General features: G+C 36.9%; 109 protein-coding genes (1 of these 109 only partly in view). 29 read left to right on the top strand and 80 right to left on the bottom strand.

The window, feature by feature from the left end:
* From BN1068_RS05050 to BN1068_RS04980, 15 genes are all read right to left on the bottom strand, one after another.
* Nucleotides 1-909: the 5' portion of a hexose kinase gene (locus BN1068_RS05050; RefSeq protein ID WP_077601742.1), read on the bottom strand. The gene continues 24 nt to the left of window position 1, outside the view; the window shows 909 of its 933 coding nt (coding positions 1-909); the start codon lies at nucleotides 907-909; the stop codon falls past the left edge of the window.
* A 33-nt stretch (nucleotides 910-942) separates the two neighbouring features.
* Complete coding sequence (gatY, locus tag BN1068_RS05045) at nucleotides 943-1,800, bottom strand: tagatose-bisphosphate aldolase subunit GatY (protein WP_077601741.1); 858 nt, start codon at nucleotides 1,798-1,800, stop codon at nucleotides 943-945.
* Between the two features lie 14 nt (nucleotides 1,801-1,814).
* A complete protein-coding gene (locus tag BN1068_RS05040) occupies nucleotides 1,815-3,002 on the bottom strand; it encodes an SIS domain-containing protein (RefSeq protein WP_077601740.1) in 1,188 nt (395 codons plus the stop codon).
* An 85-nt stretch (nucleotides 3,003-3,087) separates the two neighbouring features.
* Complete coding sequence (locus BN1068_RS05035; RefSeq protein WP_077601739.1) at nucleotides 3,088-3,804, bottom strand: GntR family transcriptional regulator; 717 nt, start codon at nucleotides 3,802-3,804, stop codon at nucleotides 3,088-3,090.
* A gap of 155 nt (nucleotides 3,805-3,959) precedes the next feature.
* Nucleotides 3,960-4,802, bottom strand: a complete 843-nt coding sequence (locus BN1068_RS05030; RefSeq protein ID WP_077601738.1) for a YitT family protein — start codon at nucleotides 4,800-4,802, stop codon at nucleotides 3,960-3,962.
* 1 nt (nucleotide 4,803) lies between these two features.
* Complete coding sequence (locus tag BN1068_RS05025; RefSeq protein WP_175637079.1) at nucleotides 4,804-6,750, bottom strand: BglG family transcription antiterminator; 1,947 nt, start codon at nucleotides 6,748-6,750, stop codon at nucleotides 4,804-4,806.
* Nucleotides 6,751-6,934: 184 nt separating this feature from the next.
* The gene (locus tag BN1068_RS05020) at nucleotides 6,935-7,753 is read right to left on the bottom strand and encodes a PTS system mannose/fructose/sorbose family transporter subunit IID (RefSeq protein WP_077601736.1); all 819 of its coding nucleotides are present in this window, start codon (nucleotides 7,751-7,753) and stop codon (nucleotides 6,935-6,937) included.
* Nucleotides 7,746-8,525 (bottom strand): PTS mannose/fructose/sorbose/N-acetylgalactosamine transporter subunit IIC, encoded by a 780-nt coding sequence (locus BN1068_RS05015; RefSeq protein WP_077601735.1) that lies wholly within the window; start codon nucleotides 8,523-8,525, stop codon nucleotides 7,746-7,748. The genes BN1068_RS05020 and BN1068_RS05015 overlap by 8 nt, the downstream gene beginning before the upstream one ends.
* 20 nt (nucleotides 8,526-8,545) lie before the next feature.
* Nucleotides 8,546-9,031 (bottom strand): PTS sugar transporter subunit IIB, encoded by a 486-nt coding sequence (locus BN1068_RS05010; RefSeq protein WP_077601734.1) that lies wholly within the window; start codon nucleotides 9,029-9,031, stop codon nucleotides 8,546-8,548.
* A gap of 22 nt (nucleotides 9,032-9,053) precedes the next feature.
* The gene (locus BN1068_RS05005; RefSeq protein ID WP_077601733.1) at nucleotides 9,054-9,482 is read right to left on the bottom strand and encodes a PTS sugar transporter subunit IIA; all 429 of its coding nucleotides are present in this window, start codon (nucleotides 9,480-9,482) and stop codon (nucleotides 9,054-9,056) included.
* A gap of 16 nt (nucleotides 9,483-9,498) precedes the next feature.
* Nucleotides 9,499-10,557 carry an SIS domain-containing protein gene (locus BN1068_RS05000; RefSeq protein WP_175637078.1) on the bottom strand — a complete coding sequence of 353 codons (1,059 nt, stop codon included), beginning with the start codon at nucleotides 10,555-10,557 and terminating at the stop codon, nucleotides 9,499-9,501.
* Nucleotides 10,558-10,833: 276 nt separating this feature from the next.
* Nucleotides 10,834-11,490 (bottom strand): DUF4352 domain-containing protein, encoded by a 657-nt coding sequence (locus BN1068_RS04995; protein WP_077601731.1) that lies wholly within the window; start codon nucleotides 11,488-11,490, stop codon nucleotides 10,834-10,836.
* A 73-nt stretch (nucleotides 11,491-11,563) separates the two neighbouring features.
* Nucleotides 11,564-12,994 (bottom strand): alkaline phosphatase, encoded by a 1,431-nt coding sequence (locus BN1068_RS04990; RefSeq protein WP_077601730.1) that lies wholly within the window; start codon nucleotides 12,992-12,994, stop codon nucleotides 11,564-11,566.
* Between the two features lie 304 nt (nucleotides 12,995-13,298).
* Nucleotides 13,299-14,153 carry a protein phosphatase 2C domain-containing protein gene (locus BN1068_RS04985; protein ID WP_077601729.1) on the bottom strand — a complete coding sequence of 285 codons (855 nt, stop codon included), beginning with the start codon at nucleotides 14,151-14,153 and terminating at the stop codon, nucleotides 13,299-13,301.
* A 168-nt stretch (nucleotides 14,154-14,321) separates the two neighbouring features.
* Nucleotides 14,322-15,824 carry a DHA2 family efflux MFS transporter permease subunit gene (locus BN1068_RS04980; protein ID WP_077601728.1) on the bottom strand — a complete coding sequence of 501 codons (1,503 nt, stop codon included), beginning with the start codon at nucleotides 15,822-15,824 and terminating at the stop codon, nucleotides 14,322-14,324.
* A gap of 345 nt (nucleotides 15,825-16,169) precedes the next feature.
* Between BN1068_RS04980 and BN1068_RS04975 the strand changes: the two genes are divergently transcribed.
* Both BN1068_RS04975 and BN1068_RS04970 read left to right on the top strand, forming a co-directional pair.
* Nucleotides 16,170-17,054 carry a TetR/AcrR family transcriptional regulator gene (locus tag BN1068_RS04975; protein ID WP_077601727.1) on the top strand — a complete coding sequence of 295 codons (885 nt, stop codon included), beginning with the start codon at nucleotides 16,170-16,172 and terminating at the stop codon, nucleotides 17,052-17,054.
* A gap of 173 nt (nucleotides 17,055-17,227) precedes the next feature.
* Nucleotides 17,228-17,938 carry a DUF6612 family protein gene (locus BN1068_RS04970; protein ID WP_077601726.1) on the top strand — a complete coding sequence of 237 codons (711 nt, stop codon included), beginning with the start codon at nucleotides 17,228-17,230 and terminating at the stop codon, nucleotides 17,936-17,938.
* 130 nt (nucleotides 17,939-18,068) lie between these two features.
* Here the strand turns inward: BN1068_RS04970 and BN1068_RS04965 are convergent, their stop codons facing one another.
* From BN1068_RS04965 to BN1068_RS04935, 7 genes are all read right to left on the bottom strand, one after another.
* A complete protein-coding gene (locus BN1068_RS04965; RefSeq protein WP_077601725.1) occupies nucleotides 18,069-19,196 on the bottom strand; it encodes an NAD(P)/FAD-dependent oxidoreductase in 1,128 nt (375 codons plus the stop codon).
* A 188-nt stretch (nucleotides 19,197-19,384) separates the two neighbouring features.
* Nucleotides 19,385-20,143, bottom strand: coding sequence for an SDR family NAD(P)-dependent oxidoreductase (locus tag BN1068_RS04960; protein ID WP_077601724.1), 759 nt, complete (start codon nucleotides 20,141-20,143; stop codon nucleotides 19,385-19,387).
* 70 nt (nucleotides 20,144-20,213) lie between these two features.
* Nucleotides 20,214-21,482, bottom strand: coding sequence for a TRAP transporter large permease (locus tag BN1068_RS04955; protein ID WP_077601723.1), 1,269 nt, complete (start codon nucleotides 21,480-21,482; stop codon nucleotides 20,214-20,216).
* The gene (locus tag BN1068_RS04950) at nucleotides 21,479-22,018 is read right to left on the bottom strand and encodes a TRAP transporter small permease (RefSeq protein ID WP_077601722.1); all 540 of its coding nucleotides are present in this window, start codon (nucleotides 22,016-22,018) and stop codon (nucleotides 21,479-21,481) included. The genes BN1068_RS04955 and BN1068_RS04950 overlap by 4 nt, the downstream gene beginning before the upstream one ends.
* Nucleotides 22,019-22,033: 15 nt before the next feature.
* Nucleotides 22,034-23,032: a TRAP transporter substrate-binding protein gene (locus BN1068_RS04945; protein ID WP_077601721.1), complete on the bottom strand. Its 999-nt coding sequence runs from the start codon at nucleotides 23,030-23,032 to the stop codon at nucleotides 22,034-22,036.
* Nucleotides 23,033-23,396: 364 nt separating this feature from the next.
* Nucleotides 23,397-24,344: a transketolase family protein gene (locus BN1068_RS04940; protein WP_077601720.1), complete on the bottom strand. Its 948-nt coding sequence runs from the start codon at nucleotides 24,342-24,344 to the stop codon at nucleotides 23,397-23,399.
* Nucleotides 24,341-25,183, bottom strand: a complete 843-nt coding sequence (locus tag BN1068_RS04935; protein WP_077601719.1) for a transketolase — start codon at nucleotides 25,181-25,183, stop codon at nucleotides 24,341-24,343. Before BN1068_RS04935 ends, BN1068_RS04940 begins: the two co-directional genes overlap by 4 nt.
* Before the next feature lie 231 nt (nucleotides 25,184-25,414).
* Between BN1068_RS04935 and BN1068_RS04930 the strand changes: the two genes are divergently transcribed.
* Nucleotides 25,415-25,651 carry a hypothetical protein gene (locus BN1068_RS04930; RefSeq protein ID WP_077601718.1) on the top strand — a complete coding sequence of 79 codons (237 nt, stop codon included), beginning with the start codon at nucleotides 25,415-25,417 and terminating at the stop codon, nucleotides 25,649-25,651.
* A 356-nt stretch (nucleotides 25,652-26,007) separates the two neighbouring features.
* On the top strand, nucleotides 26,008-26,562 hold the full coding sequence (locus BN1068_RS04925; RefSeq protein ID WP_077601717.1) for a competence protein ComK: 555 nt from the start codon (nucleotides 26,008-26,010) through the stop codon (nucleotides 26,560-26,562).
* A gap of 127 nt (nucleotides 26,563-26,689) precedes the next feature.
* Here BN1068_RS04925 and BN1068_RS04920 read toward each other — a convergent pair whose 3' ends face one another.
* From BN1068_RS04920 to BN1068_RS04890, 7 genes are all read right to left on the bottom strand, one after another.
* Nucleotides 26,690-26,908 (bottom strand): hypothetical protein, encoded by a 219-nt coding sequence (locus tag BN1068_RS04920; RefSeq protein WP_077601716.1) that lies wholly within the window; start codon nucleotides 26,906-26,908, stop codon nucleotides 26,690-26,692.
* 236 nt (nucleotides 26,909-27,144) lie between these two features.
* Complete coding sequence (locus BN1068_RS04915; protein WP_077601715.1) at nucleotides 27,145-29,085, bottom strand: BglG family transcription antiterminator; 1,941 nt, start codon at nucleotides 29,083-29,085, stop codon at nucleotides 27,145-27,147.
* 31 nt (nucleotides 29,086-29,116) lie between these two features.
* Nucleotides 29,117-30,160, bottom strand: a complete 1,044-nt coding sequence (locus tag BN1068_RS04910) for a tyrosine-protein phosphatase (RefSeq protein WP_077601714.1) — start codon at nucleotides 30,158-30,160, stop codon at nucleotides 29,117-29,119.
* 4 nt (nucleotides 30,161-30,164) lie between these two features.
* Nucleotides 30,165-30,986 (bottom strand): PTS system mannose/fructose/sorbose family transporter subunit IID, encoded by an 822-nt coding sequence (locus tag BN1068_RS04905; protein WP_077601713.1) that lies wholly within the window; start codon nucleotides 30,984-30,986, stop codon nucleotides 30,165-30,167.
* On the bottom strand, nucleotides 30,983-31,771 hold the full coding sequence (locus BN1068_RS04900) for a PTS mannose/fructose/sorbose/N-acetylgalactosamine transporter subunit IIC (RefSeq protein WP_077601712.1): 789 nt from the start codon (nucleotides 31,769-31,771) through the stop codon (nucleotides 30,983-30,985). Before BN1068_RS04900 ends, BN1068_RS04905 begins: the two co-directional genes overlap by 4 nt.
* The gene (locus BN1068_RS04895; RefSeq protein ID WP_077601711.1) at nucleotides 31,772-32,239 is read right to left on the bottom strand and encodes a PTS sugar transporter subunit IIB; all 468 of its coding nucleotides are present in this window, start codon (nucleotides 32,237-32,239) and stop codon (nucleotides 31,772-31,774) included.
* Entirely contained in the window at nucleotides 32,226-32,654 is a 429-nt protein-coding gene (locus tag BN1068_RS04890) for a PTS sugar transporter subunit IIA (RefSeq protein WP_077601710.1), read from the bottom strand. The genes BN1068_RS04895 and BN1068_RS04890 overlap by 14 nt, the downstream gene beginning before the upstream one ends.
* Before the next feature lie 566 nt (nucleotides 32,655-33,220).
* On the opposite strand from BN1068_RS04890, the gene BN1068_RS04885 reads away from it, so the two are divergent.
* Nucleotides 33,221-33,592: a nuclear transport factor 2 family protein gene (locus BN1068_RS04885; protein ID WP_077601709.1), complete on the top strand. Its 372-nt coding sequence runs from the start codon at nucleotides 33,221-33,223 to the stop codon at nucleotides 33,590-33,592.
* A gap of 183 nt (nucleotides 33,593-33,775) precedes the next feature.
* Nucleotides 33,776-34,522, top strand: a complete 747-nt coding sequence (locus BN1068_RS04880; RefSeq protein WP_077601708.1) for an SDR family NAD(P)-dependent oxidoreductase — start codon at nucleotides 33,776-33,778, stop codon at nucleotides 34,520-34,522.
* Nucleotides 34,523-34,725: 203 nt separating this feature from the next.
* On the opposite strand, the gene BN1068_RS04875 is transcribed toward BN1068_RS04880, so the two are convergent.
* The 19 genes from BN1068_RS04875 to BN1068_RS23310 all read right to left on the bottom strand — a co-directional run bounded on the left by BN1068_RS04875 (nucleotide 34,726) and on the right by BN1068_RS23310 (nucleotide 53,035).
* Entirely contained in the window at nucleotides 34,726-35,025 is a 300-nt protein-coding gene (locus tag BN1068_RS04875; protein WP_254846709.1) for a helix-turn-helix transcriptional regulator, read from the bottom strand.
* A gap of 156 nt (nucleotides 35,026-35,181) precedes the next feature.
* Nucleotides 35,182-36,090, bottom strand: a complete 909-nt coding sequence (locus BN1068_RS04870) for an NAD-dependent epimerase/dehydratase family protein (protein ID WP_077601707.1) — start codon at nucleotides 36,088-36,090, stop codon at nucleotides 35,182-35,184.
* A gap of 18 nt (nucleotides 36,091-36,108) precedes the next feature.
* Nucleotides 36,109-37,479: a dihydropyrimidinase gene (gene hydA, locus BN1068_RS04865; protein ID WP_175637076.1), complete on the bottom strand. Its 1,371-nt coding sequence runs from the start codon at nucleotides 37,477-37,479 to the stop codon at nucleotides 36,109-36,111.
* 20 nt (nucleotides 37,480-37,499) lie between these two features.
* Nucleotides 37,500-38,729 carry a M20 family metallo-hydrolase gene (locus BN1068_RS04860; protein ID WP_175637075.1) on the bottom strand — a complete coding sequence of 410 codons (1,230 nt, stop codon included), beginning with the start codon at nucleotides 38,727-38,729 and terminating at the stop codon, nucleotides 37,500-37,502.
* Between the two features lie 40 nt (nucleotides 38,730-38,769).
* Complete coding sequence (locus BN1068_RS04855; protein WP_175637074.1) at nucleotides 38,770-40,233, bottom strand: NCS1 family nucleobase:cation symporter-1; 1,464 nt, start codon at nucleotides 40,231-40,233, stop codon at nucleotides 38,770-38,772.
* A gap of 50 nt (nucleotides 40,234-40,283) precedes the next feature.
* Nucleotides 40,284-41,042 (bottom strand): SDR family NAD(P)-dependent oxidoreductase, encoded by a 759-nt coding sequence (locus BN1068_RS04850; protein ID WP_077601703.1) that lies wholly within the window; start codon nucleotides 41,040-41,042, stop codon nucleotides 40,284-40,286.
* A 21-nt stretch (nucleotides 41,043-41,063) separates the two neighbouring features.
* Complete coding sequence (locus tag BN1068_RS04845; protein ID WP_139344734.1) at nucleotides 41,064-41,432, bottom strand: RidA family protein; 369 nt, start codon at nucleotides 41,430-41,432, stop codon at nucleotides 41,064-41,066.
* A 48-nt stretch (nucleotides 41,433-41,480) separates the two neighbouring features.
* Entirely contained in the window at nucleotides 41,481-42,140 is a 660-nt protein-coding gene (locus tag BN1068_RS04840) for a helix-turn-helix transcriptional regulator (RefSeq protein WP_077601701.1), read from the bottom strand.
* 224 nt (nucleotides 42,141-42,364) lie between these two features.
* The gene (locus BN1068_RS04835) at nucleotides 42,365-43,153 is read right to left on the bottom strand and encodes an SDR family oxidoreductase (RefSeq protein ID WP_077601700.1); all 789 of its coding nucleotides are present in this window, start codon (nucleotides 43,151-43,153) and stop codon (nucleotides 42,365-42,367) included.
* A gap of 445 nt (nucleotides 43,154-43,598) precedes the next feature.
* A complete protein-coding gene (locus BN1068_RS04830; RefSeq protein ID WP_077601699.1) occupies nucleotides 43,599-44,501 on the bottom strand; it encodes a MurR/RpiR family transcriptional regulator in 903 nt (300 codons plus the stop codon).
* 285 nt (nucleotides 44,502-44,786) lie between these two features.
* Complete coding sequence (nagZ, locus tag BN1068_RS04825) at nucleotides 44,787-46,361, bottom strand: beta-N-acetylhexosaminidase (protein WP_077601698.1); 1,575 nt, start codon at nucleotides 46,359-46,361, stop codon at nucleotides 44,787-44,789.
* 228 nt (nucleotides 46,362-46,589) lie between these two features.
* Nucleotides 46,590-46,910, bottom strand: a complete 321-nt coding sequence (locus BN1068_RS04820; protein WP_077601697.1) for a PTS sugar transporter subunit IIA — start codon at nucleotides 46,908-46,910, stop codon at nucleotides 46,590-46,592.
* Nucleotides 46,911-46,919: 9 nt separating this feature from the next.
* Nucleotides 46,920-47,228, bottom strand: a complete 309-nt coding sequence (locus BN1068_RS04815; protein WP_077601696.1) for a PTS sugar transporter subunit IIB — start codon at nucleotides 47,226-47,228, stop codon at nucleotides 46,920-46,922.
* Nucleotides 47,229-47,260: 32 nt separating this feature from the next.
* Complete coding sequence (locus tag BN1068_RS04810) at nucleotides 47,261-48,334, bottom strand: DUF871 domain-containing protein (protein ID WP_077601695.1); 1,074 nt, start codon at nucleotides 48,332-48,334, stop codon at nucleotides 47,261-47,263.
* 18 nt (nucleotides 48,335-48,352) lie between these two features.
* Nucleotides 48,353-49,048, bottom strand: coding sequence for a PIG-L deacetylase family protein (locus tag BN1068_RS04805; protein WP_077601694.1), 696 nt, complete (start codon nucleotides 49,046-49,048; stop codon nucleotides 48,353-48,355).
* An 80-nt stretch (nucleotides 49,049-49,128) separates the two neighbouring features.
* On the bottom strand, nucleotides 49,129-50,073 hold the full coding sequence (locus tag BN1068_RS04800) for a GNAT family N-acetyltransferase (RefSeq protein ID WP_175637073.1): 945 nt from the start codon (nucleotides 50,071-50,073) through the stop codon (nucleotides 49,129-49,131).
* 32 nt (nucleotides 50,074-50,105) lie between these two features.
* On the bottom strand, nucleotides 50,106-51,374 hold the full coding sequence (locus BN1068_RS04795; RefSeq protein WP_077602191.1) for a PTS sugar transporter subunit IIC: 1,269 nt from the start codon (nucleotides 51,372-51,374) through the stop codon (nucleotides 50,106-50,108).
* A gap of 30 nt (nucleotides 51,375-51,404) precedes the next feature.
* Nucleotides 51,405-52,295, bottom strand: coding sequence for an N-acetylmuramic acid 6-phosphate etherase (gene murQ / locus BN1068_RS04790; RefSeq protein ID WP_077601692.1), 891 nt, complete (start codon nucleotides 52,293-52,295; stop codon nucleotides 51,405-51,407).
* A 596-nt stretch (nucleotides 52,296-52,891) separates the two neighbouring features.
* The gene (locus BN1068_RS23310) at nucleotides 52,892-53,035 is read right to left on the bottom strand and encodes a lmo0937 family membrane protein (RefSeq protein ID WP_139344732.1); all 144 of its coding nucleotides are present in this window, start codon (nucleotides 53,033-53,035) and stop codon (nucleotides 52,892-52,894) included.
* A gap of 335 nt (nucleotides 53,036-53,370) precedes the next feature.
* Between BN1068_RS23310 and licT the strand changes: the two genes are divergently transcribed.
* The 3 genes from licT (at nucleotide 53,371) to BN1068_RS04775 (ending at nucleotide 57,267) form a co-directional block, all read left to right on the top strand.
* Complete coding sequence (gene licT / locus BN1068_RS04785) at nucleotides 53,371-54,201, top strand: BglG family transcription antiterminator LicT (protein WP_077601691.1); 831 nt, start codon at nucleotides 53,371-53,373, stop codon at nucleotides 54,199-54,201.
* A gap of 109 nt (nucleotides 54,202-54,310) precedes the next feature.
* Nucleotides 54,311-56,263 carry a beta-glucoside-specific PTS transporter subunit IIABC gene (locus BN1068_RS04780; protein WP_077601690.1) on the top strand — a complete coding sequence of 651 codons (1,953 nt, stop codon included), beginning with the start codon at nucleotides 54,311-54,313 and terminating at the stop codon, nucleotides 56,261-56,263.
* Nucleotides 56,260-57,267, top strand: a complete 1,008-nt coding sequence (locus BN1068_RS04775; RefSeq protein ID WP_254846708.1) for an ADP-ribosylglycohydrolase family protein — start codon at nucleotides 56,260-56,262, stop codon at nucleotides 57,265-57,267. The genes BN1068_RS04780 and BN1068_RS04775 overlap by 4 nt, the downstream gene beginning before the upstream one ends.
* A 291-nt stretch (nucleotides 57,268-57,558) precedes the next feature.
* Here BN1068_RS04775 and BN1068_RS04770 read toward each other — a convergent pair whose 3' ends face one another.
* The 9 genes from BN1068_RS04770 to BN1068_RS04730 all read right to left on the bottom strand — a co-directional run bounded on the left by BN1068_RS04770 (nucleotide 57,559) and on the right by BN1068_RS04730 (nucleotide 66,382).
* The gene (locus tag BN1068_RS04770; RefSeq protein WP_077601689.1) at nucleotides 57,559-58,953 is read right to left on the bottom strand and encodes a serine hydrolase domain-containing protein; all 1,395 of its coding nucleotides are present in this window, start codon (nucleotides 58,951-58,953) and stop codon (nucleotides 57,559-57,561) included.
* A gap of 180 nt (nucleotides 58,954-59,133) precedes the next feature.
* Nucleotides 59,134-59,862: an SIS domain-containing protein gene (locus BN1068_RS04765; RefSeq protein ID WP_077601688.1), complete on the bottom strand. Its 729-nt coding sequence runs from the start codon at nucleotides 59,860-59,862 to the stop codon at nucleotides 59,134-59,136.
* Complete coding sequence (locus BN1068_RS04760; protein ID WP_077601687.1) at nucleotides 59,859-60,605, bottom strand: creatininase family protein; 747 nt, start codon at nucleotides 60,603-60,605, stop codon at nucleotides 59,859-59,861. Before BN1068_RS04760 ends, BN1068_RS04765 begins: the two co-directional genes overlap by 4 nt.
* Before the next feature lie 57 nt (nucleotides 60,606-60,662).
* Nucleotides 60,663-61,655 (bottom strand): phosphotriesterase family protein, encoded by a 993-nt coding sequence (locus BN1068_RS04755; RefSeq protein ID WP_077601686.1) that lies wholly within the window; start codon nucleotides 61,653-61,655, stop codon nucleotides 60,663-60,665.
* 48 nt (nucleotides 61,656-61,703) lie between these two features.
* A complete protein-coding gene (locus tag BN1068_RS04750; RefSeq protein ID WP_077601685.1) occupies nucleotides 61,704-62,999 on the bottom strand; it encodes a PTS ascorbate transporter subunit IIC in 1,296 nt (431 codons plus the stop codon).
* A 20-nt stretch (nucleotides 63,000-63,019) separates the two neighbouring features.
* A complete protein-coding gene (locus BN1068_RS04745; RefSeq protein WP_077602189.1) occupies nucleotides 63,020-63,289 on the bottom strand; it encodes a PTS sugar transporter subunit IIB in 270 nt (89 codons plus the stop codon).
* Between the two features lie 6 nt (nucleotides 63,290-63,295).
* Nucleotides 63,296-63,736 (bottom strand): PTS sugar transporter subunit IIA, encoded by a 441-nt coding sequence (locus BN1068_RS04740; protein WP_077601684.1) that lies wholly within the window; start codon nucleotides 63,734-63,736, stop codon nucleotides 63,296-63,298.
* Nucleotides 63,737-63,757: 21 nt separating this feature from the next.
* On the bottom strand, nucleotides 63,758-65,884 hold the full coding sequence (locus BN1068_RS04735; RefSeq protein ID WP_077601683.1) for a BglG family transcription antiterminator: 2,127 nt from the start codon (nucleotides 65,882-65,884) through the stop codon (nucleotides 63,758-63,760).
* Between the two features lie 303 nt (nucleotides 65,885-66,187).
* Nucleotides 66,188-66,382 (bottom strand): CsbD family protein, encoded by a 195-nt coding sequence (locus BN1068_RS04730; RefSeq protein ID WP_373290620.1) that lies wholly within the window; start codon nucleotides 66,380-66,382, stop codon nucleotides 66,188-66,190.
* A 525-nt stretch (nucleotides 66,383-66,907) separates the two neighbouring features.
* On the opposite strand from BN1068_RS04730, the gene BN1068_RS04725 reads away from it, so the two are divergent.
* From BN1068_RS04725 to BN1068_RS04695, 7 genes are read left to right on the top strand one after another with little or no spacing between them, the layout of a single operon-like run.
* The gene (locus BN1068_RS04725) at nucleotides 66,908-67,639 is read left to right on the top strand and encodes a GntR family transcriptional regulator (RefSeq protein ID WP_229720050.1); all 732 of its coding nucleotides are present in this window, start codon (nucleotides 66,908-66,910) and stop codon (nucleotides 67,637-67,639) included.
* Between the two features lie 11 nt (nucleotides 67,640-67,650).
* Nucleotides 67,651-68,085 (top strand): PTS sugar transporter subunit IIA, encoded by a 435-nt coding sequence (locus BN1068_RS04720; protein ID WP_077601680.1) that lies wholly within the window; start codon nucleotides 67,651-67,653, stop codon nucleotides 68,083-68,085.
* A gap of 11 nt (nucleotides 68,086-68,096) precedes the next feature.
* Nucleotides 68,097-68,381, top strand: a complete 285-nt coding sequence (locus tag BN1068_RS04715) for a PTS sugar transporter subunit IIB (RefSeq protein WP_077601679.1) — start codon at nucleotides 68,097-68,099, stop codon at nucleotides 68,379-68,381.
* 3 nt (nucleotides 68,382-68,384) lie between these two features.
* A complete protein-coding gene (locus BN1068_RS04710) occupies nucleotides 68,385-69,653 on the top strand; it encodes a PTS ascorbate transporter subunit IIC (RefSeq protein ID WP_077601678.1) in 1,269 nt (422 codons plus the stop codon).
* Nucleotides 69,654-69,672: 19 nt separating this feature from the next.
* Nucleotides 69,673-70,590: a phosphotriesterase family protein gene (locus tag BN1068_RS04705; RefSeq protein ID WP_077601677.1), complete on the top strand. Its 918-nt coding sequence runs from the start codon at nucleotides 69,673-69,675 to the stop codon at nucleotides 70,588-70,590.
* Nucleotides 70,591-70,602: 12 nt separating this feature from the next.
* Nucleotides 70,603-71,208, top strand: a complete 606-nt coding sequence (locus tag BN1068_RS04700) for a bifunctional 4-hydroxy-2-oxoglutarate aldolase/2-dehydro-3-deoxy-phosphogluconate aldolase (protein ID WP_077601676.1) — start codon at nucleotides 70,603-70,605, stop codon at nucleotides 71,206-71,208.
* Between the two features lie 2 nt (nucleotides 71,209-71,210).
* Nucleotides 71,211-71,942, top strand: a complete 732-nt coding sequence (locus BN1068_RS04695; protein ID WP_077601675.1) for a creatininase family protein — start codon at nucleotides 71,211-71,213, stop codon at nucleotides 71,940-71,942.
* 68 nt (nucleotides 71,943-72,010) lie between these two features.
* On the opposite strand, the gene BN1068_RS04690 is transcribed toward BN1068_RS04695, so the two are convergent.
* The 9 genes from BN1068_RS04690 to BN1068_RS04650 form a co-directional block, all read right to left on the bottom strand.
* Nucleotides 72,011-73,372 (bottom strand): IS4 family transposase, encoded by a 1,362-nt coding sequence (locus BN1068_RS04690; protein ID WP_077600813.1) that lies wholly within the window; start codon nucleotides 73,370-73,372, stop codon nucleotides 72,011-72,013.
* A gap of 220 nt (nucleotides 73,373-73,592) precedes the next feature.
* Complete coding sequence (locus tag BN1068_RS04685) at nucleotides 73,593-74,711, bottom strand: aminotransferase class V-fold PLP-dependent enzyme (protein ID WP_077601674.1); 1,119 nt, start codon at nucleotides 74,709-74,711, stop codon at nucleotides 73,593-73,595.
* Nucleotides 74,712-74,779: 68 nt separating this feature from the next.
* Nucleotides 74,780-75,955, bottom strand: a complete 1,176-nt coding sequence (locus BN1068_RS04680; RefSeq protein ID WP_077601673.1) for a YhfX family PLP-dependent enzyme — start codon at nucleotides 75,953-75,955, stop codon at nucleotides 74,780-74,782.
* A 26-nt stretch (nucleotides 75,956-75,981) separates the two neighbouring features.
* Nucleotides 75,982-77,178 (bottom strand): phosphopentomutase, encoded by a 1,197-nt coding sequence (locus tag BN1068_RS04675; protein WP_077601672.1) that lies wholly within the window; start codon nucleotides 77,176-77,178, stop codon nucleotides 75,982-75,984.
* Between the two features lie 11 nt (nucleotides 77,179-77,189).
* Nucleotides 77,190-77,555 carry a PRD domain-containing protein gene (locus BN1068_RS04670; RefSeq protein WP_077601671.1) on the bottom strand — a complete coding sequence of 122 codons (366 nt, stop codon included), beginning with the start codon at nucleotides 77,553-77,555 and terminating at the stop codon, nucleotides 77,190-77,192.
* 53 nt (nucleotides 77,556-77,608) lie between these two features.
* Nucleotides 77,609-78,541 carry a GntR family transcriptional regulator YhfZ gene (gene yhfZ / locus BN1068_RS04665; RefSeq protein WP_254846707.1) on the bottom strand — a complete coding sequence of 311 codons (933 nt, stop codon included), beginning with the start codon at nucleotides 78,539-78,541 and terminating at the stop codon, nucleotides 77,609-77,611.
* Between the two features lie 211 nt (nucleotides 78,542-78,752).
* Nucleotides 78,753-80,033: a YhfT family protein gene (locus BN1068_RS04660; protein WP_077601669.1), complete on the bottom strand. Its 1,281-nt coding sequence runs from the start codon at nucleotides 80,031-80,033 to the stop codon at nucleotides 78,753-78,755.
* Between the two features lie 49 nt (nucleotides 80,034-80,082).
* Nucleotides 80,083-80,439: a DUF2620 domain-containing protein gene (locus BN1068_RS04655; protein ID WP_077601668.1), complete on the bottom strand. Its 357-nt coding sequence runs from the start codon at nucleotides 80,437-80,439 to the stop codon at nucleotides 80,083-80,085.
* Between the two features lie 444 nt (nucleotides 80,440-80,883).
* Nucleotides 80,884-81,840 (bottom strand): helix-turn-helix transcriptional regulator, encoded by a 957-nt coding sequence (locus BN1068_RS04650; RefSeq protein ID WP_077601667.1) that lies wholly within the window; start codon nucleotides 81,838-81,840, stop codon nucleotides 80,884-80,886.
* Between the two features lie 110 nt (nucleotides 81,841-81,950).
* Here BN1068_RS04650 and BN1068_RS04645 point away from each other — a divergent pair, with 110 nt between their 5' ends.
* Complete coding sequence (locus BN1068_RS04645) at nucleotides 81,951-82,430, top strand: GyrI-like domain-containing protein (protein ID WP_077601666.1); 480 nt, start codon at nucleotides 81,951-81,953, stop codon at nucleotides 82,428-82,430.
* Between the two features lie 282 nt (nucleotides 82,431-82,712).
* Here BN1068_RS04645 and BN1068_RS04640 read toward each other — a convergent pair whose 3' ends face one another.
* Both BN1068_RS04640 and BN1068_RS04635 read right to left on the bottom strand, forming a co-directional pair.
* Nucleotides 82,713-83,090, bottom strand: a complete 378-nt coding sequence (locus BN1068_RS04640) for a retropepsin-like aspartic protease (RefSeq protein ID WP_077601665.1) — start codon at nucleotides 83,088-83,090, stop codon at nucleotides 82,713-82,715.
* A complete protein-coding gene (locus BN1068_RS04635; protein WP_077601664.1) occupies nucleotides 83,087-83,335 on the bottom strand; it encodes a hypothetical protein in 249 nt (82 codons plus the stop codon). The genes BN1068_RS04640 and BN1068_RS04635 overlap by 4 nt, the downstream gene beginning before the upstream one ends.
* Nucleotides 83,336-83,703: 368 nt before the next feature.
* Here BN1068_RS04635 and BN1068_RS04630 point away from each other — a divergent pair, with 368 nt between their 5' ends.
* The 7 genes from BN1068_RS04630 (at nucleotide 83,704) to BN1068_RS04600 (ending at nucleotide 91,446) form a co-directional block, all read left to right on the top strand.
* Nucleotides 83,704-83,994: a helix-turn-helix domain-containing protein gene (locus tag BN1068_RS04630; protein ID WP_077601663.1), complete on the top strand. Its 291-nt coding sequence runs from the start codon at nucleotides 83,704-83,706 to the stop codon at nucleotides 83,992-83,994.
* Between the two features lie 248 nt (nucleotides 83,995-84,242).
* On the top strand, nucleotides 84,243-85,256 hold the full coding sequence (locus BN1068_RS04625) for an extracellular solute-binding protein (RefSeq protein WP_077601662.1): 1,014 nt from the start codon (nucleotides 84,243-84,245) through the stop codon (nucleotides 85,254-85,256).
* A gap of 39 nt (nucleotides 85,257-85,295) precedes the next feature.
* On the top strand, nucleotides 85,296-86,393 hold the full coding sequence (locus BN1068_RS04620) for an ABC transporter ATP-binding protein (RefSeq protein ID WP_077601661.1): 1,098 nt from the start codon (nucleotides 85,296-85,298) through the stop codon (nucleotides 86,391-86,393).
* The gene (locus BN1068_RS04615) at nucleotides 86,383-88,035 is read left to right on the top strand and encodes an ABC transporter permease (protein ID WP_229720051.1); all 1,653 of its coding nucleotides are present in this window, start codon (nucleotides 86,383-86,385) and stop codon (nucleotides 88,033-88,035) included. Before BN1068_RS04620 ends, BN1068_RS04615 begins: the two co-directional genes overlap by 11 nt.
* A 54-nt stretch (nucleotides 88,036-88,089) precedes the next feature.
* Nucleotides 88,090-89,787: a sensor histidine kinase gene (locus BN1068_RS04610; protein WP_077601660.1), complete on the top strand. Its 1,698-nt coding sequence runs from the start codon at nucleotides 88,090-88,092 to the stop codon at nucleotides 89,785-89,787.
* Nucleotides 89,780-90,571: a response regulator transcription factor gene (locus BN1068_RS04605; RefSeq protein ID WP_077601659.1), complete on the top strand. Its 792-nt coding sequence runs from the start codon at nucleotides 89,780-89,782 to the stop codon at nucleotides 90,569-90,571. Before BN1068_RS04610 ends, BN1068_RS04605 begins: the two co-directional genes overlap by 8 nt.
* Before the next feature lie 137 nt (nucleotides 90,572-90,708).
* Entirely contained in the window at nucleotides 90,709-91,446 is a 738-nt protein-coding gene (locus BN1068_RS04600) for a MurR/RpiR family transcriptional regulator (RefSeq protein ID WP_077601658.1), read from the top strand.
* Between the two features lie 86 nt (nucleotides 91,447-91,532).
* On the opposite strand, the gene BN1068_RS04595 is transcribed toward BN1068_RS04600, so the two are convergent.
* From BN1068_RS04595 to BN1068_RS04580, 4 genes are all read right to left on the bottom strand, one after another.
* Nucleotides 91,533-92,399, bottom strand: a complete 867-nt coding sequence (locus tag BN1068_RS04595; RefSeq protein WP_077601657.1) for an IS3 family transposase — start codon at nucleotides 92,397-92,399, stop codon at nucleotides 91,533-91,535.
* The gene (locus BN1068_RS04590; protein WP_077601656.1) at nucleotides 92,363-92,926 is read right to left on the bottom strand and encodes a helix-turn-helix domain-containing protein; all 564 of its coding nucleotides are present in this window, start codon (nucleotides 92,924-92,926) and stop codon (nucleotides 92,363-92,365) included. Before BN1068_RS04590 ends, BN1068_RS04595 begins: the two co-directional genes overlap by 37 nt.
* Before the next feature lie 87 nt (nucleotides 92,927-93,013).
* A complete protein-coding gene (locus BN1068_RS04585; RefSeq protein ID WP_077601655.1) occupies nucleotides 93,014-94,387 on the bottom strand; it encodes a class-II fumarase/aspartase family protein in 1,374 nt (457 codons plus the stop codon).
* 22 nt (nucleotides 94,388-94,409) lie between these two features.
* Complete coding sequence (locus BN1068_RS04580) at nucleotides 94,410-95,960, bottom strand: PTS transporter subunit EIIC (protein ID WP_077601654.1); 1,551 nt, start codon at nucleotides 95,958-95,960, stop codon at nucleotides 94,410-94,412.
* Between the two features lie 299 nt (nucleotides 95,961-96,259).
* On the opposite strand from BN1068_RS04580, the gene BN1068_RS04575 reads away from it, so the two are divergent.
* The 3 genes from BN1068_RS04575 (at nucleotide 96,260) to BN1068_RS04565 (ending at nucleotide 99,170) form a co-directional block, all read left to right on the top strand.
* Entirely contained in the window at nucleotides 96,260-97,006 is a 747-nt protein-coding gene (locus BN1068_RS04575) for a Cof-type HAD-IIB family hydrolase (RefSeq protein ID WP_077601653.1), read from the top strand.
* A 353-nt stretch (nucleotides 97,007-97,359) separates the two neighbouring features.
* Nucleotides 97,360-98,721 (top strand): SGNH/GDSL hydrolase family protein, encoded by a 1,362-nt coding sequence (locus BN1068_RS04570; RefSeq protein ID WP_077601652.1) that lies wholly within the window; start codon nucleotides 97,360-97,362, stop codon nucleotides 98,719-98,721.
* 248 nt (nucleotides 98,722-98,969) lie between these two features.
* A complete protein-coding gene (locus BN1068_RS04565; protein WP_077601651.1) occupies nucleotides 98,970-99,170 on the top strand; it encodes a hypothetical protein in 201 nt (66 codons plus the stop codon).
* Between the two features lie 44 nt (nucleotides 99,171-99,214).
* On the opposite strand, the gene BN1068_RS04560 is transcribed toward BN1068_RS04565, so the two are convergent.
* The 8 genes from BN1068_RS04560 to BN1068_RS04525 form a co-directional block, all read right to left on the bottom strand.
* Nucleotides 99,215-99,859, bottom strand: a complete 645-nt coding sequence (locus BN1068_RS04560) for a PTS sugar transporter subunit IIC (protein WP_268239009.1) — start codon at nucleotides 99,857-99,859, stop codon at nucleotides 99,215-99,217.
* A 244-nt stretch (nucleotides 99,860-100,103) separates the two neighbouring features.
* Nucleotides 100,104-103,040, bottom strand: a complete 2,937-nt coding sequence (locus BN1068_RS04555) for a beta-glucosidase (protein WP_077601649.1) — start codon at nucleotides 103,038-103,040, stop codon at nucleotides 100,104-100,106.
* 408 nt (nucleotides 103,041-103,448) lie between these two features.
* The gene (glf, locus tag BN1068_RS04550) at nucleotides 103,449-104,552 is read right to left on the bottom strand and encodes a UDP-galactopyranose mutase (RefSeq protein WP_077601648.1); all 1,104 of its coding nucleotides are present in this window, start codon (nucleotides 104,550-104,552) and stop codon (nucleotides 103,449-103,451) included.
* 155 nt (nucleotides 104,553-104,707) lie between these two features.
* Nucleotides 104,708-105,724, bottom strand: coding sequence for a glycosyltransferase family 2 protein (locus BN1068_RS04545; RefSeq protein WP_077601647.1), 1,017 nt, complete (start codon nucleotides 105,722-105,724; stop codon nucleotides 104,708-104,710).
* Nucleotides 105,725-105,738: 14 nt separating this feature from the next.
* Nucleotides 105,739-106,383, bottom strand: coding sequence for a hypothetical protein (locus BN1068_RS04540; RefSeq protein WP_229720053.1), 645 nt, complete (start codon nucleotides 106,381-106,383; stop codon nucleotides 105,739-105,741).
* A gap of 30 nt (nucleotides 106,384-106,413) precedes the next feature.
* Nucleotides 106,414-108,837: a beta-glucosidase gene (locus tag BN1068_RS04535; RefSeq protein WP_077601646.1), complete on the bottom strand. Its 2,424-nt coding sequence runs from the start codon at nucleotides 108,835-108,837 to the stop codon at nucleotides 106,414-106,416.
* Between the two features lie 369 nt (nucleotides 108,838-109,206).
* Nucleotides 109,207-110,526: a sensor histidine kinase gene (locus BN1068_RS04530; RefSeq protein WP_077601645.1), complete on the bottom strand. Its 1,320-nt coding sequence runs from the start codon at nucleotides 110,524-110,526 to the stop codon at nucleotides 109,207-109,209.
* Nucleotides 110,523-111,233: a LytR/AlgR family response regulator transcription factor gene (locus tag BN1068_RS04525; RefSeq protein WP_077601644.1), complete on the bottom strand. Its 711-nt coding sequence runs from the start codon at nucleotides 111,231-111,233 to the stop codon at nucleotides 110,523-110,525. The genes BN1068_RS04530 and BN1068_RS04525 overlap by 4 nt, the downstream gene beginning before the upstream one ends.
* 478 nt (nucleotides 111,234-111,711) lie before the next feature.
* Here BN1068_RS04525 and BN1068_RS04520 point away from each other — a divergent pair, with 478 nt between their 5' ends.
* Both BN1068_RS04520 and BN1068_RS04515 read left to right on the top strand, forming a co-directional pair.
* The gene (locus tag BN1068_RS04520; RefSeq protein ID WP_077601279.1) at nucleotides 111,712-113,073 is read left to right on the top strand and encodes a transposase; all 1,362 of its coding nucleotides are present in this window, start codon (nucleotides 111,712-111,714) and stop codon (nucleotides 113,071-113,073) included.
* An 810-nt stretch (nucleotides 113,074-113,883) separates the two neighbouring features.
* Nucleotides 113,884-115,343 (top strand): APC family permease (locus tag BN1068_RS04515; RefSeq protein ID WP_139344766.1); only part of this gene is annotated, 1,460 nt, incomplete at its 3' end.

Raw genomic sequence — 115,343 nt, 5'->3', positions numbered from 1 at the left:
CTGGTCCAAATAATAATCCAGCCGTTTTAAACAAATGCTTCCAGTCTGCTCTTCCAAGGCATTTAATACCCCCATCACAATTCCAAACCGGATAAAATCTTTCCCTTCCAATCTCCGCCGGGAGCCAGCTGCCAAACCGGCAATCACTGCATCTCCCGATCCGACTGGATTTACTGCTTCTACTGACGGACATATAACTTGATAAATTTTATCACCATGCTTTGCAATGGCTCCATTTTTTCCAAGTGTAACCATAACCCAGGATATCACATTAAATATCGGTTTTCTTAGTGCCTCTATGACATCTTCCTTTTGCGGGCATTTTATTTCTGCAAGCTCTTCAAATTCTTCCTTGTTTGGTTTAATCAAAAATGGAATATGTTGATTTTCTAATGTATTCTGGATAAGAGAGCTTTTTGTATCCAGCAATACACGTTTATTTGCTTTCACAGCAATATCAATCAGCTGCTGATAAAAATTTTCCGGGACACCTTCGGGTAAACTGCCGGAAATAGTGACTACTTCTACTTTCTCTGCCATTTCTTGAAAAGTGGTCAGAAATGTTTTTATTTCCTTTTCGGCAATTATTGGACCGCTTTCCAGAATTTCTGTCTGTTTCCCCTCATGAATAATAGCAATACAATTTCGGGTTTCTCCTGCAATTGGTGTAAAGTTATGCATAATTCCATGAGAATTTAATTCCTCTTCAATAAAGCTGCCAAGATGCCCTCCTGTAAATCCGCAAGCAGTCACTTCTTCCCCCAATTGTTGAAGAACCCTTGTAACGTTCAGACCTTTGCCCCCAGCTGTCTTGGATACAGCTGCTGCACGATGAACATGATTTTCCTTAAAATGATTTACCCGATACTGTATATCAACAGAAGGATTTAGTGTAACTGTAAGAATCACTGTCATTCTTCCCCTTTCGTGCACAATCTCATCTTAAGCTTTACCCGCACTCATGCAAATAGCGATTTTTTCCTGGACAGCAGCTTTCATTGCTTTTTTAGCAGGCTCCATATACTTTCTTGGATCCGTTTCATTTGGGTAGTTTATTAAATGCTCCCTCAGTCCATGAGAAAAGGGGATTTTTAATTCTGTAGAAATATTAACCTTTGCACATCCTAAAGCAATACATTTTTGTACGTCCTCTTTTGAAATACCAGAAGCTCCATGCAGTACAATAGGAATATCAATTAATTTTTTAATCTTTTTCAACCGCTCAAAATCTAAATTGGGCTCTATTTCATATAAACCATGACCTGTTCCAATAGCAACAGCAAGAGAATCTACGCCAGTCCTTTCTACAAACTCAACAACTGTCGCCGGATCAGTATAAGCTGCTTCACTTGCCTCCACAACCAAATCATCCTCCTGACCGACAAGCTTTCCCAGCTCTGCTTCTACCGTTGCTCCATAAGCATGAGCTGCCTCGGCTACTTTCTTGGAAATAGCAATGTTTTCTTCAAAAGAATGATGCGAGCCGTCAATCATCACAGATTTGGTCCCAAGCTCTAAAGATGCTTGAATAGAATCAAATGTTTCATGATGATCTAAGTGAAGTGCTATCGGAATATCGTTTTCTTTAGCTGCAACTTCTGCAATTGCCTGAATATAAGCACGTCCGGCATAATTCATTGTTCCTGGTGTTGCTGCCAAAATAACAGGAGACTGTTCCTCCGCTGCAGTCTGAACCACTGTTTGGACTGTTTCTAAATTATGAATATTAAACGCTGGAACGGCATAGCCTTCTTCTCTTGCTTTGATGAGCATCTCTTTTGTATTCTGAATCTCTCCCATTACAGCACCTCCTCTTATTTTTCTTCCTCTCCGGAATAATCATAAATCGTAACCCCTTGAACTACCCGATTGACACTTCCACTTGGACTTGGATTATCTGGCGTAATCCCTAATTGAACAGATTTCTTTAAAGCCAGCACTTGCGGAAAAATAATATATAGCAGACTATTATAAAAATCATTTTGAATAACCGATTCGGTATGGTTAACAAATAATGACCAATCCGCCAGCTCTTCTACTGTCTTATCATAACGTTCTCCAATAACAATCAGCTTCAGCTGTGAATCCTCTGCCGCAAGTTCTTTCACAATATCCAAATCATACTCTCTTGTGTATGGATTCTCGGAAAGAAATACAACAGCTGCAGATTGATCATTTAAGATAGATTTCGGACCATGACGGAATCCAAGGGAAGATTCATAGACGGCAGCTACCTGTCCGCCGGTAAGCTCCAGCATTTTCAGAGAAGCTTCATGCGCCACATGCTGAAGCAGCCCGGAACCTAAATAAACAATCCGGTCCATAGGAATTTCTAAAATTTCTTCCACAGCCGGAGTGACTGTACCCAAAATGTTTTCTGCACACTTTACTAACAGCTCAAGCTGCTGCTTTGATACCGGAGTAAGCGAAAACAGCTCATAGCATAAAAGCATCATACTCGTATAGCTGCTGGTCATCGCAAACCCTTGATCATGTGCATCATCAGGGGTTAAGATACTCAGGCTATTTGCATCATTTTCTATCCGCTTAGCCAGTTCACCATCTTTATTACATGTAATAACAACCTGGTAAAAATCATCCACGATCTGCCCGCCCAGCTCAACAGCAGCTACACTTTCCGGGCTGTTACCTGATCGTGCAAAAGACACAAGTATTGTCGGAACTTCTTTAAATAAATAGTTTTCGGGATTCGATACAATATCTGTCGTTGCTGCTGCTTCAAACTGAACAGCACCCTGATATTGGCGCTGCAGTGCTAAAGACATAACATCTCCTGCAAAAGCTGATGTTCCAGCTCCTGCTAAAAGCACTTTAACCTGTGTATACTTTTTTAAAATGGATTGGATAAAATCCTGATACCGCTTTCGATTTTCCTCAAAGTTAGTAAAAGCCTCTAACCATACTTTAGGCTGCTGATTAATTTCCTTAGCCGTATACCCTCCATAGCCATCTTTTAATTCCTGTTCCGTTAATTGAAACATAATTAATTCCTCCTCTTTATCTGGTTATGTTGTCATAACCAGATATTTTTTATAAAAAACGCGAACAATTTTATCCGCGTTTTATTTACGTTAATTCCACTCTGTAATTAAATTTATCTCCTCTGGCAACACTAATTGTATATTCAATCAGCTGTTCCTGGTGATAAGCAAAACGTTTAATCAGCATTACCGGCTGGTTTCCTGCCAGCTCCAAATAGCCTGCCTCCAGTTCTCCTGCACAAGTCGCTGAAAAATCTTCCTCCACGCGTGTAACTTTTCGCTGGTAATCCTCTTCAAATACCTCATACATTGGCTTTTCAATTAAGCGCTGCTTCGTTAAACCCGGGAAAAATTTTTGCGGGATATAGGATGTCTCATAGATAAGCGGTTCTTCATCTGCCAATCGCAGACGGATAACCTCATATACCGTTTCTCCTTCTTCTAACCCCGTTGCTGTGATCAGTTTCTCGTCAACTGATCTCTCGTGGAACTCTAGAACATTTGATTGTGGGTTTTTATTCTTTTTTCTCATTTCATCAGTAAAGCTGTAAAGTCTTTTTAAATCTTGTTTAAATGCTCTTTGTGAAACGAAGGTTCCTTTGCCATGAAGCTTATAAATATACCCTTCCTGCTCCAATGCCTGGAGAGCCTGCCTCACAGTAATTCTGCTCAGCTCATAACGATCACATAATTCCCGCTCAGAAGGAAGCTTTTCGTGCTCATGATAGGTTTGATTTTCAATTTTCTCCTTTATTTCTTCAATTAATTGCAGGTATAAAGGGATTTTGTTTGACTTATCCACGTATTACAGCATCCTTTCTCACAACTGGTTATTACCAGTTATTTATACTATATCGTGTTTTTGAAGAAAAGTAAATACTTTTTTCTGTGAATAGCAAATTTAAAGACAGAAACCAGCTGAGCTATGACATACAATCACTATTTTCAGCAGCTGTATTATTGGACAGTCATAGATGCTTTATACCCTTTCCTTATAACCTCCTGAACCTGATGAACAGTTACATAAGCGTTCACATCAATTTTTTTGATTAATTCTTTCGTCTTCAAAATATCTTTTTTTCTGCATACCAAATATAGTATTTTCTTTTCATTTTTGGAATAGCCGCCATGCCCATCTAAAATCGTGATTCCATGAGCCATCTTATATAATACATCATTTGCTATTTCATCAGCATGATTGGACATGATAAATATCGCTGCTCTTTCATCCATTCTATCTACAAAGTAATCAATTAACTTAGCACCAATATAAACGGAAATAACTGTATACATGCCTTTATCAACTCCAATAATAAATACAGAGCTCAGCACAATAATAATATCTATCAGCAGCATCGCATTTCCGACAGATAAACCCAGATACTGATTTAGTCCTCTTGCTAATACAGTAGTTCCGCCATTTGTTCCTCCAAATCTAAATATCAGTCCTAATCCGCCCCCTACAAATAATCCTGCAAATACAGCAGAAAGCAAAACATCATCTGTTAACGGTCTTGTATTCTCTGTCAGATATAAAAGTAACGAGGATGAAAATACTGAAAACAAAGTATAATACATGGTTTTTTTCTTAAATAATTTAAAGCCCGCCAGAATAAGAATCAGATTAAATATCAGATTTGTTACACCTAATGGCCAATTAAACAGATAATGTGTAATCACACTGATTCCTATTATTCCACCCTCGGAGAGCATATTGGGTATAATATAAAAATTAACGCCAATAACAAAAAGTAGACAACCAATAAAAATTCCAATTAACTCCTTAAAAACCTGCTTCATATTAATATCCGCTACTTTCCATGGTTAATATATCGTCTAAAAATACCTTGTAATTCTTTCTTTTTACTAATTTTTGTATGTTCTCTTTATTCTGAGCCCATTTTGAAAACATTTCACATAAGATATTTAAGTGATGATCCCCGTCTCTTTTCGTTTTTATTAAAAATAAAACTCTAACAACATCATTGTCCCAGACAATTGGATCATTTAGTACAGCAATATAACAGACAGGCTTTCTGCAAATTTTGTGCAAATCTTGCAAATGAATGATATTATTCCCTATCTCATGTGCGACAAAAGGAGTCTTTAACTCAGAATGTGATTCAACAATATCCTGTGCTTTTAAATCCTGCAGAATATTTTGAAGGATACTTTCTTTATCGCTTCCTTCTAAGTGAAAATTCGAAAAAGCCTCTTGAAAATACCTGTTAAAATAATCGCTGAAGTCTCCTTTGTAAAAATCAATATTATTAGCAATTTGCTGGATCTGCTTGATATAGTCCCCTTTTTCAATCGCTACCTGTGGAATTGCTTCAGGTATATCCAGTTCGTAGGAAGATACAAAAATATCATAATCCCCTATCCGTCCTATAATATCTTCTACAGAGTCACAATTTGTGATCACATACTTATCCTGCGGGAACTTATCACGCAGCTCTTCTAAATACATTATTGTTTCTGCACGGCCTCTTCCGCTGACCATACAGATTGAAATTTTACTTTTTTTGTTTAAATTACGAAGAGCAACATTAAAATAAAGCATCAAATAGCCAAATTCATTCAGGTTTATTTTTATATTAAAATAATCCTCCATTACTTTGACTGCAGATATCGTAACCTTTGCAGCAAAAATATATTTTTGTAAATTTTCATGTACAATGGGATTTCGTAAAACCATACCGCTTCTTACTCTTCTCAGCATCTGATAAACATGCAAAGCTAAATATTTTTTCAGAATAAAATCATTTGAAACATCGATATCAAAATTATTCTTTATCTCAAAATAAACTGCTTCTAATGCTTGATCAATTTTGGGCCAGTTTGCTTCTTTTATCATATTTTTATTCTGCAAAATTTGCTTTGTCTCTATATGCATGCTGATATACAACATTTCATTATCACTTAGTTCTGCATTAAATTTCGAGTTCAGTATTTCCGCAAACTGTTTACTTACCTTGCCTACAAGGGAATTATCCTGGTTTAATTCCTTCGTACTACCAGCATGTAAATCAATAGGATGATTTTGCTTGTTCCGGATAATAGATATTAATACGTAAACAGCTATGTTCTGTAAGGAAAAATCTGATAAGATAACGTTAAAGCGATCGCATACTTCTTTTAACACACTCTCTATCTTCGGAATAAATGCACGATTATAGTTTTCAAAACGAATATCCGGGTCATTGTGATTCTCTGCCCTGAAGTTATTTTGAAAAAAGTACGCTTCTATACATGTCCGCTTATTTAACTCATATCCCTTAATCGTTATTCCATAATTTGCTTTTGATATAAGAGACAATTGATAAGAATTTAAAATTCTCTTCACTTCCGGCATGTCTACATTTAATGTGGATCTGCTTACAAACATTTCCTCCGCTAAATCATCTAATTTAATATAGCCGACATTTACCAGCAGTCTCCGAATAATATAAAAGATACGTTCATAATTATTTCTTTTATTTAAATGCAGTCTATTTATGTTGATATGAGATAAATATTTATATAGATTTGTCTTTATCTCTTCCGTCTCAAAATATAATTTATATCCTTTATTCTCGGTAGAATCAATCTTGATTCCTTCTTTATCCAGCTTATTCCTCAAATTTTTTATATCACTTTTTATTGTACGGACAGAAGCATCTGCAGTTAAAGCCAATTGTGCTGCTGTTTTATACTTTAACGATAATAATTCATTTAATATTAATAATTCCCGTCTATTAAAATACAAATTAATCACCTCTCTTCAAACGAAGGTATCTAATTATCTATGGTAAAGAACCCCTATCTAAAATCTATATAAATTTTAGATAGGGGTGTAAGAGTAATAAGGAGATTTATTCTGCAACCAGCGGCCAGCTCCATCCCTTTCAAGCACTAAATCTCTACCTGTATAATCCCTTTAAATAATCCCTTTAAATAATCCCTATTAAAGAACCGATAATACCAATAGCAATGGTTACTAATAATATAGTAGTCGGCTTCATTCCTTTTTTCAACAGGTAAAACATAAAAATAGTATACAATAATGGTAATAACAGCGGAAAAATTTGATCCAGATAATCTTGCATTGGAATTTTTTCATCTCCAATAGTAAATACAAGAGAAGATTCCAGCGTTACCATGGAGGCTGTCATTGCACCAATAACCATCAAGCCGACAATGGTGGCTCCTTTAGATATTTTTTGCATTATTCCCGAGTTATTGGCCTGATCCATAATCTTCGTTCCAAATTTATAACCAAATACACCGCCATAGTACCTGACGAGCATATGGGGTACATTAAATAAAAGCAGGAAAAGAATAGGGCCGAGTATACTTCCCTGCTGGGCTAAGGACAAACCGATACCTACGGCGATAATACGCAAGGTTCCCCAGAATAACGAATCTCCTATACCTGCAAACGGACCCATCAAACCAATTTTAACGTTATTAATAATCTTTTTATCAAAAGATGGATTTTCGCTGGCTTCTTTTTCTAAAGCTGTAGCAACGCCAGTAATCGTTGTTACAACATGAGGAGTTGTGTTAAAAATGTTCATATGTCTTTCTAATGCTTCCGCCCGATCCTTTTCATTCTTATAATATCTTTTAATAGCCGGCCACATTCCAATGGAGAACCCGAGTGCCTGCTGTCTTTCATAATTATAAGAACCTTCCAGCATAAAAGAACTCCAAAATATTTCACGCATTAATTTTTTCTCATCTTTGGTTAATTTCCTTTTATCAGACATCAAACAGCTCCTCCTCATCCTCTTTATCAGTTGTATCAGAATCTCCATTTTTACCATTAAATTCATAAACAATGATGAAAGCAAGTACAACCCCAAATAAAGTAATTCCCAAAATAGGAATGTTCATATAAGCTAATAATGAAAATCCTAATAAGAAGTATAGGACATTTGTTTTTGTCATCATTGGAAGTAATAATAAGGCAAAACCAACTGCCGGTAATAGTCCTCCTGCCACTTCTAAACCATTCATAATCGCATCAGGAATATTATTAACAAATGCTTCCACAGCGTTTGATCCAAATAGTATGGCTGCAAACCCGACAATAAAGTACATCGCACAGTGAAGCAGTAAGCCTCCAATATTAAGATTTATCATCCCTTTTATATTAGCCGCTTTCGCCAGTTTCATTGCATAGTTCATAAACCAGCTTCGAATAATAAAAACCAGAACTTTGATAGATTGTGCTAATAAAGCAATTGGCAATGCTAAAGCCAGAGCAACCTCTGCGCCGCTATTACCGATAATTGCATACGCTGTTCCAAGACCGGCACCAACAAGAACATCTGGCGGAACAGCTCCGCCCACTTGAATAAAGCCCATAAAAACCAGCTCTAATGTTGCTCCAACAAGCAGACCGGTCTGTACGTCCCCAAGTGCTGCCCCAATAATTGTCGAAACGACAATTGGCCTGATTACCATTGCTGTTCCCAGCATCTTTTCAATAAACCATAGTAAAGCTAGAATTATACCTACAATTAATGCTGTTTGCATGACAATCCCCCTTAAGCTGATTAGTTTTTCATTTTATTCTTTAAATCCTCGTACTTTTTAGCGCTTTCATCAGGAACCTGCCGAGCTTCTATCTCGTATCCTAAATCTATGATTTTATCCAAATAGTGCATATCGTCCTTAGATACATAAACCGTCGATGATAAGGCCTTCTTATCGTCTTCTTTCTGCATATTACCTAAATTAAGAACAGGCTTTTCATCTATTTCTTTGATAAATTGATAGGCAGACTCTGGATTGGAACATATAACAAACACCCTCATTGCTTTGAGCTTCGGATGTTGCACAAGTTTTACAGCTTCTTGAACAGGGCGAATAGCAAGCCGCACCCCATCAGGATTACTTAACTTCAATGCCTGTTTTCTAACCTCATCATTGGCTGCGTTATCATCTGCTATAACAATAGCTTCGTAGGATAATGCTGATTTCCAGCTATATGCCACTTGTCCATGCAATAATCTATCATCTATTCTCATTTGAATAATCATTTATTTCTTCCTCTCTACATTTTTATATATCAAATATTTCATCTGCCGCTTCAGTGGTTTGATGCTTTGGATGATCTGTATAAATAATTTGTTCTTTGGATCTCGTTACAATCTCTTTTAATTTTTCTTCTGTTACATCTTCCTCATTCAGCATTACTGCTTCCAGAAGTAATGGAAGATTCACTCCAGTAATAAAGTGCGTATTCTCTCTATCTATATATTCGAGGAAAGCCTGGTTTACACTGCCGCCAAATAAATCTGTGAAAATGATAACAACATCTTCTGTGGCAGTATCCTGTTCAAAAAATATTTTTATTTTTTCTTTTAAAGGAACTTCATCTAAATAAGCATTCATATAATACAGATTATCCTGTTCACCTAGAATCAAGTTAATAGAAGAAATTATCCCTTCCGCAAAATTTCCATGCGTTGCAACTAATATTTTTTTCATCTGATCCCTCCTTTTTTTACATTGATTTATTGATATAATTTACTACCCGCGGGTAAATACCTTTGGTCAAATCTCTGCCCCTGTCCGTCGACAGCATATATGCAAGAACCTGGAAATACGTTATATATTCCAGATTACTGAAATATTTACTTTCAGGGTTCACATTAAAACTTGCTTCATCATAGTCACCTATTAAATAACAGGAAGAAATTTCTTTTTCAATAAAGGTTGCTATACTTCTTGCTTTTTCACGATCCTCATTGCTTCTGCTTAAAATGAAATATCCTATATTATGATTAAAAGAATTCTGCGGGCCGTGAATTAACTCTTCCAATTCAAAACTATTTGTAAACACCGGCAGCATTTCCATGAACTTTATATCTGCTTCTTGAGCAACAGCCCATAAATCATTTGTCCCGGCGAATAAAAAGTTATGCTTCTGCATTAACTCAAATTTATGTTTTTTATACCATTCCATTGTATTTTCTTTAATTTTTGACAGGTTATTAGTCATGTTTTGATAATCCTGTTTATACATATCAATTTCTTCTTCATTTATCTTCTCGCAAATATCTAATAAAGAGATATAAATCCATGATAATGTAGCACAGGTAGCTGAATAACCAAGCGTACGATATAAATATTCTTCATTTTCTGAGCCGATTTCCAGTGCAATATCAGCTAAATCAGCAATTGGTGAGTTCAATGTTTCCGTAAGAGAAATCGTTCTGTATTTTTTCCTTTTTACTATTTGCAGCGCTTCATAGACAAGCTTTGTTTTTCCCCCTTGTGAAATAAATATATACAAATCCTTTTCATTTAATAAGGAATGGTTATAATAATGAACAAACATATTCGGATAAATGATATCCACCGGAACCTGATTAAGATTTTCCGCAAAATGCTTTGTTGTAAAAGCAGCGTTGTAGGAAGTCCCTGAAGCAATTATTACAATTCTTCTTATTTCAGAATCCGCTTTCAAAAACTCCTTTAATGTTATTTTCAAGTTCTCTGTGTTTTGACCTATTTTTTGAAGCTGGGTTGGTATACGGTTAATAACCTCAATCATACTCATGAATTTCCTCCTAAACATCTTGATAACTCCATGATATTCTTCTTTGCAGGTTATATCCATATACAATATTGCACGACTAATCATGCAATATTGTATATATATTTGATTTAATAGACTGTTTAAACAGGGTAGGGGAAAGTAATATAAAAATTCAATTATTAATTTTTACCAATTAGGTATATTATTCACTTTAATACTTTATAACTTTAAGCCCATGTAAAAAAGAGCAATACATGATTTTTTGTTTACAAATCGTGTATTACTCTTTTATTCTTCTTAAAATTCAACAGTTATCTCTTCCGCATCATTCAGCTTATTATCTGCTTCATCATAAATATCACTTGTCAAAATCGTTAACTCTGATAGATCTTTTGTTTCGTCCACAATAAATCCTATATTTCCTTTTCTTGATTCTCCAGACTCTATCGGTTCATTTAAGCTTTCGAGGTATAGCTCATCTTCCCAGGAAATCTTTTCTTCCTCGTTTGTTTCCACTAAAGCAACTGGGCTGAATTTTAACGTTTTATCAGAGGTATTTGTTATTTCTACAAATACCTTTACATAATTAAATTCAGATTCATTATCTGTTAACCCGTGAAAATAATCTATCATTCGATAAGAAGGGCGTAACTGGATCCATTTTGCGTCCTGAATCTTCATTTCTATACCACCAATTTGATAGGTTTCATCGACTTGTCTCATTTTCATTAGCATTGACCTTCCCTTTGAATCCTCAACAACCTGATCCACTTGCAGCAATTCACTATCATCCGATAATTGCGGGTTTTCCAAATATCCGTCTAAATAGGAAGCTGTCTGCACTTGTTCTTTCTTCTCTGTATTATTTTTTGCTTCTGCCTCTTTCGCCGGCTTATCTTCTGCACAGCCTGCCAAGACAAGCATTATCATTAGAAAACCAATTATTCTTTTCACATGACAACCTCCTTACCGTTTAAAATCCTCACATATGCTCCACAAATGACTTGAGAATCGATGCCTTTTATAATTACTCTTCATCTTTTTTATTTTCTTCTGCTTTTTCTTCCATATCTGCATCCTCTAATTCAGCCTTTTCATTACTTCCGTCCAGAACCCCAAAGATTAATTTAGCCTGGTCTGTATTATCAACTTGACCTGCAAACAACTCCGATTGCGGACCAAAAGCATACACGTTTACATCCTCTCCCGTATGCCCGCCTGTTGTCCATCCTGTATTCGAACGTACATTAAAGATAGCTTCAATAGCATCATCAATTTCCAGCATATCTTCTGATTTTGCAGCTTCCTTCACAGCATTAATTTCTTCCTCTGTTAAACCTAAATCAATGTATTTCCCTAATGTTTCTTCTACATCAGCACCATTAACAATTTCTTCAGCCATAAAGTCCGGGGTACGCGTTGTTGCACGAAGCGGCTCTGGATTCCAGTTATAGTCATCATCGGCTGCAATAGAAAATCCGCCAGTTGAGTGATCTGCTGTAGCCACAACTAAAGTCTCTCCATCCTGTTCTGCAAAGTTAATCGCCGCTTCGAATGCTGCTTCAAAGTCTTCCATCTCACTCATTGCACCAACAATATCATTATCATGACCTGCCCAATCAATTTGACTTCCCTCTACCATCAGAAAGAAACCTTCCTCATTTTGACTGAGACGATCTAGTGCCGAATTTGTCATCTCTGCTAAAGAGGGAACCTCCTCTTTACGGTCAATCATTTTAGGCAAACCTTCTTCTGCAAATAATCCAAGTACCTGTTCATTCGTATCATTTAAAAGTTCGTCTTTATTATTCACGTAGCTAAAACCGTCAGCTTGGAATTCCTCTGTTAAATTGCGGTCTTCTCTGTCAAATAAAGTTGTTCCACCGCCAAGCAGTACATCAATTTTATGACTGTCATTAACTCGTTCATCATAATAATCATCAGCAATACCATTCATGTTTTTTCTTGTTTCATCATGTGCTCCAAATGCTGCCGGTGTTGCATGCGTAATTTCTGATGTCGCAACAAGTCCTGTTGATTTTCCTAACTGTTTTGCACGTTCCAACACGGTTTCTACTTCTGTTAAATCATTATCTACCGCAATAGCATTATTATATGTTTTAATTCCTGCAGACATCGCAGTTGCTGCAGAAGCTGAATCTGTTACATTCTCTTCCGGGTCCTCCGGATATGTTGCCTGCTGCCCAACTAAGTACTTATCAAATACTGTCTGATTCACAAATTTTTCTTCACCATGGTCTTTAAAATAACGATATGCAGAAGTATACGATACTCCCATTCCATCTCCAATTAAAAAGATGATATTTTTTACCTCTTTGTCCTCTGTTTTTGGAGGTGCTGCTTCACTTGCCAGAACATTTTGTGTACCGGTTGTTAAGCTGGCTATCGTTAACCCGGTAACTGCCGCTAATGATGCTAGTTTTTTTCTTAATGTCATCTTGAGATTTCCTCCTTCAACTTATCAATCTATTATCCATGGTAAGCAATGGATATTAACTGGATATTGAAGTAATGTAAGGTAATTGTAAAGTTTCGTTTTTTGGAAGAGAAAAAATCAACTTTATTATGAATAAATGAAAAAGAAAGCATCGTTCATCCCAAAAACACTGGTAATGAACGATGCTTTTACTGCATACAATATAACTTCCATCAAGTCTTTTCTATTCGTTTTTCCATTCAAATTACTCGGCGCTCAAGTTTTCTAAACTATAAAATTTCCCAATCCATGCTCATTTTCTTTACTAACTCAGTTCTACAAGAATTCCTGTTTTATCATCCGCATGCTTTAAACGTGGATACTTCTTCAGAAAAATATCGGCCTCTTCTTGTTGAACAACATAATCCAGTAAGCTGTCGATACCATGTTTAAAAGCAAAATTTGCGGACTCTTTCCAAACATCGCCTTCCATGCCGTGCAGCTGCATCCCGTCTGTAAGCAGCAGGATTTTTTCCACCTGATGAAGCGGGATTCTTCCATAGGTTAAATATTCCATGGCCTCGGCAGTACCATCAATAATGCTATAGCCTCCCCGAGTATTTAATTTCTCCCTGTTAGCCTTAAGTATAGGGATAATACGCTCTTTTTCTTCTTGATAAATTTCCTGAAAAGCTTCTCCGCTAATCTCTGGATTAATCCGTTTATCAATAGCATTATATAATTCAAAAATAGCCTTCTTGTCCAATCTCATAACATGATCATAGGAAAGTGATTGGATTCCTCCATCCTGATAGGCCACAAAAATCATACAATCTCCGGATTGAGCATATTCCATATAATTTTCATGGATTTGTATTGCTGCAATTCCACATGCACTACGCTTTTCTTTTGCAATTGCTTCGATTCCCTGCCCCAATTCCTGTTTTGTCTTTTTCGCTAATTTCGTATTTCCCTTGCTAATCTGCTCAATTAAGCTGTCTTCAAAATCTCCTGTATCAAAACCGTTTTGAATGGCTTCTGCTGCTATTTTTCCAGGCAGTCCCCCCAGCCCAGTCGCTCCATCAATTACTGCAAACAGCTCTTTTTCCTGATTTACTACGTAAGCATCTTCATTTGTCGGGTTACTGCCCTGCTTATATACTCTTGAAAAATGAATCATAACATCCCTGCTTTCTCCTCTTTAGTTATCCTGTTTCACTGTGCTTAGATATGTAAATGTAAACTATTAATTAGTGTAACATGTTCACGGAGCTTGAAAGTATATATACCTTTTTTCGCATAAAAAAACTATCACCTGCTAATCAGATGATAGTTTTTTTCTTTCTTCTTATTTTGCTGATTTCGTAATTATTTTTCCATCCGTACCAACACGTTTAATAAACAACGCCAGAATAAATGCTAACACAATTATTAACAAGGAGATAAAGAATGAGAAGTTAATTCCGTGAAGCATGGCCTCATTCATTATTTCAGTCTGCATCTGATCCGCTGATGCACCCGTCGGCATTTGCGATGGATCCATATTTTTCATTGCTTCCTCAGCCAGTGCTTCTGCCTCTTTATTGGTCCGGCTGTTCATTACGGTAATCAATAATGCCGAGCCAATCGCTCCAGATACCTGCTGCAATGTATTGTTCATTGCCGTACCATGCGGGTTCTGATGCATTGGTAATTGATTCAAACCATTTGTCATGACCGGCATCATTACCATAGACATTCCTAATGAACGAATTGCAAAGATAGCCATAAGGGAGGTTATCGTAATTTCCATATCCAACCGGGTAAAGAAGAATGTTGTTACTCCTGTAATAGTCAGCCCAATAATAGTTAATGTACGGGCACCGAATTTATCAAACAATCGTCCCGTAATCGGCGACATAACCCCCATCACAAGAGCGCCCGGAAGCATTAATAAACCTGCTTCAAATGGTGTAAATCCCCGAACGGTCTGTACATATAGCGGAATTAAAATCATTCCTGAAAATAATGCCATTGCTAAAACTACAGAAATCGCTGAAGATAAGGCAAACATCGGATAGCGGAAAATCCGGAATTCAAGCATCGGATCCTTCATGCGTAATTGGCGAAGAATCAATGTCACAACTCCAATTACTCCGACAACTATTGTAATATATACAGATGGATGATCCCAGCCTTTATCTCCAGCTGAACTAAATCCGTATAATAAGCCGCCAAAACCAAAGCTGGATAGAATAATAGAAAATACATCAAGCCTGATTGGACGCTGTGGAGTAATGTTTTTCAATTTAAATACGCCAATTAATAATGAAATAATAGCAATCGGGAAAACAATATAGAATAAAGTTCTCCAATCATAATGCTCCACGATCCATCCTGATAATGTCGGACCAATGGCAGGAGCCACAATCATTACAAGACCGAAAGTTCCCATTGCTGTCCCACGTTTTTCAATTGGAAAAGCTGTCAGCATGACATTCATCAAGAGCGGCATCATTACTGCTGAACCTGCTGCCTGGATTAATCTTGCAACTAAAAGTATTGAAAAAGTCGGTGAAATAGCAGCTAATAAAGTTCCTGCTGTAAATAAAGTCATCGCTGTTAAAAACAGCTTTCTATTTGTAAAACGCTGAATTAAGAATGCACTTGCCGGAATAAGAATCCCATTTACAAGCATATAACCGTTTGTCAGCCATTGAACAGAGGTTGGTTTCACTTCGAATTCAGTCATGATAGAAGGCAGTGCTACGTTTAATAAAGTTTCATTTAAAATTGCTACAAACGCCCCAATAAATAAAATAGCTATCATGCCATAAGGCGGTTGTTTATGCATTTCTTGAATATCTGTCATTATAGACCCTCGCTTTCTTTCCTCAGAAAAAAATTACATTTCCCCGCCTTTCAGAGAAATGATTATTTTTCTACTTGGTATGTTACATTTTTTTCTGTGCTGAAATACTTCCTTGCCTTCCTTTTATGCTTTCCTGAAGTGCAAAAAATATCATCTTACAGAGCTTAAAAAACTTCCTTATTTTTTATGTCTCTTAAAGACTTAACTATTTTATACCTGTAGTCCAATAAATGCAAGGAAAACTTTTCATCAATTTTCAAATGTTGATATATCAATAGATATGGACTAATATTAATATTGTACTCCAGTTCTATTTTTCTTAAAATTATATAAAGGGACGGTTATATGAATAAAAAAAAGCAACAAATTATCGAAGCTGCACAAATACTTTTTATAAAAAAAGGATTCTCTGTCACTTCGATTCAGGATATATTGGATGCTGCCAATATATCCAAAGGAACATTTTATAATTATTTTTCATCTAAAACGGAATGCTTAATGGCTATCTTGTCCTTTATTAAAGAAGAAGTAATTTACAATAGGCAGCAGCTGTCTATTGGAAAATCCGCTTCAGATAAACATGTTTTTGTAAAGCAGATTGCTGCCCGTTTTCATATTGATAAAAAACATAATCTAATGGCATTATTTGCTTCTTTGACCAGCACAGATACAGCACACCAGGAATTAAAAGAATTTTTGAACCAGCAATATCTGAAGGAAGTCTGCTGGATGGCAGAGCGAATTTGCGAGGTATTTGGTGAAGACCGGCGCAAACAATCCTACGATGATGCAGTCACCTGCTTCGGCACAATCCATTTAACCTCAAAAGTTTTAATGGACCTCGGTAAAACAGAAGTTCCAATTGAAGAGACGATTTACTTCTCTCTCCAAAAAATCGAACAAACTGGCGGACAGCAGCCATTTTTAAAAGAAGATTATTTTCTGCCTTATCAGCAAAAAAAGAATACAGAGGATAAAAATATCAAAAAGCAATTGCAGCAAGTACTGATTGATTTAGAACCGAATGTGAAGAAGCTGAAAAATAAAAAATTAGCATACTACCAGAAGTTTTTATTAGACCAGCTTACATCCGACACCCCAGATCTTCTCCTGATGGAAAGTGTCATTTCCTCCTACCAGAACGCTGTACAGGATACAGATATAGAGGATAAAGGAAGATATATTCAAATACTTTTTATGCAATTAATAGAGGAAGAAAAGGGAGTCTGACCACGGCTCGCTTTTCTTTTTTTGAGAAAGAGAAGAAAAATTTTCCAAAAACAAGTAAATAATTGCATATATTTCTATGCTGTACCCAATTTACAAAACCGTCATGAATGATATAGACTATTAAATAGAGTGCATGATGATTTACCCAAAAACTTAGGAAAGGTGGTGAAAATGTGAAGAAAATATGCGCTTTGCTTGCTGTTTCTCTGTTTTTCTTTTTAACCGCCTGTTCTCAGGAGGCAAGTGAAGAAGAGATTGTTGAAAATGTACTGAGTTCTCACCGTGACGTCAATCAATATGCAGCGAATTTTAATATTAATACATCTGATGTCGCAAGGACGATCAGTCATAATATAGAAGTAAATTTAACAGAAGATCCTGCTGCCCTGCATCAAGTTTTAACTGTTGAAGAAGACGGCGAGGAAACATCTGTCAATACTTACCGTGTAAATGATGAAATTTATACGCAAGAAGAGGGCAGCCCCTGGGTCAAGAGAGAAGCAGAAGATGACGAACCTCTATTCACCCCTTCCTATAAAGATGTTGTTTCTATTCTGGAAAATGTAATTGACTATGCTGAATTCGATTCCGAAGGCGGAACATATACCTTTAGTTATGAGGGCTTTGAGCGTGAAATTTATGAAGCATTTGAAGGTCCATTCAATATATTATTGGGCGGCGGCGATATCGCTGATGAGGATATGTCTTTGGATTTTACCTTTGAAGTAAACAAGTCTGATTACTATATTGAGGGTTTAGAATATAACCTCTCTGTTGAGAATGAGACTGGCACTGTAAATATAAATATTCAGGTCAATTATGATGACATAAATGATATCGATGAAATAGAGGTACCTGACGAAGTGATGGAAGAAACGTCTTGATTTATAGATAATCTGCCACAGACAATACGTCAGCTAACATATGGTCAGTTCTTATAAAAATATATGAAGAACAAAAGAACCGCTTCGCAATCTTTTTAAAGTGAGATTGCGAAGCGGTTCTTTTTATTATTTAATTCGTCACAGATTTCGAAATAGCCCGGTCAGGTTTATAAGGATCCATATCCAGCTCCATATCTTCATTTAAAATCTGCTTTGCTGCCAGCTTCCCGGCATATGGGCCCATCGTTAATCCGGAACGGCCGAGCCCATTCACTATATAAAGATTTTCAACCTCATTCATCGATCCAATTAAAGGTAATCCATCCTTGCTCATCGGCCGGAATCCAATCCGCACCTCTTTCAGTGTTCCATCCTCTAATCCAGAAGCTACATCCAGAGCAGCTTCTAAGACATGGTTAACACCGCCGGCGGTCAAGCGATAATCAAATCCTGAGCCATCCTCTCTTGTTGCCCCGGCAACAATTCTCGAATCATCAAATGCCAGCATATAATGACTCGACTGCGGCAGTATAACCGGCCAATCAGCCGTATCCTGACCCGGGAGGGAAATATGCGCAATTTGTCCCCGTTGCGGTTCAATAGCCAAATCTATTCCTAACGGCTTTAGTTGCTCCGGCGCCCAAGCTCCTGTGGCCGACAATACATTATCTGCAATTATATCCTCTCCATTTACATGTACGCCGGACACCTTTTGATTTTCGACTATTAGGACTGCTTCACCCTCAATAAATCGTGCGCCATTTTTTATAGCCGCCCGTTTCATAGATTCGCGCAGTAATCTGCCGTCCATTCGGGCAGCTCCTGATACATAGACTCCTTCTAAATCATCCGATAATGCCGGAAATCTTTTTTTCGCTTCTTTATGATCTAATCTTTCAATCTCTCCAAGCTCTGGAGCTTCCTGCTGCTTTTCGCGAACCTGACGCTCAATCTCATCTAACTCAGGTGAATTATTACTGACACTTATCGCGCCAACCTTCTTATAACCTGTATCTGTTTCCCCATCTTTTTTCAATTGTTCTATCAATTCAGGGTAATATAGCGCCCCGCCTTTTGCAATTGCATACCAATCGGAATCTTCCACATGCGAAATCCAAGGACAGATAATCCCGGCTCCTGCAGAGGTTGCTTTCCCTTCTTCCGGGCGGTCTACCATAATAACTTCAACGCCTTGTTTTACTAAATAATACGCTGCACTTGCACCGGCAATTCCTGTACCAACAACAATTGTTTTCACTTTATTTTCCTCCTCAAACCATATGTAGCTAATAAAATTCACATTATTTTCTGCTTATTTAAGTATATCATTTTAAATTTAAAAGAACGAATCGTTTTTACTTATTATGAAATCATTACCATTAATTCATCCACAAAAACACGGCATCCTCTACTCAAAGAAGATGCCGTATCTTTTCCATTTATTAATTAATCCATATGCGACCCGCCATTAATATCAATATCCTCACCCGTAATATAAGATGCTTCATCAGATGCCAGGAAAGCAATGGTAGATGCAATTTCACTTGTTTCTCCCGGGCGTCCAAGAGGAATTCCATCAATTACTTTTGCTGCATCTGCTTCAGGAAGTGACTTCCAAATTTCTGTATTAACCAGACCAGGCGCTACAGAGTTCACTGTAATACCATCTGTTGCAACTTCTCTTGCAAGGTTTTTAGCGAATCCCAGTACAGCTGCTTTGGAAGCTGAATAATGCGCTCCGCCAAAGACACCGCCTCCTCTTTTCGCAGATACAGAGGAAAGATTGATAATACGGCCAAAATGCTGTTCTTTCATTGGCTTTAATACTGCCTGTGAGCAGAGGAACAATCCAAACATATTCACACTGAAAATTCGCTGCATATCTTCTAAAGTCATATCCTCTACTGTTACTTTTTGTGAGATACCTGCATTATTTACTAGAATATCAATGCGGTCGAATTCTGATAATACTTTTTCAATCATCGCATCCACAGATTCCTTGCTCGTTACATTAAGCTCTACACCTAACGCTTTTGCTCCAGTATTTTCAACAGCCTTCACTGTATCCTGAATACCTTCCACATTTAAATCAGCGACGACAATTGATGCCCCCTGCTCTGCCAATTTGAGGGCGATATCTCTGCCAATTCCTTTTAATGATCCGCTTCCTGTTACAATTGCTACTTTATCATTTAATTTAAACATGTTTTTTCCTCCTGCTTTTAACGCTTCATACGTTGCTAAATTTTATTTTTTATTGATATAGCCTAATAGGTTATAAGAATAGTAATGTCAACTGTGGTATCACGGCAATCAAAGCCAGACCGAGCAAAATGACAAAGAAGAACGGTACTACTGCTCTTGCCAGAACCGGCATACTTAAGCCCGACAGTCCTGATCCCACAAATAAATTCACTCCTAATGGCGGTGTGATAAATCCGATTGCCAGTGTAACGATTATGACAATTCCAAAATGAATCGGATTCATGCCAATTTCTAATGCCACTGGATATAAAATTGGAGTAAAGATAATAACTGCTGCAGATGTATCAATAAAGCAGCCAATGATTAACAGCATAATAATAATCATAATGATAATTACAATACTATTTTCAGAAACAGATAAGAATCCTTCTGCAAATGCCTGTGGAATTCTCTCCATCGATAGAATCGTTCCAAACGCGTTTGCTGTTCCAATAATAATTAATATTGCTACTGAACTTAATGCAGCATTTCTGAAAATGACATGCAGGTCTTTAAACTTGATGGACTTATGCAGGAACATACTTACAAACAAAGCATAAACTACAGCAATTACTGCCGCTTCTGTCGGTGTAAAAATACCTCCATAAATACCGCCTAAGATAATAATTGGTACAAGTAAAGACCACTTCGCTTTATTAAGAGCCTGGAATAATTTTTTGAAGCTGAATGATTCCCCAGTGCCAACATAGCCTTTCTTTTTCGAATAGATAAATGCCCATACCAGAATTAATGCGCCAATCACTAATCCCGGAATAATTCCGCCAAGAAATAAATCTCCAATTGATTCATTAGCTGATATACCGTAGAGAACCATCGGTATACTTGGAGGGATAATAATTCCTAATGAACCTGCCGCTGCAATTAATGCTGTAGCAAACTTTTTATCATATCCTTCCGCAACCATTGCCGGGATCATAATACCTCCAATTGCTGCAACTGTAGCCGGACCAGAGCCGGAGATAGCCGCAAAAAACATGGAAGTTATAACAGCCGCCATTGCAAAGCCGCCGGTAAATCGGCCGACAAAGACATTCGCTAAATCAAATAAACGATTGGATATTCCGCCTTTTCCCATTATTTCTCCGGCAAGTATAAAGAACGGAATGGCCATTAAAGCAAAGTTATCTGTAGATGTAATTAAACCCTGCGACAGGAAAGTAATAGATATATTTGCCGAATACATTGCTGTAACAAGGCCGGCAATCCCCAATGCAATCCCGATAGGTACAGTAAGCGCCATAAATAAAAAGAAGGTGCCAAATAAAATAAACGGTGTCATACTGTTTTCTCCTCCTGACTCGCTAAGGACTCTTTTCTGTCCAGATTCTTAAAGTCCTCGTTCCGCTTAACAGATCGATAATCTTTTAAGTCGTATGCCATATTTTGCAGCAAACGAATGGAAGTTAAAATCATACCGACAACCGGAGCCAGGTATACCCAGAATAGCGGGATTTGTAATGCAGCCGATGTCCTTGTCACTCTGGCAACAATATCAATCCCATAATAAGTCATTACTAATGCGAAGATAAAAAAAGAAATATTAGCAATCATAGCGATGATTAATCTTCCTTTTCGCTGAAAAAGCATTGATAAAGCATCTACCCCTAAATGCTTATTCCGCTTCACTCCATAGCTTACCCCAACATAAATCAGCCAAATAAATGCATATCTGGCGATTTCCTCAGACCAGGCCAGCGAGTTTCCGAAAACATAACGCATGACTACCTGCAGAAAAATAACAACTACTGTAAAAGCGCTTAAAAAGACAAGAATATATTCTTCCAAATGCTCATCCAACCAATTTAGTATTTTCATGATTTCCCCCTCACCCTACTCTGTCGCCTCTAAAATCTGATCTAAGAGTTCGCTTCCATAGCTTTTTCTAAACTGCTCATAAACCGGCTCGCCCGCTTCTTTAAATGCTTCCACATCTGGATCCTCAATTACTGTCATACCTTGTTCCTTTAAATCTTCAATCATTTTTGCTTCGTTTTCCTGTAATAAATCACGATGGAATTGAGCAGTCTCTGATGCACTTTCTTCAATAATCTGCTGTTCCTCCGGCGTTAATGACTGCCAAAACTCTTCGCCAATTGCGACTGGAAGAGGTGAATATTGATGGCCTGTAAGAATGAGGTAATCCTGAACCTCATTTAATTTATTGGCGTAAGTGTTTGCCACAGGATTCTCCTGCGCATCAATTGTTCCTTGCTGCAAGCCCATGTACACTTCACCAAAGGACATCGGTGTCGGATTTCCTCCAAAAGCTGTAAATGTTCTTAAAGATATTGGAAACTCTGGGGTTCTAATTTTTACCCCTCTTAAATCAGCAGGTTCTTTAATCGGTTTATTTGCCGTAATATGACGGAAACCGTTTTCAAAGTAAGCAATGATTCTCAAATTATCCTCTAACAATGGTTCAGCTGCTAATCTCCCTACCTCACCATCCATTGCGTCCCAGGCCTGTTGATGCGTTTCAAATAGATACGGAAGCTCAAGCACACTAATTTGCGGATTATACTGGCTGTATGCACTCGCTGCTACCATCTGTAAATCATTTAATGAAACGCTTTCAACCATCTCAGACTCTGACCCTAGCTGGTTATTCGGATAGACAAGTACTTCCATATGCCCTCCGGATCTTTCTTCTACTAGTTCTTTAAAATGCATCACTGCAGTATGTCTTTCATTTGTCTCGGCAGCATCATGTCCAAACCGAATCGTAATCGTATCATCTGTCAAAGCATTACTCGTCGTAAAAAATGAAACAACAATTCCTACAGCTAAAGCAACAATGGCAAAAACCGTTATATTTCGAACTATTTTCACTTCTTTACCCCCATCTCCTGTTCAAGCAATTTAAAGTTTTTATTACTTTCATCACAAAATAAAATGTGCTTATTCTGTAATCTATCTTCATCCTCAGCAAGACATTTTCAAACAGATATCAGCAATCCATTTTACGATGAAGATAGATTGTTATTTTAACAATGCAGATAAGCACATTCTATTTACTCTCTGTTATAAAGGATGTTCAAAAAGTCCAATAAAGATGACACTGCGAATTTCTTCGTTGACTAGCTTTTTCCGATACTCACGTATTATAATGCATACGCTCCGTTCGTAAAAAGCTAGTCGCCTTGAACTTCTTGGTCCTATTTATCGGCCTTTTTGAACACGTACTTATAAAGGGTTAAAGTAATCCCTCTGCTGTGTTCACGATATTTTCAACAGTAATTCCATTGATTTCTAATAATTTTTCATACGGTGCGGATTCACCAAACCTGTCCTGCACACCAATTCTTCTTACTTTAGTGTTACCTTCTTCAGCAACGACATCACTGACAGCACTGCCCAATCCGTTAAGGATATTATGATCCTCTACCGTCACAATCTTACCGATTTTCGTACATTCTATAATCGCTTCACGGTCTATCGGCTTTATAGTATGCATATCTAAAAGCTTCACGGAAATACCCTTGCTTTGAAGAATTTCTGCCGCCTCTAATGCCAGGCAAACCGTGTCCCCGTTCGCAATAATCACTACATCATTTCCCTCTTTTAATTGTTTTGCTTTACCAATCTCAAACTCTTCATTCTCATCATAGATTACAGGAACCTTATCTCTGGTAAAACGAAGATAAACCGGGCCATAAATTTCAGCAGCCTGTCTGACCAGCTTACGGGTAGCGTTATAATCAGCTCCCATAATGACTCTCATATTAGGAATCGTCCGGTATACCCCCATATCTTCAATTGCCTGATGACTTCCGCCGTCATTTGCCGGTGTTAAGCCGCCATGAGAACAAGCAATTTTCACATTAAGATTTGGGTAACAGACTTCTTGACGAACCTGCTCGGCCATACGTAAAGATCCGAATACAGCATATGTGCTGATAAATGGAATTTTACCGGTTGTTGATAATCCGGCAGCCAATCCAGCTGCATTTTGCTCTGCAATCCCAACATTGACATGCTGCTTAGGAACCGTATTCATAAATTTCGTTGTTTTGCAGGAACCGCCAATATCCGCATCGACAACCATAATATCTTTATTTTCTTTTCCCAGTTCTGCAATTTCATCACCAAAGGCTTCTCTTGTTGCTTTTTGCTCGTAAGGTGCTTTATTTAAAACAATCATGCATTTAACCCCCTTGCTAATTCTTCCATTGCTTTGTCATACTCTTCTTCATTTGGAGCTTTACCGTGCCAGCCGACAACATTTTCCATAAAGGAAACGCCTTTTCCTTTGATGGTATTACATACAATGATTTTGGGTTTACCATCTTTTACATTCTTCACTTCATCCAAAGTCTCCAGGATTTCCTCCATCGAATGACCATCAATACGCTTTGTCGTAAATCCAAAAGCCTCAAATTTCTTTTCTAAATCAAGATTTGGCATAATTTCATTTGTTGGTCCGTCAATTTGTAATCCATTATCATCCAGAAAAACGATTAAATTATCCAATTTATACTTCACTGCTGATTGCGCTGCTTCCCAAATCTGCCCTTCTTGCGCTTCACCATCACCGATAACAGCAAAAACACGATAATCTTTTTCATCTAACTTCCCTGCTAATGCCATGCCTGCTGCACAGGATAGTCCCTGTCCAAGAGAGCCAGTAGAGATATCTATTCCAGGACATTTCTTAGAATCCGGATGCCCTTGAAATGGAGATTTATATTCTCTTAATGTTTTAACCGTTTCCATTGGCACGAAGCCTCGATGTGCCAATGCTGCATATTGGATAGGAGCAACATGCCCTTTCGACAATACAAAGCGGTCACGGTCCGCCCACTCAGGATCTTCCGGATTTACATTCATCTCCCGGAAATATAAAGCGGTTACGAAATCAGCCGCTGACAGAGATCCACCAGGATGTCCGGACTGTGCATGGTAGACCATTGTTACAGCCGTTTGTCTTAATTGAATAGCTTGTTCTTTAAGCTCTTCTACTGTGATATTACTCACTATCATCACCTCAAAATATTTATTTAAAAATCTAATTCTTTATCCCTCGCTAATTCACAGAAAAAAATATTTTCCTTTAAGGTTAATCGTTTAACCTTTTCTTGCATTATATATTGTAAGCGGAATCATGTCAATGATAAATTTTTGTCACTACTTTAATACGGCTCTCCTATAAAACAGCATGAATTCGGTTATGAAAGGACACGGAGGAAAAGTTATGAAAAAGAAGCAACTATCATGATGAATGAATTGAAAGGAGTGGATTATAATTTGTTATTTGAAAAAAACAAAGAAAGGAAGGAATATAAAGAAAAAACGATTAACCTTCTTTCGTTTAATTTAGCTGATAGTATCCTATTATTGCTAGCTCTTGGAGACATTCAATATCTGCACAAGTACACAGTAGAAGAATTTCCAATTGTAATGATAAACTGCACTGAAGAGTCTATCAAGGATATTCCAACAGGTAAATGATGCCAGATAATAATTAATAAGCTTGGTCTTCAGTGATAACGGCAAAAAGGAAGGCTGTAACCATCAAAATGGTGCTTACAGCCTTCCTTTTTGTTGTATAGGTTATATTTACTACAAAAAGAACATAATCTATACCTTCGCGTTTTTATTCTTAACTGCAAAAAAGTCCAATACAGCTATCTCCTTTTATAATCTGCTTTATAAACTGTATATACCTCCACTTTATCAACTATTTAATAATTATTAAATTTTTCAAATAATAATAATAATTCTACTTTATTTATTAATTTTAATGTGATAAAATATTTTCATATCATACATAATATGTTAATAATACATACCACAGGAGGGTTTTAATGAGTCCATGTTATAAAATAACCGACAAAACCATGGCAATATTACCAGTTGGATCACCCAAAAACACATCAAAAGTCTTTGAATCGGATCAGAAAAAAACGCTTACTTTCAAAGAAATGCCCTTATCAATTATCGAAAAGAACTGCCTGAGATATTTTTCCTCTTATAATGGCAGAAGAGCTGCTGTGCTTTACCACGAACCTAATTATAAAATGAAAACACCGATTCCTATCAGCTCTACCAAAGGAATTATAGCTTTTCCAACTCAAGGCCCCTCCCGAATAGATTGTGCGTGGATTTTTTATAACCATGTTGCTAAAATCGTAAAACGGGAGGGTGGAAGTGCCGTTATTTTTAAAAATGGAACAGAATTATTTCAGCCGGTTTCTAAAAATACTCTTTTCGGTCAACTTGTTCGTTGTCACAACTTAGGACATATGATTGAAAGCAGTGAAGAAAGTGAATCACCCCTTTCTGCTAATTTACTTGATCTTCAGGAGGAATCCATGACTATCCGCATCGGAAAAAATCCTGTCATCAGTTCTAAAAAGTAAATGTTCGCTAAACCATATCGCCGTGAACAAATCTCATAACAAGACAATCACTTGCTGAGAAAAGCATTTTAAATTATTCGACTACCTAAGTATGATTGCTCTTGTTCTGTGTGTTTTTTGCTGTTTTTTAACCATACTTATTTTCCTCGTTCACTCTTCCAAAAGACAGTATATTATCAATAATAAAACTCCGCACCTGCTTCCGATAATAACAATAAGCCAAAATTTTCGTTTCTTCTATTTGCACTACACGAATAATACGCTGTGTTACGTTATTATCTTTACCAAGATAATAAATCATAATTTTATTCTTTTGCTCCATTGCATTTGTTAAGAAACCGATCATTTAATATCACCTCTAAATAAAATGTTAGTTCCTATTTTATTTAGAAATAGTGCTTTTTATGCGGAAGGAAATTACCCTTATTTTATATTAAAAGGTAACTAAAACAGTTATTAAAAAATCCACCTTAAGTCAGTTTCTATCCTTCACCTGACCTAAGATGGATTCTCTTAGCAATATCGTCTATTTCCTGTTACATAATAAGTACAAACCGACTTTTCCTTTGTATCCTCCTGCTTCTAAATAAAAAACTGGCTGTAATCTTTTTCTTTTTCTTTACAGAGATGAACCAGTTTATGTTTATCCGTCACTGTCCGGTTTAAGATATCTAAAAGCATCCGGAGTTTTTGCTTATCCCCATTCACATTTAAATTAATCAGTAAATAATATTCATCTCCCCCAATTTGTTCAGAGCCGTTTTGAGGAAACGAAAAGATTTTAAATGTCTCTTTCTCTGAGGAAAGATGGAGATAAATATGAATGTGTATATCTCCTGGAACTTCTACATGTTCATAATTGCAGCCATTTTGAAAATGAGCTTCAATGGGAAAATGATTGAATTTATACTTCGGCTCTATTTCTTCATACATAATGACAGGCATTTTCTTATTGTAATCGAAGGCATCTAAAAATATATGCTTCAATGAATCCACATACTCGAGTTCCGTCATGCCCTCTTCTGCAAAATAAATCGGAGAATAATGGATATTCATATTTTTACCATAATTCGAGCATAAATAATAATCATAGTTACGATATGCCATCGAATCCAGTTCATATAAAACCTTTGTTTCAATACGCTCAATATAGCCGGAAAAATGATACTGTAAATTGAACTTTAACTGCTGCGTACTCAGTCTGCCATCTATAGCAATAATTGCTAATCTCAGTTTACGGTGAGCCAGTTCAATCCGGTTCAACATCAGTAAGAATGTACTGAAAATCATATGCTCCTCATTTTCAGAGAATGTATAAGCATATTGCTGCTGAAACTGCTGGCAGATTTTTTTCATGACATGCAGCAGAAAAGGATCCTGTTCATTACTATCTCTAATATTCCTATAGCCTAAATCAACGCGGTCGGATACATCAAGCTTTATTTTCATACTGATGGGTATCATGATTTTAAGAAGGTCTTTTAACCATCCCTCGCTATCAAATGTATCAATCTGTAAGTATCCTGATAACTCTTTCAGCAGGAAATTCCGAGTTTCCTCAGCTAACGCTATCAGAGTATCATAATTTTCCACGGTACAATCTTTAAATCGATACAAATCTGTGCTGATAACTGCCATATAAGTTAAAAATTGAATAATATCTTTCGTAAAAGTAAACCCTTCAAATTCTTTCTGTAAGTTTTTTATCAGCTTTTCTACCAGTTCATATTCTTCCGTAGTCTGGTAATCAAATACAATACTTGGCAGCTCAAGGTCTATCTCTTTTTTATTCCTATTTTGATTTCGAAAATAAACTAAATAAATAATAAAGCGCTCGGCATTGATATCTGAAAATACAATTCTTGATTTCGTGATTGTCTCATAAAAAATCTTTCTGATTATCTCCATATCCGACCGGTCACATATAAATAGCTTATTATATTCTGCTATTCCAAAATCACTTGTCGGATTTTTATCAAAATATTTATAAACGCGTATCGTCAGCATAATTTTTTTAAATTGAGCACCCTGAACAAGCATCCCATAATGCGGTCTTACCACAAGAGTCAGATTATAATCAGACATAATTTCCTTTACTCTCTGCAATTCCTTGCTTAATGGATAGCTGACATTCAGTTCATATTGAAGAAACTCTACCTTTACGGGCTGATGTGAGGTTAACAGCCTTCGTAAAATATACTGAACGCGGTTATCAAATTCTGTATCAATCGTTTTCGGCTGATAAATTTGGAAATACTCCTTAATCCGATTTTCATATTCCTTATCCGCAATTTCTAATTTATATCCTTGCGACTGCTTGGATGTAATCAGCAAATCTGCTTTCACCAGCTCTTCTTTTAAAGTACGAATATCATTCTTAATCGTCCGGGATGTCACACCGAGCTCTGCTGCCAGCCGATCACTTGTCATATAGGTTTCTGAACGCAAAAGAAGGAGAAATAACGCCTTAAACCTAGCTTTGCCATCTAAAAACTTAAATTTATTTGACAAGTCTAAATCCATGGTAATCCCTCCTTCCAGTTGCGGTATGAAATTATTCTAGATACATATCCTTCATCGTATCAATCATATCACGGGTTATTCCCAGCTCTTCCATCACATATTTTTCAATAGATCCATACTTTTGGATGATGGTATCAATAGACGTCGCAATAAATTCAGAACGTGTGTCAATAAAAGAATATAAATGCTCCAGAACCTCTTTGTCATCCGTCAATTTTTTATACCCTTCCATTTTCACACGGTTACGTTCCTTGCGATTTTCTTCGGTAAGCATGTAGTCTTTCACCAGATCTTCTTTTTTCACACCAAGAATACCAAGTACAAGCATAGCCCCAAATCCTGTACGGTCTTTCCCGCCGCGGCAATGCTGAAGAACAGCAGGTGCATCTGGATTGGCTGTAATGCACAGCATCTCTCCAAAAGCTTCCTTCGAGTTTTCTTTATTGGCAAACGTGCGATACTGCTCAAGTACTACATCCGCCTGGTTGACCAAAGTACCTTTTTCTTTTTGCTCTATAATTTTATTAATTAAATTAATATCTTCTTTATCCTTCGAAGAGGTAAACTGAGCTGACAGCTCTGCTGCATGTGCTACCGGATCCAACTGATAAGTCTTTATAGAATCGTCAACTATTTTATTTGGATATTTACTGATCTCATCGTCACTTCGATAATCAATGATTGTATGGATATCCAGCTTCTTCAAATAGGCAACACCAGCATCTGTCGCATTATAGATATGATCAGAGCGGTATAACATTCCCCATTTAACTGTTTTCCCATTCTCTGCTTCATATCCTCCCATATCCCGGAAATTATTCATTCCTTCCACCGGAAGCGTTCTCTCACCTATAGTATAAGCTTTATCGGCAGATTTCAAAAGAAAATATGGTCTGTAGTCGACAAAGCCTATATTAACGGAAAAGCTTGTCTCAGATGTTTTTAGTAAAAACTCCGGCTGCATGTCTGCAGGGCTTTTCTTTAAATAGACTGCTACTTCTTCTTCCGCAGTGTCATCCTTCTTGAATAAAAATTTATTGGTTTCAATTTGAGTAACTTCATATTTTTTTCTCATAGTATTATCCTAATACACCTGCCATCGTTAACAGAATAGCTAAAATCATAATTCCTACAATAAGCTGCGGGGCATACTTTCCGTTTGTCCGTTTAAAAATCTTATAAACAGCAAATGTAACCAGCAAGCTAAGAATTCCCGGCATAACCTGATCAATCATTTCTTGAATTTCGATAACGTTATCACCAGCTGTAATCTGGGCATCAATATTAATCTTGATAATACTGGCTATCAAGGCCCCGATAACCATCAGTCCGACTACATTTGCCATGCTGGCCAGTCTTTGCAGGAAGTTCCCGCCTGCGCCTTCAATCATTTGCACACCCTGCTTATATCCAATATGAATTCCATAATATTTCGTACCGACATTGACAGTATTATATAAAAGGAACATCAGAATCGGTCCGATAACACTGCCATTTAAAGCAAGGGAAGCACCAATACTTCCACAAATAGGAAGCCATGTGAATTTCAGAAGGCTGTCCCCTATCCCGGCTAACGGTCCCATTAATCCTGTCTTAATAGCTGTCACTGTTTCTTTCTCCTCTTCGGTGGTTGTTTCTTCTACCGCCGCAGAGACACCCATAATTAAGGCATTCGCATTTACATGACTATTATAGAATTCTAAATGGCGCTTCATCGCCTGTGTTTTCAATTCATCTGGTTTATCAGCATATAACCGCTCTAAAACAGGAGTAAAACTGGATAAAAAACCAATTGCCTGCATCGATTGATAGTTATTTGTCACGTTCATTAATTGCATACGCCAGAAGATTCGATTGAGATCTTTTTTAGTAATCTTATTTTGTTCAGTATGCTCCGTCATAGATCATAATCCTCCTCATCATCGTCAAAATCATCTGAGTCCTTCGATTTTGATTCAGGCTTCGTTTCCTTCTCCCGTGTAGCCAAATCGTAAAGATAAGCTAACGGCAGGGCAATTAAGGTAATTGGCAATACAGATAAATCAAGATAAACGGCAAGTGCAAAACCGGCAATAAGGAAAACCCATAGTTCACCTTTCTTAATCATCATCAGCATCAACAGACCAATACCAACAGCAGGAATAATGGAACCAGCTATGGATAATCCATCCATGATGGAATCAGGCAGTGCTTCTACAGCTGTATCAATCGCACCGGCACCGAAATAAATAGCTAAGAAAGTCGGAACTGCACGGACTAAGAATGCTAAAATCATAGGAACATATTGAATACGAAATACCTTTTTAAAATTCCCCGTCTCTGCAATCCGATTGGCAATCGGGTTCAAGTAGACAATCCCGGAACGATATAAAATTAATAACTGCTGTGCCAGTAAAGAAGTAGGGACTGCCAACGCAACAGCAGTAGCCGTTCCGCCGGAAAGAATACCAAGAGCTGTTCCAATTGCGGAACCTGTAATAATATCCGGTGCAGAATAAGCGCCAACGTTCCCTACACCCATCCACATAACTTCTAATGTTGCACCGATTAACAAACCAGTCTGAAGATCTCCCATAATTAATCCGACAACCGTTGAAATCAACAATGGCCGTCTGATCATTTGTGTACCGATATCATCAATTGCACAGATACCGGCCCAAAGTGATACGAGTAAAGAGGTAACCATTTAGATGACCTCCCTCAAATCTACTTTTTCATCATTTGGAACCATTTGTACAGTAATATTTAAGCCTTTATCAAGTAATTCCTTGAATGCTTCTCTTTCTTCCGGTGTTACAGACAACGCTTTCGATACTTTTTCTCTTCCTTCACGGTAGCGCATTCCGCCAACATTTAAATCCTCAACCGGCACACCATTTTCCACAGCCTCTAAAACATCTTCGCTTGTTGTAAACAGAAGCATTGTACGGCGTGTAATTTTTTGCTTTTTGATAATCTCAGCAAACTTCTTCACAGGAAACGCTCTTACTTTAATTCCTGATGGAGCTGCCATGGTTAAAATATTTTTTTGTGTAGCATCATTTCCAATTTTGTCATTTAATACAACAATTTGTTCAATCTTGTGCATATTCACCCAAGTTGTTACTACCTGTCCATGGATTAATCTATCATCAATTCTACTAAAGCAAATCATCGTCATCGTCTCCTTCTAAATCTTTATTTGTTCTAATGGATAAACCTTGTGCGTAAGCTGCCTGAATAACTTCTTCCAGTGCACTGATTTCTTTCCCGCGGTTCATTAATACCTCCAGTAATAATGGAAGGTTCACTCCTGATGCAATCATCGTATTTTCTCTTGTCAGAAGATTGCTGGCTAAATTAATCGGTGTACCTCCAACAATATCCGTAAGAATCAACAACCCCTTTGAGGTATCCAGGCTTGCTACCTTATCCTCCATTTCTTGTTTAAGGTCATCGAGGTTGTCTACAACGAAAACGCTAATTGTTTCATAGTTTTCCTGCTCTCCTACGATTAATTGCGCGCTCTCTATTGCCGCCTTTCCAAAATCCCCGTGTGTCATGACCAAAATACCAAATCCGTCTGCCATGTTATTCTCCCCTTTCTATATTTTATTTTTGCGTATACTTAAGTGACATCGACTGTTTTTTTACTACGCTTTTATTTTATAACATATGGTATCGTTTTCAATTTCATTATTTTCACTATTGATAATGAAATTTCACTAATCTAAAGGAAATAGTTTATATTAATGCTGGTTATGAAGTTATAAAAAAACACTTTATCATTATTTTAGATAAAGTGAACAGCAGCAAAGTAATGATGAGCCATCAAAGGGTTCTCTGATATATTCAGGGTTATAAACAAACAAAATTATTATAAAACAAGGCATGCCTGAATTAAAAAGAAATTAGTTCTGTGAATTAGAGAATAAAAATATTTTAATGTGCTAGCATCCCTATTTATAATAATATATTTTAAGTAACCTAACACGATTATTAATTTGTTTTCCCTTGATCAACTAAAAAATCACGATAATTGACAGTATAAGTAAATCAGAATACATTTAACATAGTTACTGCTTTTAAATATTATTTCTCATATATATTGAAAACGATTACTTTCCAACAAATAAGATAAAGGAGCGTATTATTTATGGATAATTCAACAATGAAAAAAGCGTTGCAGGAGTATGTAGATGCCTTCAATGCGAACGATATTGAACGTTTGATCTCTTTATTTTCTGATGAAGCAAGTGTAGAAGATCCTGTTGGTTCACCACCCAAAAAAGGCCGTAAAGAAATTGAAGCATTTTACAAAGAAAGTATGACTGGTGCCAAACTGGAATTATTAGCATCACCACGCGGTTCTTACAGCAATGCAGCGTCCATTACGTTTGCGGTTCACACGGAGAAAGAAGGGCATTCTATCCGTATCGATGTCACAGATGTAATGACTTTTGATTCCGACGGCAAGATTGCTACCATGCATGCCTATTGGGGTCCAGAGGATATGCAGCAGCTATAGTTATCGACGTATTTGAGTTTACGATTTATAATTTTTCACAAATCTTACGTACGCCAAAATAAATGTTCCTTAAAGATAATATTGGATACATTTTAAAATTTCCGTAGTATATATGAACAGCTTTTGTAAAAGATATTTAAAAGACAAAACCAGAGTTTAGGCTTATTTGAAAGGATGATTATTATGGGACGTTTAACAGGTAAAGTAGCTATCATCACTGGCGCAGCTAACGGCATGGGAGCTTCGGAAGCAAAGCTTTTTGCAAAAGAAGGAGCAAAGGTAGTCGCAACAGATATTAATGATAATCTATTACATGAGGTAATTAACGAAATTAAAGCGGATGGCGGAGAGGCAATCGGCTTGAAACATAACGTGACATCGGAGGAAGAATGGAAACATGTTATTCAAGAAACTGTAGACCACTACGGTAAAGTGGATGTACTTGTAAATAATGCTGGTGTTTCCAGTCCAAAAACAATGGCTCAAATGGAAATGGACGAATGGAATAAAATCATGGATATTGATTTAAATGGCTGTGTTATCGGGATGAAGTATGTAATTCCAGAAATGCAAAAAGCCGGCGGCGGTTCCCTGATTAATATTTCGTCTATCGGCGGGCTAGTCGGTATGGCCGGATCAAGTCCATATACTGCTGCCAAAGGGGCATTACGTTCTTTATCAAAATCAGCAGCTGTTGAATATGGAAAAGATAAAATCCGCGTAAATTCCGTTCATCCGGGTATTATTGAAACACCAATGACTGCGGACACCTTTAAAGATGCTGAAGCTTATTATAAAACATTCACACAGCTTCCTTACTTCGGAAATCCTGAAGATGTTGCATATGGTGTACTGTTCCTGGCATCAGATGAATCCCGTTTTATGACCGGATCTGAGCTTGTGATTGATGGTGGCTGGACTGCGCTTTAAGAGGTAATGATAGAGCAATGTAGCAAGCTAATATATGCAATTTATTTTAATATAGCTTGTTTCTATTGGGATAGACCATACATTTATAAATATGAAAATGATACCCTCTTTTTACGTGATTCGTAGAAAGAGGGTATCTTTTATACAATATGTTACTTAACTCAAAACAAAAAAATAAGACATTGGTTTATAAATTTTCTTGTTTAATGCGAAAAAGTTAATATGGATGCTGCCTGTTCATCTTCGCCATGTTTATCAATAAGTGATAATTCAAGACCAAGAACATGTGCTAATTTTAGTAAAGTAACCAGCTTTGGTATATCTTTCCCGCTTTCCATCCGGCTAATTGTTTTTTGTGGTACATTAGATAACCTCGATAATTCCCGTTGAGATAATTCCTTTCTATCCCGGGCAGCGATTAGTTTTCCTACAATTTCCAGCGAAATAAATAATTCCGGATCTTCCTTTGCTAAATCTTTTCGGACATTCTCAAAGTTCTTCATTATTATAGTACCTGGATAAACGCTTAAGGAAGAAACAATCATCAAATAACAGCGAAAGCAAAATTACCCTATTCAAAAAGAAAAAGATCTTCCAATCGCTGCAACGATATGGAAAATCTTTTCTTTAACTTATTTAGTTAATGTTTTAAATTCGATTCAGCTCTTCAAAAGATTATAATACTCTTTTATAGCATCACTAATTGAATACGAAGGTTTGAAATCCAGCACTTCTTTTGCTTTTGAACAATCAAGCGGAGGAATTTCATCATAGCCAAAGTCACCGGGACCTATTTGAAATACTGTCCCGGGAAATAGTTTTTTCATTATAGAAACTATTTCTTCTGTACTTGTTAAATCTCCTGTTCCAATGTTGATCGTTAAACCATTTGCATCTTTATTATTAATGGTTAACCAAATGGCGTTTACTACATCCTTCACATAAATATACTCTATCTTTTGATCCATTCCCTTATCTTCTATTATATTTTCACCTTTTAAAGCTTTTTCAAGAATATATTTTATTGGATCATGTGTCACCCTTCCAGCTCCAAAAACAAACGGTATCCTTAGAGATGTGATATTCATCCCATATTTTTCATAATAAACCTTCGCAAGGTATTCACCTGTTACTTTGGTTACGCCATAGATAGAAGCTGGTGCCGGCATAGTTTCTTCATGAAGTTTTGCTGCTTTACTATCTCCATAGATTGCTGCTGAGCTTAAATATATCATTTTCTTCACTTGAAAAAGTCTTCCTGCTTCAAACACATTTGAAGTTCCAAGTATATTTGTATTAATTATCTTATTTGGTGAATTTTCAAATCCTTTTGGGTGTGATACTCCACCGCCATGAACAATAATATCTATTTTATGTTTTTCTAATACAGACGCTAAGCGCGAGAAATCATCTACATTTCCCTGCACAAAACTAAAATAGGGAGACTCCATATTCTTGTTTTCCATCATATTTATATCAAAACCGACAACATATAAGTTCTGCTGTAATAAGAGATTTACTAAATAACGGCCGATTAACCCATTACTGCCTGTTACTAAAATATTCAACCTTTATAGTCTCCCTTCTTAAGAGTGTTCCCTGAATCTATTTCGGTATAAAAATTTCCCGGAACCGGGTTCTCCAACTACCTTATTATCTTCAACAATTACTTTACCTCTCGATAAAACATAGTCAATACTCCCCTGCACTTCCATACCTTCATAGACATTATATTCTGTACTCTGTTTCTGAGATGCTTTTGTAATAACACTGGATTTATTGGGATTGAGAATCACTACATCCCCATCACTGCCAACATTAAGACTGCCTTTCTGAGGATATAACCCAAAAATCTTAGCTGGATTCTGACTTGTTATTTCAACAAGCTTTGACATGGAAATTTTCCCTTCACAAACGCCATATTTATAAAGTAATAACAGGGTACTTTCTATGCCTGGCAAACCGTTTGGTGCTTTTGTAAAGTTATTTATACCGTTCTCTTTTCCATTTACATATGGATGTGAGGCATGATCAGAGCCGATTGTAGAAATAGAACCGGATTTAATATTATGCCACAAAGCTTCCTGATCCTTATTCGTTCTTAATGGCGGAGAACAGATGTACTTAACTGCTTCTTTCTCTTCTTGTTTTAAATACTCCTCATTCAAAACTAAATATTGAGGACAGGTTTCTCCAAAAGCGTTAACACCTTTTTCTTTAGCTCTGACAAATTCTTTCAAGGCTTCCTCACAAGTTATATGGACAATATATGCTGGTGCTCCTGTTATTTCAGCAATTCGTAAAGCTCTCGCTGTTGCTTCTGCTTCCGTTGCAGGAGGCCTTGTATAGGCATGATAAATCGGTTTAGTATTATGGCTGTTTAATGCCTCTTCTATAAGACAATCTATTACACTGCCATTTTCAGCATGGATATTGGTTACAACTCCTGCTTTTTTGGCTGCTTTCATTAATAAATATAATTCTTCATCATTCACCATATTTTCTTTGTATGCCATAAATAATTTGATTGATGTAACACCTTCATCTGGTAATTGGGAAATCTGTTCAAGTACATCTTTATCGCATTTATTTATAATAGAGTGAAAGCTATAGTCTATTAAAGCGTTTTGAGCCTTCTCCTTCCACTCTGTTAAATCTTCTAAAAATGTTTGAGAATTATCTGGATCTGTATAATTTATTATCGTAGTTACTCCCCCGGCTGCAGCCGCACTTGTTCCTGTTTCAAAGGCATCCAGAGTTCCTTTAATTCCAAGATGCGTATGCGGGTCTATTAAACCTGGCAGGACATATTTATTTGTTGCATCCAGAATAGTGTCTTCATTGCCGCCAGTAATCTGATTGGATATCATGTTAATTTTTCCATTATCTATTTTTATGTCTGCTTGAAAGGTTTCGGATGCTGTCACTATTGTCCCGTTCTGTATAATTGTAGCCATCTTTTTCCTCCTCATTTTATTTATTTATTTATATAATGTATCGCAGTTTTTGCTAATAGATTTGTTCCCAGCGTAATATCCTCTGCTTTTGCAAATTCTTTAGGGTTATGACTTCCATTTTCAGATCTGATAAAAATCATACCCATATCTGTAATTTCTGCCATTAATTGTGCATCATGGCCTCCACCGCTTGGCATTTCAAACGTCTCCATATCAAGCTCCCGACTTTCCTTCCGCATCGTTTCTAAAATATGTGGTGCTGATTTAGCAGGGTTTGCTTTTAATTTACTGGTTATTGTATATCGTAAATCCCTGCGTTCACAGATTTCTTTAATTCTTTTTTCGAGTGTATCAAGAATAGCTTCTCTGCTTTCTAAATCAGTGTCGCGAATGTCAATCACAGTAGAAACTCTACCGGGGATAATATTTACCTGACTTGGCTGAACATCCATTGTAGCAGCTGTCCCCACAGCATTCCCTCCAGATTTATTCACAATTTTTTCTACCGCTAAAGCAGTTTCACTAGCCCCTAATAAAGCATCATAGCGTAAATCCATTGGCGTAGCACCAACATGATTAGGTTCTCCTTCAAAAACTACCTCTGTTAATGACAAGCCCGTAATAGCTGTGACAATACCAACCGGAGCATTCTCGCGGATCAAAATTGGCCCTTGTTCGACATGCATTTCCAGATATAATTCAAAATCTGTATTCTTTCTTACTGCCTTATCTATATTATCCGCATCTAAGCCAAAATTTTTTAATACTTCATATCTGGATTCACCATTACTATCCGTAACTTTAAGGTCTTCTTTTGTTAACTTGCCTGCCATCGCTCTGCTTCCAAACACTCCACCGGATTGAAATCTTGAACCTTCCTCTTCGCAGAAAGCTATCACTTCCAGTGGACGCATATTAGAGATGCCTTCTTCTTTTAAATGCTGTGCTACTTCTATGCCAGCAATGACACCCACAGTACCGTCATACTTCCCTCCGTTTCCAACAGAATCAACATGTGAGCCTAATGCAACAGCCTTTAATCCAGGGACATCTCCTTCTTTTCTGCCAATTAAATTTCCAGCCTGGTCCAGTCTCACATTTAATCCTGCTTCTTCCATCCATTCGCTAATTAACTCCAGACCTTCTCTATATTCTTTCGTTAAGGCTATTCTGGTGACTCCGCCTTCTTCGGTTTTTCCGATTTGGGCTAGTAATTCTATTCTTTGTTCTAATCTCTCTTTGCTTATCAAAGTACAAACCTCCATATACTGCATTTTATATATACATTGATTAAATTACATTACTGTTTGTATCTTTCTTTTGAGAATCTGTTATCGCTGTCCGTTTTGACCACATTAAAGCGAGATAAGTAACAGCAGCTACTCCTACACCAATAAACCAGTTATAATTATATAAATAACTAATAGATGGAACGATTAATCCGCTATATGCCGCTAAAGCACCTACTATAAAAGCTATTAAACCATTTCTATTCCACCCTCCATATATCCCGTCATGACGGAATAGGCTTGCAAGGTTATAGTTCATTTTACGAATAATAAAGAAATCTATTAACATAATCCCCAATACGGGAGCCATTGTTGCTCCGATTGCTCCCAAAACTACATCTAATGCTCCGCCTTCTTCATACCAAAGCCATGGTGCAGAAATGGCGCCAATCGTTAAAGCTATTGCACCTGATTTGCGAAAATTTAATTTTGATGGAGCCAGATTAGTTAAATCATATCCAACTGCTACCCCATTTGTCGCAACATTAACCGATAAAGTGGATACTAAAATTGAAAGTGCGCCAACAATAACGATGAAAGGGTTTTCAAATCCAGCTAAAACGTAAATTGGATTTGTTACAGGCTCATCAAAGGCATACATCGTTCCTGCTGTAGTCAATAATGCCATTAGCGAAAACAAAATAAACATAGTAGGCATGCCCATTCCTTGCCCTATAATATGATCCTTTTGTGATTTGGAAAATCTGGTTAGATCAGAAATATTCAAGATTAGGGTTGCTACAGTACCTAGTAAAGCTGTCATCCCAAGAAAGAACGTTGGCCAGAAATCCTCACTGGAAATAGTTGAAGGTATGGAAACCAGGTTACCTAATCCACCGGATACATTTACAGCCCAAAATACTAATCCTACTGCAATAACCATGATTACGGGTCCTGCCCATGCTTCAAATTTTCTAACACGTTCCATTCCATGTGTAATAACAAGAGCATGTAATGAAAACGTGATAACAAATGCAATAAATTCATTTAATCCGAGTCCTAAAACATTGATATTTCCCAGGCTATCCCACGCTGGAAAAGAAGATGCAAGAATTACATTAACAGCAATACTGCCAATGTACATATGCACTCCAAACCAGAATATCCCCAGACAAGCCCGAATAAATACTGGTATTTGAGCACCTTTCGTTCCAAAGCTGGCACGGATTAATACCGGGAATGGAACCCCATACTTTGAACCTGAATAACTGTTAAATGCAATGGCAATGAAAGCAACTAAATAAGCGCTGGCAACACAAGCAAAGGCTTGCCAAAAACTCATCCCTGCCACCATTAAATGAGCAGCTACTTCCCATGCAACAATATTGTGGACAATCCCCATCCAAATTGTAGCGTAAGCCCACCAGGTCCAATTCTTCTTTTCACCTGTTAATGGAGCAAGATCAGAGTTATACAAATTTTTATTAGGTTCTTTTCCTTCAACTAAAACTCTTTCTTCTTCCATGACAATCCCTCCATTGTATAAATTGAACATTCTGAATTATATCCTTAACCTTAGAGCATTACGTCTCCACAATTCGGGCCAAGAGTTTGGCCTGTATAAATATTCCCATCTGGTTCCGAAGCCAGAAAAACAGCAGTAGGAGCTACTTCTTCCACTTTTCCAAATCGAGGAATCACTAATTCTTTTTGCTTGTTCCCCTTCCATTCATCACTTACTTCCTTCATCAGCTGTGTTTCAATCGGACCTGGGGCTATGCAGTTTGCTGTAATTCCATATTTCCCGAGTTCCAACGCTACAGACTTCGTAAAACCGATAACTCCTGCTTTAGCAGCAGCATAATGGCTATGTTCGACACTTCCTTTTTGAGCAACCTGTGAAGATATATTAATAATCCTGCCAAATTTATTTTTTATCATATATGGAACAGTTAATCTTGTTGTCAGAAAGATGCTAGTTAAGTTCACTTCTATCATACGGTTCCATGTTAGCGTATCCATTTTATGAATAAGTGTGGGTGTTGATATCCCTGCGCTATTAACTAAAACATCAATTTTTCCGTAGTTTTCTATTGTATTAGAAATTAGCGTCTGTGCTGTATCCTCTTTAGAAATATCTCCTTCCGTTATTATTACCCGGTCTCCATACTGATTCATTTCTTTTTTAAATGCTTCTTTTTCCTCGATATTTCTAGCCAAATAATTTATCGATACTTTCGCGCCTTCTTGCAGAAATGATGTTGCTATTGTATAACCGATGCCTCCTCCAGGACCAGCACCAGTTATAATAGCTACCTTATTTTTCAGTTTCAATTCTACCACTCCTTAAAGCTATTACAATTCAGCAATAGCATCGATTTCTAAAGGTATTCCTTTTAAATCACAGCCAATTGTAGTTCTGGCTGGTAAGTTATCTGTGAAAAACTCTTGATAGACTTTGTCATAGATTTCAAAATCATCTAAGTTAGTTAAATATGTGTTTACTTTAACCACATCTTCCAAACTGCCGCCTGCTGCTTCTAATACATTCTTAACATTAGTAAGCGCTACTCTAGTCTGTTCTTCGATAGTCTCTGGAACCTTACCAGTTTTTATATCAACCGGTGCCTGTCCTGCAACATACACCGTGTTATTTTTTTTAGTAGCTTGAGAAAAATGTCCACCCGGCTTTGGAGCCATACTTGTATTAATAATTTCCTTCATGATAATCTCCCCTTTACTATATTTTGAAACAAATCATGTTACTTCTTTTTATATTCCTTGCGTGCTGCGCACTGTATCTAAATAGTTGTAGAGTGTGTATTTGGAGATTCCATAGTACTCACAGATTTTATCTCCTGACTTTTGAATGAGAAAAGCACCTTTTTCATCCAGATATTTTATCCCCTTTATCTTATCCTCTTTGCTCATATGTGCGACTGGCTTTCCTACATGATTTTGAGCTTCTTGAATTAAAAGGGCTAATACATCATTCACGTTATTCACAAATACTTCCTTTACATCTGTATTAATTTTATTTAGGTCTGTAAACTCCTTAATAGATGTTTCAGCCATCATCAAACTTGTGATATCAAAATTAATACATATACATCCAATAGGTTTTCCTTCACTATTTCGGATATACATTGTAGTTGATCTTAACATTCTTCCGTCTTTTGTCTTTGTCAGGTAGTTATGTTTATCACCTTCCTGATCCGTTCCTCTCAAAACTTCCAATCCTAAATTCGTTCCTGTATCTCCCACTTTCCTGCCTGTAACATGGCCATTTTCAATCCGGACAATTAAACCGCTTCCATATTTCTCGTGCTGCGTTAAATCAAGAAGCACAACTTCACAATCACTGCCAAACTGTTTAGCAATACCTTTTACGGTCGACGTCAAAAAATCAATTTCCTCATTAATATGTTCCATTTTAAAGAGCTCCTATCTATGAATATTCACAATGTTATACTAATTAATTTTTTTTAGTTTGTCAACATTTTTTTTAGTTTGGTTTTTGAGGGATTAGAATATAAAAAGAAGAGTAACAGATTCCCATAAAGAATCTATCACTCTTTCTTAACACCGTTTTCTATTTCTTATTCAACTTATTCTGTATTAAAAACACCAGTGTTTATTTTTAGAGCTTATCCAATCTAATAAGACTTAACAAACCCGCCATCAATCAACAGTGTCTGTCCAGTAATATACGTATTTCGATAAGATCCTAAAAAGACAGCGGCCTCTGCGAATTCCTCCGGTGTGCCATATCGGCCGATTGGAATAGAAGTCTGGACTTTATTTTGCCATTCCTTCAGTTCAACCTGGTTCTTCTCTGCATTTTTCTTATCAAGACTCCGCAATCTATCTGTATCGATTTTGCCCGGCCCGACGATATTAATTAATATCTGGTCCTTTGCATAATCTTCTGCCAGTGATTTGCAAAGGACCTGTACACCGCTTCTAAATATATTGGAAAGCAGCAGCTCGCTGATCGGTTCTTTAATAGAACTCGATGCAATGTATATAATTCTTCCTTGCCCATTTTCCTTCATTAAAGGAATTGCTTCTTTTATTGCCCGTACAGAGCTCATTAAAGTCAGTTCAAATGCATCATACCAAGCTGTCTCATCACTGGTTTCAAAATTAATAACCGGCGGTCCTCCTGCATTACTTACCAGTACATCAAGTACGCCAAAGTGTTCTTTCACAAATGCAAATAAACGGTTGATATCTTCCTTTTTCGAAACATCTGTAACGAATGGAATTACTTCACCGCCTGTCTGAGTTGAAATTTCATCTGCTGTTTTCTTCAGGGTCTCTTCATTTCTGCCGGTAATAATGACAGATGCTCCTTCTTCTGAATACTTATTCGCAATTTCTCTGCCGATCCCTTTGCTTGAAGCTAAAACTAACACCTTTTTGTTTTTTAATTTCAAATCCATTGTTTATCGCTCCTCTCTTTTTTATTTAATATATCATAGTGGAATTGGTATGGAGAAGGATGCGCAGTTTTTATCGAGAAGAACTGATGACTGTAGAGCTGAAAATCTTTTTCTAAATAAAAAACAGCACTCTTTTAAAGACGCTGCAGAAGACATAACTTTCATGAGCATATTAACGATTCTTCACTCGTTAATTTAGGATTGGCTCCAAAACTCTTATAAAAGTACGGTGAAGATATCTTTTCCTCTTCCTCCACCGCAGAAGATTACTTTCCTAAATAAGCAAATCTCCCATGTTTATTTTGAATACATCAGGCATTTCTTCCAGAATCATTCTTCTCTTTTTATTTAAATGAAGGACCCCTCGTCTTCTGATCCACTCCATCAATACCCAAAACTATAGGTCCTCCGCTTATTTTTTACAATATCGGACGAGTCTTCTATGTTATGAATCAGACTCCCCTTTCTTTTTACTTAAACCGGTTTTATTCATGTTTAACTTCAAAGTCTCAATTGCATCCTTTGTTACCGCCAAATGTTTAACTGATGTCTCATACTCCAGCGATGCTACGCACATAAATAAAATATCAATCACCTGGAGTTGGGACATTCTTGATGACATAGCACCACTTCTAAATGTTGGTTCTCCAGTCGCAGACGTGTATAAATTAATACTCGCCTGCTCTGTAACAGGCCATTTTCCATATCTTGTTAAACTAATTGTACCTGCGCCATTTTCACGGGCAATCTCTAGGATATTCGCAACTTCTTCTGTTTCGCCGGAAAATGATATACCAACAACTACATCGTTTTTTTCTGCATTTGCAACAAGAGTTGCGGCCATGTGCATATCTTCAAAAGCATATGCATTTTTATTAATCCTTAAAAACTTCTGTTCAGCATCATGTGCAATAATACTTGATGCACCTACCCCAATAAAGTGTATTCTGCGTGCTTTTTTTAAAAGATGGACCGCCCGATCAAGTTCATCAATACTTAGTAATTCCGCTGTTTCCCGAATCGTTTGAATACTATTATTTGTCATTTTCTCGATAATAGACATAGTGCCCTCATTCGGTTTAATATCTTGGATTCCTGCTTGAGTTGTTTTTTGCAGGTCGCCTGCCACTCTTATTTTTAACTCATGAAACCCTTTTAAATTTAATGATTTGCATAATCGAATGACAGCTGCTCCACTTGTTGCGCTTCTTTTTCCAAGATCGTTCGCAGTTAGTGAAATGATTTCTTGCGGATTCTCTAAGATATATATTGCTATTTTCTTTCCAGATGGTGATAGCCCGGAAAGCATTTCTTTAATTCTCATTAAACCACCAGTCATATAAGCCATACTATCAACTCTTTTCTTATATAGTCTCCAATTTTCAAATGCTGTATATTTTTGATTTTTATTTTCAGGTCCATAATATAAAATCACCCACCATATCAAAAGAATAATTCATATTCTGCAATCCAGCAATTCCGGGAGAGCTTAACAACAGCCTTTGGTCAAATCAAGAAACCTTTTTAGCTATTACGAAACGTATACAGGTCAATAGTTAAATTTTTTCTGATATCAATTAAATCTCTCTTAATATATTTCTTCTAAACTTTAAATTATTCTTAATAACTGCGATTACTGATTCTGAATTGTAATTGGTAGTTTCCCATTCACTTCTTTCTTTCCAAAGATCGCACTTGCGGCTGTCTCCAACGCACAAGGAGTAAATTCATACGTATTCAGATAAGCAGGCACCTTTGGGAAATACCTTAAAACATAAGGATTTTTCATCGCCACAACCACTACATAGGCGCCAATTTCTATTAGTTTTTTTATAAGCATTAATTGACTACTTTCTGCTGCCACGGATAAAGTGCCTATAATAATAGAATCATATTTTTTTACTTTCTTAACCAACTCATTGATTTCATCAATTGATATCGTGTTATTCAATTGTTCTACATCAGCAAATGGATGAAACCGGAGAACTGCTTCTCCTAAATTAAATTCCATATTTCTTTGATCCTCTACCCGCACCATTTCATCGTTTTCGGGATAAAGAACTAGAACCTTATCGTTTATATCTAATGGGAGTAAACCATCATTCTTAACAATGGTTGTACTATTCCGGTAAACTTCTGCGGCAAGCTCCTTATGTTCATTACCACCTACTATGGGGGGAACTTTTGCGTCATCAAGCTGCACGTTATCCCAATCAAGATACTTTTCTTTTAAGCTTTGGATTCTTTTATTGGCATCTGTTATATAATTCATATCAATCTCGCCAGAATCTATTGCGTTTATAATCTCCTTTACTGCACCTTTTTGACGTTCAAAAGTATGTGAGATCATGACGAAATCAACTCCTGCCTTCACAGCAGCAACGGCCCCTTTTTCAGTTCCAATTGTTTGAGAGATAGCGTCCATCTCCATACAATCAGTTGTTATTACTCCGTTATAACGGAGTTTTTCCCTTAGTAATCCTGTAACAACTTTTCTAGATAACGTTGCAGGCAAACCTGCTTTTGATTCGATTGCAGGGAAATAGATATGTGCTGTCATAATTGTATCAGCACCTGCTGCAATACACTCTTTAAACGGCTTCAATTCTACTTTTTCCAATCTTTGTAGATCATGTGATATTACAGGTAAATCTAGATGGGAATCAACATCTGTATCACCATGTCCCGGAAAATGTTTCAAGGTAGTTATTAGACCAGCCTCTTGCATTCCTCTTATTGTCTCTCTTCCAAATTGTGCCACCTTTTCAGCTGACTCGCCAAATGAGCGGACACCTATCACTGGATTTTCAGGATTATTGTTTATATCTAAAACAGGAGCCAGATTCCAATTTATCCCTAATCCAAGTAATTCTTTCCCTGTCGCAAAGCCAATTTCATATGCATTACTAATGTTATCCGTAGCGCCCAGAGCCATTGCCCCAGGAAATATTGTCGTCCCTTCACCCAAACGGCGCACAATCCCATTTTCCTGGTCCACGCATATCAATAGCGGGTATTTATAACCAGCTTTTTTAGCTTCTTTTTGCAAGTTCGTTGTCAAATTTAATACTTCAGCAGAGGTACCAATATTACGAGTGAATAAAATAATACCTCCTACATAATAGGTATTAATTAATTCTTTCACTTCAGGAGTAATCTGCTTTCCTTCAAATCCAACTATTAATAATTGACCAGCTGCTTTATTCAAGCCGGAAACACCTCTTTCATCACGGATTTTATAATCATGTTTCAATAAATGTAAAATTATTATCGTTTCATAATAAGAAAAGCTGTGAGCCTTAGAGAAGGAACACAACTTTTCTTATTAATTCAAAGTCCTTTCACTAATACAAAAGGTCTAAAGCACATGATTTGAGGTAAGATTTGAAAATAGAATATTTTGGTTTTTCAAATCTTTACTTTAACATGACTGCCCTTATTTATTATTTGCATGCATCTTTGTATACATGAAAAACATTTCCTTTGACAAATGCCTAATCGTTTCCGTACTCATCAATTGGTCTTCAGCATGCATGAATAATAAAGAAAACGGAACTTCTTCTCCTTGGGCTTCTTTTTGAATGAGTTGTCCATGAATTTTATGCGCTTCAATAAAAAAATGATTTGCTTCATCCATTTTTGACTCACCTTCTGCAAAGTTCCCTTCTCTTGCTTTCTGTAATCCTTCAATAATGAGTGATCTTGCAGTTCCTGCATTACTAATGATTTGCATATATAATAATTCCATTTCTTCCATTCTTTTGCCTCATTTCTTATTGACAAGCTTTTCCGCAAATTCTATTACTGCCGTTCCATCGTTCATCCCGTAGGCTACCGTGTCAATAACATCTACAGGAATATTTTGTGGTTGAGCAATCTTTTCAGCGTCTTTTCTCCAAAATCTCATTTGTGGTCCAATTAAAACTACATCAGCATTTGAAATATGTTTTGCTGCTTCTGCTTCAGGAACAGCCCATATTTTATAATCTTTCCCCTGTTCCTCAGCTGCTTTTTCCATTTTAGTGACTAATAAACTCGTTGACATACCTGCACTACAAACTAATAAAATATTCACGTTAACCTTCACTCTCCCTTTTTTTATTCTTACTACATTACTTTTTGTAGTAAAATTTGACTGCCTCCATCGATAAAATCAAGCAGTGGAATATCTTGCGGAATAACTTCACCGATTACATTCACTTTGTCGTCTTGTTTCAGATCTGTTAATGTAATTTGGATTTCCCCTGCGTATCGGCCATACTTATTATTATCAATTGTAATAGATCCCTTCTTACGGTCTGTTGTATGAGCCGGGTTTAAATTTTCATTATCGTGGAGATCAATACGAGATTTCCCAAAACGGACCAGGTCCCTCGCTGGATCTCGACGATTAATCTGAACATTTTCTAAATACGTATGAAAAACGGCAAATTCCGGCCTGATTTCCCCCCTATATCTAATTGGGATAATACCATCTGTAAGGAAAGAAAATTTTTCTAGTGTTTCATCCGCTAAGGATGGATCTCCAATATAAACTTCATCGACAAGACCATTTTTCTTTAAATCCAAACAGGCATGAACCGGTGACATGTCCCGATGTTCTTCTAATGTTGGCAATCCTTGATATAATGGTTTTCTTTTTACTCCGTCACCTGCAACAAAGGCAGATATTCCTATTTGATATTTTTTCAATAATATATTCTTTTCGATAAAATATTCTCTTGATAATCCTGTTTCCGGCCGAGGATAAAAGTTGTGTGCTGCCTCCGTATTATCTACGTTTAATCCTTTATTTATTAATTTTTCCAGGATCTCATCTGTTAATGTACTTGCATTTAAAGAGATTCTCATTTTTTTAGATAGTTGAACAATCTCTTCCAAACTTAAACCATAATCAACCCGGAGGCCTGTAATCCCCCATTCCAGTAATTGATCCACATTATTTATATCCATGTCCAGATATTTAAATGATTTTGGGGAAATGTCAGCAAATAAATCCATTTGGTGTTTTTTTGCTTCACTGCCCAGATGAAAAAGTAATTCTTTATAAGACTTTGTATCATCTTCTGGAATATGAAGTGATGTAAAAATGGAGGAAAACCTATTTCGGGCTGCTTTTTCAATCCACTTTTGATTAAATTCTTCGTCTTCCTTTGACAGATAAACAGAAATGCCAATCATTGTAATCCTCCCACCTTATTAATGTAAATAGTCTTGTTTCCTTGTCGCGAGCATAAACGCTTTAGAAGAAAGATTTCTATTACCAACTTCTATTGCTCTCATTGTTGCCATGGTTCGGTAATAATCTTGATATGGAACGTTCGCTTCATTTGCTCTAAATAATTCATAATGTGAAACTGCTTCAAACCATTGATCAAATGTGTCTTTAATATCTACATAAATTTGTGGAAGAAATCCGTTTAAATCTTCACAGTTCTCTCCAAAGTATACATGCTCCACATGGTGAGGTTCTTGCTCTGTTTTGACATTTGGATTTCCCGCCATTTTCACAGCTGTCAGGACCATATCATGTGTCAGGACATGACGCGGGTGAAGGCTCCCTCTCCAATGAGTAACGATAATATCTGGTTTTTCTTCTCTAAACAATTTACAAAGGTCCATTTCCATCTCTTCTTGGGGAGGTAATTGTCCGGCTACGTAGCCAGTCCAAATTGATTTTGCTCCCATCGCTTCAGCAACTTTAGGCATCTCCTCTTCCAACTGTCTTCCATATTCCTCTGGTGTTTTATTCTTATTTCCTCTTTCCCCCCTTGTAATATGCACGAACGAAGCCTGATGACCTTCTTTCGTATACTTAATGGAGACTGGGCCCGCCATTAATTCGGCGTCCAAGGCATGTGCTCCGATTGACATAATATGATGTTGTTTCTTCAATTTAAATCCTCCTAGTCAATATTATTTTTAAAATATTCAAATGAAACCTGCTAAAAACCGCGTGATAAGGTAGTTAACTTTTATTTAATCTTTTTTATTATTGCATGTCGTTTCATGACTTTCATGCCAGCCCGATCGTAAAAACGTTGGGCACCTCCATTTGTCCAGGCAAGCCAGACATGATAAATTCCTCTGCTGTACATGTCCCACAGCATTTCATAAAACAAAACACTTCCTATTTTTTTCCCACGCATTTTTTCTGACACCCCAAAGGGGCCAAAATGCCCTTCCAAATCGTCAATAGCACGCTGACAATAACCCACAATGTTTGAATGATGGTCTATCGCTAAGAGGATGCGTTCTTCACCTTTAAATTTCTCTAAAGTTTCACGGACATTTCTTACCCATCCACCTGAGAAATTCTCTTTTAGAAACTCTATGAGGGAAAGTGTGTATTTCTTAGAAAAAGGAATAACCTGAATATCATGTTCTTTCTTCAAGCCATCCCTTATCTCTTTGATTTCCTCAGGAATGGTAAAATTGTATAAAACCATGTCCATCCCCACCGCTTCTCCTAACGTTTCATATCCAAATGATTCGAAAAATGGAATTGAACCGCTGTAAGCATCCTTGTCAGGGCCAGGGAAGAAATAATTCGGACTATAGGCACCAAGTGTTATATTTGTTTTTCCCAGGTTTTCAAACTTTTCCTCGATAATTTTCACTAACTTAGATCCAATTTTTTTCCGTTGATAGTCCGGATGAACAAACATCACTGGAATCCATGCTCGTTCTGGCTCCATCCCCCGGTCCTCATAGGGATATTTGCGAACCATTCCTAGGCAGTAACCAATCACTGAGCCATTTTCATTCTCTGCAACCAAGCATAATTCCGGATCAAAATTTGGATCTAATAATATTTTTTTATGGAAGATATTTGAACTAACCGGATCTTTCGTTAGACATTGATTCCACACTTTAATAACTTGCTCTTCATCATCATCTCTATAATTTCTAATCTTCACAGAGTCCATTTCTTCATCACCTCATCTTAAAATTAATCCGTACTTTGCTTTTCATTTTCATACTGCTCTTTTAATGTCTGTTTTTCTAAAACCTTATAAAATGGAAGCCAAATAAAGAACATAATGACAAGGTTAACAGTCGCAAGCAAAGCGCCTGCCCAGCTTCCCCCTGTTCCAAGATAGCCAGCAATAGGCCCTGGAACTGTAAATGGAATTGCAGCAAAAGGTGCTGGCACAAGTCCAATAGAAATTATGAAGTAGCTGAATATAAACAGGAATAAGTGACCGAATACCCATGGAACAAATAGAATAGGATTTAAAACTATTGGCAGCCCAAACATAATCGGTTCTGCAATATTAAAGATGGATGGAGCAAGTGCTAACTTTCCTAAAGTTTTATATCTTTTAACCGCTGACATCAACATGAGAACAACTAACGGCAACGGACTTACTCTGACAAATTCAGCCATAAATTGTGCACTGGCAATGTAAGGGACCGTTTCCCCTGCGTCTGCAGCTGCAGTATTTGCTCCTAGCATGTCTATCCAAACAGGTGTCATTACTGAACCAACTACATTACTTCCGTGAATTCCAACAAACCATAGGATACGATCAACAAAAAAAGCACCAAATTGGGCGACAGCGCTTGTCCCTCCTGCAATGATTGGTTCAAATCCAGCCATAATCACAGCAGCAACATCAACTTGAAGTATATAACGCAGAACCCACCAAAGCACCATGGTAGCGAATACTGGTATTAAAGCAGTAAAAGCATTTGTAACCATCGGCGGTACACCCTCAGGCATTTTTATAACAATGTCTTTTTTAATTAAGTAACGATGAATTTCTGTACTGATAATTGCAACAATAATAGCTGTAAACATACCAGTACTCCCAAGATTATCTGCTGGTAAATAGGTACCTATCTCCTCGCTTACACCAACAGGGAATAGAATTAAAAAACTAAACAAACTAATCATAGCACCTGAAAATGGATCTACCTTTTCACCGTGCTGACTATAAAAACTTGACAAAAAATACCCTATTCCTGTTGCAAGACCAATAGACAGCAGCCCCATCGTTGCGTTATTTGCACTGGACAAATGTCCAGAAATTGGTTCAATCAAATTTTGCCAGGCTTGGACCGGAAAAGAACCTAAAAGTACAAAAAACGATCCAAGAATAATAAATGGCATCAACGTTATAAAAGCTTTTTGGATTGAGTCAAGGTATCTATTTCTAGATATCCGTATTAAAGGTGGAGCAACTTTTTCCTCAATAACATACGTTAATTTCTCCATCACTGCCACAGTGATTTCACACCTTTCTTTTTATTTTTCTATTGTCTTATGGATAGAACCTTCTGTTTTCTTCAAACACTCAACTGCCTCATCATAGGATAAATCAGTCAATAGCATAATAATGGCTGTCTTTGTTTCATAGTTTGCCATTTTGAAATATGCTTCGGCTGTTGAAAAATCGCATTGGGTTGCTTCCATAATAATTTTTTTTGCTCTTTCTTTAAGTTTTTCATTAGTTGGCTGCAAATCTACCAGTAAATTTTGATATGTTTTTCCAACACCAACCATTGACGCTGTTGACAGCATATTTAAAATCATTTTTTGCGCCGTCCCCGCTTTCAATCTTGTTGAACCGCTTAAAACCTCCGGCCCACAATCAACCTCAATTTTTGTTTTAGCAACTCTTCCAATTGTAGAGTTCCTATTATTACTGACAGCAACAGTGGCTGCACCAATATCATTAGCGTATTGAAGACCGCCTATGACATATGGTGTTCGTCCACTTGCTGCAATGCCAACTACAATATCTGAATCCGTTAAATGAATAGATTGTAAATCATTCCTGCCTAATTCTTCATTATCTTCCGCTCCTTCTACTGCTTGAATAAAAGCCTCGTTACCTCCAGAAATTAAGCCAATAACCTCTTTGGGATCTGTTCCAAACGTTGGAGGACACTCAACAGCATCAAGTAAGCCAAGTCTTCCACTGGTCCCTGCGCCTAAGTAAATCAGTCTGCCACCAGATTTTAATGAAGTAATAATATTATTTACAGCTTCTGTTATATATAGGATATTTTCTTTTATAATGTAAGCTACTTTAGCATCTTCACCATTCATGATTTTCAAGAATGCTTCTGTTGACATCTCATCAAGATTCATAGTTTTCTCATTTCGCTTTTCTGTAGTTAAATCGCCAAGCATTTCTTTCCTCCTTTTTGTAAGCGCTTTATTAAATTGATTACAATTTATTTTATACCACTTGAAATAAAAATTCAATATATTATATAAAACTTTTGAATTTTTATTTCATATTTGGTTTTTCCCACTACAAAAGCAAAATATAAATTAAGTGCAGATGTTGCGACTTGTATGTATCATTTAAGCCCAGATAAACTGGACATTACTGACTGATCAGCCTTCATTTATAATTTTAGAGCTCCCTCTATTCTTAAAGCTGGTATCTCAGTTGCAATGCATTAAAAAAAGCTCGTCTTTTCAGACAAGCTTTAACCTTTTAAACTCCATGTTAAGCATTCTTGGATACTTTGATAAGGGGTAATATTTTTCACTGGTACTCAAGATACCGGGCGAATAATACCTCCTAATCTCGAATACCATTTAACACATTTTTAGACTCATAAGGTTTACTATTTTTCTTTTCTGTCTTTTTTTGAGAACGATTAACAATTTCTATCCGCCTAATTATCTTATGTATAATCTACTAACTTATATATGGGGGGATAATAAAGATAATTAATCCCCCCGCAGTTTCACCTCTTCGTTTTAAAAACTCCTATCTAAGGCGCCCGCCCAGTTAAAAGCTTGACAATCAGTATGATTAAAGCCACAACCAGTAATATATGAACAAGATTTCCGGCTACTCCTCCAATGAAGCCCAGCAGCCATAAAACTAAAATGATAACGATAATCGTCCAAAGCATCGTCTGACCTCCTCACTTCTTCTTTCAATTACAATTCCCCGTTCTTATTATTTATAAACAAAAAGTTTATAATTACGTTGATTGTCAGAAATGGGGATATGCACCATTTCTGACAATCAACGAACATAATTTCAACTTTTTTAATATTGACAAGTAAGCGTTTTATGTTTAAGATTTAACTATAATTAAATAATCTAAATTAATCTTTGAATTGTAACTGTATCTCACAGGCAAGATCAAATTAATGTATGGCACTTTATTTAACTGTGCCTATATTAGTTGGTCTTGTTTTTTCATTTTTATAGTTTATTGATGGGGGGGGGGGTGAATTCATTTTGAAACTTAAGAAAGTTTATAATAATAATGTTGTGCTCGCTGAAAACTCTCGAAATCTGGAGCATATTATTATCGGCAGAGGAGTTGCTTTTAATAAGAAGATTGGAGATCAAATAGAAGATTCTATGATTGAAAAATTATTTGTTTTGCAATCTGCTCAAACGATGAATAGTTTTTTTAAACTATTAGATGAAATTCCTATTAATCACTTAGAGTTGACAAATAGAATGGTAGAAGCTGCTGAAAAAAAATTAGGTGTAAAATTTGATGAGAGTGTCTATATAGGCTTAGCAGACCATATTACTTATGCATTAGAAAGAAATAAAAATCATACGAAAATTAAAAATGAGTTGCTATGGGAGATAAAACAATTTTACAAAAAAGAATATGAAGCAGCTTTAGAATCATTGAAAATCATACATTACTATGAAAATATGATGTTATCTGAAGATGAAGCAGCTTTTATTACACTTCATTTTGTAAATGCCCAACAAAATGGTCAAGAAATGCAACAGACAGTATGGAGTACAGAAATTATTCATGACATTATAACTATGATACGCTTTCATTTTAAAATGGAGCTCAACGAGGATTCCTCCTATTTTTCTCGTTTTGTATTACATTTAAGATTTTTTTTGAGAAGAGTTTTTGCGGATGAGTTTCCCTCTTCAAAAAATTTCAACTTGCTTGAGGATATTGATATAAAATATCCAAAGCTATCTGCTTGTGTTGATAAAATCATAATATATTTAGAAAAACGATTAGAAATAAAAATCCATAATGAAGAGAGATTCTACTTGATTCTTCATATTAATCGAATACTTAATTAAATAAATGAAAATTGTAACTGTTAAATCAGGCAATACTTAATAAAAGTGATTCTTCACTTTTATTAAGTATTGCCTTTTTTATATAAAAAAATTTGGAGGAGGTTTATTTATGGGGAAATTTGATGATCTATCCCATTTTATTATCGAAAATGTTGGTGGAGAAGATAATATTATTGGATTAACACATTGTATGACAAGGTTACGTTTTAGTTTAAATGATTACACGCTTGTCAATGAAGCAAAGTTAAAGGAAAACAAAGCGATTGCAACAGCTCAGAAAGCAGGAGGACAATATCAAGTTGTTATTGGCACTCATGTAGGAGATGTCTATAATTCTATTTTAGAAAAAATAGGAACCCAAAAAACAATTGAAAATGGGGAAAAGAAGGGAACTATTAACTCCATTATAGAAATAATTACAAAAGTTATAACTCCAGTTTTGGGAGTATTACTCGCATGTGGATTAGTCCAAGGTGTTCTCATGATACTAACATTCTCCGGCTTATTACAAGAAACCGACGGAGCTTATATTATTCTAAACGCAATGGGACAGTCCATTTTTTATTTTTTCCCTGTGATTCTTGGTTACACCAGTGCAAAGGCGTTTAAATTAGATCCAGCAATAGGGATTATTATCGGAACAATTCTCGTTTTTCCAGGTATGACGGAGAGCTTAGCAAGTGGTGACGTACTAAAGACACTTTTTGAAGGATCATTCATATCTACACCTGTTTACCAAACATTCTTTGGTGTCCCTATTATGTTTCCGGCTAATGGATATGCATCAACAGTCATTCCGATTATTTTTATTGTGTATTTTGCATCGAAAATCAATCAGTTTTTAAAAAGAAAGATTCCCTCTGTGATGGCTTTCACGCTGGTTCCCTTTTTAACAATTTTGATTACACTTCCTATTTCTTTATTAATTATTGGACCTATTACAAATATGTTAAGTGAGCTTATTTCAAATGGTTTTTCCGCACTTTACGGAGTATCAACCATTTTAACATCATTTCTTGTAGCACTTATATATCAACCATTGGTCATTCTTGGATTACATTGGCCGTTAATTACATTAGGTATTCAAAATCTGGGCAGTCATGGTTCTGATTATATTTTACCGATGCTATTTACTGCTTCTTTTGCCCAAACCGCTGTTGTAGCAGCTGTATATTTTAAAACAAAGTCAAGAGCCCAAAAAGAAATTGCTATTCCAGCATTAATTTCTGCTTTATTCTGTATCATTGAACCTGCAATCTATGGTGTTACACTTCCAGTAAAAAAACGTTTTGTATTTTCTATGATTGGCGGAGCTATTGGTGGAACTTTTATTTCAATACTGGGAGCTGATTTTTATGCAGGTGTTGTTGGCATATTTGGTTTTGTCTCATTTTTAAATCCTAGTGGTGGGTACTCAGGTTTAATTATTTCAATTATTGGCGTACTCATTTCAATGATTATTTCATTCTTATTGACTTATTTTACTTTTAACGAAGAAGCGGGGCCAGAGGAAGAAAAAAAAATGAAACATGAAGTGTCTGGATTAGGAGAAATTGTTATTCACTCTCCTTTAAAAGGCAATGTTACAGAGTTAGAAAACGCAACAGACTCTGCCTTTGCAAATGGATTATTAGGAAAGGGGATTTTATTTTATCCAGAAGGAAACCAAATTATAGCCCCTTTTGATGGAGAAGTTACAACAATTTTCCCAACAAAGCATGCTGTAGGGATTACAAGTACGGATGGAATAGAAATGCTTATTCATGTTGGAAAAGATACTGTAAATTTACAAGGAAAATACTTCAAAAAATTAAAAGAACAAGGCGATTTTGTAAGGAAAGGTGAGGCTATTATCGAATTTGAATTAGATGCGATTAAGAATGCAGGTTTTAGTGCTGAAACACCGGCAGTCATTACGAATGCAGATCAATATGAAAATATTTTAATTGTAAACTCCGATTTCATTGATTATTCAGGAGAAATAATGTCAATCCAATTAAAAGAGTATGAAAATAGAAGTCGTATAGGTGATTTAGCGAAGGATGGAGGGAATATGGCTTGACAATCAATAGTGAATTATTAAGAAGAATAAAAGGTATTTTAATGGGGGGAGCTGTTGGTGATGCTTACGGTATGCCAACAGAATTTTGGACCTATAATCAAATAAGAAGAAGTTTTCCGAATGGAATAAAAACTTTATTGCCATCTTTAGAAAATCAATTAATTCCAAGAAATTTGCCAGCTGGTTCTGTTACTGATGACACAATTAATACAGTCATGATTTTAGAATCCATTGTCAAAAACCAAGGGAAATTAAATGCAATGGATTATATTAACCATTTGATAGAGTGGATTTCTAACGCAAAAGATTCCAAATTAGTTTCTGGCCCCTCAACACTTAAAGCTGTACAAGCAATAAAAAAAGGAGTTCCTGTTAACAATACAGGGTATGGTAATACAACCAATGGTGCAGCAATGAAAATTTCACCAATCGGTCTTGTATCTGATTATAAGCATTTAGATAAGCTGATGGAAAATGTTTTTGAGATATGTTTACCAACGCATAATACAGAAATAGCAGTATCAGGAGCATGCGTTGTAGCAGCCTGTATTAGCTATGTTGCTGCTGGTGGAAAAGACATTGATGAAATTTGGGAAATTGCTGTTAGAGTAGCTGAAGAATCTAAAGGGTATGGAGCTGAATTTCCAAGTCCATCTCTATCCTTCCGAATTCAATATGTGCATAAGATTGTTCATAATTGTATTGAGGAAGACGCTATTACACGAATTGTTAACGAGTTGGGGACTGGTGTTGAAACGATTGAATCTATTCCTGCAGTTTTGGCAGTTGTACAGCTTGCTAAGGGAGATCCAATGAAAGCTGCAAAAATCAGTGCAAGTTTAGGAGCTGATACTGACACTATCGGTGCTATTTCAGCAAGTATTTGTGGAGGGATAACTCCGTTTTTTGATGAAGGTGATGTATCGACAATTGAAGAAATCAATTCCTTAGATTTTTCTAAACTTGCGGAGAAAATACTTCCATTCTCACCATATTATACCTAGATAGATATTTTGATTTTCTGATGAATAAGTGAATTAATCATATACTAACAGGAATAATGGTTAAAAAGCGGTAATTCATTTTAGGGTTGAATACTGCTATTGAATAGAACTAACTAAGCCGTCTTTTTGAACCACTCAAGTAAGTGAACAATAGGCATGGTACCTCCATCATAAGTTGGTGAAGGTACCACCTTTATTTTATTATCACAACATTAGCATCAGGAGAAAATAAATTAATACAAGGTAACCATGTGTTTTTAGTTACTGTATTTGGCTTCTTGATAGCGTATTTCAATCCACTTTTTCCAGTACTCTCTTCCCAATAAGAACAGAAGTCACATGATCCCCGTTCCTTGAAAAATAAATCCTCTCTCCTGTTTCAGCTATAAAATCATTTTCAGATATCGGGTAAAAGCAAGTAACGAGCTCATTTCGATTTAAATAAAGCAAATTATTTTGTATGGATACCGAAGCCTTATTTCCTTCTCCTGATTTATATAATCCAGAAAAGTTACTTAAATCCAATGATTTATCAGACAGCACCGGACTTTTGTTGAATAGCTCTGCTGCCGGTATTTCTAAAAGAGTATTTAATACAGAGACTAATATTTTCTCTGCCGGGACATCAGCCATATTAACCAAAATGGAAGCTGATATTCCTTTTTCTCCGATAACTTGAAAATTAGAAGAGACGCCCTTTACACTGCCTCCATGCCCAAACCGGGTGTATTCTCCGATCGAATTTATTTCAATCCCATAGCCATAATCTCCGCCATTAGGCAGACGAAAAGCAGATGAAGTCATTTTTTTGATCATATTCTCTGATATAATCTTTTTGCCATAGAAATTGCCATTTAAACGCAGCATCTCTACAAATTTCATTAAATCTTCGGCAGATGTTTTCCATGATCCATTCGTATAAATATCACCTACATCCCACCAGGCCGGCGAGTGAAAAACATCTGATTGCTTTTCTTTATAGGCATATAATTCCGTTACATTTTCTTTATTTGCAATGGACTCAGTAAGGAAAAAGGAATCTTGCATATCGAGCGGGAAAAATAATTTTTCTTCTACATATTTGATAAAAGGTGTCCCGCTAGCCAATTCAATTATTTTTTGCAGCATCCCGAACCCTTCATTGGAATAATTAAATACTTTTCCAGGGGGACCAAGCAATTCGAACTCCATATTGCTTATTTGTTCAATCAATTCATCCGCTGTTTGTATGATAGTCTGCTCATCCGGATTCCATTTACCAAATAAAAATTCACCATCCGGATCATTCCTTATACTTCTGATACGGGCATTGTGAATGGAAGGTAATCCCGGCAATCCGCTGGTATGGGACATAAGGTGTCTGATTTCCAGCTGTTTCGCGTAATCTTCCCTTGGCCATTTCAAATTGGGCAGCCATTTTATCACCTTATCTGTGCTATTTAATTTACCCTCCTCCTCCAGCATCATAATCGTAAGACATGTCAGAGATTTGGTAATAGAAGCCAGGCCAAATACAGTATCCTTTGTAACAGGTAGCTTTTCGTCTACATTTCTATATCCATAATAATTATTATAAATACTATTACCATTTTGATATACAGTAAGTGCCATACCGGGGATTTTTAATTCCTTACAGGTTTCGTTCAACTCATCATTCAACTTGTCTTTGATAGATTCAGATATCATGCTTAAAGTCTCCTTATGTATTGTTTAATATAAAATAAGCCGTTAGTGTTGTATTTATTTTATCTAATAATAAGAAACAATACTAATTTTCGATTTCCAAAGCTTTTTAGATATTAAAAAATCCTTTATATTGAACAGCCGGAATCTCTAGCTGAATCCAATATAAAGGAAATATGTTTTTTAAAGGTTTACCCGTTCTCTATATCTGTCAATCAGAACTTGATTGTGCTCATCCGAGCCTTCCAGGTTTCCACTTAAGAAAATAGGAGGTTCATAATTGTTTTCTGCCATCTGCTTGATAGACGCTGCAAAAACAGCATTTAATATAGCCGCACCAATTACAGTAGAGCTAGGTGAGAATTTTATTTTTACTTTTTCATGTGACAGAAGTGCATCTCCGATTGGTGCATGATTATCAATAACTAAGTCCACTGCATCATACAGATACTCCCCGCTGTCATGACGTGATGGCTGACTGGATGAATATGCAATGGAAGTAATACCGATTACAAAAGCACCTTTATCTTTAGCCATTTTTGCTGCGTCAACCGGTACAGGGTTTCTTCCAGAAGTGGAAAGAATAATGACAATATCCTCTGGACGGATATCCTGCTCCTCCATAAAAACCTTGGCGTAATCATTTTTTCTTTCCAAGTCTGATGAGCGGACAGCACCTTCATGAAGCATCAGCGGCTCATGAAAAATAGGATGGATTGGTACCAGTCCACCCGCACGATAATAGACTTCCTCCGTTAAAATATGCGAATGCCCGCAGCCGAACAAATGAATAATTCCACCATTTTGAATAGCCTCTGCAACTTTTTGGGCTGCGTCTGCCATTGCCTTCTTTTCTTCTTTTTCTACTGTTTTCAGTAAATCTGTAATTTGATTAAAATACTGATGGATCATGATAATCCTCCCTTCCGCTTTATCGCTCCTAAACTTTCCATAATACTGATTATATTTTCTAAAGCTATATCGATAATATATTTCCCCTTTTCCTCCGTTGCAAGACTGGCATCTCCTAACACCGCTGACTCTGTGAAATCCTCCCATGGTGTAGGTGTAGCATCAGCATACATTGGTATATCAGGTGTATCGGCAGGAGCTTTATCCATATTTACGAATTCGGGCGCCAGATAAAGCATGTAAGATGTTTCTATCTCATCGGCATGGAAATAGGTATTGTGAGAAGCATTTTTATCACGAATTTCAGCTGCAGCTTTATTCATGCCTGGATAAAAGAAATAGAATACACGTAACTCCGGACAAGATTCATATAATTCACGGGCTGCCTCTTTTAAAGCAGTCTGATTTCCCAAGTGCCCATTCACCATGGCAAATGTTTTAAATCCTTGTTTATACAGACTTTCTCCGATATCAACCAGAAATGCGATAAGGGAGCGATTACTTATATTAATACTCCCCGGAAAATCACGCAGACTCCACACCTGACCATAAGGTAAAGTAGGCAGTACCAGTCCGTTCACACGTTCCGCTATTTTTTGTGACAAACGTTCTGCAAGAATATTATCTGTTCCAAGCGGTAAGTGTGGTCCGTGTGCCTCTACTGCACCAATTGGTAAAATAGCAATTTTAGATTGATTAATTTTCTCCTTTACCTCAAATGAATTTTCATATTGGAATTCCATTTTTTCATCTCCTGAATTTTCATCTATCACTTTAAAGTTTAAATGGTTTACAACACTCTATTTTTTAAATGTAAAGCAGCGGGCCGGATTTTGAATAAAGAACTTATCGATTAATTTCTCACCATCAAATCCGTTTTTATATGCCTCATCAATAAAGCGCGGCACCCATTTCCCAATGATATATTCCAGTCCTAACCCATAGTCATAATGCTTGTAATAGGACTTTCTTGCTGTATCCCCACTGACGAGAATCTGATCTTCATACCCTTTTTTAACCAGATCCAATATACATTGAATACGTGTACTTTCCGGAGCATATTTAATTTTTGAAATGCCATCAAAGGAAAGATATGCACCTGTTTGTGCAATTTGCTCATGATAGTAAGGGTCCGGATTACGATCCATATGTCCAAAGCTCATATATTCCAGATTAACGTTTTCCTTTTGCAGCAGTTCTATTTGTTCGAGTCCCATCGTTCCGGCTTCTGTATGGGAATGCATCGGGGCTTTTGTTTCATGGTGCGCAATCGCTACTGCGCGCAATGTTTTTTCTTCTAAAGGTGTTATTCGGTTATAGCCGGTACCAAATTTTACCTGTCCGCCTCTTATTCCAGTACCTTCTAATCCTTCTTCTATTTCACGAATGACAAAATCAGCCAGCTCATTAACCGATTTTGCATCAATCCATTGATAATACGTCGCATAATCCCCGGTCACTTTTTTAACATGCTCTGGTATTGACGCATCCCAGAGAAAGCTTTTATTAAATCCAGCTGTACCAATAATCGTAATCCCTGTCTCTTCCGCAATTTCCTTCACTGCTTGAATATCACGTCCATAATCTACAGCAGTCGCATCCACAATTGCCTTTCCGCCAAGCTTTTGAAAATCCAGGACATCCAGTTTTGACTTCTCTTTATCATCCAGAAGCAAATCATCCTTTTTCTGCTCGACCCAGTATGGCGGCCGACAAACGATATGTTCATGTGAATAGGTAAATCCTAATGTTGATGGGTCTATATCGCCATGCAATGTTCTGATAAAACTCATTGGAATCACTCCAGTTAATCATTTTTTGTTAAAATATATCCCTTTATTTTAGAAGAGTAGCTGTGCTAAAAGCCGAATAATCGGCCCCAATATAAACATATCTGAATCAGCTGCCCACATGGCCGTATCTGGAACAGTACCTGGTAAAAGCATTTTCACCATGATAAATTGTCCCCATGCAACGACTGTAGCAGTAATAAATCCGCCCATGACAGCTCCTCTGACACCACCTGTTGCATTTCCGAATACGCCGGCAGTTGCAGAGTGAAAGAACAACACAATCATTGTCGGTACGAATACATAACTAACGGTATTCCCTAAAACAACTAACCAGATTAAAGCTCCGACAAACGCTCCAAGGAACCCTAAAATAACGGCATTCGGTGCAAAGGGAAACACAACCGGACTATCCAATGCAGGCTTTGCTCCCGGCACAATTTTAGTTGCGATCCCTTTAAAAGCAGGAACCATTTCCCCGATAAACATACGTACCCCTAAAAGAACAACCGCAATACCTGCTGCAAATGTGAAGGATTGAATAATTGCATATACAATAAAGTTCTGTTCTCCAGCAGCTGCCACCAGTTCTTGTGCTCCCGGTGTATCTTTAAACGAAATAATAATTGCTCCGACTAAAAATAACAGTCCCATTGTCAACGCTGTGATAACATTTGAATCTCTTAAAAACTCCAGTCCTTTTGGCAGTTTAATTTTTTCAGAGTCATTTTCTTTGTTACCAAGATACTTACCTGCTAAAGCACTTAATAAAGAAACAGAAGCAGACGTATGACCGAGGGCAATATTATCGTTGCCCATAATTTTCCGCATGAATGGCTGTGTTAATGCAGGCTGAATGGTCCAGTATAATCCCATAATAATCGCCAGGAAGATGACCAGCTTAATAAAGGAAACATCTCCAACTGTTTGAATCACAATTCCTGCGAAAATGGTCGTCGTCCAAAACATCATATGGCCAGTCAAATAAATGTATTTCAGCTTCGTAAATCTGGCTAAGAGAACATTTATTACAAAGCCTAGTGTCATTGCCAAAGTAACCGCACTTCCATACCTTGCATTAAACACTTCCTGCCCCATAAAGCTTCCAAGCGGCTCTTCTGATAAATTAAATACTTCTTTCCACAGCGGTTCAAACACTGTCAAAGCACCGGTAATGACGCCTGCTCCAGCGGAGATAATCAAAAATCCAATGATAGCTTTAAATGTGCCGCTAATTACCTGACTGGTGCTTTTTTTCTGTAAAAGTAATCCTAAAAGAACGATAAAGCCCAGCAACATTGCTGCCTGTCCAAAAATATTTGTGGCAATCCAGAAAATTACGTCCATTGTAATCCCCTCCTATTTGTTTAATTCACCAGATTTTCATCTATTACTTTATTGATTTCATCCATGTCAAAATAGTTATTAACAATAAGAATTTTTGCCTGATGATCTGTCAAACTCTCTGCCAATTCATTGCCGGTAATGATATAATCCGCTCCCATATTGGATGCGGAAGAAACATCCGTATGTTCCACGTCAGCACTGATTCCTCTATCTGCTAATGCCTGCTCTACATTCATTTTTAAAATCAGACTTGTTCCCTGGCCTAATCCACAAACTGCTAATACCTTTATCATCATTCATCGCTCCATTTCCACTATATTTTTTATTTCTTCATACGTTGTTGCATGTGTTAATTTTTCTATATTTACAGGATCGTTAAGAAGCATTGTAAGCTTCCGGAGCAGTGTTAAATGCTCGTCACTGGATGATGCGCCTAAACCAAATACAAGACGGACCGGATCATTGGATGAATGTCCAAATTCTATAGGATTCTTTAATTGCACCAGGGAGACAGATGCTTCCTTTACCCCATCCTCCGGCCTTGCATGCGGAATAGCAATGTGGGGTGCCAAAACAAAATATGGTCCGTTTTCTTTATACGCATTTTTCATTGCTTCAATATATGATCCCTCTATAAGCTCATCCTCTGCTAAGAGGTCACCAGCAGCTTCAATCGCTTCATAAGCATTAGAAACCTCCACACCAAACTTTACGATACTTTCTTCTAAAAACTTCATAATCTATTAACCACCTGCCCTTTACTGCTGATTGGCTTCCGTTGAATAGCGCTGTATCCAATCCACGATAGCCTGTTTATCTCTGGTTGCTATAATTTCTTTCTTTATCTCTTTATTGGAAAACAGCTTTGTTAACTGTGATAAGGCTTTTAAATGCTGTTCGTTATCTTTGGAAGCCAATATGACGATAATTGCTGCCGGTTTCCCTAACATATCTACTGGTTCTTCCAGATGAAGCATACTCATCCCTGTTGTAATCACACCGTCATCCGGATTGGCATGAGGAAGTGCAAATTGATCAGATATTACAATATAAGGACCTGATTGATGCACATTTTCAATCATCTTATATAGATAGTTTTCTTTAATATATCCTTGCTTCAGCAATGGCTCAGAAGCGATTTTAATCGCATCCTCCCATCCTTGAGCCTGTTTTTTCAATACCATTCTGTCAGGAGGCAACAGTTCCATTAAATCGGGCTTTTCTGTTTTACTTCCGGTATGAAAAGGCGAATAAAGATAACTTCGAATCTCTTCAGAAAGTAATTCATTATGCTCAATAACCGCATATTTTCTTACAATGTCCATAAGTGTCTCAACAGAATAAATCTGATTGCCCTGTGAACAATTGAACAAACTATTTACTCTTTTTAATAGCTGCTCCTTTTCCTTGTTGTCCAAAACCGGATCAACGACAAATACTGGAATACCACGATTGGGAAGAGGAATAGTTGAAACGATAAAATCTGCTTCTAAATTCATTTTTTCATATTCTCTTAATGAGGTAACACCAATCATCTCCACATCAGAGAACAATCCTTCAAGCTGACTCTCCAGCAGTCTCGATGTTCCCAGTCCATTCGTACAGACGATAAGCATCCTTGTCCGGGTTTTCTCCAGCTGAACTCCTTCCTTACGAAGCCAGCCGCCAAAATGCATGGCAAGAAAAGCTATTTCATTTTCATTGATTGGCTGACCAATTACATTTTCGAAATGGTGCACAACTTTTTTTGTCAAATGGAAAACTTCCGGATAATTTCGTTTAACCGAATCACACAAAGTATTTTCAATCTCAATTCCATATTTCATGCGATAGAAAGCCGGCTTCACATGCAGAAGTAAATTTTGAATCATTTGTTCAGAATCACGAAACTCAATCGCAGCATACAATTGAAAATCACGAATCATCTTTTTTACTACTTGAAGCAATGTGTTCATTTCCCCACTTTTAAACTGTGGACTAAAGTTGTAATTCACTTTGGCACCAAGGAGGTATTTCGAAAAATAAAATTGTTCATCTAAAGGTATCTCTATCTTTAAGGCTGCTGATAAATTATGACATAACGCACTTATTCCTCTATATTCATCCGTTGCTTGGATAACTTCTTTTTCAACAACATCCACTTCAACAGATTCTTCTTTTGCAATCCGTTTCAAAAAGAAATGGAACCAGACAACAATATTCGTTAACACTTCATCCGTAAGTTCAACCATAAATTGCTTTTCATACTCATTTAACAATTGATTTAACAACTGCATCCACGAAAGATTGAATATAGAGTAAGGTTTATACGCCTGATTTCCAGTGTTTATTGGTGTATTAAATAAATTGGTTAGATAGTTATACCATCCTTCTTTTGGTATAACTATAGATAAACAGTGAATCAGCACTCTCCTGATATCGTTTTCATTTCCTTCTAAAGTGTAACCGGCTTTGCGTTGCGGATATAAGTGCAGTTGGTACGTTACTAGTTTGTCCTTTAATTTTCTTATATCCTCTAATGCGGTATTTCTGCTCACTTGAAAAAGCTCCCGAATATCCTCCAGAAAATATGCCTTATCTCCTCCAGTCAGATGAAGATAAATCCATGCCTGTCTTTCTTCAGCAGAGAATTCATAATACATTACTTCAGGTGCAGTAAAATTGGCCAGAATTTCCTTTTTCGCTTCTTTTTCTATATATAGGCCTTGCCCTCTCACTTGTTTCACTGCACCAAGATGATTTTCGCTCAACCAATCATTGATCTTATCGAGATCACTATAAATGGTACGTCGTGATACATTTAACATTGCTGCAAGTTTCTGAATAGTAATGTATCCATTCTGTTTCAATAACTGATTTAAAACCGCCATACTGCGCTGATCCATTATTCGACACCTCCAATCTGCCTTTTAAAATTAGTATGTGCCGTTATCTTTATTATAGTAAGAACTTATTATTACAGTAAGACCAAATGAACCACAGGGAATTTTGTAAAAATGGGCGGAAGTTCTAAGGCATTTTTCAGAAGCAATAGGACACGCCTTTTCCATATTGCTTCTTCAGCATACTCTTAGTTGTTCTTTTAGACATAATAAACGCTCCCTTTATAATAGACAGAGAATTTTTTATGATTCCCTGTCCCACTATAAAGAGAGCGTATCAAACCCGAAGTGAGAGCTTATTTTTATTTATCGTTGTTCATCAGAGTCATTTAGCGCATCCTTGACATCACCTTTTTTATCTTTCGCTGCACCTTTGGCTTTATCGGCTTTACCTTCTGCCTGTTTTTTCTTATTATCTGTTACTTTTCCAAATGCCTCTTTGGCTTCTCCTTTTACTTTGTCTCCTGCGCCTTTTACTTTATCTTTAAATCCATCACTCATGTTCATCAACCTCCTAATAGCTTTAAAAAGAAATTTCTTTATACTAATTGTTTACCACGAAATTATTGATGTAAACATAAATCCTAAGCTCCAACCCGAAACTCCCGTCTGAATGAGAATAATAACTATCTATCATTATTCGCCCTATAAAACACATGTAAAAGCAAGGAAATATATTCCATTGTCATTAATTGATTCGTATCTGCCAAAAATTTGTATGATGCGTTTTCTATCTCTTCGAACATAATATTACAATATTACCTCTACTAATTTTTCTTGATTATATTATATAGAGTAAACACTTCCAGGCTGTATCTCCTTTCTTCACTAGCTGATGAAATGGAACTGAGCGTAGCAAGAAGATTTATCTGATCTACCAATAATTGTTCAATTGAATAAAATTACTATCTTAAATATTTATTTTATATAAAACGTTTACAAAAGGTCATCCTCATGTTATATTCATTATAATCAATAACAAAAAATACGATAAAGATTATAATGAATTTAGAAAGGAGAGCAGATATGCCAACACCTTTATATAAACAAGTAAAACAAACTATTTTAAAAGAGATTAATCATCATATGAAAGAAGGTGATCTACTGCCAACAGAAGGAGAATTGGAAAAAAAGCATGACGTCAGCAGAATAACAATCCGCAAAGCAATCGATAGCCTGGTGACTGAAGGGTATGTCGAAAAAATTCAAGGAAAAGGAACATTCGTTAAGTCTACAAAGATTGTACAGGATGCCGGCAGTATCACAAGCTGGACAGAGGAAATGCACTTAAAAGGAAAAAAACCGGATACTGTCAAGCAACACATTTATGAGGTAAGCCCTTCTTTAAAAATGAAAAGAAAGCTTAATTTACAGCCGAATGAAAAAATCATATGCGTAGAAAGAATCCGTTTGGCTGATGGGGAACCGCTCGCACTCATGTTTAACTATTTACGTGAAAAGTATATCCCGGGTTTTTTAGAAAATGGGTTTACAAGAGAATCATTATACGAAGAGCTTGAAAAAAATTACGATATTGTTTTGGAGGATGCAACAGAACAAATTAAAGCCCGGTTAGCAACAGATTTAGAAGCATCCAGACTTGGTATATCACCTGAAGATGCTGTTATGCATATAACCAGGACTACTTTTTTACCTAATGGAGCTCCATTTGAAATGGTTGAGATGGTCAGCCGATCAGATAAGTACGAGTATCATATAAACGTATCTGGAAGAAATAAAAATAAAACAATCAGATAGGAATGGTTTGGATGACATTATTAAAAGAAAAAGCCGTGGAATTGGATGTGGAGTTGGAGAATGCTGTCGACGCTATCCGCTTAAGTGGTGAATTACTGGTTGAAACAGGATGTGCCACCCAGGAATATACAGAGGCAATGATAGAAGGATATGAGAGAGTCGGGCCCTATATTGTTATCGCACCAGGTATCGCTATTCCTCATTCCCGGCCTGATAACGGAGCACTTCAATCCGGTTTTTCACTTATCCGTTTAAAACAACCCATCTCTTTCGGTCATGAGAAAAATGATCCGGTCAAGCTGGTCTGTGCTATTTCAGGGATTGGCGATAATGGCCATATCGAAATGCTTCAAAAAATTGCGATGGTTCTCGGAGATAAAGATAAATTTAATAAGATTATGCATGCGAAAGATTATGATGAATTATCAAAAATAATAACAATTTAGGAGTGAACAATATGTATATTTTAAGTGTGTGCGGTATGGGATTTGGGACAAGCTTGATGTTATTAATGGATATTCAGTCAATGGCAAAGGATCATGGCTATACAGTTGAGGGAGAAGCAACCGACCTCGGCAGTGCAAAAGGAAAAAGTTGCGACTTGATTGTCGCTTCAAGTGAAATCGCTGCCAGTCTGACAGGTGAAGAAGTTCCCGTTGTTGCTATAGACAACTTACTTGATAAAGATGAAATAAAAGAAAAAGTACTTCCATTGATTGAGAGGCTATCCAAGGAGGGATAAATCATGTTAGATGTATTTGTTTCCATTTTAAGTAACCCGTCTATCATTATTGCTATCATTGCCGGTCTAGGCTTGGTTGCATTGCGAAAATCAGCCTCCGATGTTATTAAGGGAACAATGAAAACATTATTTGGGTTCCTGATACTTCAACAAGGAGCGAACATAATTGTCGGTTCATTGGTTCCCTTCAGTACAATGTTTACAGAAGCTTTTGGATTAACAGGTATTGTTGCTGAAGACAATGCAATTGCTGCAGCAGTTCAAACTGTATTAGGAAAAGAAACCGCATTCATACTGATCTTTTCTTTCTTAATTAATGTAGCGATTGCCCGTTTCACAAAGTTCAAATATATATTCCTTACTGGTCATATGATGTTTTCTTTTGCGGCAACCATGGCTATTGTATTCAGCCAAATGGGACTGTCTACGACGATGACTATTATCTGGGGGTCTATTGTTCAGGGTATTTCCATGGTATTCTTCCCGGCTATCTCTCAATCTTCCGTCCGGAAAGTTATCGGTAACGATAATGTTGCTTTTGGTTTTTGGGGGAGCTCCTGGATTTCTTTATCCGGCTGGATTGGAGGAATCTTTGGAAACAAAGAACAATCTACTGAAGACGTCAAGGTACCAAAATCCCTCGACTTCTTAAAAGATATGAGTATTTTAATGGGGATTATAATGGTTCTGGTCTATGTGATTACAGCCAGTTTCGTAGATAGTCAGGTTATGAACGAAATTTCTGGAGGCGTCAATCGGTATCAGTTTGTTATTTTTGAGGCATTAGGCTTTGTAGTAGGGATTCTTATCCTGTTAATGGGTGTTCGCATGTTTCTTGGAGAAATTGTCCCTGCATTTAAAGGAATTGGTGAAAAAATCGTTCCTGGTGCAAAACCTGCATTGGACGTCCCTATCTTTTATTCTTATGCCCCTGTAGCAGTTACTATAGGATTCCTTACAGCATTAGCCGGCGGTTTAATTGTAACTTTTATGTCCAGCTTTTTACCAGTGGCAGTCCTCCCGTCAGTTATAGGGCTGTTCTTCATGGGTGGAGCTGCCGGAGTATTCGGAAATGCCCGGGGCGGATTACGCGGAGCTGTTATTAGCGGCTTTTTCCTGGGATTCACTTTTTCCCTATTGGTAGCTTTGGCATACCCGCTGATAGGGTTAAGTGAATATGGTATCGGCGGCTTATGGTTTGCCTCTCCAGATGCTATTATTGTCGTTATTTTAATTAAGCTGGTTGGCTTATTATTTGGAATTGGATTCTAAGAAAAGAGGAGTGAATGTAATGAGTAAAAAAATAAGGACTGTTTTAGGAGATATTAATAAAGAAGATTTGGGATTCACATATAGTCACGAGCATTTATGGACGAATCCCCCTGCTTCTCAAAAAGACCGTGATTTAGAACTCACAGACTATGAAGCAAGCGTAAGTGAACTTTGGAGATTTCAAAAAGCAGGCGGGAATGCACTAGTTGATGCTACGACACTTGATTATGGCAGAGATGCTTCTAAACTCGTACAAATGTCTAAAGAAACAGGGGTAAATGTCGTTGCCACTTCAGGGTTCAATAAACATATTTACTTTCCAAAATGGGTAGATGCGTTGACCATCGATGAAATTAAACAGAAGTTAATAAGAGATGTAACCATTGGGATGGATGGTACAGAAGCAAAAGCCGGCTTTTTAAAGTCAGGCGCCTGGAATCAGCTTATTCATCCGTTAGAAGAAAAAGTGACCAGAGCAGTTGCACGTGCACAGCTTGAAACAGGTGCACCTGTTTGGCTCCATACTGAAGCAGGGACGATGGGATTAGAATTATTAGATATTTTAGAAGAAGAAGGCGTTGATTTAAACTTGGTAGGCGTCGGGCACAGCGATAGAAACGCTGATCCTTACTACCATTTAAAGCTTGCAGAACGAGGAGCTTATGTACAATTTGACGGCACAAGTAAAATTAAATACTATCCGGACAGCACTCGTGTGGAATTAATCAAAAATATGATTAACAATGGTTTCGCTCATAAATTACTGATTTCTGCTGATATGGGACGCCAATGCTATCTTCATGCATATGGCGGCGGACCTGGATTTGAGTATATTCTAAAAAAATTCATCCCCCGATTATTAGATGAAGGAATCAGCCAGTCTGATATTGATACGATATTTATCGAAAATCCAGCAAATTGGCTTGCACACTTTTAAGGAGCGGTAAAAATGACACAACTAATTGCGATTATACGTGGCGTAGAAGCTGAGAATATACTTGAAATTACTGAAGGGCTGCTTGAAGCTGGGGTCGATACGCTCGAGGTTTCATTAAGCAATGAACAGCAAGGCCTGGAATGTATTCGTACTATTAAAACTGCCTATGGAAACCAATTGAACCTGGGAGCAGGGACAGTAATTTCTGAACAGCAGGCAGATAAAGCATTAGAAGCCGGCGCAACATTTTTAATTACTCCTGGCTGGGATAAAGAGCTGGCGAAGTATATTTTATCAAAAGAGATTCCTATTTTCCCTGGTGTTTTCTCACCAGGGGAGATCATGCAAGCTGCCAGCCTTGGAATCGAAACGGTGAAACTGTTCCCAGTTTCTGATTTGGGGACCAGCTTTATCAAAAATGTAAAAGGGCCATTTCCTAATATGAATTTTATGGCAGTAGGAGGAGTTACGCATAACAATATTGCAGCATTAAAAAATGCTGGGTGCTCCTACTTTGCAATTGGAAGTGATCTTGTTCCAAGAGGAGCAACGAAAAAAGACAAAGAAAAAATAAAGACAAATGCAGAAGGATATATAAAACTTCTTGAGGAGGTGTAGCTATGGGACAAGCGAAAGAAATCTTAAATATGACCCGGGATGAAGTAGCCGCTGCAGTAAAAGAATATCCTGTCGCTATCCTCCCCCTCGGCGCTACAGAACAACACGGACATCATTTACCATTAGGTGTTGACGTTTATTTGGCGGAAGGAATCTCCAGAAAACTTTCTGAGCAGACAGGCGCGCTTCTCCTTCCCACGATGCCTTTTGGTTATTCCTGGGTATGGAGAAACATCCCGGGAACCGTTTCAATTCAACAGCATCATGTAGAAAGCATTATTAAGGATGTTGCTCACAGCGTAGCAAGATATGGCACAAAACTTCTTATACTTGTGAACGGACATGATGCCAACAATTCCAGTATGAAGTATGCTACCAGGGAACTTATGGATGAATTAGATATGACTGTTATCTATTTGTTCTATCCAAATATGGAGAAAATAAGAAATGAATATTGTGCCTCGCCTACCTGGTACGGCATGATTCACGCATGTGAATTTGAAACCTCTTTAATGCTGGCACTAAAACCGGAGCTTGTAGATATGGAGAAGGCTGTACGTGAATTTCCTGAAAAACCAGATTTATACGGGATGTCCACTATTTCACTAGGGGATTTAAGCAAAAGCGGTGTTTTCGGTGATGCAACAATTGCCAGTAAAGAAAAAGGAGAACGAATGCTTGAGGTTTTTGTAAATGATATGAAAGAGCTTATAAAAGAGGCTTATCCTGATTAATCGGAACATTTATATTTATTGTGCAGCAGAAACACATATTGTTTCTGCTGCACAATTTCTTTATTAACTCAACTTTCGCACACTGAAATAGGCAGGTAAGCCCTGATATAGCTGGGTAAACCTGCAATCCATTGTTGGACTTGACTTTTGATTAATTTTTGTACCTTTTTATTGCTCATTTTCAAGGCATCTTCAAGAAGCTCGATCAACTGCTGAAGTGCCACAGCCCAATCGAGATCACTAACTTCATCACACAATTCATAAAACATGCCGCCAAGTGTTCGCTCGTCTGTGCTACATCGGTTTTGCCACGAGAGAACAATATAGCGTGCGAATACGATGGTCGTATGACTAATTAAGCCGTCATACGAACGACTTTGGAACTCTTTTTGAAGTTTTAAAAGAGATTTTGTTGTTTTGAAAAAAACTTCAATGTCCCATCTCATCCCATAAATACGAATGATTTCTTGATCACTAAGTGTACAATCGGTGCTTAGAATAGCTAACCATTCGCTCTTTTTATTCCGATTACGAACAAAGACAACTTTAATAGGAATGCCATTCGCTTGTGTCGTATGAATCGAACGAAGAATGCCTTTCTTTCCATCTGTTGGTTTCGCAAAACGATAAAGTTCTTTTAAGCTTACACGTTGGCCATTCACAAGGTAACGCTGTTTCAAGTTCTTTACCATGCCAATGACGTCCAAGCCTTGCTCTTTTATCTCCTTAACGAGAGGCTGATACGTGAACCAAGAGTCCATCAGCACATAGGAAGCATCGATACCGGCATTCATCGCGCGTTCCACCATACTTGGTAGTTGCTCAGGTGCGGTTTGTAATGCTTCTACTCTGCGTTTATAACCGGAACTACGCTTATCAATTTTTGATGATATGCCATTTATTTGGCTTTTCTTCGAGCTCAATAAAGAAAAGTCTACGGGAATGAACGTTGCACCATCTGACCAACCAAGCGTGAGCATACGGAACCCTTTATAAAAGCGCATCTTTTGGGATGCATGGTCAAAACAGCGAGCTAATAATTCAACCGATTTACTGCGGTTACGATCATACGAAGAATCATCTACAATCAATACTTTGGGGCGATCATGACGCGTTAAGCTGGTTACTTTTCCAATGGTATGAGCACTTAGAAATAGTAAGAACCTTCTCCAAGCGAAGGTAGATTTGTTTAAAAAACGATAGACAGCATTCTTCTCTGGACAATCACTCGCTTTGTTACTTTGAAGTATTTGATACCAGTTCTTATTTTCAAAGATCAAACAAAAAATCAATTGAAAAAGATAGGCACAAGTAAAACCGACAGACTTTGTAATACCAGCTTTTCTAAGATGCTTATACACGTTTAATTCTTTAAAGATGGAAGAAAGTTCATTTGGTAGTTGATTATTTTGGTCATTATTCGCTATCATATAGGAGACACCTCTTCTGTATTGGTAGTGTTTTCTAGTCAATTACACTATACCAAAAGTTGAGGTGTTTTTTTATACCTATTTCTAATGTCAACGACCATATTTGAACAGTAATAAGCTTTACGGCTAGTTAAATTGAATGCTTCTTTCTAGCTGCGAAAGTTGAGTTATTAATATAAGATTTTTCTTCACCAGTCTTTGAATCAACACTAATAATATCTTATAAATTTATTGCCTTATCTAATATATTCAATATCATATTTGCACCAGATTTCATAGGGTTAATACGCAATCCATATTGCCTTAAGTGAGGTTCAGCTTCTATAAAACTTCCGGATACACGATAAATCAAGGGTAAAATTTCATATTTCGACTCAGCACCTACTGGATGTGGAGCCGCTCCTAATTCATTACTCCTCTTTAACACTTGTTCAGCTATTGGTTCTTTTAATTCAACAATTACATTCTTTGATTGGGCATTCGCTATATATGCATTTTCTACCCCATTAATAGCTCCTTCATTCAGTAATTTACAGAGTTTTTCTACCTGTTCATTTTGAGTTGCCAATAAAACGGGAGAAAATGTCATCATACGTAATAACTCTAACGCCTCGTATCCCTGCACCTGTCCGCCACCAGAATAATTCTTTTCTTGCAATTGCTGAATCTGTTTTTCTTTACCCACAATGACACCGATTCCTTCTGGTCCCAGGATTTTAAAACCAGAAAAAGTAGAAAAATCAGCTCCGTATTCAACCCCTATTCCATTCGTTTTCATGACACAGTAATTATCATCCACAACAATCGGTAAATCCGGCCTTAAACGCTTCACCATCTCAATTATTTGCCGCAATTCATATGTATCAGAAGGCTGTTGTCTGGCATGCTGAATATAGAATACTTTACTTTCTTTATCCTCCATCACCAATGCTTCAACAGATTTTCTGTCATTATAATCAACTGCTTTCGTTTTAAGACCTAACATACGAATGGTATCCTTTGTCGTTGTATAGACAGGTGCTTTATGAATAATCATCGTTTCCCCAGCTTTCATTAATTCACTTAAAATGATACGAATAGCACCTGTCCCCGCACCACGAACCAGTGCAGCTTTTTCGGCACCAAAAAATGCAGCTAATACACGCTCTGCATTTTCGGTATACTCAGGCTTTTTATATTGAGCAGCCAAACCTAAATCACCCATTGTTAAAAACTGGGTTCCAGTAAAATGTTCACTTATCTTCTCTACTAATTTGAACTGTAATTGCTGCGCTTCCTGTACAGTTAAAGAGGGAAGCACAGAGTTTGCATATTTCAGCTGTGATACATCGTAGGCCATGATAAGTACCCCTTTCCCCTATTTCAATTAATATATTTTCAAAAAAGTTCCAAAAGGATGGTTTATTTTTATTCATTATCTATCGTTTGTTCATCACTCAGTAAATTCCCTACCGAATCATAGATACCTATTAATTTTGGTGAACTGGAGAGTCCCTGAATAACAGCAATTTTTGCATGTGTCACAAAAACTTGTGTACGGAAGGCAAAAATAGCTGTATCTCCAACATGAACACAATCCGTATCGAGGGTCCCGTAATAATCAATATGCCCTAGTTCATTTTGAAGAACAGGTACTTTCTTCAACTGTGTACTACTAGATCCTACCAAAGCGAATTTCATATGTGATCTTGGGTAAAATCCACCACCGAACACGTACGCCTTCTTATTAGATACATGAGAAACTTCAGACACATATGTCATCGCTGGTCTTTCTTTCAGAAAATCTTCTGTATGCAGTGGCGTGGTGCCCGTTAGTGCATGACCAGGTTCTCCTTGAGTGGCTCCATGCTCTTTTAATAAACGCATCGTTTCTGTCGAAGTAGCACTAGGCATATTCAATTCCAAATGCTCATAGCCTTTTTCCTTTAAAAATTCATTTGCCTTTTGCATCGATGCAACATTAGGTGTAACAGATGGTTTATTTTCTTTAATAAGCAGACAAGGGAAACTTGTTAATCCGGATATTTCTACAGCCTTTAACGCTTCTAATTTTTTTATATCTTCAACCAGCCCGGATAAGGTAAATCCGCCCTCCTGGCCATAATAAATATAATCGTTTTCCTCAGCAATACGCAAAAAGATTTTCTGTGATTTTCCCATTTCATTTGCAATATCACTTATATTTTTTGCATTTTCGTAGCTGAATACAGTAATATAATCTGGGTTGAGTTTTAAGATGGTCCGAATCATATTCTTAGGTATTTGAACAAGATGTCCAACATGTCCAATCTGAATACCAGCCTTACTCAATGTGATGGCTTCCCATGGGTCAACCGCTACAGCTTTTTTGATCCCTGCTTCTACGATAGTATTGGCTACAGCTGGGTTTCTTCCAATTTGTTTTGTCATAAAAAATAATTCCATACCTAATCTTTCAGCTTCTTTATTTAACATAGATGCATTTTCTTTAATCGTATCCAAATCAAGTACATACGTATTTGGATCAATAATTCCCTGCTGATGCAGCTTTAAAGAAATATCTATTAATTTATAGTTGCGTTTTTTTGTTATTTCCAGAAACATAAACTTCCCTCTCCAATCACAAATACTTATTCAAAAAGAAACGACTCTCCATTTTCTGTCGGATGCAGTTCTAAATAAGCAGCTGCCGTGGCACCTATATCTGACAGCGTATCCCTTTCTCCGATGTTTATTGGATTCCAGCCTTTATGAAAAGCAAGTAAATACGTTTTTTCTCTTGTATGCTGACTATGGCCAATTGTAGGATCATTACCATGATCAGCACTCATAATTAATAAATCGTTCTTTGTCATTCTATGAAATACTTCCGTCAAATACGTATCTACTAATTTAATACGATTTGCATACCTATCCGGATCTTGAGCATGACCAGCAAGATCCGTTTCTTGGACTGTTGCTGCAATCAAACCAGACTTCATATGATCCATCTCATGAAGGATATTTTCCATCACTTGTTTTGTATCAACTCCAGGAAATTTTTTAGCACCTTCACAATAAATAACGTCCTGCATTTTTCCTACCAGGGATACATCCAGCCCTTCTTTTACAGCAATCGTCGGCAGCTGATACTCCGGAGATATTCCATATCCCAGATGACGAACTTCATAACCTTGTTTATAAACATTTGATTTTGGAGAGTTTACGCCGACTAATCCATCGGCCCGGCGTTCTACAGATGCTTGTAAATGCTTTGGAGTCACACTTTTCCCTCCAAGTGCAATCACTCTGTTTACTTTTACATTTTTTCGGACACAATTTCCTATTTTCAAAACTTCTTCGAAAGAAATATAATCTAAAGGAGCACTCACATTATATATTTGTCCATAATCGGTCTCGATATTATCTGCCACTATAACGAGATCATCCACCAGCAGATATGGCATCTTTGGATTAGGTATCGTTACTTTATATCCCTCATTTTCTAACGCTGCTTTCACTTCTTCCATATTCTCAATAAAAGGGGCAAGGTATGCTTTCTTCGGCTTCGAACCCATAATTTCATTATGGCCTTCAAAACTATCAGCTCCCTGATGCATTAAATTCAATACACCGTAGCTAGCCAGATTTTCTTCATTTTTTAATTTAGGATGATGTAGAATTTTATTTATTCCCAGTCTTTCAAGATTTGGTATATTTAAAGATGTTTTATCTAGAATATGATAAAAGGTATTTGCGCCAATATCCTGTGGATGATATTCTTTCACATCATCCATATTGCCAACACCTAAACTGTCCAGTATTAAAATAATCACTCTTTTTGTCATGCTTATTTCCCCTATCTATTATTCTCGATAACTCCATGTAAATGGAGATAGAAATAATCCTGTTCTTCCTTTGGTAATTCATAGTGAAACTGATGTTTTATATACTCAATAACCTCTTTTATCTCTTCTTTATATGGGGTTTGGTATATATCATTTACAACTTCTCGAGACGGACCTTCTAGTTCTTCCCCTTTTTTAATTCGGGTTAAAGCTATACATAGATGTACCCAAAACATCTCTGAATTTTCAATTGGTTCTTTTTTGAGTTTTGCTGCTAGAAAATCATACGTTTGATTTGTTACATCATAAGCTTGCTTCGTAATAATTTGACCATTTAATAAAATCGTTAATTTCTTATTCATCTCCAATTTATTCATAACAATTCACCTCAGTATACTGTATATTGTATTTTGTTTATAAAAAAGGGGAGTTAATACCTGGGTATCATCTCCCCTTTTTCTACACTCCGTTGCACCTGAAGTATCTTCTCTTCAGTTACTGAGTACCATTTTTCATTCATTTCCTTCTCCCGGTCACTTTCAATAATAATGACTGCCTTTGATGTATCCCTGGCCAACTTCTGCGCCTTCACAGATTGAAAGGAAACGGATTTAAAGTTTCTAGTCATTCTCTTATCATCAGCATTCCAAATCGTTGCATCTATTTCTTTATTCGACAATTTATCAAATAATTGCATGTAATTAACATCTACAAATTCAACATTTTTATTTTCAAACTCCATTTGTGTTAGTTGGTATTGATCTAATGATTCCTTATCCACACCAACCTTCATACCATCTTGAATTTCATTTTTTTCTCTATCTGATAAAAAAACTTTATGGGAAGAGACATATGTATTCTCTCCAAAGCTTCTCAATATTTTCAAATTAGGATAGTCAGATAAAGTAAGATTTGCAGTCATTCTGGATACAACAGCATAGTCGCATCTTTTTGTTCTTAAGGATTCAATTCTATTTGTTGCCCCACGCATATAAATTAAATTAGTACGTTTTCCTGCTGATTCAAAGGCTTCAACCATCCCGCTTGCCAATCCTTCATACTTTCTGGAATAAGGCAATGGCATTGATCCAATTAAAGGGGCAATTCCTGCAATTTCTAATAAGACATCATTATCTTTCCAAACTAAGAAGGTGCCTAAATGACCTCTAGCTTCTATTTTAATAGCTTTCATTTCTTCCAATAACCTTATAGCTTGTTGAACGGTACCTCTTCCAATATTTAATCTTTCACTATAATCTGCAACACGTGGCACTTTTGCCCCAACTTCTATTTTATTCAATAACTCTGCAATTTTTTTGGCTGCTAATCCATTTTTTGAATAAAGTCTTTCCCACACATACATCCCTCTTTTAACAATATACCGTATTTTGTAAATAATTATAAGCGTTTTCAAGATTATTTGCAATAAAAACCTGTAGAGATTTTAGCGAAACTACTTTATCTTATGATATATTAATAAAAGATTTTATAAACTATTTACCTACACTAATTCAGTTAATTTTTTTGCAAAATAACAATTAGAACAGCTAATATTCTATTAAACAAATGATTATTTATTGTATAAATAATCCAGTTAATGCCAGTATGTTAGCTACAACCCCAACGACTATGGCTGCAATAGGACCAGCAGCTAGTCTCATCACTGGTTTACCAGAAATTTCATTTAGTATATAAAGAGCTACAACCATAAACAATCCTGTACCTTCCCAAATCAAATTACCAGCATTAATGCCTCCCACTAATAGGGCAATTTCAAGAATTTGTACCATAGCTGTTCTAATATTATCTCCAGACATTTTTAAAGCAGGAAATTTATTTAAAAATCCACCAACTTTACGTAAACTTAGCACTTCAAAAGCCATAGCTCCTGCACCTAAAAGTACTGCTATAAACGGATTAGCAGAAATATACCCTAATCCTAATATCCAATCATTCCACCCGTTTTGATTATAAACACCACTTACTAGAGCCGTAGTAATTACTAATGGCATAAATGCAATTGCCTGTATAAAAGCAACAAGTGCTGCTGACATAATTTCACCTTTTCCTAATAAAGCACCAGCAATTGGTTCTCCTGCTAACCATTGATAGTTTGCTGCAACTGCAATAATTGCTCCCATAGGTATTAAATAGTATATGTTTTTTCGAATCCTTTTAACATTTTCTTCAAACATACCTTCACCAGTATCTTCTCCTCTGGTTTTATCTTTAGCAGCAAAAAAAATAAGACAAAACATACCAATAAGCATAGCAATTCCTTCGGGACTCAAAGAGACTTCATTATCAGCTATATAAATAGGATTTACCCTTTCTACAATTACTCTTCCTAAGACAGATAAAATAAACGTAATTAAGCCTTTCTTTTTTCCAAACTGATAAGCTACTGCAACTGCTGGAAATGCAACAAAAGAGAAAATAATTGGATCTCCTACTGCCGCCAGAGCATCTAAGAAATTAACTGGTAAGTATTCAAAACCTTTGACCACAAAGTCAAGTGTTAAAGGGATAAAGCCACCACAGACAAAACCTGTTATTGTTGCAATTTTTGTATTTGCTATGGATGTTCCAACAATATCAGAAGTTAATAAAATAATATGAATAACAATTATTCCTGTAGCTAAGGTAATGGGCATAGCAAATCCTGTTATAAAGCCAATACTAATAGCAAATGAAATTCCAGCAAGTTCCTTCCTTGACATATTACCATTTATAAACTCTGGCATAATCGGTCTTAATCCATCATGATAAACAGCTATAGTCTTATTAACTAGAAAAGTAGAATAGCCACCCATTATAGCAAAGATTATAAACTTTATTATTTGTTCCGATTCCATTTTTTACCTCCTATTTCCAACTTTTAATTTTTTAAATTAATTGATTTATTCATCTGTTCAAATATTTCATTAACATTTCTACTGATGCTTCCAACTGATCATTTGTGAACCCAAAAGCTTTTCCACCTTTTGAAACTGCATCCTCTATTTTTTCCTCTTTAGGTGGTCGACCAGCCATTGCGACTGTAAAACATTTTTCTCTGCCTAAAACCCCATACGCCATTCCCAAGGCTCCTCCAGCTCCACTTTGACACGCCCCAAAATAATAATCATATTGGCCTGATTTAACTTTCATAGCTGCATCCATATCGGTAAAAATATCCGCATCTATACCATCGCCATTATATTTCAAAATTTCCTTCTTTATTTCTTCTTTACTTAATTGTCCTCCAATTGCAATTTTCATTCTAATTCTCCTCCTCATAAAATTAATAATTCAGAATAAAGTATGTGAACAAGTTAAAATTTATAAGACTACTCTACTGATTTTAATTAAACTAATTACTATAATAGAACATCTTCCCTTAATTTTGTTTAACTTTTAATACCTCCTTTCCTGACTATAATCAAATTACTTCAACATCTTTTCCAAAATAAACATTGGTTAATAACTCTTCAAATCTACTTTCAATTTAATTTATACACGAACAATAAGCAATATACGGTATTTTGTATTTTTATTATAAACGTTTTCATTTAGATATGCAAGATAAATTTTTAGGATATATTAATTATTCAAAATGAGTAGAGGAATAGTGCTAAATGTATTAGTAAAGCGTTCAATTAAATACACGTAAATATGTTAGTACATAAAACAACTCTCATCATTTCTTACCTTTATGGCTTAGAACTAATATAATCTTCCCCTCTTTTGCACTCCCTTCAAAACCTCCCCCGGAATCTCCCTAACCACAACATCCTCCCCAAGAAAAAGCAGCCAGCTAACTATCTCGCTAACCTCCTCCTCATTCCCCACATCAACAAAAGTGTTTAAACGCGCACTAGTCTGGTAAGGATTAGTATAAGAAATGGAAACAGTTAATGGATGATACTTCTTAAACTGAGCAATCGCCTTCGGCCCCAAGTCAAGCATAAGATTTACATCTTTCTTCTGCTGACGCTGCTTTTCCAAAATCTTTTTCCTGCTTATTCTATTTTTAACAGGATAAGGCTGAACATCAGTAACGCTATCCACAGGAATAATTTGCGTCTTTTTCTCTCCCAAGTGGAAACCCTCAATCAGCCAATGACTTTTTTCACGATAAAGGTGCAGAAGATAAATCGGATAAGATTTGCATTCTTTTCCTTCCTGCACAGTAATCCATAAATAGCTGTCCAGAAGGATGTTTTGAATAAGCTGTTCCAGCATAGGATGAGGAAGATCAGACAGGTCAAGCAGATCAGGATTATTGGGATTGGTTCCTTCAAACAGCAGAATTTGATTTAAAACCACCAGGTCATCCTGTTGGTTTTCAGAGATAAGACCGAGCAACTTTTCAGCCAGGGACTGTCGGCTTTTTAAATAAGGAAGCTGCTGATTTCTGGTAGCCATAAAAGCAAGAAAAAGAGCTTTAATCTCATTATCCGTGAAGCGGACCGTCGGCAGGACAGAGTTATTCATCACAAAGTAACCTCCGTCGCGTCCTACTTCGGTAGTAAGCGGCATTCCCATAGCTTCAATTTCTCGTATATCTCTAATAGCAGTCGAACGGGAGATATTAAATTCCTGCATAATTTCCGATATGGTAAAACGGGATCGATTGTTGATATAGCGCATGATTGTATTGATCCGCTCAACTTTTTTCATGATATCCTCCTAAACAGTATCATTTTTTGACATGATTTAAGGTTAGTATAAACTTATCAAATGAAAAGACAACTCATTTGGTACAAATTTAAAAAAGGCAGGTTTTGAATATGGCAAATTATACATTAGAAGAAAAAGACAGCTTTGTTGTGTTAGGTTTTGGAACAGAACTGAAGAGTGATTATACAGACTATATGGGAATCAATAAAGAAAAGGCTGATTTCTGGAATAAAGTCCATGAGGATGGAACACTTGAAACGTTAAAATCTGTTGCCGATAATGATTACGTTTTTATCGTCAATGAAGCGGTAAATAACAAAATGATGCATTATGCCGGTGTGATGACGAAAGAAACCTTACCTGATGCAACGAGAGTGATTCAATTTCCGAAAGGGGAATATGTTGTTGTTAAAGGAGAAGCGGAAACTGCTAAAGCCTTGCATGAGACACTTACTGGTAAAGCTTTTGGTGAGGCTCTGCCGGAAGCACAGGATGTAGCATATGTCGGCGGACCAAATACATCGGTTGAGATGGGAAAACGTGATGGCAAGGTGTATGGGGAAATGTGGATTCCTGTTGTGAGGAAGTAAAATTAAATCGTCTTTTAAATCATAGCAAATAATCCGTATGCAAGAGCAAACGGGTTATTTGCTGCTTATTAATTTTCAAGTTAATCCAATATTTTGAAGGCAGAGGAAATCATTTAGTTCAATAATCAATGCTTCTTACTCCCATATGATACTGGAATAACTTAGTCTAGACGCTTAGGAAAACAACTGAAAAATTTGTATTTCAGGAGAAAAATAAAAGAGGGTTTATTAACAGTGGTAATGCAATATAAGTCTTAAATTCAGTATTTCAAAAGGATTCGATTACATATTAAGAGTCAATTCTAAGTTCTTCAAATCAATTACAAAATGGTACTTTCTCAATATGTCTAATCCTAGTAAAGCGTGATGGCCATTTGGAAGTGTACCTATGTCTATTTCAAAGTTCCTGATAGTAAAATTATCAATAATAATCTCGTTCATGGTTTTTGTATAGAATGGCACTGTCCCACCAATTCCATATGCTTCGTAAATGACATCTCCATTTTCATACGTCACTCCGATTTCTTCTAAAACATCAGGATTAATAACTGTATGGAAAGAACCTGTATCTACAATTACATCTTTAATCTTTAATAAATTGCCACGATATGAAACAATAAGTGTTATGGTTAAAAGATTACCGTCATAGATTAACTTCACAAACCTCTTCTCACTTTCATCAAAGGATCTCTCCGCAAATGAATAACAAACTCTTTATTGGAGGTATGGTAGACCATTGTTCCTTCTTTAGCACGAAAAAATTCTTTATTAGCATTCTTCCTTGAAACTGGACGAATTGGTGCTACTTCATCCACAATTTTTTTATTGTCCTCTTCATGATAGTCAAGAATAGAAACTAACAGAAATTGATCCGGAAAAAGCTTTCTGGCCTCTTGCCATTTCATTTTGTATCATTCTCCTTCCTAAATGATTAAAAAAAAAAAGATGCTTCCCTTCCCTGCTTATACAAATTATATTTCTCTATTCAATAATAATTATATATTAATAGCCGAACATAAAAAATAGATAGTATCAAATAAATCTGATAACATATCCTTATAAAATACACTCTCACTCCAATGAATTGTTAGAAAATAAAATGACAGAAGTATTAAAACAATTCACAATTACCATAGAGTAGTTTTGCTTCATTATTTCAACAAACAATACAATGGCTTAATCAACCGGAGAGATATCCTCCCAGCTGAAAAAAGCTATTCAAATTATTGCGAAGATGACCCTAATCTCTATTAATCCAAGGAGGAGAAAAACAGTGAGTGATTTTTTTGAACGCTACGCTAAAATGCGCGGTGAACAGCATGTACAGAATCTGCAGTATGAAGGAAAAATCGCAGCACAAATAAAAACTCACCGTCAGCAGCAGAAGCTGTCTCAACAACAGCTCGCTGATTTAGCAGACTTGCCTAAATCAACAATTGGCAGAATCGAAGCCGGTATAACAAGTCCAAAGGTTGATACATTATTGCAGATTTCCAAAGCACTAAATATTCCTTTTATTATTGATGGCACAGCTGATCAAAAAGATATATTTCTAAAAACCTAATTCTTTAAAATGACGGCAAAACTTTTAACACTTCCTATAGAATAAGATAAACTGCTTCAATCTAGTGCAATTCCAACTAAAATTGCGGTAAAAAGAATATAATTTTTAGAATAAGGGTTTTCACAGATTATTGGTGAAGGCCTTTTTCTTATGTGTCCGATTTTAGACAATGTCGTTTGATATTAGCATTGAAAACGTTACCAACGCTATATATACTGAATACAATCAAATATTAGGAGGCTATCATCTTGAAAAAAATAACGCATTTATTATTAGCTTTTACTCTGTTAATGGTACTGGCAGCTTGTGGAAGTGAAGAAGACAATGAAAATAAACTCGTCATCTATTCACCAAACAGCGAAGATATTATTAATACAATTATTCCCATGTTTGAACAGGAAACAGGTATTGAAGTTGAACTGGTTTCCGCAGGGACGGGAGAATTATTAAAGCGGATTGAAACGGAAGCCGGCAATCCAAACGGAGATATCATGTTTGGAGGCAGCAAGGCTCAAATGCTGGGAAATGGAGATTTATTTGAAGAATATACTTCAAAAAATAATGATAACATGCTTGAAGGCCATCAAAATGTAGGCGGTTTTTTAACCCCTTATGGTGCTGATGGAAGTGTCATACTCGTTAATACAGATTTAATAGGAGATATTGAAATTAACGGTTATGAAGATTTATTAAATCCGGAATTAAAAGGAAAAATTGCTGCTGCAGATCCTGCAAGTTCAAGCTCTGCTTTTGCCCAGCTTACTAATATGTTATTGGCTATGGGTGGCGACTATACCTCTGAAGAAGGCTGGAATTACGTAGAAGAGCTTGTTAAAAATTTAGACGGTAAGGTAGCAAGTGGATCTGGTAATGTACACAAGGGAGTAGCAGATGGAGAGTATACTGTTGGACTGACCTACGAGGATCCTGCCCTAAGTTATGTACGAGACGGCGCACCGGTTGAAGTTATCTATCCTGAAGAAGGAACTGTCTTCTTAGATGCAGGTGTCGAAATTATTAAAGATGCGAAGCATTTAGATAATGCAAAGGCTTTTGCTGATTTTATTACCTCTGAAAAAGCACAAAATGCGTTTGCACAGGAATTGACGATCAGATCGTTAGGAAAAGACGTGGAGATAGCTGATTATAAGAAACCGCTTGAAGAAATAAATATTATTGAAGAAGACGAAGAGTATGTGGAAGAGCATCGAAGCGAAATTGTCGACACATATAAAGATGTATTTACAGGCGCACAAGAATGAACAGAAAATAATATGATTGAAAAATAAAGGAGAATGGCCGTGAGTGTAACCATCAGCTTTAACAATGTAATCAAAAAATATAATGATAAGCCTGTTATCTCAGGATTGTCTCTTGACATTAAGAAGGGTGAGTTTTTCACCCTTCTCGGCCCTTCAGGCTGTGGGAAAACAACACTATTAAGGATGGTAGCGGGATTTAACAGCATTGAGGGCGGCGAAATCACTTTTGATGACAAAGTAATGAACCGGATTACACCTCAGCATCGAAATATTGGAATGGTTTTTCAAAATTACGCTATCTTTCCGAATTTAAGTGTAAAAAATAATGTTGCATTTGGACTTAAAAACCGAAAAATTCCAAAGGATGAAATTGAGAGAAGAGTTGACCATATTTTAGATGTCGTACAGATCAGCCAATTCAAAAACAGCATGCCGGAGAATCTATCCGGCGGCCAACAGCAAAGGATTGCTCTGGCTCGTGCTATAGTTATGGAACCAAATGTATTGCTAATGGATGAACCACTCTCTAATTTAGATGCTAAGCTGCGGGTAGATATGCGTGAAGCAATCAAATTAATTCAACATGAGGTGGGAATTACGACTGTCTATGTAACACACGATCAAGAAGAGGCAATGGCCGTTTCTGATCGAATTGCTGTTATGAATGCAGGTGTTATCCAACAAGTAGGAACACCACGGGAAATCTATCAAAGGCCTGCTAATATATTTGTCTCCAATTTTATTGGCAGAACGAACATTGTTGAACGCTCCTTAAAAAAAGTAGATAGTAGACAAGTACTTATCATGGACGAACATTACCAAATTGATATAGATAATATTACTCTGCCTGAAGAAGAAGTAATTAAAGTTTCCATCCGCCCTGAAGAGTTTACAATTAGTGATACACAAGAAGGTATGGCTGGTGTTATACAGCATAGCGTATTCTTAGGCATCAATGTTCACTACACCGTTAAGCTTTCAAACGGCGAGAATGTCGAGGTGACAGAAGAATCTACACTTGGTGAACCTCTGGAGCCGGGAACAGAGGTAAAGCTGCTCGTAAACAGGGAGAAGATCAATCTATTTCATTATGAGAGCGAAAAGAATATCCTGGAAGGTGATTCCTATGCAAAATAAAATGGCAGGAAGAAAAGACATCTGGAGTGCAATTACGTTAGGAATTCTTCTATTATATGCGCTTGTCCTTGTACTGCCTTTATTCACACTTTTAAAAGAAAGTATATTCAAGGATGGAGCACTCTCCTTCGAGCACTTTGGTGAGTTTTTTGGAAAGAAATATTATTACAGTACCCTTTTTAACAGCCTGAAGGTAACAGTTGCCGTGACTTTGGCTTCTCTGGTCATCGCTACACCGCTCGCTTATATTATGACCACTTTTAAAATCAAAGGAAAATTATATTTACAAATATTAATTCTTATTTCTTCCATGGCTCCCCCGTTTATCGGAGCATATGCCTGGATATTATTAATGGGACGTAATGGAGTAGTAACAAACTTTCTAAGTGATGTATTTCATATTACCATGCCGGATATTTATGGTTTTTCCGGGATTTTAATTGTACTCACCCTTCAATTAATACCTTTAATATATATGTTTATGATGGGTGCGTTCAAAAGTATCGACAATTCATTGATAGAAGCTGCAGAAAGTATGGGATATACCGGTTTCAAAAAAGTATGGAAGGTTATCATGCCGCTTATGGTACCGACTATACTTGCTGGATCGCTGTTAGTATTTATGCGTGCCCTGGCAGATTTCGGTACTCCGATGTTAATTGGAGAGGGATTTGAAACATTGCCTGTACTCATTTTTAATGAATTCACGAGTGAAATGGGAGGAAATGCCGGTTTCGCTGCTGCCATTAGTGTCATTGTCGTGGTCATTGCATTAACTATTTTCCTGCTGCAAAAATATATTACAAACAAAAAATCATTTTCTATGAGTGCGCTTCACCCGATTAAAGAAAAGAAGGAATCTGGTATAAAGAATGTTGTAGCTCATTTGTTTGTATACGGTTATTTGGCACTTGCTATCCTGCCGCAGCTCTATGTTGTGTATACAGCATTCTTAAAAACATCCGGACGTATTTTTGTCAAAGGCTATTCTTTAGATAGTTTTAAAGCAGCATTTACCCGCTCAGGTGATACAATTGTGCATACCTTTACTTTAGGACTTATCGCACTTTTCTTCGTTATCCTGATAGCAATTTTGATTGCCTATGTAACTGTAAGGAGACGCAATGCAATCACGAATGGACTGGACATTATATCGATGGTACCATATATTGTGCCCGGGTCTGTACTTGGTGTTGCTTTATTGCTCGGATTTAATAACAAACCTTTTCTTCTAAGCGGAACAGCAACCATTATTATTATTGCCTTTGTAATCCGCAGACTGCCGTATACGATTCGTTCCAGCGCTGCGATTATTCATCAGATTAGTCCAAGTATTGAGGAAGCAGCCGCCAGTCTCGGAGCATCCAATTTAAAAACATTTTTCAAAATAACATTACCAATGATGCTGCCTGGTGTTATCTCGGGTGCTATTCTCAGCTGGGTAACGATTATTAGTGAATTAAGTACGTCTATCCTATTATATACAGTCAATACAAAGACAATGACAATCGGTATCTACACCGAAGTCATTCGCGGAAACTACGGTGTAGCTGCTGCGTTATCAACGATACTTATTGCAATAACGGTTATTTCTCTGTTAATTTTCTTTAAATTAACCGGACGGAAAGAAGTTTCTTTATAGCTGAATAACTAGCGAACTTTATATGCAATAATCAGACAAGGGGGTGACTCTATATTGAAAAAGAAAAGTTTCAAGGAAGCTACGAAAAGTCTTTTTCTTAAATATACAGTCGTCCCTATTTTGATTTTAATTATATTATTTACGTTATTTACGATTGTTATATTTCATTTAAAAGCAGTTTATGATGCCAAGCAGTCAGGTGAACAAATTAAGGAAAGAATGACAGATGTGTATGAAGTTTATCAGGGAGAAATAAAAAAAATGGCAGGGTCGTCTTTGGTGACAAAAAGCCTAAACTATCATGATGATATTAATTTGGTTTATGAGGATTTTTATAATTTCAACAATAAACAGGATGTCAAAAGCAGTTTTTTCCTGGTTGACGTAAACGATGTATTCGTGGCATCTACCAATAAATCCAATAATGAAGTGAACGAAGGTATTCTGAACCATATAATCCCCCTTTTGGAAAAGTATCCAGATGATTTATTAAGCCTTGTCGAAAAAACAAACTTCTCCCATGGCCAAGCCTCTACCATTACTTTAGGGACGGCTGTGAAACAGGACAAACAGATTATTGGATATGTAATTTATATGTTATATGAAGAGGATTTCCAGCGTTTAATTTTTGGAGAAAAAACAGATATAGCGGTGATTACAGATACTTATAATCATATTGTTGTGACTTCTAATGAAATCGTTCAAGGCTTAATGAATAAATTTCAGCCTGAAAAACTATCTCATTCAAAAGTTCAAATAGAAAATGATACCTATTATATGAATCAAACTGAAACAGCAGATAATACCTTCCGTATTTATACATTAAACAATACAGAAACAGATAAAGTAGTGCTGATTTTATATTTTATATTTATAGGGATTACCTCCGCGTTCCTATTTATTCTGCTTCGGATATTAGCAGAAAAGATGTCCAGACGAAATGCCGAGTCAATTGATAAGTTATTAATAGCAGTCGACCAATTGAAGAAAGGTGATTTAACCTCCTATGTGGAGATTCATACAGGAGATGAATTTGAAACACTGGCAAATCAATATAACACCATGCTGGATAGTCTAAATGATTTGCTGAACAGGAACAGAGAGTTGTCGGAGATAAGAAAAGTAAATGAAATGAAAATACTGCAAAGTCAATTCAATCCTCATTTTCTGTTTAATGTGCTGGAAACTGTACGATATACCATGGTAAGTAATGTAGATAAAGCACAGGATATTATTTTATTATTATCTTCTTTACTGCGATATAGCATCAACCAGAATATTGATCAGGTAATTTTAGAAAAAGATTTGAACTATACGATTGACTATCTTAAATTGCATAAAATGCGGTTTAATGAGCGGTTGCATTACTCTCTGGAGATTCCAGAAGAAATCAAAGAAGCTTATATTCCAAAGCTGCTATTGCAGCCAATTATTGAAAATGCTATAAAATATGGCTACCGGCATCAGACCACCCTGAATATTTGGATTAAAGCAAAGGTTGTTGGAAGCGATATCGTCTTCTCAGTTGAAGACGATGGAGGTGGAATGGAAGCCCAACAACTCGCTGATATCCAGAAAAAGATACAAGCTTCTGAAAATAATCAAGTCGGCATTGGTCTGTACAATACCCATCGCCGTTTACGTTTGCAGTTTGGTGAGAAATATGGTCTGGAGATAGATAGTACTTTTAATCAAGGGACAATAGTAAGCATAACCGTCCCCTACCTGAAAGGAGAAGAGCATCATGTATAAAGTATTAGTTATAGAAGATGAGGACATTATCCGTGAAGGGTTGAGGTACCTTCTTGACTGGACTGAGCTCCAATGCGTAGTGGTTGGAGAAGCCGCAAATGGCGTGGAAGGCTTACAGCAGATTTCAGAACTAAACCCGGATATCGTACTGCTTGATGTTAATATGCCTCTCAAAAACGGGATTGATATGCTGGCGGAATGTAAAAGCCGGGATTTATTCAGTACTATTATTTTATCAGGCTATGATGATTTTAATTATGCAAAGCAGGCGATGCAATTTAGCGTAAATGAATACTTGCTTAAACCCGTTGATCCATGCGAATTAAAAGAGGCAGTTAAGCGTGCTATAACATCTGTAGATGCCAAGAAGCAATATCACATTATGAAGCAAAGTATCCAAACACCTGATAAGGTAAATGTATTAAATGTAGATATCTGGCACAAATGGAACGATAAATCAAAGCATGTTCACCAGATGATTGCCTATATTCAGGACCATTATCATGAAAAAATCAGTATTCATGATTTGGTAGATGAGCTTGGTATGGGTACAACCTATTTGAATAAGAAATTTAAAGAAGCCACCAGTTATACTTTCAATGATTTTTTAAACCGTTACCGGATTCAAAAAGCAATTGAACGCATTAAAACGGGAGAAGATAAAATCACCATGATCGCGATTGACGTAGGCTTTAGTAATTATCGTTATTTTATCGATGTATTTAAAAAGTACACAGAATTTCTTCCCAGTGACTTTACAGCCTATTTTGGCGATAAGGAGTAGTTTTGTATAAAGCTTCCTGGCAAAGTATTTTAACCCTCCCTACAAAAACAGAGCTCTGTTAAAATTGCTTCATATAGTGTACGATAATATTAACAACATGTTTTGCTTTTTAGAACCTTGAATTGGATGGGAAGAATATGTTTGATGTAATGAAGAATTATGAAGAGATGACCACAAGTGAAAAAAAAGTATTGAGCTATATCGTGGAAAATCAGGACCAAATTCCGCATATCAAAATTAGTGATTTAGCAGAGGAAACCTTTGTTTCTAAAACAGTCATCATTAATTTGGCGCAAAAATTGGGTTTTTCCGGTTTTAGAGAAATGAAATATCATATCAGCCGGACAATTCTTGAAAAAATGTCTAAACAAGAAAACCAAACAGTGATGTATCGGGAGGTTTTAAAACAATCCATTGATAAGACATTCTCCCTCGTTACTGAAGAACAGCTGCTTGAAACAGCAGCTAAAATCAAAGCTGCAAAAAATGTATTTATTATGGCCAGAGGAACAAGTAAAGCTGCTGGTCATTATTTGGAACATCTCCTATTGACAATCGGAATTCAATGTATCTTTATAAAGGATTATAATTTATCTGAAGTGTTTACAGATTTTGTTGCGGAAGATGATATTGTCATCTTTATATCGATATCTGGAGATACGAAAAAAATTATTGATACTGCTAAAAAGATTCATTTGAAGAAAGCAGAGATGGTCAGTATCACTTCATTCCGAACAAACGAATTGACCAGTTATACGACGAATAACCTGTTTTGTTATACCGATAAAGCTAACACCAGTAAAAATGATACCATTTCAAGAACTGGTTTTTTTCTCACTATAGATTTGTTGATTGATAAATTGGCAAACATTTAAACTGCACTTATTTTGAGTCTGTTCAGGACAATAAAAACAGCAAAATAACACCCTTCGGTGGCTACCCCCAAAAGTTAGAGTTTTTATTATGCAGCTGATTGGCTGGATTGAGTTCGGTATTCGACTGGGCTCAACCCGGCCAATTTTTCTTTTGATCGTTCATGGTTGTACCAATAGATATATTCTTCAATCCGTCTTTTTAATTCTTCATAGCTTACTAATGCTTCCCCATAATACATTTCTTGCTTTAAAATGCCAAAGAAATTCTCCATGGAAGCATTGTCTGCACAGGTTGCTTTACGTGACATGCTCTGGAATACTTTATTTTGTTTTAATGTCCTCACCCATTGGTTATGCTGATAATGCCAGCCCTGATCTGAATGAATGGTGGTGCGATAAGTTGCATGATTCTTTATTATTTCTATCGTTTCTTTTAAAGGTTTCATGACAATATCTAATGTTGGACGTTTCTTCATTTCAAACGCAATAACTTCACCATTATAAAGGTCAAGAATCGGATTTAAATATAACTTCTCTTCGCCTAGACATTTGAATTCTGTAATGTCTGTTACTAGTTTTTGTAGGGGAATAGGTGTGTTAAAACGACGCGATAGTCGGTTTTTTGCTACTTTCCCAACAGTTCCCTTATATGAATTATATTTACGAGTTTTCCGCATAAATTTCACACATTTTAATCCCAGTTCCCGCATGATCCGATACACTTTTTTATGATTGATATCATATCCTAAGTCCTTTAATTCTCTTGTGATCCGTTTATAGCCATAACGCTCATAAAACTTTTTAAATAGGTCTGTAATGCGTTCTTTTAATGCTAGATCTGAATCTTCTTTCCCTAAGTTTTTGACGTGATAGTGATAGGTTGCTTCCGGAATGCCCACGACAAGGAGAACATCTTTTAATCGGAATCCTTCTTCTTTAAGTTCGAATGCCACCTTTGCTTGTGCTTTTCGTGGAAGGCACTCGGATTTTCCCGAAAAGCTCTCAACTTTTTTAGGTATGCATTTTCTAGTCGCAGTAACTCATTTTCGCGTTCCAATTCTTCTTCACGTGTTAACTTTATCTTTTCTTTTTTCTTCTGTTTATTGGGTTTCTTAGACATAGAAGATCGCCCCTTTGATCTTGGTTTCAGGCCTTCTGTCCCTTGTTCACGAAATGCTTTCATCCAGCGTTGAATCATGGAATGGTTGTTCAAATTAAATTGAACTGCAGTTTCTAAATAAGAAGCACCTGTTTCTAACATAAATTGTACCGCAGCTGATTTAAATTGAACAGTATACTCCGCTTTCTTTTTTCTTCGTCTTAATCCTTCCATTCCTTGTACTTTATAAGATTTCACCCAATTTTTTAATGGTGAAGTACTAGGCATATTATATTTTTTCGTCAATGATTTATATCCAAGGCTCCCGTGTAAATACTCAGTTACAAGTTTAATTTTAAATGCTTCACTATATTTAGCCATGAAAACACCCCCGAAAGTTAAATTTTCTACTCTAACTTTTGGGGGTCGGTACCTTCTCATAAAAGAAGCGTGCTATTTTGCTGTTGATTAACTGCTGTAGTTTTTACTGATTTCCTCTGCGACTTCTTTTGCCCTAGCAGATTCTTTTTCTGCTAACTCTGCAGCTAGGCCGATATAGTTACCAGGTTCAATCATATGCTTTATTTCTTCATCATTAAAGCTTGCACGAATTTGTTCGTTTTCTCTTAAATTATCATAAAATTCCTGCCCTTCCGCTGCTGTCTTCATAGCAACCTCATACATCAGGGAGTGTGCCTGATCCTTCCCTAATTTTTCTGCCAGCTTCATCATTACATATTCACTATTATCAAGGCCTTTGTTACGTTTGGCATTATGAAGCATTCTATCTTTATGGACGGTTAGTGTACGTGTTAATTCTTCACAGCGTATCAAAATTTCCGTTATCAGTTCCATTGACTCTTCCAACAGCCCGTCAAACAGCATGTAGGAACTGCTGTCTCCCTCATATGGACGTACTGCTGAATACATGCCTGTACCAGGAAGGGAATAAAGTTTCTGGGAATTCGCGATAATCCCTTTGGCAAGCTTCGGATTAATTTTGTGCGGCATAGTGCTGCTACCGACGGTTCCTTTACTGAAACCTTCGGATACTTCGGCAATTTCTTCTAACGTTGTACTGTATACCTCTTCGGCAATTTTATGGCAGCTGTTCGCTAATAAAGCCAGATTCGACATATACTCCAGTTTATGCGTACTTATATTTCTGGATGGGACAGCCATTGGATACATACCAACCAGCTCCGCCACCCTGTTTTGAACTTTTATCCCGATATTGGGCATAGAGCTGAAAGTACCTACTGCACCGCCCATCATTATCTGAAAAACTCTTTTTTCCGCTTCGGCCATGCGTTGATAACAGTTGATAAATTCACTTATCCAGACAGATACTTTATACCCGTAAGTGATTGGAGTAGCATGCCTTCCATGCGTTCTTCCAGTCATGACAGTGTCTTTATTATCCGATGCCAGCGTGCTTAAGTTTTCTAAAATCTGACCAATCAGACGCATAAATATCGTATGCGCTTTCTTCAGAATATACAGCTGCGAGCTTTGTTGTATATTCTGTGTTGTAATCCCGTAATGGACATATTTCCCACTGTCGGGCGGACAGGCCTTCACCAGAACTTTCAGGAATGGAACAAAACCATGGCCAATTTTTTTATAAATACGGTCCATTTCCTCTAAATCTAAATTTTCCAGCTTGGCAGCCTCTTTGATTTCCTCCGCCGCTTTCTTAGGAATAAAATCATATTCAGCCTGCGCCTCAGCCAATGCCGATTCAAACAAAAGCCAGGTTTTATATTTTTCCTCTTCAGTGAACAGACTTTTTAAACCTTGATCATCAATTGTTTTACTTTTAGAATCATATAACGCTTTCATGATGTCACTCCTTTAAAAATCTCTATACTTTCTCATCTACTGCATTTTTTACAAATTCTACCTGTGTCCCATAAACGATATGAATATGCTTGGCCGTCGGGAAAAAGAACCCGGAACACCCGGTACTGTTTAATAAATCTTTGTTGATATCTCTGACCTCTTTTAAATCAATTCGGAGCCTGGTAATGCAATTGTCTACATTCAAAATGTTTTCTTTTCCACCCAATGCCTCCACTACTTTATCTGCTATCTCGTCATAGCGTTTTTCCTTCAGCAGTGTATTGTCCACATTTTGAAGCTTTTCCCTGCCCGGTGTTTTTATATCAAACCGGATAATAGCCCAATAAAAAATAAAATAAGTGACGACAGCTAATCCCAATCCGATCAAAACAAGGAAAATCCATCGTGAATTTTCATAAAGCAGTCCAAAAATCGTGAAGTCAAAAATCGTACCCCTGATATAACCAATCGAAACCTCCGCCAGCGACAGCAGCACAGCGCCGATTCCAACAATACAGGCGTATACAACATATAATAACGGAGCTAGAAAAACAAAAGTAAATTCAAGCGGCTCTGTTACATTCCCAAGAAAAGCTGTCAATACCATGGTAACCAGCATAGATTTGACGTATGTTTTATTTTCTTTATAAGCTGCCTTGTACATCGCAAAAGCAATTGCCGGGAATAAAAACAGGACAACCAGCATCTGCTGCTGCGCCATGAAACGGGACAGCTTCGGCATCATAGACCAATACTCACTGTTCGGTCCCTGATTAAACAGAATTTCTGTAATAGCAGGAACAACACCGACATATGTCTTACCTTCGATAACATACGACCCGCCGGCTTCTGTGAATCGGAACAATGCATTCCAGACATGATGAAGTCCAAACGGAATGAATAATCGTTCTCCTGCAGCTGTGAAAAAAGGGCCTGCAACGCTTAAAAATACAGCTGACAGGTTCGTTAACAGCCCTACAAAATATGTCCAGATGAAAGGCAGTAACATCCCAACTGCAGCCATTAATCCGATTGTGATGATTGGAACTGATTTTTTCCCGGAAAAGAACGCCAGCGCCGCCGGAAGCTCCAGGTTATAAAATCGTTCCGTCGCCCAGGCTGCAATCAGACCGGTTAGAATCCCGCCGGCAGCACTGATATTTACCGTTTGAATACCAAGTATTTCGATTTGCCCCTGCTGGGTCATTACATCCGGATCTGCCATTGTCCCCGTGACCGTCAGCCATACATTCATGGCAACAATCAGGGTCAGATACCCTGCCACGGAGGCAAAGACCGAAATCCCTTTATCCTTTTTCCCCATCCCGTAGGCGACACCCATTGCGAATAGCAGCGGGATATTATCAAATACAACATTACTGATGGTCTTTATACTTACTAAAATGGTGTTAACGGTATCATTTCCAAGGAAAGGAACTTTGTCCACCATGTAGTCTTGTGTAAGTGCGCCGCTGATCCCCAAAAGCATCCCGATAGGAGCCAATACCCCAATTGGAAGAAGCAGCGTTCTGCCGAATTGCTGTATGGAGTCACCGATTTTTCTTTTACTCATCCTCTAAAACCTCCTTGTATCAATGATTCCAATTCATTTTCCGCTAAAAACTAATAAAAGATGGCATGAATGCTTGGAATTATTATCTGCTTCTATTCTATCAATATGAAAAAATAGTTGAAGCTCCTCCATTTCCTATTATCTTATTTAGGTAATAGAAAATGACCCAGGTCATAAAAAAGGATCCTTCAGATAATGATTTATTTATTATGCAATGATATAGTGAACATATTATCAGACGGAGCAGGACTAAAACACAAAGGGAAATTCTATAGTAAATACATATGGAGGATGACGTTATGACAGATATAAGATTGATTGCACTGGATATGGATGGCACGTTATTAGATGACAAAAAAGAGATTACCAGCTGGACAAAAAAACAAATTATGAAAGCGCATCAGGCAGGTGTCATTATTGTCTTATGTACCGGACGCCCCTTTCATCACTGCTATACTTACGTTCAAAATCTGCAGCTGAATTCTCATTTAATTACATGTAATGGCGGACAAATCTTCGAAAGCGATTATACAACAGTTATTGCCGAAAATCTGCTGGAGGCAGAAGCACTGGCTGATTTATATCGCTATGCCCGGGACTTAAAAATGGATACGTGGACCATTTCTTCAAAAGAACCTTTTTACAATGACATACCGGATAACTATAATGACTACAGATGGCTGAAATTCAGCTGCTCCCATAAGGATGAAAAAATTTTAAATAAGATAGAAGCAAAAGTTCATTCGATAGATGGCATAGAAGTCAGCAATCGGACAGCCGTCACCGTTGAGGTCAATCCAGCAGGTGTGAATAAAGCAGCCGCTCTTGAATTGGTCTGTGAAAAATTAGGTATAACGATGAAGAATGTCATGGCAGTGGGAGACAGTCTCAATGATGTGAAAATGATTCAATCGGCCGGAATTGGAGTGGCGATGGGAAATGCTCAACCAGCTGTAAAGCAAGCTGCTGATGATATCACCGATACCAATCAACATGATGGGGTTGGAAAAGCAATTGAAAAATATATTTTATCTGCTTGGATATAAGGCGCTTTTATCGTTTCCTTGCGGTTAAATATAAGGGTGCAGTCCCTTTCTGTTACATGAGTTAACAGAAAGGGTTTTTTATTACTATGAAAATAACTATTCCGCTTTTTTCACTTAAAATCGCCGATATTTCGCATAAAATCTATAAAATTATTACTGTATAAAGTTTATATCTGTTTATCTTAAATTAGCTTGTAATAGATCAGTTACTCTAAAATATGCTCATTTATGGATTTATCATGATGTATGATACATTAATATATAGGTCTTTAGCGTGCCGGAATATATCAAATAAAGATGGTTTCATACGCTTCAAAAATCAAACATCCTAGAAAATACAAGGAGGAAAGATAATGAAGAAAAAGATTCTATTGACCTTTCTGTTGACACTTCTGTTCGGTATGATTATTTACCCGAGAACGATGAAGGCGCAATCAGCAGAAGGATTTGATCCTGCTGACGGAATGTATATAAAAGCAGATAAGGAACATTACTGGGAGGGACGCTATTCCAACGGCCGTATCTTTGCTGAATATCTCGCAAAAGAATTAGCTGGCGGTTATGATAATTTAACCAACTATGCAGTCGGCGGTGCTTTTTCTGGTGACATGGGAAATACAAAAGAAGAACATTCCAACTGGTCCTCCTGGATTAAAGGCTGGGGCGGAGTAGAACAGACTATAAGATTCCTTGCAGATACGAACGGAGAAGCTGATCCCGAAGCTCTTTATATTATCAGTATCGGTGGAAATGATACATATGCCGTGGAAGATTTGGGAGTGGAACGTGCAGCAGAGCTTGCCAGTGATTATTCTCTTGAAATGGTTCAAAACCTTGTAGAAGGCGGTGCCAAGTATATTCTGCTGCCAAATCGTTTTGTAGATCAGCGTACGGATTTAACAGACTTTGGTGATATCAGAAACCAGCAGGTCGTCAAAAAAATAGAAGAGTATCTCGCTCTTGATAACACGCCTGACGATGTAGAGGTTATCTACGGACATAACCAGCAGCTGCGTAAGAATATTGATGAGCAGGGCTTTGAAAAATTCGGATATAAGAGTATGGGCTTTTATCTTGTTTCCGATTGGGTTCCGGCTTATGGTTACGCCTTAGCTTCTGAAGATAACAGTGACATCTTCCCTGCCAGTGAAGCAGAAGACATCTATGGCGGCTATGCTCCTTACTCAACAGACAGCGAATATTATAATCCTGAAGCATCTGGCTGGGAACCGGATGATTTCTATACTTACGATGAATATCATTTATCCAGCCGGAGTCAAAAACACTTGGCTACGTACCTTTTAAACTCCGACATCACAACAAATGATAACGAGGGCACTTTCGAGCAGGTCTATAATGGTAATACCAGCGATTTTGCCGAAGCAATAGCTGATGGTACTATTCCTTCCGAATATACAACGGTCTATACCTTTGGCGACAGCGGTATTGACACCGGACGTGGGTTAGAGGTTACCACCGAGTTAGTGGAAAATCGCGGGAAGCCAAAAGAATCTTCCTATGTAGTAACACCTGAAGATAATCTCTGGAATATTGCAAAGGAAAATTACCGCGGAGAACAAACTGATGCACAAATAATGAAAGAAGTTCAAGCTATTTATCAAGCGAATCGGGATCAGATTCAAAATCCAGATTTGATATTTCCAGACCAGACAATTATATTGCCGGAAATGAATGATTCTAAAACATATAAATAACACCCTGGAAACTTAGGCTTATCGTATATCTCTTTATCCGAGAGCCTAAGTTTTTTGTATACTTTCAGAGAACCACTTTTAACTTATGAAATTCCTCTTATCCATCTTCTTACCTTAAATCAGATTACATTCATCCACCGCATTTAAATATGTAATATAGATACTTCCTGATAAATCTGATAATATATTTCTATAAAACTCATCAACATCCCATCAATACCAAACAACAAACAAAGGAGAACGCCACCATGACCAACATGATAGCTTACCTTTTCGGCAGACTGATCGGAGCATTTTTACTTTCTTTATTATTCACATGGATTTGGAGCCTTATCTACCGTGCAATAAAGAAGAAACCAATTTCTAAATTTTGGTTAAAGCTATTTATTATTACTGTCATTTTTACTATCATTTCACTTGTAGGAACGATGAATCAACAGAATCTTTAAGTTATAAATACTGTCATTTTTCTATTATTTGCTGATAGAAGAATTCAAAATAAGAGCCTATCCTGCATAAGCGCGGAAAGGCTCTTTAAACATGTTTCTTTTATCAACATAGGCAGCAGACCGTAATGTGTGCCTGTCAACACGAGCAATGGATATAATGCCCCTAAAATCATTCCTGCAATAAAGGTTAAGTTGCTGTATAAAGCGTTGAAACCTACTGAGAATAAATCACCAATCCATATACTGATTGGACCAATAACAATTAGAATTAACGGTACGGTAATAATTAAGGATAAAACAGGTGTAAAAACAATATCCAATACTTTTGGCATCCACGATTTAATAAATCGCTCAATATAAGACAACAACCAAACGCCAATAATAATCGGTAGTACAGAAGAGGAATAGTTCATTAATGTAAATGGAATAGAAAAGAAATCGATTCCAGTATTTCCTTCTGCAACTAAGCCTGTAAATGTCGGGTGTAATAGGATACCACCAATTACTGCTGCAATAATGGGACTACAGCGGAATTTATTGGCTGCACTAAATGCCAATAAAATCGGTAAAAAGTAAAACACAGCATCCGAGATAACATTTAGAACCATGAACGTATTGGAATCAGCGGCAACCCAACCGAGGTTACCCAGAACAACCAATAACCCTTTCAAAATTCCTGCCTCTGCAATAGCAGGGATAATTTTTTATAATTTAATTGTTAATTTATTTGATAGAAAAAAGCCCATATCTCGTATGGACTGTTTCTCTAAAAATCTACTATTCTATTAAGTCTCTTTCACGTTCATTTCAATAATACTTTTCATTTTAACTCCAATAAAAACGCCTTTTTGCCTTATTCAGTGGTTTGAATGGCATTTGAACCAACAATTTCTCGCTGCAGATACTTTTCTTAACATACTTTGTAACATTTACTTAGTTACTGCTTACTTTTTCAGATTTTATCATTTCCTTTTTCCGCATGATTTTCTTGCTATTCGTTACCTTCATGTAACCTAAAGTTAATAACAACAAGAGAACTGCATCAATACCTATCAGAAGATAAATCCAATTGGGAACCTTGGTTTGAGCAACATCAAACGCATGGCTATTGGCAACCGTATACAGAATATTATGGCTTGCTTTACGCATGTTTTGTTGTCCCCAATCTGTATCCGTTGTTTCGGATTTCAATTCGGTAGGCAACAAATATAGTACTAGGTCATTACCCGCTGCTAAGCCTTGATCTACATTCATGTATTGAGGTTTAAAGTAATCAGTGATAACTGTCCCTCTAAATCCCCATTCATCACGCAGAACATCTGTTAATAACTCTTTTGATTCCCCAACCCATGTTGGTCCAATACGGTTGTAAGAAGACATAATACCCGTAATTCCTACTTCTTTAACAGCCATTTCAAATGGTTTTAAGAATATTTCCCGCATTGATTGTTCATTAGCCCAAGTCGCTGCTCCTGTAGGAAACTCATATCTTTTCGTTTCCATATCGTACATTGCGAAGTGCTTCATGAAAACGTAAGAACCATTATCCATTGCTCCTTTGGAAAGGCTGGCACCAATTTTACCAGACAAAAAGCTATCTTCTGAGTAATATTCGAAGTTCCGGCCGCCAAATGGAGACCGATGGATATTAACACCAGGTAAGTACAAACCGGTAATGCCAGATGCTTTCGCTTCTTCTGCAAGTGATTTACCCATTTTTTCAACTAATTCAGTGTTCCATGTAGAGGCAACCACCACTTCACTTGTGTACTGATTTCCATGTGCTTGACTAACTAAGTGATTGATTCCAGCTGGTCCATCACTATCAATTGTAGCAGGTTTTTTCACAGAATTGATAGCCGGCGTTTGAAATCCTCCATGAGTAATCAAGTTCTCCATGTCTTTCACAGACAATTGTTCTAATAATTGATCCCATTTTGGATCTTCATAATCCAGACCCTTCATGTCGTATAATGACAATCCATGATCCTCCTTGACTATCGGTTCTTCATTATCCTCAACTTCTACTGTGAAATCTGCCAGGGCATCCAATAATTCTTGTGACGCTTCCTTAGGTTGTGCAATTTCAGTTGGCATCGTCCCTTCCCAATCTGCCCGAGACAGATAAGTCACATCACCAAGTGCATCATCAAAACGATTGGTAGCTACTACTTGATCACTATCTCTTTGATTATCCTCATTGTAAACAATTGTAGATGGCACTTCATAAGTCTCAGAATCAATCACATCATGTGAATTGTTCATGAGTTTAATTTGATAATCTCCCTCTTCCAAGACATAAGATTTTTGTTCTTCATAATCATAGCTTGCCATATCCTCAACTGAAAATTCGATTGTGACTATTTCGCTATCTCCAGGCGCCAGTTCATTTGTTTTATCGAACCCAGCTAGGACAACATGTGATTTTTCAATCCCCCCCACTGTATAAGGGGCAGTATAATAAGCCTGGACAACATCTTTCCCGCTTACTTCTCCATCATTGGTTACTTCAACGTCCAACGTTATTTGGTCATCGTTAAAGCTGTAATCAATAATTTCTTGTTGGAAATCAGTATAAGATAAGCCGTAACCGAATGGATATTGTACGGTCTCATTATAAGCTTCCTCGTCCATTTCTCCAGTTTGATTATCAACATACCTTGTTTCATAGTAACGATATCCTACATAGATCCCCTCAGCATAGTCAATGTATTTATAGTGCCATGTATCATCACCATATTCAAAATCTGAGTTTTCATATGGAAACTCTCCGATATTATAGTAAGAAGGGGCACTTGTTAAATCATAAGCATAGGTATCTACTAGACGTCCTGAAGGATTCACCTCTCCTGATAGCACATCACCAACAGCATTAAAACCAGAAAATCCAGGACCACCAACCCATAACGCCGCATCAATAGCCTCATCATCCAGGAAACCTAATTCCATCGGATAAGAAGAATTAATAAGTACGACTACATTATCAAAGTTTTCCTTTACCATCTCCAGCATAGCTTCTTCATTATCCGCAAGTTCTAAGTAATGTTTTCCTTTTGTTCCACCAATTAAATCTTTCATATCTTTGGTGATATCTGCTCCTTCACCACTGTTTCTGGAAAAGACAACGAGTGCAGTATCACTGAATGACTTTGCGGATTCCATCAATGCATCACTGTATTCTGAAACGGCAGGCTCGTGAATATTAAAATCCCCTCCATTAAGTGCGTGAATATCTATTTCTTCTCTGGGAACAAAACGATCATCATAAAATTCCGTTAATTCTTCATTTACATTAAATCCGGTATTGCTTAATCCTTGCTGCAGATCTATATTATTTTCTTCAGCTCCGCCACCCGCACCTGAGCCTCCGTAAACAACAGAGCGAGAAGTATAACCAAAAACATTGATATTACCTTTTTCTACTGGCAACGAATTATTTTTGTTCTCTAATAATACAATTCCTTCACTTTCAAGTTCTTCCGTTAATGCCCTTGCTTCATCTTTAGTCTGTTCCACCTTTGCATCATCCATTTGAGAAGACGAAAGAGCTGTATTGATTAACAAAGAAAAGTTGTTTACAGCTATATTGAATACGACTAATAAAACAAGTACTAAGCTTAACAGCGTATACAAAACTTTACGTGTTCTTTTTAAGCGGATCATTCGATAAATAGAAAATCCGATTAGGACAACTGCCGCGATTACAACAATCACAGTAATAACGAAAACGATAGATTGTATATTAATCCCGTGAGACGTTTCCCCGCCATTTGCTGCAGCAAATATAGAAGCAGTCGGAAGCAAGAAGGCTCCTAATCCAAATAAAAAAAGAAAGGAAAGCTTATTTTTTTTACTATTAAATCTGGTCACAACAATTCCCCCAAACCATATGTTGAATATTTATTTCGCAAAAAAGAAAGCGCGAACATTTTATTAAGAATACTTGAGCATATTTTTATTACTCTAATATCCCACCTAGGATAAATATATTTTATCATCTTTTAGTTTTTGATAATTTCAAATTCATAAACAGTAGCTTTTTTCACATAAACGGTATGAATCCTCCCATTTCATTTTCTTGCACATATTTTGAGACAGGTATTTCATCAGAAATTTTAAAAATCAGAAAAGATAATTTTCTCCAAAAACTCAGTAGCTTTAAATTCTTTAAATGGCCTAAATTTAAAGCTGTTTTACATAGAATCTATTTTGCATATAAAAAGGTAAGAGCTTACAAGAATTCTTATTTTTAACATTCTAAAAAAATGAATGCTATTTTTAATATAATTCTCTCTTAGCCACTGTCAAAGCCGCAGCAATCACCTGATGCATATCATAATATTTATACATCCCCAGACGGCCGCCGAAAATCACATTGGATTGCTTCTCAGCCAAGTCCTGATACTGCTTAAATTTCTCATTATTTTTATCATCATTAATCGGATAATAAGGCTCTGATCCTTTTTCCCAGGACATAGGATATTCCTTTGTGATAATTGTTTTGGGCTGTTTTCCAAATTCGAAATGCTTATGCTCAATAATACGTGAATAAGGTGTTTCCGAATCTGTATAATTCACCACTGCATTACCCTGGTAGTTCTCTTGTTCCAGCACAGCGGATTCAAATTTTAAACTGCGGTATTCCAATTCGCCATATTTATAATCAAAGAATTGATCAATCATTCCAGTATAAATAATCTTTGGATAAGTCTTCATATATTCTTCTCTATTAGAGAAAAAATCTGTATTTAATTCTACGCTGATCCGATCACTGGCAAGCATGTTTTCAATAATTTGTGTGTAGCCGCCAATTGGGATCCCCTGAAAGCGGTCATTAAAATAATTGTTGTCATACGTAAATCGGACAGGGAGACGTTTAATAATAAAAGCCGGCAAATCTGCTGCTTTACGTCCCCATTGCTTCTCCGTATATCCTTTTATTAATTTTTCATAGATATCTGTTCCGACTAAAGAGATTGCCTGCTCCTCTAAGTTAGCAGGGTTTTCAATACCGGCTGCTTTTCTCTGTTCTTCTATTTTAGCTTTTGCCTCTTCCGGTGTGACAACACCCCATAATTTATTAAATGTATTCATGTTAAACGGCATATTGTAAATTTCACCATGATAATTTGCTATCGGGCTATTTGTATAACGGTTAAAATCTGCAAACTGGTTCACATAGTCCCAAATTTCCTGATTATTTGTATGAAAAATATGTGCTCCATACTTATGAACAATAATATCTTCTACCTTCTCCGTATAAATGTTCCCGCCGATATGATCCCTTTTATCAATCATCTTCACTTTTTTTCCTTTTTTAGCTGCTTCGTGTGCAAATGTACTTCCGAATAATCCCGTGCCGACAACCAAATAATCAAACATTCCTTTGTTCCTCCCGCAATATATGTACTTTCTTATCATTTTTCATTCCATATTACTTCTTATCTACTGGCAACTAAATCCAATATTAAAATCAAAAGATAGCTTTCTATGATGTTTCATATAGAAAGCTATCTTTTTAAGAGATATGCTGATGATTAATTAAACCCGATAAATCTTTGAGATATTTTATATCCCCCTACCGAGATACTTCTTCCCGGCCTTCCAGGTAAATTTAATAATATCCCGATCATTCCATATCGAATTTCATGGTATAATTCCTGATCTTTTTCCTTCATATACCTCCACAATTCTTTTTTCTTCTGCAGATTTTCAGCTGTTCCTGATTTTATTAATAGAATAGAAGAAATAACAGTGACAATTTCAAGCTGATGAAGCAGATACTGCCTAAGCTTAGGACTTGTTATATCTTCTAATTCCAGATCATCGATCATTTGTTTATTCACTTTAATCTGCTGATCGATTCTCTTAATCATGACATTCTCTTGAACAGACTGGTCTTCCCTTCCTATAAAGTACCTGTAAAATTCCAGATTAATATAGAACATTGTTTTCACATGTTTAAGCGGAACAAACACAAATAGATTATCAACATAAAAAGTATGTTTTGGAAGCACCAGGCCACAATTTTTTAACAGCTCTGTTCTATAAATAAGAGAGTGCATCAACAGATATTGCCCTCTGCGAAATGGCTTGATATCCTCCCAGGTAAATATTTTATCTACCGGAAGAACATCTTCGTACTTCATCACCTTCTTGTACTTTTTATCCTCTTTTTCATAGGTGAAGTTACTAATAATCATGTCGACTGTCTGTTTTTCTGTAACAAACCCTTTTAATATCTTTAAAATTTTCAGATATGCTCTTACATCTACCCAATCATCGCTGTCTACTACCTTCAGATAAAATCCGGATGCGTTCCTGATGCCCGCATTGACCGCTTCACCATGGCCTCCATTTTCCTGATGGATGACACGGATAATGGAAGGATATCTTATCGCATATGCATCTGCAATTTTTGCCGTATTATCAGAGGAACCATCATTCACGATCAATAACTCAACTTCCTCTCCGCCAGGCAAAAGAGATTCGATACAATATTCCATATAATCCTGTGAATTATAGCAAGGAATAACCACTGATAATAATTTCATTTTTTACACTACCTTTACTTCGCCTCTTCTTCTGGTACCTGTTTAAATATAATTTTAAATATAGGGAAGAAAACCCAGAATGATATAGCGCTATTAATAATCATTGTAATCACATCGGCTGTCGTTTCTCCTAATGAGCCCATTCCCCAAGTATTCATCAGTAAATCATAGATTGGTGCTTTATAGAATCCTTGTGCCGCTGCAGCGCCAATTGTAATAATAATATAAGCTACTAAGTACCAAAAAGCTGCTGTCCATATGTTACTGTTTGATTTAAATGTAATGCTTCTTTGAGCAAAAAAGTTAATAACCTGAGCAATCAATATGGTAATTTGAACGGCGAAAAAATAAGCAAGTCCTCCGCCGCCGCCTTGAGATAACGGGCCGGCAGCATAATCAAATACATAATAAGCAGAGCCGTCAAAGTTTTGCCCGAATTGCAACACTTGAAAATTTGTTGTTACTAATGCTGTTTTAGCAAATATACTTTTAAAAACAGGCATTAACACAAGCTGGAGCACCGTAACCCCATTACTAAGAATGAAGAAAACCAGAAATTGTGCAATATTAGGATGTTTTTCTTTATAATTCCCCCAAAACCTCATAAGCCGATTAGAAGCTATTTTTTTCTCTATTTCTTTTTCCTTCTCTTTTTCCATTTTACCTCTCCTCTATCACTTATGCTAGCGTCAGTTGATAGCTTTTCGACTTTTTAACATCTTATTTCTTTCTTTTACGACATGTTTCAACCCTTTTAGGAAATGACCGTTTACAATCATCAAAACCCCGTCGAGCATTGGCATATTCATAATTCCGCCGGTCATTCGGGCCATACCCCGAAACGGCATATGATAGACGGACATCATGATTAGATTTGCCGTATCACGCTTTCCTATCTTTTTCAGGAACCAATGAGAGAACGTAATAGCCTGGAAGGCAAATCTGGCAAATAAACCTCTAGCATATTGGCATTGAGCAATCGTATCGTTGTAACCCAACGGCTTGGAGCGGTCCCATGTTGCAGCTGGAACTTCGCGCCCCAGAAGTGCTTCAAATTCCTGTTTACCGACATTTTTTATTTCACCGGAATAGTATGATGGTAATTCTTCTTTAATGTATGGGACTGGTGCGTTTGTTCCTTCTATGGAAATCGTATCCGTCAAGCGGATGTCCGCAATGGATGCGCCGATGGAAATCTGATAAACTGCTTCCTCCACTTCCCATTGGTTCGTTTTTACATTAAAGTAACGGAACGTTTTACCATCAAAAGGAATCGTTACTGCTTTGGTTTCCCCAGGATTTAAAGAAACCTTTGTAAATCCTTTCAATTCTTTTTCCGGTCTGAAAATTTGCTCTGACTGGCTGCCTACATATAGCTGGGCAATTTCCATTCCTGCAGCGTCACCTGTATTTGTAATATTAAATTTCACGCCGTCGCTGTTCACCTGGATATTGGAATAATCAAAGCTGGTGTAGCTCAATCCATAGCCAAACGGGAAAAGTACATCCACCTTTGCTGTATCAAAATAGCGGTAGCCTATAAACATACTTTCTCTGTATTCAACACTTACTTCCTTACCCGGAAAGTAGCGGTAAGAAGGAGTATCTTTATAATGTAACGGGTAAGTTTCAGCAAGCTTTCCGGAAGGATTGACCTCACCTGTCAGCACTCGAAGTACAGCTTTTGCCCCGGCCTGACCGCTTAAATATCCGTGTACCAGCCCTTTTACTTTACCAATCCATGGCATTTTAACGGCAGATCCGCAGGACAGGACTACAACAATATTTGGATTCACCTTATGCAAAGCATGTAATAATTCAACCTGGTTTTCAGGGACTTTCATGTTTGTTCTGTCTAACCCCTCTGCCTCAGTTACTTCATCCAGACCCATATACAGGAGAACGACATCTGCTTCTTTGGCAAGAGCACACGCACTGTCTATTTTAGACTGACTCTTTTTCCCATAACGTTCAAAGCCCTGTTCATAACCAATATGGTTGATATCGGACGCCTCCAGCAGCTCCAGCGTATTATCAAGCTCTGTCGGATTTACGATAGATGAACCGGCTCCCTGATAGCGGGGTTTCTTGGCAAAATCACCAATCGTTGCTATTTTCACACCTTTTTTCAGCGGTAAAATATTATCCTCATTTTTCAGAAGTACAATGGATTCTTCCGCAACCTTTTGAGCAAATTGATGATGCGCTTGAATATCAAATTCTTTTTTATATGTTCCTTGAAAAACCTCTTCTGTTGTAAAGATTAAATCAAATAAACGGTCAAGATTTTCATCTAATACTTCTTCTTTTATTCGCCCGCTTTTAACTGCCTGAATAATATTCTGATTGGTTTCTCCCGCAGTAGTCGGCATCTCCAGTTCATTTCCCGCCTGAAGAGCTGCTACGCGGTCATTGTTTCCGCCCCAATCGGTAACGACAACCCCGTTATACCCCCATTCATCACGCAGAATATCTTTTAATAAATGCTGATTTTCATTGGTATAGACGCCATCCAGCTTATTATAGGAAGACATAACCGTCTTTGCCTTCCCTTCCTTGACAGCAATTTCAAAACCAGTAAGGTAGATTTCTCTTAATGTTCTTTCGTCGACAATCGTATCAATCGACATTCTTCTTTCCTCTTGGTTATTGACAGCAAAGTGTTTTACACAGGCCGAAATACCACGCGATTGAATCCCTCTGATATAACCTGCAGCAAGCTTGCCGGCATGATAAGGATCTTCACTGAAGTACTCAAAGTTTCTTCCGCATAATGGATTTCGTTTCATATTGATACCGGGTCCGAGCAGCACATTTACCTTTTGCGCAACTGCCTCTTCTCCTAAATATTGCCCAACCTTCTCCCCAAGCTCTACATCCCAGCTGTTCGCTACAGTGGAAGCTGTCGGGAAACATGTGGCCGGAATACTTTCATTTAATCCAAGGTGATCTGCAGCTTCCGCCTGTTTTCGGATTCCATGCGGTCCATCCGCAAGAAACATGCTGTTAATCCCTAACCGCTCCATATCCTGAGTTTGCCAAAAATCCTTTCCAGACATAAAAGATGCCTTTTCTTCCAGCGTCATTTTTTCAATTAAATCTTTATATTTCATAAGCCATTACCTCTTTCAATTTTTTCAGCACCTTCCGGAAGAAATGCTATCCGTACTAATACCGTTTAATTTAGGCAGATTTTCCATATACTCTAAAATCGAAAAAGCAATTTCCAAAATCCGAAAAACTGTAATGCGCTTTCATTTTATTAGAAAAGCACATCCGTCTAACCTCGTACATCGATGTTTTTTTCTATTACTATGAATTAAACTCTATCACATTTTTTTATTCACGCAGAAAAGGTTCATGAACTGTTTCATTTTTTTCATGAACTGTACCATACTATGAAAAAGAGAGGCATCTCTACAGGCTACGCGTACACAAAAAAGACCTGGCTGTATATTTTGTACAATCAGGTCTTAAGATATTTATTTATCCTGCGGGGTTAAAACAGGCATTAAGATAGTTAATTCAAACCAGCTATCCTTTTGGACAACGTTCACCACACCATCATATTTCTGCACAGCATACTGAATACTTTTCAAACCATACCCGTGGAAATTTTTATCTCTTTTTGTCGTTTTAGGTATCCCCTCTTTAAGATTCAGCTTTCCTTCAAAATAGTTTTCAAACCTCATTACAAGAAACCCTTTTTGCGAAAACACAGAAACATGAATTAACCGTTTCTCTTTATCTTCTATTTTTTTCTCGTATTCTATCGCATTATCAAGGGCATTCCCAAAAATGGTTGTGATATCAATAATATCCATATGATTAAGCAATGCCCCATTCGCTACAGACGTTAATGTAATTCCATGCTTGATACAATATAAATTCTTGCTTGTAAGTAAGGTATCAAGCACATGGTTGCCTGTCTTATTTTGCGCTTCATAGGATTTGATATCATTTTCCATCTGCTTCAGATAAGCATTTCTTTTTTCTACGTTTTCTTCAGCCCTGAGCGCAATAATCTGATTTTTTAAGTCATGATATTTATAATTGATGATATCTATACTTTCCTTTGACTGCTGATACTGCGCATATTGATTTTGAAATATATTCTGCATCGCTTTTAATTCATGCTTTATCCGCAAATCGTTTAATTGGATATGATAAGCATATAATATGGCGTATCCACCTAAGTCAACCAAGGTTCGAATATTCAAAATTTCCTGGGTGTATTGTCCGCTGAAAGGAGTCCGCACACTGACAAAGCTCATATTACTGACGCCAAAAACCGCCATTCCGATTAAAAGCGTCGATAACAGCTCGCCCTGTCGTATATTCAAGTGGCTATTGGCTGATATGTGACGTTTTTCCAGTAACCAGATTAAAAAGAAAACGGATCCGTAAACAGCAAAGAGCAATAATATGTCCATTGTCATATTCATTCTCTCCCCGTTCAAGAGAAAAAAACGCACCTGGCTTTCCAGGGATGCGACAAGTTCAGCCGCTACAAATGCCCTTATACTAAAGTATCCCGCTTCCATGACAGTTATTTGACAGGTTACATAGATTAAGCCAAACATCATAACAGCAGCAGCAATCATGCTCGGAATCCAGAAAGCGATTGGTAAATCCTTTGTAAGCACTAAAAAGGCAGACTGTACGAGCAACCCTCCGCCTAAAAAGATAATCCGTTTCCAGCCAAATAATTTCTTCCTGAGCAGAGAGATAAATACAATACAGGCCATCCACTCTGCCAACGCCGTATACAGCCTCGGTATTTCCGGGAGCAGTTCACTCATTTTAACGTCTCTCCCCAGTGTTTAGATAAAGCTTCCATAAAAGCTTTTCTTTTCGTCCGGCTCACAGGGAGTTCCTTTCCCTTCACAATCACATCATTACCTTTCATTCCTTCCACATGCTCCAGATTTATTAAATAACCTCTATGTCCACGGAAAAAATGATAGCTGGATAATTGTTTTTCTAAATCCTTCATCGCGCCGCTTACCATAAATTCCCCTTCTTCTGTAGTAAAATGAAGATAATGCTCCTGATTCTCTACATAAAAAATATCAGAGACCTTGATTCTTTTTACTCCGTTTTTAACTTTTATCGTTATATAATTCGTTTCTCTCTTTCTCATTCGATCAATCGCACGATTTAAGCGCTGCGAAAACTGAAAATATGAAATCGGCTTTAAGACATAGTCCAATGCATCTACAGCATATCCTTTGATAGCATATTGCGGCATATTAGTGATAAAAATAATAACCACTTCAGAGTCCACTTTTCTTATCTCTTCTGCTGCAGACATTCCGTCCATCAAGCCCATTTGAACATCCATTAAAATAATATCAAATTGCGCCTGATAATTTTCAACAATTTCATCACCATCAGAATAAGTCTTTATTGCAATATTTTCATTTCTTTCTTTTTCATATTGATGAAGAAATTCTGTCAGCTGTTCCTGATAATTAACTTCATCTTCAACGATTGCTATCTGTATCATTTTTTTACTCCTTAGTTTCTGAACTCAGACATGATGATTTAACCTTGCCTATTCCGAAAAATAGGATGATTTCAGGGAATAAGTTTTTTGTCCTAAAGGAAATGGAACGCTTTCTCTTGGTGACTTATAAAAAACAATATAAACTACCTAAGTAAAATTTCACATATACCCTATTACAATTATTTTAACAAAAATAATATAAACTTCAATAAACCGTTAAAGGAGACAGCTGTACAATTCTTAAAATATAAGAACTTTTTATATNAGTCATGCTATCTTTTAGCGTATACCTATATTAATTATTTTACAAAATAAGCGGAAAAAGATAAAATATAATTAACCAGCTAATTGAGTGAATTTCATAATTCTTAACCCTTGCGTCCCAATGAGTTCAGGGCATAAAAAAAGAAGTACCTCCCCAAATCTTGTATAATGGTAATAACCACAAAACCATAAAAAGACTGGAGGAGTACTTCTTATGACCATTATACGACAACCGAGTCTATTTGGCATCCAAGAATTATATGACATGGAACCTACCCAAAAATATGAAGCGATTATTTCAGCGATTGATCTGGATCGTATTTATCATGCGATTAATAAGAAATCCCGGCTTGGAGCGCCTGTTGAGCTAAATTATGCAGGGATGATTATTTCTTTTTTTATTCGCTACATCGAGCGCATCCCAACGATCAAAGACTTAATCAAGCGTCTAAATGATGACTTTATCTTTAAAATGAACTGCGGATTTCTTGTTTCCGATTCTACACCGTCAGAAGCTGCGTATTCTCGCTTGGTTACAAAACTGAGTGAATCAGATATTTTAGAGAAATCCTTCGAAAACGTAACACTGGCAGCTATCACAGAAGGATTTATCGCTGATGAAGTCATCGCCATTGACGCAACCCATTTTGAAGCCCGGGACAAGGCGCCCGTTCAAAAAGAAGAAAAATCGGAAATCAGACCCAAAAAGCGTGGGCGTAAATCCAAGAAAGAACGCGACCAATATCTCAAAGAACAAGCAGAAAAAGAAGCGAATCTTCCATTGTATGAAAAGAAAATAGAAGCTCAATTAGACGTTCCATTAGACGTATTGCGTGCAGAAGTGCCACAGAACCCAAAATGGGGTGTGAAAAAGAATGCAGATGGTAAAAACGAGTATTGGTTTGGCTACAAAGGACACCTCGCAGTTGGGGCATCAAGCCAGTATATTCTACAATCCTTGTTTTCTTCCGGCAGCTTAAATGATGGAAAAGCCGCTATCGCCCTATTGAAGGGGATAGATCAACGACTTCCGCTTACGTCTGCTTCTTACCAGACATTGGATGCGGGCTATGATTTCGAGCCGATTTATGAACAAATTCATCGCATGGGACAACAGTCTGTCATTGCCTATAATAAACGCAATGAAGGCGAAATGATCGGGTTTGATAAGGATTTTGCCCCGACCTGTTTGCGAGAACATTCCTATAAATATGACAGCTTTGATCCGAAATACGAAACATTGAAGTATACCAGACCTAAGGAATGTAGCAACTGCCCACTTGCAAATGAAGGTATCTGTCAAAAAGTGTATAAAGTCAAAATAACCACCGATTTAAGACGTTATACGGCGCCTGCGCGCGGATCAAGAGCTTGGAAAAAGATTTTTAAACAACGGACAGCAGTAGAACGTGTCAACGCTTATTTAAAAGAGTTCTATCAGTTAAATAATGTTCGCTATCGCACTGGAAAGCGTGCGAAAGTCCATTTTGACATGGTCGCTTTGATTTACAATGCTTCCAAATTAGCTGCGGATCGCATCCAAGCGGAGCTTATTCAGCAACAACAAGCTGCATAATTTTTGTTTTTTAAAATACACTTTCGAAAATTCTGTTCGTCTTTGTATTTTTAAAAAGAGCAATTATGAAATTCATTCATGTATTATATAAAAATAAAATAACTACATCTATGCAGACAGGCATAGGCTGTCTTAATAAGGTTTATAAATATAAATCTTATGATTGTTCTGAGATGGGAACTGCCAGCTTGTTTGAGGAAGCAATTTACAGATGCTGCAATCAATGGTAATGTACAGTTATTGACGTGTTTCAATGGTGATGCCCCCTCAATTAATCTTAGCGTAATAATAAAGCCTCTTAGTAAATAATCAGATAATTCAATCAAAAATAACGTGATATCTTTTATAATTCATAGTCAGATAGTAATAGACGAGTGATTCCCTATAATCCCTATCATCTTTTTAACATATATGTATTACTGAAAAGATAGGGGGTTATACATCTGAAAAAATTGGGTAAAGGACATGGATGTCGTATCAGCCCGGCAGAATCAGCTTATGATTATGGTTTATGTAATAATTCCCATCCAAAATCCGCTGATTATCAAACCGGGCGTGTTGTATACGATTTGGTGCGCAGTGAGTAGAAAAATCTGAAATGAGGTGAATATGGAAACGAAAGAATGTGTCAGTGTATATGAGGATTCAAAGGCTGTAACCATTCATGCTGCGTATCATTAATTTGAAGAGAATCATAGCGGAATCTGGAGAAAGAGAAAGTAACAGGTTTCGGAGACAATTAAAGAAGAAACAAATTAATATCGACACGAATACAATCCAATAGCCAAAGGAGATTATCTTATGAAAGAAGTGAAAAAGAGAGAAACACTCTCGAAGACACTCAAGCCCCATTGGGTCTGGGCGATTGCTTTAGGCTCAGCGATTGGCTGGGGAGCTTTCGTACAACCAATCAACTGGATGTCTACAGCAGGACCGCTTGGAGTAATTATTGGTTTCTTTATTGGTGCACTGCTGATGATTCTGATTGCTGTCAGTTACGGATTCCTGATTAAGAGTTTCCCCGTTTCCGGTGGTGAGTTCGCTTATGCTTATGTCAGTCTCGGCAGAACCCACGCTTTTATTTCCGGATGGTTTTTAACTTTAGGATACATCTGTATTGTTGCATTAAACGCTTCTGCATTTGCCCTTATGATTAAATTTATCTTTCCGAAAGTTATTGAAAACATCCCGCTCTATCAGATTGCCGGCTGGGATGTTTATTTGACCGAAGTTTTTGTAGCAGCCGTTGTCCTTGCAGTATTCGGATTTTTTAATATTAGAGGAACAACCTTGTCAGGAAGCATGCAATTTGTTTTTTGTATCGTTATGATTGCAGCCATATTTATTCTGCTGCTTCTTGTCGGTATCCAGCCAAGTGCAGGATTTTCCAATATTACACCAATGTTCCCGCCGGAGACAACAGCAATTGCTGCCATTATATCTATCGTCGCCATTGCCCCATGGGCTTATGTCGGCTTTGATAATGTCCCGCAGGCCGCAGAGGAATTTGATTTCCCATCCAGTAAGGCATTCCGTTTAATTGTATTTGCTATTTTAGCAGCAGCAACATTATACAGTTTAATGATTATTGTTACTTCCATGGTTCGTCCGTGGGAGGGCGTTGTTGAAGAAAATCACATCTGGGGAACTGGTTATATCATTGAAAACCTGCTCGGACCTTTAGGCCTGGCCATCCTTGCAGTCGCATTAACCATGGGAATTTTTACCGGTCTGAATGGATTTATTATTTCATCCAGCCGACTTTTATTCGCCATGTCCCGTGCTAAGTTTATTCCAAAAGGCTTCTCTAAGCTTCATCCGAAATATAACACACCAAGCCTGGGTATCATTTTTGCAGTAGTCATTGCTATGTTATCACCATGGTTTGGGAGAGAAGCATTGATGTGGGTCGTAGATATGTCCTCCATCGGTGTAACCATTGCTTATTTTTATACCTGTTATGCCGCTTTTACGTTATTCAAAATGAAAAAGGATCATACGTTTAATGAGAAAAAGCATATTGAAGCACCCAGGAAAAAAATTGTTGCCATCCTGGGTATGGTGGCCAGTATTATCTTCCTTGGATTACTGCTTATCCCGGGTTCACCGGCATTTTTAGGGATTGAGTCCAGAATTGCATTAGCTGCGTGGGTTGTTTTGGGGATTATCTTTTATTTAATCAAGCGTAAGGATATTAAGAACATTCCTGATAAAGAATTGAATTATTATATTCTTGGGAAGGAAGAGGTTGAGATTGAGAAGGATGAGTG

Source organism: Oceanobacillus sojae (assembly GCF_900162665.1).
GTDB lineage: Bacteria > Bacillota > Bacilli > Bacillales > Amphibacillaceae > Oceanobacillus > Oceanobacillus sojae_A.
This window is presented reverse-complemented; position numbering and strand designations above follow the sequence as displayed.

Bases quoted from the DNA above. Each gene is read 5' to 3' on its own strand.
- gatY (WP_077601741.1), bottom strand. From the start codon at position 1,800: ATGGGAGAGATTCAGAATACAAAAGAGATGCTCATCAAAGCAAGAGAA.
- BN1068_RS05040 (WP_077601740.1), bottom strand. From the start codon at position 3,002: ATGTTTCAATTAACGGAACAGGAATTAAAAGATGGCTATGGAGGGTAT.
- BN1068_RS05030 (WP_077601738.1), bottom strand. From the start codon at position 4,802: ATGAAGCAGGTTTTTAAGGAGTTAATTGGAATTTTTATTGGTTGTCTA.
- BN1068_RS05020 (WP_077601736.1), bottom strand. From the start codon at position 7,753: ATGTCTGATAAAAGGAAATTAACCAAAGATGAGAAAAAATTAATGCGT.
- BN1068_RS05015 (WP_077601735.1), bottom strand. From the start codon at position 8,525: ATGCAAACAGCATTAATTGTAGGTATAATTCTAGCTTTACTATGGTTT.
- BN1068_RS05010 (WP_077601734.1), bottom strand. From the start codon at position 9,031: ATGATTATTCAAATGAGAATAGATGATAGATTATTGCATGGACAAGTG.
- BN1068_RS05005 (WP_077601733.1), bottom strand. From the start codon at position 9,482: ATGAAAAAAATATTAGTTGCAACGCATGGAAATTTTGCGGAAGGGATA.
- BN1068_RS05000 (WP_175637078.1), bottom strand. From the start codon at position 10,557: ATGAGTATGATTGAGGTTATTAACCGTATACCAACCCAGCTTCAAAAA.
- BN1068_RS04990 (WP_077601730.1), bottom strand. From the start codon at position 12,994: ATGACATTAAGAAAAAAACTAGCATCATTAGCGGCAGTTACCGGGTTA.
- BN1068_RS04985 (WP_077601729.1), bottom strand. From the start codon at position 14,153: ATGATTCATTTTTCAAGAGTATATAAGCAGGGCAGTAACCCGACAAAT.
- BN1068_RS04980 (WP_077601728.1), bottom strand. From the start codon at position 15,824: ATGACAGATATTCAAGAAATGCATAAACAACCGCCTTATGGCATGATA.
- BN1068_RS04975 (WP_077601727.1), top strand. From the start codon at position 16,170: ATGAATAAAAAAAAGCAACAAATTATCGAAGCTGCACAAATACTTTTT.
- BN1068_RS04960 (WP_077601724.1), bottom strand. From the start codon at position 20,143: ATGTTTAAATTAAATGATAAAGTAGCAATTGTAACAGGAAGCGGATCA.
- BN1068_RS04955 (WP_077601723.1), bottom strand. From the start codon at position 21,482: ATGACACCGTTTATTTTATTTGGCACCTTCTTTTTATTTATGGCGCTT.
- BN1068_RS04950 (WP_077601722.1), bottom strand. From the start codon at position 22,018: ATGAAAATACTAAATTGGTTGGATGAGCATTTGGAAGAATATATTCTT.
- BN1068_RS04940 (WP_077601720.1), bottom strand. From the start codon at position 24,344: ATGATTGTTTTAAATAAAGCACCTTACGAGCAAAAAGCAACAAGAGAA.
- BN1068_RS04935 (WP_077601719.1), bottom strand. From the start codon at position 25,183: ATGATAGTGAGTAATATCACAGTAGAAGAGCTTAAAGAACAAGCTATT.
- BN1068_RS04930 (WP_077601718.1), top strand. From the start codon at position 25,415: ATGATGAATGAATTGAAAGGAGTGGATTATAATTTGTTATTTGAAAAA.
- BN1068_RS04925 (WP_077601717.1), top strand. From the start codon at position 26,008: ATGAGTCCATGTTATAAAATAACCGACAAAACCATGGCAATATTACCA.
- BN1068_RS04920 (WP_077601716.1), bottom strand. From the start codon at position 26,908: ATGATCGGTTTCTTAACAAATGCAATGGAGCAAAAGAATAAAATTATG.
- BN1068_RS04915 (WP_077601715.1), bottom strand. From the start codon at position 29,085: ATGGATTTAGACTTGTCAAATAAATTTAAGTTTTTAGATGGCAAAGCT.
- BN1068_RS04910 (WP_077601714.1), bottom strand. From the start codon at position 30,160: ATGAGAAAAAAATATGAAGTTACTCAAATTGAAACCAATAAATTTTTA.
- BN1068_RS04905 (WP_077601713.1), bottom strand. From the start codon at position 30,986: ATGACGGAGCATACTGAACAAAATAAGATTACTAAAAAAGATCTCAAT.
- BN1068_RS04900 (WP_077601712.1), bottom strand. From the start codon at position 31,771: ATGGTTACCTCTTTACTCGTATCACTTTGGGCCGGTATCTGTGCAATT.
- BN1068_RS04895 (WP_077601711.1), bottom strand. From the start codon at position 32,239: ATGATTTGCTTTAGTAGAATTGATGATAGATTAATCCATGGACAGGTA.
- BN1068_RS04890 (WP_077601710.1), bottom strand. From the start codon at position 32,654: ATGGCAGACGGATTTGGTATTTTGGTCATGACACACGGGGATTTTGGA.
- BN1068_RS04885 (WP_077601709.1), top strand. From the start codon at position 33,221: ATGGATAATTCAACAATGAAAAAAGCGTTGCAGGAGTATGTAGATGCC.
- BN1068_RS04880 (WP_077601708.1), top strand. From the start codon at position 33,776: ATGGGACGTTTAACAGGTAAAGTAGCTATCATCACTGGCGCAGCTAAC.
- BN1068_RS04875 (WP_254846709.1), bottom strand. From the start codon at position 35,025: ATGAAGAACTTTGAGAATGTCCGAAAAGATTTAGCAAAGGAAGATCCG.
- hydA (WP_175637076.1), bottom strand. From the start codon at position 37,479: ATGGCTACAATTATACAGAACGGGACAATAGTGACAGCATCCGAAACC.
- BN1068_RS04855 (WP_175637074.1), bottom strand. From the start codon at position 40,233: ATGGAAGAAGAAAGAGTTTTAGTTGAAGGAAAAGAACCTAATAAAAAT.
- BN1068_RS04845 (WP_139344734.1), bottom strand. From the start codon at position 41,432: ATGAAGGAAATTATTAATACAAGTATGGCTCCAAAGCCGGGTGGACAT.
- BN1068_RS04840 (WP_077601701.1), bottom strand. From the start codon at position 42,140: ATGGAACATATTAATGAGGAAATTGATTTTTTGACGTCGACCGTAAAA.
- BN1068_RS04835 (WP_077601700.1), bottom strand. From the start codon at position 43,153: ATGGATTTGAAATTAAAAAACAAAAAGGTGTTAGTTTTAGCTTCAAGC.
- BN1068_RS04830 (WP_077601699.1), bottom strand. From the start codon at position 44,501: ATGGCTTATATGACTGGTGGTTTAATGAGAATTAAAGAAATGCTTTCC.
- BN1068_RS04820 (WP_077601697.1), bottom strand. From the start codon at position 46,910: ATGGAAGAAATGGAATTATTATATATGCAAATCATTAGTAATGCAGGA.
- BN1068_RS04810 (WP_077601695.1), bottom strand. From the start codon at position 48,334: ATGATTGGCATTTCTGTTTATCTGTCAAAGGAAGACGAAGAATTTAAT.
- BN1068_RS04795 (WP_077602191.1), bottom strand. From the start codon at position 51,374: ATGGAGAAATTAACGTATGTTATTGAGGAAAAAGTTGCTCCACCTTTA.
- murQ (WP_077601692.1), bottom strand. From the start codon at position 52,295: ATGCTTGGCGATTTAACTACAGAAAAGCGAAATGAGAAAACTATGAAT.
- BN1068_RS23310 (WP_139344732.1), bottom strand. From the start codon at position 53,035: ATGCTTTGGACGATTATCGTTATCATTTTAGTTTTATGGCTGCTGGGC.
- BN1068_RS04780 (WP_077601690.1), top strand. From the start codon at position 54,311: ATGGGGAAATTTGATGATCTATCCCATTTTATTATCGAAAATGTTGGT.
- BN1068_RS04770 (WP_077601689.1), bottom strand. From the start codon at position 58,953: ATGATATCTGAATCTATCAAAGACAAGTTGAATGATGAGTTGAACGAA.
- BN1068_RS04765 (WP_077601688.1), bottom strand. From the start codon at position 59,862: ATGATCCATCAGTATTTTAATCAAATTACAGATTTACTGAAAACAGTA.
- BN1068_RS04760 (WP_077601687.1), bottom strand. From the start codon at position 60,605: ATGGAATTCCAATATGAAAATTCATTTGAGGTAAAGGAGAAAATTAAT.
- BN1068_RS04755 (WP_077601686.1), bottom strand. From the start codon at position 61,655: ATGAGTTTTATCAGAACATTGCATGGCGATATAGACCCATCAACATTA.
- BN1068_RS04750 (WP_077601685.1), bottom strand. From the start codon at position 62,999: ATGGACGTAATTTTCTGGATTGCCACAAATATTTTTGGACAGGCAGCA.
- BN1068_RS04740 (WP_077601684.1), bottom strand. From the start codon at position 63,736: ATGAAGTTTTTAGAAGAAAGTATCGTAAAGTTTGGTGTGGAGGTTTCT.
- BN1068_RS04735 (WP_077601683.1), bottom strand. From the start codon at position 65,884: ATGGATCAGCGCAGTATGGCGGTTTTAAATCAGTTATTGAAACAGAAT.
- BN1068_RS04730 (WP_373290620.1), bottom strand. From the start codon at position 66,382: ATGAGTGATGGATTTAAAGATAAAGTAAAAGGCGCAGGAGACAAAGTA.
- BN1068_RS04725 (WP_229720050.1), top strand. From the start codon at position 66,908: ATGCCAACACCTTTATATAAACAAGTAAAACAAACTATTTTAAAAGAG.
- BN1068_RS04720 (WP_077601680.1), top strand. From the start codon at position 67,651: ATGACATTATTAAAAGAAAAAGCCGTGGAATTGGATGTGGAGTTGGAG.
- BN1068_RS04715 (WP_077601679.1), top strand. From the start codon at position 68,097: ATGTATATTTTAAGTGTGTGCGGTATGGGATTTGGGACAAGCTTGATG.
- BN1068_RS04710 (WP_077601678.1), top strand. From the start codon at position 68,385: ATGTTAGATGTATTTGTTTCCATTTTAAGTAACCCGTCTATCATTATT.
- BN1068_RS04705 (WP_077601677.1), top strand. From the start codon at position 69,673: ATGAGTAAAAAAATAAGGACTGTTTTAGGAGATATTAATAAAGAAGAT.
- BN1068_RS04700 (WP_077601676.1), top strand. From the start codon at position 70,603: ATGACACAACTAATTGCGATTATACGTGGCGTAGAAGCTGAGAATATA.
- BN1068_RS04695 (WP_077601675.1), top strand. From the start codon at position 71,211: ATGGGACAAGCGAAAGAAATCTTAAATATGACCCGGGATGAAGTAGCC.
- BN1068_RS04690 (WP_077600813.1), bottom strand. From the start codon at position 73,372: ATGATAGCGAATAATGACCAAAATAATCAACTACCAAATGAACTTTCT.
- BN1068_RS04685 (WP_077601674.1), bottom strand. From the start codon at position 74,711: ATGGCCTACGATGTATCACAGCTGAAATATGCAAACTCTGTGCTTCCC.
- BN1068_RS04680 (WP_077601673.1), bottom strand. From the start codon at position 75,955: ATGTTTCTGGAAATAACAAAAAAACGCAACTATAAATTAATAGATATT.
- BN1068_RS04675 (WP_077601672.1), bottom strand. From the start codon at position 77,178: ATGACAAAAAGAGTGATTATTTTAATACTGGACAGTTTAGGTGTTGGC.
- BN1068_RS04670 (WP_077601671.1), bottom strand. From the start codon at position 77,555: ATGAATAAATTGGAGATGAATAAGAAATTAACGATTTTATTAAATGGT.
- yhfZ (WP_254846707.1), bottom strand. From the start codon at position 78,541: ATGTATGTGTGGGAAAGACTTTATTCAAAAAATGGATTAGCAGCCAAA.
- BN1068_RS04660 (WP_077601669.1), bottom strand. From the start codon at position 80,033: ATGGAATCGGAACAAATAATAAAGTTTATAATCTTTGCTATAATGGGT.
- BN1068_RS04655 (WP_077601668.1), bottom strand. From the start codon at position 80,439: ATGAAAATTGCAATTGGAGGACAATTAAGTAAAGAAGAAATAAAGAAG.
- BN1068_RS04650 (WP_077601667.1), bottom strand. From the start codon at position 81,840: ATGAAAAAAGTTGAGCGGATCAATACAATCATGCGCTATATCAACAAT.
- BN1068_RS04645 (WP_077601666.1), top strand. From the start codon at position 81,951: ATGGCAAATTATACATTAGAAGAAAAAGACAGCTTTGTTGTGTTAGGT.
- BN1068_RS04635 (WP_077601664.1), bottom strand. From the start codon at position 83,335: ATGAAATGGCAAGAGGCCAGAAAGCTTTTTCCGGATCAATTTCTGTTA.
- BN1068_RS04615 (WP_229720051.1), top strand. From the start codon at position 86,383: ATGCAAAATAAAATGGCAGGAAGAAAAGACATCTGGAGTGCAATTACG.
- BN1068_RS04605 (WP_077601659.1), top strand. From the start codon at position 89,780: ATGTATAAAGTATTAGTTATAGAAGATGAGGACATTATCCGTGAAGGG.
- BN1068_RS04600 (WP_077601658.1), top strand. From the start codon at position 90,709: ATGTTTGATGTAATGAAGAATTATGAAGAGATGACCACAAGTGAAAAA.
- BN1068_RS04590 (WP_077601656.1), bottom strand. From the start codon at position 92,926: ATGGCTAAATATAGTGAAGCATTTAAAATTAAACTTGTAACTGAGTAT.
- BN1068_RS04585 (WP_077601655.1), bottom strand. From the start codon at position 94,387: ATGAAAGCGTTATATGATTCTAAAAGTAAAACAATTGATGATCAAGGT.
- BN1068_RS04580 (WP_077601654.1), bottom strand. From the start codon at position 95,960: ATGAGTAAAAGAAAAATCGGTGACTCCATACAGCAATTCGGCAGAACG.
- BN1068_RS04575 (WP_077601653.1), top strand. From the start codon at position 96,260: ATGACAGATATAAGATTGATTGCACTGGATATGGATGGCACGTTATTA.
- BN1068_RS04570 (WP_077601652.1), top strand. From the start codon at position 97,360: ATGAAGAAAAAGATTCTATTGACCTTTCTGTTGACACTTCTGTTCGGT.
- BN1068_RS04565 (WP_077601651.1), top strand. From the start codon at position 98,970: ATGACCAACATGATAGCTTACCTTTTCGGCAGACTGATCGGAGCATTT.
- glf (WP_077601648.1), bottom strand. From the start codon at position 104,552: ATGTTTGATTATTTGGTTGTCGGCACGGGATTATTCGGAAGTACATTT.
- BN1068_RS04545 (WP_077601647.1), bottom strand. From the start codon at position 105,724: ATGAAATTATTATCAGTGGTTATTCCTTGCTATAATTCACAGGATTAT.
- BN1068_RS04540 (WP_229720053.1), bottom strand. From the start codon at position 106,383: ATGGAAAAAGAGAAGGAAAAAGAAATAGAGAAAAAAATAGCTTCTAAT.
- BN1068_RS04535 (WP_077601646.1), bottom strand. From the start codon at position 108,837: ATGAAATATAAAGATTTAATTGAAAAAATGACGCTGGAAGAAAAGGCA.
- BN1068_RS04530 (WP_077601645.1), bottom strand. From the start codon at position 110,526: ATGAGTGAACTGCTCCCGGAAATACCGAGGCTGTATACGGCGTTGGCA.
- BN1068_RS04525 (WP_077601644.1), bottom strand. From the start codon at position 111,233: ATGATACAGATAGCAATCGTTGAAGATGAAGTTAATTATCAGGAACAG.
- BN1068_RS04520 (WP_077601279.1), top strand. From the start codon at position 111,712: ATGACCATTATACGACAACCGAGTCTATTTGGCATCCAAGAATTATAT.